104 protein-coding genes, 3 tRNA genes and 1 pseudogene (1 of these 108 cut by a window edge) are annotated in these 113,533 nt (G+C 61.9%); 79 read left to right on the top strand and 29 right to left on the bottom strand.

All coding sequences use genetic code 11. The annotated features are described in order from the left end of the window. A protein-coding gene (locus tag ACT6QG_RS10655; protein ID WP_444977547.1) for a pyridoxal phosphate-dependent aminotransferase crosses the window boundary here: on the top strand, window positions 1–693 show its 3' portion. Its footprint begins 510 nt before the window's first position; the window shows 693 of its 1,203 coding nt (coding positions 511–1,203); the start codon falls outside the window, past its left edge; its stop codon occupies window positions 691–693. A gap of 63 nt (window positions 694–756) precedes the next feature. Here the strand turns inward: ACT6QG_RS10655 and ACT6QG_RS10650 are convergent, their stop codons facing one another. After that, window positions 757–897 (bottom strand): hypothetical protein, encoded by a 141-nt coding sequence (locus tag ACT6QG_RS10650; protein WP_444977546.1) that lies wholly within the window; start codon window positions 895–897, stop codon window positions 757–759. Here ACT6QG_RS10650 and ACT6QG_RS10645 point away from each other — a divergent pair. From ACT6QG_RS10645 to ACT6QG_RS10595, 11 genes are all read left to right on the top strand, one after another. Further along, entirely contained in the window at window positions 896–1,336 is a 441-nt protein-coding gene (locus tag ACT6QG_RS10645; protein WP_444977545.1) for a DUF992 domain-containing protein, read from the top strand. The two genes, ACT6QG_RS10650 and ACT6QG_RS10645, sit on opposite strands and share 2 nt — an antisense overlap. A 140-nt stretch (window positions 1,337–1,476) precedes the next feature. Then, window positions 1,477–2,037, top strand: coding sequence for a DUF992 domain-containing protein (locus tag ACT6QG_RS10640; protein WP_444977544.1), 561 nt, complete (start codon window positions 1,477–1,479; stop codon window positions 2,035–2,037). A 35-nt stretch (window positions 2,038–2,072) separates the two neighbouring features. Beyond that, window positions 2,073–2,690, top strand: a complete 618-nt coding sequence (locus ACT6QG_RS10635) for a DUF992 domain-containing protein (protein ID WP_444977543.1) — start codon at window positions 2,073–2,075, stop codon at window positions 2,688–2,690. 324 nt (window positions 2,691–3,014) lie between these two features. Further along, the gene (locus ACT6QG_RS10630) at window positions 3,015–3,515 is read left to right on the top strand and encodes a hypothetical protein (protein ID WP_444977542.1); all 501 of its coding nucleotides are present in this window, start codon (window positions 3,015–3,017) and stop codon (window positions 3,513–3,515) included. Between the two features lie 62 nt (window positions 3,516–3,577). Beyond that, window positions 3,578–4,195 carry a ribonuclease T2 family protein gene (locus ACT6QG_RS10625; protein WP_444977541.1) on the top strand — a complete coding sequence of 206 codons (618 nt, stop codon included), beginning with the start codon at window positions 3,578–3,580 and terminating at the stop codon, window positions 4,193–4,195. Between the two features lie 79 nt (window positions 4,196–4,274). Further along, window positions 4,275–5,123 (top strand): 23S rRNA (adenine(2030)-N(6))-methyltransferase RlmJ, encoded by an 849-nt coding sequence (locus ACT6QG_RS10620; RefSeq protein WP_444977540.1) that lies wholly within the window; start codon window positions 4,275–4,277, stop codon window positions 5,121–5,123. A 274-nt stretch (window positions 5,124–5,397) separates the two neighbouring features. After that, complete coding sequence (locus tag ACT6QG_RS10615; RefSeq protein WP_444977539.1) at window positions 5,398–7,596, top strand: putative bifunctional diguanylate cyclase/phosphodiesterase; 2,199 nt, start codon at window positions 5,398–5,400, stop codon at window positions 7,594–7,596. A gap of 151 nt (window positions 7,597–7,747) precedes the next feature. Continuing rightward, window positions 7,748–8,629, top strand: coding sequence for a bifunctional methylenetetrahydrofolate dehydrogenase/methenyltetrahydrofolate cyclohydrolase FolD (gene folD, locus ACT6QG_RS10610; RefSeq protein ID WP_444977538.1), 882 nt, complete (start codon window positions 7,748–7,750; stop codon window positions 8,627–8,629). A 230-nt stretch (window positions 8,630–8,859) separates the two neighbouring features. Further along, window positions 8,860–9,240, top strand: a complete 381-nt coding sequence (locus tag ACT6QG_RS10605; RefSeq protein ID WP_444977537.1) for a 4a-hydroxytetrahydrobiopterin dehydratase — start codon at window positions 8,860–8,862, stop codon at window positions 9,238–9,240. Between the two features lie 233 nt (window positions 9,241–9,473). After that, complete coding sequence (gene gatB, locus ACT6QG_RS10600; RefSeq protein ID WP_444977536.1) at window positions 9,474–10,952, top strand: Asp-tRNA(Asn)/Glu-tRNA(Gln) amidotransferase subunit GatB; 1,479 nt, start codon at window positions 9,474–9,476, stop codon at window positions 10,950–10,952. Window positions 10,953–11,229: 277 nt separating this feature from the next. Further along, on the top strand, window positions 11,230–11,829 hold the full coding sequence (locus ACT6QG_RS10595; protein ID WP_444977535.1) for a glutathione S-transferase family protein: 600 nt from the start codon (window positions 11,230–11,232) through the stop codon (window positions 11,827–11,829). Between the two features lie 93 nt (window positions 11,830–11,922). Here ACT6QG_RS10595 and ACT6QG_RS10590 read toward each other — a convergent pair whose 3' ends face one another. Next, the gene (locus ACT6QG_RS10590) at window positions 11,923–13,407 is read right to left on the bottom strand and encodes an aldehyde dehydrogenase (RefSeq protein WP_444977534.1); all 1,485 of its coding nucleotides are present in this window, start codon (window positions 13,405–13,407) and stop codon (window positions 11,923–11,925) included. A gap of 100 nt (window positions 13,408–13,507) precedes the next feature. Next, window positions 13,508–13,870, bottom strand: a complete 363-nt coding sequence (locus tag ACT6QG_RS10585) for a DMT family protein (protein ID WP_444977533.1) — start codon at window positions 13,868–13,870, stop codon at window positions 13,508–13,510. A 182-nt stretch (window positions 13,871–14,052) separates the two neighbouring features. Between ACT6QG_RS10585 and uvrB the strand changes: the two genes are divergently transcribed. The 4 genes from uvrB (at window position 14,053) to greA (ending at window position 21,843) form a co-directional block, all read left to right on the top strand. After that, entirely contained in the window at window positions 14,053–16,629 is a 2,577-nt protein-coding gene (gene uvrB / locus ACT6QG_RS10580) for an excinuclease ABC subunit UvrB (protein WP_444977532.1), read from the top strand. Between the two features lie 92 nt (window positions 16,630–16,721). Further along, entirely contained in the window at window positions 16,722–17,276 is a 555-nt protein-coding gene (locus tag ACT6QG_RS10575; protein ID WP_444977531.1) for a DUF2478 domain-containing protein, read from the top strand. 459 nt (window positions 17,277–17,735) lie between these two features. After that, the gene (gene carB / locus ACT6QG_RS10570) at window positions 17,736–21,062 is read left to right on the top strand and encodes a carbamoyl-phosphate synthase large subunit (protein WP_444977530.1); all 3,327 of its coding nucleotides are present in this window, start codon (window positions 17,736–17,738) and stop codon (window positions 21,060–21,062) included. Window positions 21,063–21,369: 307 nt separating this feature from the next. After that, entirely contained in the window at window positions 21,370–21,843 is a 474-nt protein-coding gene (greA, locus tag ACT6QG_RS10565) for a transcription elongation factor GreA (RefSeq protein ID WP_444977529.1), read from the top strand. Window positions 21,844–21,900: 57 nt separating this feature from the next. Here the strand turns inward: greA and ACT6QG_RS10560 are convergent, their stop codons facing one another. Continuing rightward, window positions 21,901–22,794: a LysR family transcriptional regulator gene (locus tag ACT6QG_RS10560; protein ID WP_444977528.1), complete on the bottom strand. Its 894-nt coding sequence runs from the start codon at window positions 22,792–22,794 to the stop codon at window positions 21,901–21,903. Between the two features lie 164 nt (window positions 22,795–22,958). Here ACT6QG_RS10560 and ACT6QG_RS10555 point away from each other — a divergent pair, with 164 nt between their 5' ends. The 3 genes from ACT6QG_RS10555 to ACT6QG_RS10545 all read left to right on the top strand — a co-directional run bounded on the left by ACT6QG_RS10555 (window position 22,959) and on the right by ACT6QG_RS10545 (window position 24,415). Beyond that, on the top strand, window positions 22,959–23,393 hold the full coding sequence (locus tag ACT6QG_RS10555; RefSeq protein ID WP_444977527.1) for a CidA/LrgA family protein: 435 nt from the start codon (window positions 22,959–22,961) through the stop codon (window positions 23,391–23,393). After that, on the top strand, window positions 23,380–24,078 hold the full coding sequence (locus ACT6QG_RS10550) for an LrgB family protein (RefSeq protein ID WP_444977526.1): 699 nt from the start codon (window positions 23,380–23,382) through the stop codon (window positions 24,076–24,078). The genes ACT6QG_RS10555 and ACT6QG_RS10550 overlap by 14 nt, the downstream gene beginning before the upstream one ends. A 124-nt stretch (window positions 24,079–24,202) precedes the next feature. Further along, window positions 24,203–24,415, top strand: coding sequence for a DUF2842 domain-containing protein (locus tag ACT6QG_RS10545; RefSeq protein ID WP_444977525.1), 213 nt, complete (start codon window positions 24,203–24,205; stop codon window positions 24,413–24,415). 58 nt (window positions 24,416–24,473) lie between these two features. Here ACT6QG_RS10545 and ACT6QG_RS10540 read toward each other — a convergent pair whose 3' ends face one another. Both ACT6QG_RS10540 and ACT6QG_RS10535 read right to left on the bottom strand, forming a co-directional pair. Continuing rightward, window positions 24,474–26,024 (bottom strand): P-loop NTPase family protein, encoded by a 1,551-nt coding sequence (locus ACT6QG_RS10540; RefSeq protein ID WP_444977524.1) that lies wholly within the window; start codon window positions 26,022–26,024, stop codon window positions 24,474–24,476. Window positions 26,025–26,123: 99 nt separating this feature from the next. Beyond that, on the bottom strand, window positions 26,124–26,942 hold the full coding sequence (locus ACT6QG_RS10535) for an enoyl-CoA hydratase (RefSeq protein WP_444977790.1): 819 nt from the start codon (window positions 26,940–26,942) through the stop codon (window positions 26,124–26,126). Window positions 26,943–27,144: 202 nt separating this feature from the next. Here ACT6QG_RS10535 and ACT6QG_RS10530 point away from each other — a divergent pair, with 202 nt between their 5' ends. From ACT6QG_RS10530 to rpsI, 3 genes are all read left to right on the top strand, one after another. Continuing rightward, the gene (locus tag ACT6QG_RS10530) at window positions 27,145–28,308 is read left to right on the top strand and encodes a GGDEF domain-containing protein (RefSeq protein ID WP_444977523.1); all 1,164 of its coding nucleotides are present in this window, start codon (window positions 27,145–27,147) and stop codon (window positions 28,306–28,308) included. A 214-nt stretch (window positions 28,309–28,522) separates the two neighbouring features. Continuing rightward, window positions 28,523–28,984: a 50S ribosomal protein L13 gene (gene rplM, locus ACT6QG_RS10525; RefSeq protein WP_444977522.1), complete on the top strand. Its 462-nt coding sequence runs from the start codon at window positions 28,523–28,525 to the stop codon at window positions 28,982–28,984. 2 nt (window positions 28,985–28,986) lie between these two features. Next, window positions 28,987–29,466, top strand: a complete 480-nt coding sequence (gene rpsI / locus ACT6QG_RS10520; RefSeq protein WP_444977521.1) for a 30S ribosomal protein S9 — start codon at window positions 28,987–28,989, stop codon at window positions 29,464–29,466. Between the two features lie 71 nt (window positions 29,467–29,537). Here the strand turns inward: rpsI and ACT6QG_RS10515 are convergent, their stop codons facing one another. After that, a complete protein-coding gene (locus ACT6QG_RS10515; RefSeq protein WP_444977520.1) occupies window positions 29,538–29,771 on the bottom strand; it encodes a hypothetical protein in 234 nt (77 codons plus the stop codon). 497 nt (window positions 29,772–30,268) lie between these two features. On the opposite strand from ACT6QG_RS10515, the gene hemP reads away from it, so the two are divergent. From hemP to ACT6QG_RS10490, 5 genes are all read left to right on the top strand, one after another. Then, the gene (gene hemP, locus ACT6QG_RS10510) at window positions 30,269–30,499 is read left to right on the top strand and encodes a hemin uptake protein HemP (protein ID WP_444977519.1); all 231 of its coding nucleotides are present in this window, start codon (window positions 30,269–30,271) and stop codon (window positions 30,497–30,499) included. Window positions 30,500–30,676: 177 nt separating this feature from the next. Continuing rightward, the gene (locus ACT6QG_RS10505; RefSeq protein WP_444977518.1) at window positions 30,677–32,452 is read left to right on the top strand and encodes an ArnT family glycosyltransferase; all 1,776 of its coding nucleotides are present in this window, start codon (window positions 30,677–30,679) and stop codon (window positions 32,450–32,452) included. Beyond that, a complete protein-coding gene (locus ACT6QG_RS10500) occupies window positions 32,449–33,354 on the top strand; it encodes a phosphatase PAP2 family protein (protein WP_444977517.1) in 906 nt (301 codons plus the stop codon). The genes ACT6QG_RS10505 and ACT6QG_RS10500 overlap by 4 nt, the downstream gene beginning before the upstream one ends. After that, entirely contained in the window at window positions 33,351–34,106 is a 756-nt protein-coding gene (locus ACT6QG_RS10495; RefSeq protein ID WP_444977516.1) for a glycosyltransferase family 2 protein, read from the top strand. The genes ACT6QG_RS10500 and ACT6QG_RS10495 overlap by 4 nt, the downstream gene beginning before the upstream one ends. Beyond that, complete coding sequence (locus ACT6QG_RS10490; RefSeq protein WP_444977789.1) at window positions 34,099–34,428, top strand: lipid-A-disaccharide synthase N-terminal domain-containing protein; 330 nt, start codon at window positions 34,099–34,101, stop codon at window positions 34,426–34,428. The genes ACT6QG_RS10495 and ACT6QG_RS10490 overlap by 8 nt, the downstream gene beginning before the upstream one ends. A gap of 109 nt (window positions 34,429–34,537) precedes the next feature. Here ACT6QG_RS10490 and metC read toward each other — a convergent pair whose 3' ends face one another. Then, complete coding sequence (gene metC, locus ACT6QG_RS10485) at window positions 34,538–35,719, bottom strand: cystathionine beta-lyase (RefSeq protein WP_444977515.1); 1,182 nt, start codon at window positions 35,717–35,719, stop codon at window positions 34,538–34,540. Between the two features lie 209 nt (window positions 35,720–35,928). Here metC and ACT6QG_RS10480 point away from each other — a divergent pair, with 209 nt between their 5' ends. The 4 genes from ACT6QG_RS10480 (at window position 35,929) to ACT6QG_RS10465 (ending at window position 40,516) form a co-directional block, all read left to right on the top strand. After that, entirely contained in the window at window positions 35,929–36,939 is a 1,011-nt protein-coding gene (locus ACT6QG_RS10480; RefSeq protein WP_444977514.1) for an amino acid ABC transporter substrate-binding protein, read from the top strand. A gap of 218 nt (window positions 36,940–37,157) precedes the next feature. Then, window positions 37,158–38,384 carry an amino acid ABC transporter permease gene (locus ACT6QG_RS10475; protein ID WP_444977513.1) on the top strand — a complete coding sequence of 409 codons (1,227 nt, stop codon included), beginning with the start codon at window positions 37,158–37,160 and terminating at the stop codon, window positions 38,382–38,384. A 3-nt stretch (window positions 38,385–38,387) separates the two neighbouring features. After that, window positions 38,388–39,737: an amino acid ABC transporter permease gene (locus tag ACT6QG_RS10470; RefSeq protein WP_444977512.1), complete on the top strand. Its 1,350-nt coding sequence runs from the start codon at window positions 38,388–38,390 to the stop codon at window positions 39,735–39,737. A 62-nt stretch (window positions 39,738–39,799) separates the two neighbouring features. After that, on the top strand, window positions 39,800–40,516 hold the full coding sequence (locus tag ACT6QG_RS10465) for an amino acid ABC transporter ATP-binding protein (RefSeq protein WP_444977788.1): 717 nt from the start codon (window positions 39,800–39,802) through the stop codon (window positions 40,514–40,516). A gap of 49 nt (window positions 40,517–40,565) precedes the next feature. Here ACT6QG_RS10465 and panC read toward each other — a convergent pair whose 3' ends face one another. Beyond that, complete coding sequence (gene panC, locus ACT6QG_RS10460; protein ID WP_444977511.1) at window positions 40,566–41,411, bottom strand: pantoate--beta-alanine ligase; 846 nt, start codon at window positions 41,409–41,411, stop codon at window positions 40,566–40,568. A gap of 180 nt (window positions 41,412–41,591) precedes the next feature. On the opposite strand from panC, the gene ACT6QG_RS10455 reads away from it, so the two are divergent. Together ACT6QG_RS10455 and ACT6QG_RS10450 are read left to right on the top strand one after the other, a co-directional pair. Next, entirely contained in the window at window positions 41,592–42,371 is a 780-nt protein-coding gene (locus ACT6QG_RS10455) for a vWA domain-containing protein (protein WP_444977510.1), read from the top strand. Between the two features lie 12 nt (window positions 42,372–42,383). Beyond that, window positions 42,384–43,103, top strand: coding sequence for a DnaJ domain-containing protein (locus tag ACT6QG_RS10450; RefSeq protein ID WP_444977509.1), 720 nt, complete (start codon window positions 42,384–42,386; stop codon window positions 43,101–43,103). Between the two features lie 16 nt (window positions 43,104–43,119). Here the strand turns inward: ACT6QG_RS10450 and ACT6QG_RS10445 are convergent, their stop codons facing one another. Beyond that, the gene (locus ACT6QG_RS10445; protein ID WP_444977508.1) at window positions 43,120–44,781 is read right to left on the bottom strand and encodes a serine hydrolase; all 1,662 of its coding nucleotides are present in this window, start codon (window positions 44,779–44,781) and stop codon (window positions 43,120–43,122) included. A gap of 301 nt (window positions 44,782–45,082) precedes the next feature. On the opposite strand from ACT6QG_RS10445, the gene ACT6QG_RS10440 reads away from it, so the two are divergent. The 3 genes from ACT6QG_RS10440 to clpA all read left to right on the top strand — a co-directional run bounded on the left by ACT6QG_RS10440 (window position 45,083) and on the right by clpA (window position 48,998). Then, on the top strand, window positions 45,083–45,478 hold the full coding sequence (locus ACT6QG_RS10440; RefSeq protein WP_444977507.1) for a phasin family protein: 396 nt from the start codon (window positions 45,083–45,085) through the stop codon (window positions 45,476–45,478). 316 nt (window positions 45,479–45,794) lie between these two features. Beyond that, window positions 45,795–46,166: an ATP-dependent Clp protease adapter ClpS gene (gene clpS, locus ACT6QG_RS10435; RefSeq protein ID WP_444977506.1), complete on the top strand. Its 372-nt coding sequence runs from the start codon at window positions 45,795–45,797 to the stop codon at window positions 46,164–46,166. A 345-nt stretch (window positions 46,167–46,511) separates the two neighbouring features. Next, on the top strand, window positions 46,512–48,998 hold the full coding sequence (clpA, locus tag ACT6QG_RS10430; RefSeq protein WP_444977505.1) for an ATP-dependent Clp protease ATP-binding subunit ClpA: 2,487 nt from the start codon (window positions 46,512–46,514) through the stop codon (window positions 48,996–48,998). Between the two features lie 91 nt (window positions 48,999–49,089). On the opposite strand, the gene ACT6QG_RS10425 is transcribed toward clpA, so the two are convergent. Next, complete coding sequence (locus ACT6QG_RS10425; protein WP_444977504.1) at window positions 49,090–49,881, bottom strand: aminotransferase class IV; 792 nt, start codon at window positions 49,879–49,881, stop codon at window positions 49,090–49,092. 191 nt (window positions 49,882–50,072) lie between these two features. Here ACT6QG_RS10425 and ACT6QG_RS10420 point away from each other — a divergent pair, with 191 nt between their 5' ends. Together ACT6QG_RS10420 and ACT6QG_RS10415 are read left to right on the top strand one after the other, a co-directional pair. Next, entirely contained in the window at window positions 50,073–50,849 is a 777-nt protein-coding gene (locus ACT6QG_RS10420; protein ID WP_444977503.1) for an AzlC family ABC transporter permease, read from the top strand. After that, the gene (locus tag ACT6QG_RS10415; RefSeq protein WP_444977502.1) at window positions 50,846–51,181 is read left to right on the top strand and encodes an AzlD domain-containing protein; all 336 of its coding nucleotides are present in this window, start codon (window positions 50,846–50,848) and stop codon (window positions 51,179–51,181) included. Before ACT6QG_RS10420 ends, ACT6QG_RS10415 begins: the two co-directional genes overlap by 4 nt. Window positions 51,182–51,279: 98 nt before the next feature. On the opposite strand, the gene glnA is transcribed toward ACT6QG_RS10415, so the two are convergent. Together glnA and ACT6QG_RS10405 are read right to left on the bottom strand one after the other, a co-directional pair. Beyond that, a complete protein-coding gene (gene glnA / locus ACT6QG_RS10410) occupies window positions 51,280–52,695 on the bottom strand; it encodes a type I glutamate--ammonia ligase (protein ID WP_444977501.1) in 1,416 nt (471 codons plus the stop codon). Between the two features lie 46 nt (window positions 52,696–52,741). Next, window positions 52,742–53,080 (bottom strand): P-II family nitrogen regulator, encoded by a 339-nt coding sequence (locus tag ACT6QG_RS10405; protein ID WP_444977500.1) that lies wholly within the window; start codon window positions 53,078–53,080, stop codon window positions 52,742–52,744. A 242-nt stretch (window positions 53,081–53,322) separates the two neighbouring features. Here ACT6QG_RS10405 and ACT6QG_RS10400 point away from each other — a divergent pair, with 242 nt between their 5' ends. The 8 genes from ACT6QG_RS10400 (at window position 53,323) to ACT6QG_RS10365 (ending at window position 62,502) form a co-directional block, all read left to right on the top strand. After that, on the top strand, window positions 53,323–54,837 hold the full coding sequence (locus tag ACT6QG_RS10400) for an NAD(P)H-hydrate dehydratase (RefSeq protein WP_444977499.1): 1,515 nt from the start codon (window positions 53,323–53,325) through the stop codon (window positions 54,835–54,837). A 202-nt stretch (window positions 54,838–55,039) separates the two neighbouring features. After that, window positions 55,040–55,124, top strand: a tRNA-Leu gene (locus ACT6QG_RS10395). A 138-nt stretch (window positions 55,125–55,262) separates the two neighbouring features. Continuing rightward, window positions 55,263–56,621, top strand: a complete 1,359-nt coding sequence (gene tig / locus ACT6QG_RS10390) for a trigger factor (RefSeq protein WP_444977498.1) — start codon at window positions 55,263–55,265, stop codon at window positions 56,619–56,621. A 90-nt stretch (window positions 56,622–56,711) separates the two neighbouring features. Further along, window positions 56,712–57,347, top strand: coding sequence for an ATP-dependent Clp protease proteolytic subunit (locus tag ACT6QG_RS10385; protein WP_444977497.1), 636 nt, complete (start codon window positions 56,712–56,714; stop codon window positions 57,345–57,347). Window positions 57,348–57,771: 424 nt separating this feature from the next. Further along, complete coding sequence (clpX, locus tag ACT6QG_RS10380) at window positions 57,772–59,049, top strand: ATP-dependent Clp protease ATP-binding subunit ClpX (protein ID WP_444977496.1); 1,278 nt, start codon at window positions 57,772–57,774, stop codon at window positions 59,047–59,049. A gap of 288 nt (window positions 59,050–59,337) precedes the next feature. Further along, a complete protein-coding gene (gene lon / locus ACT6QG_RS10375) occupies window positions 59,338–61,755 on the top strand; it encodes an endopeptidase La (RefSeq protein WP_444977495.1) in 2,418 nt (805 codons plus the stop codon). Window positions 61,756–61,964: 209 nt separating this feature from the next. Continuing rightward, complete coding sequence (locus ACT6QG_RS10370) at window positions 61,965–62,243, top strand: HU family DNA-binding protein (RefSeq protein ID WP_444977494.1); 279 nt, start codon at window positions 61,965–61,967, stop codon at window positions 62,241–62,243. 183 nt (window positions 62,244–62,426) lie between these two features. After that, window positions 62,427–62,502: transfer RNA gene (locus tag ACT6QG_RS10365), tRNA-Val, on the top strand. A 145-nt stretch (window positions 62,503–62,647) separates the two neighbouring features. On the opposite strand, the gene ACT6QG_RS10360 is transcribed toward ACT6QG_RS10365, so the two are convergent. Both ACT6QG_RS10360 and thiD read right to left on the bottom strand, forming a co-directional pair. Beyond that, window positions 62,648–63,262 carry a helix-turn-helix domain-containing protein gene (locus ACT6QG_RS10360; RefSeq protein WP_444977493.1) on the bottom strand — a complete coding sequence of 205 codons (615 nt, stop codon included), beginning with the start codon at window positions 63,260–63,262 and terminating at the stop codon, window positions 62,648–62,650. Window positions 63,263–63,338: 76 nt separating this feature from the next. After that, entirely contained in the window at window positions 63,339–64,172 is an 834-nt protein-coding gene (gene thiD / locus ACT6QG_RS10355; protein WP_444977492.1) for a bifunctional hydroxymethylpyrimidine kinase/phosphomethylpyrimidine kinase, read from the bottom strand. Window positions 64,173–64,363: 191 nt separating this feature from the next. On the opposite strand from thiD, the gene ACT6QG_RS10350 reads away from it, so the two are divergent. From ACT6QG_RS10350 to ACT6QG_RS10300, 11 genes are all read left to right on the top strand, one after another. Continuing rightward, on the top strand, window positions 64,364–64,600 hold the full coding sequence (locus ACT6QG_RS10350) for an Lrp/AsnC ligand binding domain-containing protein (RefSeq protein ID WP_444977491.1): 237 nt from the start codon (window positions 64,364–64,366) through the stop codon (window positions 64,598–64,600). Between the two features lie 134 nt (window positions 64,601–64,734). Then, entirely contained in the window at window positions 64,735–66,783 is a 2,049-nt protein-coding gene (locus ACT6QG_RS10345) for an acyltransferase family protein (protein ID WP_444977490.1), read from the top strand. A 29-nt stretch (window positions 66,784–66,812) separates the two neighbouring features. Further along, entirely contained in the window at window positions 66,813–67,193 is a 381-nt protein-coding gene (gene crcB, locus ACT6QG_RS10340; RefSeq protein WP_444977489.1) for a fluoride efflux transporter CrcB, read from the top strand. A 100-nt stretch (window positions 67,194–67,293) separates the two neighbouring features. Then, a complete protein-coding gene (locus ACT6QG_RS10335) occupies window positions 67,294–68,376 on the top strand; it encodes an RluA family pseudouridine synthase (RefSeq protein ID WP_444977488.1) in 1,083 nt (360 codons plus the stop codon). A gap of 273 nt (window positions 68,377–68,649) precedes the next feature. Continuing rightward, a complete protein-coding gene (locus tag ACT6QG_RS10330) occupies window positions 68,650–69,261 on the top strand; it encodes a TRAP transporter small permease subunit (RefSeq protein ID WP_444977487.1) in 612 nt (203 codons plus the stop codon). A gap of 130 nt (window positions 69,262–69,391) precedes the next feature. Beyond that, a complete protein-coding gene (locus tag ACT6QG_RS10325; protein ID WP_444977787.1) occupies window positions 69,392–71,200 on the top strand; it encodes a TRAP transporter large permease in 1,809 nt (602 codons plus the stop codon). A 154-nt stretch (window positions 71,201–71,354) separates the two neighbouring features. Then, on the top strand, window positions 71,355–71,939 hold the full coding sequence (locus ACT6QG_RS10320; RefSeq protein WP_444977486.1) for a hypothetical protein: 585 nt from the start codon (window positions 71,355–71,357) through the stop codon (window positions 71,937–71,939). Between the two features lie 4 nt (window positions 71,940–71,943). Further along, the gene (locus ACT6QG_RS10315; RefSeq protein ID WP_444977485.1) at window positions 71,944–72,642 is read left to right on the top strand and encodes an HAD-IA family hydrolase; all 699 of its coding nucleotides are present in this window, start codon (window positions 71,944–71,946) and stop codon (window positions 72,640–72,642) included. A gap of 12 nt (window positions 72,643–72,654) precedes the next feature. Continuing rightward, entirely contained in the window at window positions 72,655–73,443 is a 789-nt protein-coding gene (locus tag ACT6QG_RS10310) for an ATP12 family chaperone protein (RefSeq protein WP_444977484.1), read from the top strand. A gap of 256 nt (window positions 73,444–73,699) precedes the next feature. After that, window positions 73,700–73,903: a DUF1656 domain-containing protein gene (locus ACT6QG_RS10305; RefSeq protein WP_444977483.1), complete on the top strand. Its 204-nt coding sequence runs from the start codon at window positions 73,700–73,702 to the stop codon at window positions 73,901–73,903. A 21-nt stretch (window positions 73,904–73,924) separates the two neighbouring features. Beyond that, window positions 73,925–74,839 carry an efflux RND transporter periplasmic adaptor subunit gene (locus ACT6QG_RS10300; RefSeq protein WP_444977482.1) on the top strand — a complete coding sequence of 305 codons (915 nt, stop codon included), beginning with the start codon at window positions 73,925–73,927 and terminating at the stop codon, window positions 74,837–74,839. 102 nt (window positions 74,840–74,941) lie between these two features. Here ACT6QG_RS10300 and rnk read toward each other — a convergent pair whose 3' ends face one another. Beyond that, window positions 74,942–75,355, bottom strand: a complete 414-nt coding sequence (gene rnk / locus ACT6QG_RS10295; protein WP_444977481.1) for a nucleoside diphosphate kinase regulator — start codon at window positions 75,353–75,355, stop codon at window positions 74,942–74,944. Window positions 75,356–75,707: 352 nt separating this feature from the next. Further along, complete coding sequence (locus ACT6QG_RS10290; protein WP_444977480.1) at window positions 75,708–76,079, bottom strand: MarR family winged helix-turn-helix transcriptional regulator; 372 nt, start codon at window positions 76,077–76,079, stop codon at window positions 75,708–75,710. Between the two features lie 810 nt (window positions 76,080–76,889). Between ACT6QG_RS10290 and ACT6QG_RS10285 the strand changes: the two genes are divergently transcribed. Together ACT6QG_RS10285 and ACT6QG_RS10280 are read left to right on the top strand one after the other, a co-directional pair. Beyond that, entirely contained in the window at window positions 76,890–78,275 is a 1,386-nt protein-coding gene (locus ACT6QG_RS10285; protein WP_444977479.1) for a porin, read from the top strand. 430 nt (window positions 78,276–78,705) lie between these two features. Next, window positions 78,706–80,778 carry an OmpA family protein gene (locus tag ACT6QG_RS10280; RefSeq protein WP_444977478.1) on the top strand — a complete coding sequence of 691 codons (2,073 nt, stop codon included), beginning with the start codon at window positions 78,706–78,708 and terminating at the stop codon, window positions 80,776–80,778. A gap of 432 nt (window positions 80,779–81,210) precedes the next feature. Here ACT6QG_RS10280 and ACT6QG_RS10275 read toward each other — a convergent pair whose 3' ends face one another. Further along, window positions 81,211–81,837 carry a GntR family transcriptional regulator gene (locus ACT6QG_RS10275; protein WP_444977786.1) on the bottom strand — a complete coding sequence of 209 codons (627 nt, stop codon included), beginning with the start codon at window positions 81,835–81,837 and terminating at the stop codon, window positions 81,211–81,213. A gap of 321 nt (window positions 81,838–82,158) precedes the next feature. On the opposite strand from ACT6QG_RS10275, the gene ACT6QG_RS10270 reads away from it, so the two are divergent. Genes ACT6QG_RS10270 through ACT6QG_RS10250 form a run of 5 tightly spaced genes read left to right on the top strand, consistent with a single transcriptional unit; the run spans window position 82,159 to window position 88,303 of the window. Further along, window positions 82,159–83,394, top strand: a complete 1,236-nt coding sequence (locus tag ACT6QG_RS10270; RefSeq protein ID WP_444977477.1) for an NRAMP family divalent metal transporter — start codon at window positions 82,159–82,161, stop codon at window positions 83,392–83,394. 20 nt (window positions 83,395–83,414) lie between these two features. After that, the gene (locus ACT6QG_RS10265) at window positions 83,415–84,188 is read left to right on the top strand and encodes a LamB/YcsF family protein (protein ID WP_444977476.1); all 774 of its coding nucleotides are present in this window, start codon (window positions 83,415–83,417) and stop codon (window positions 84,186–84,188) included. Further along, window positions 84,185–84,976: a putative hydro-lyase gene (locus tag ACT6QG_RS10260; RefSeq protein ID WP_444977475.1), complete on the top strand. Its 792-nt coding sequence runs from the start codon at window positions 84,185–84,187 to the stop codon at window positions 84,974–84,976. Before ACT6QG_RS10265 ends, ACT6QG_RS10260 begins: the two co-directional genes overlap by 4 nt. Before the next feature lie 4 nt (window positions 84,977–84,980). Then, entirely contained in the window at window positions 84,981–86,537 is a 1,557-nt protein-coding gene (locus ACT6QG_RS10255; RefSeq protein ID WP_444977474.1) for a 5-oxoprolinase subunit B/C family protein, read from the top strand. A 29-nt stretch (window positions 86,538–86,566) separates the two neighbouring features. After that, window positions 86,567–88,303 (top strand): acetyl/propionyl/methylcrotonyl-CoA carboxylase subunit alpha, encoded by a 1,737-nt coding sequence (locus tag ACT6QG_RS10250; protein ID WP_444977785.1) that lies wholly within the window; start codon window positions 86,567–86,569, stop codon window positions 88,301–88,303. 86 nt (window positions 88,304–88,389) lie between these two features. On the opposite strand, the pseudogene ACT6QG_RS10245 reads toward ACT6QG_RS10250, so the two are convergent. The 3 genes and pseudogenes from ACT6QG_RS10245 to pdxY all read right to left on the bottom strand — a co-directional run. Further along, window positions 88,390–88,571 (bottom strand): annotated as a pseudogene (locus ACT6QG_RS10245) (VirB8/TrbF family protein); the annotation flags it as partial. 171 nt (window positions 88,572–88,742) lie between these two features. After that, window positions 88,743–90,011 carry a 5-aminolevulinate synthase gene (gene hemA / locus ACT6QG_RS10240; protein WP_444977473.1) on the bottom strand — a complete coding sequence of 423 codons (1,269 nt, stop codon included), beginning with the start codon at window positions 90,009–90,011 and terminating at the stop codon, window positions 88,743–88,745. Next, the gene (pdxY, locus tag ACT6QG_RS10235; RefSeq protein WP_444977472.1) at window positions 90,008–90,883 is read right to left on the bottom strand and encodes a pyridoxal kinase; all 876 of its coding nucleotides are present in this window, start codon (window positions 90,881–90,883) and stop codon (window positions 90,008–90,010) included. Before pdxY ends, hemA begins: the two co-directional genes overlap by 4 nt. Before the next feature lie 145 nt (window positions 90,884–91,028). Here pdxY and ACT6QG_RS10230 point away from each other — a divergent pair, with 145 nt between their 5' ends. The 3 genes from ACT6QG_RS10230 (at window position 91,029) to ACT6QG_RS10220 (ending at window position 92,454) form a co-directional block, all read left to right on the top strand. After that, complete coding sequence (locus tag ACT6QG_RS10230; RefSeq protein ID WP_444977471.1) at window positions 91,029–91,313, top strand: hypothetical protein; 285 nt, start codon at window positions 91,029–91,031, stop codon at window positions 91,311–91,313. 175 nt (window positions 91,314–91,488) lie between these two features. After that, a complete protein-coding gene (locus ACT6QG_RS10225; protein ID WP_444977470.1) occupies window positions 91,489–91,725 on the top strand; it encodes a thioredoxin in 237 nt (78 codons plus the stop codon). 27 nt (window positions 91,726–91,752) lie between these two features. Then, window positions 91,753–92,454: a glutamine amidotransferase gene (locus tag ACT6QG_RS10220; RefSeq protein ID WP_444977469.1), complete on the top strand. Its 702-nt coding sequence runs from the start codon at window positions 91,753–91,755 to the stop codon at window positions 92,452–92,454. A gap of 63 nt (window positions 92,455–92,517) precedes the next feature. Here ACT6QG_RS10220 and ACT6QG_RS10215 read toward each other — a convergent pair whose 3' ends face one another. The 5 genes from ACT6QG_RS10215 to ACT6QG_RS10195 all read right to left on the bottom strand — a co-directional run bounded on the left by ACT6QG_RS10215 (window position 92,518) and on the right by ACT6QG_RS10195 (window position 97,026). Next, window positions 92,518–93,216, bottom strand: a complete 699-nt coding sequence (locus ACT6QG_RS10215; protein ID WP_444977468.1) for a phosphatidylserine decarboxylase — start codon at window positions 93,214–93,216, stop codon at window positions 92,518–92,520. After that, window positions 93,213–94,481, bottom strand: coding sequence for an aspartate aminotransferase family protein (locus tag ACT6QG_RS10210; protein WP_444977467.1), 1,269 nt, complete (start codon window positions 94,479–94,481; stop codon window positions 93,213–93,215). Before ACT6QG_RS10210 ends, ACT6QG_RS10215 begins: the two co-directional genes overlap by 4 nt. 148 nt (window positions 94,482–94,629) lie before the next feature. Further along, the gene (gene pdxR, locus ACT6QG_RS10205) at window positions 94,630–96,072 is read right to left on the bottom strand and encodes a MocR-like pyridoxine biosynthesis transcription factor PdxR (RefSeq protein WP_444977466.1); all 1,443 of its coding nucleotides are present in this window, start codon (window positions 96,070–96,072) and stop codon (window positions 94,630–94,632) included. A 106-nt stretch (window positions 96,073–96,178) separates the two neighbouring features. After that, window positions 96,179–96,874: an MOSC domain-containing protein gene (locus ACT6QG_RS10200; protein ID WP_444977465.1), complete on the bottom strand. Its 696-nt coding sequence runs from the start codon at window positions 96,872–96,874 to the stop codon at window positions 96,179–96,181. 78 nt (window positions 96,875–96,952) lie between these two features. Next, window positions 96,953–97,026, bottom strand: a tRNA-Cys gene (locus tag ACT6QG_RS10195). A 220-nt stretch (window positions 97,027–97,246) separates the two neighbouring features. On the opposite strand from ACT6QG_RS10195, the gene ACT6QG_RS10190 reads away from it, so the two are divergent. From ACT6QG_RS10190 to hisC, 4 genes are all read left to right on the top strand, one after another. Beyond that, the gene (locus ACT6QG_RS10190; RefSeq protein ID WP_444977464.1) at window positions 97,247–98,422 is read left to right on the top strand and encodes a phosphoserine transaminase; all 1,176 of its coding nucleotides are present in this window, start codon (window positions 97,247–97,249) and stop codon (window positions 98,420–98,422) included. A gap of 201 nt (window positions 98,423–98,623) precedes the next feature. Beyond that, window positions 98,624–99,874: a tryptophan synthase subunit beta gene (gene trpB, locus ACT6QG_RS10185; protein WP_444977463.1), complete on the top strand. Its 1,251-nt coding sequence runs from the start codon at window positions 98,624–98,626 to the stop codon at window positions 99,872–99,874. Window positions 99,875–99,877: 3 nt separating this feature from the next. Next, entirely contained in the window at window positions 99,878–101,035 is a 1,158-nt protein-coding gene (locus ACT6QG_RS10180; RefSeq protein ID WP_444977462.1) for a DegT/DnrJ/EryC1/StrS family aminotransferase, read from the top strand. Window positions 101,036–101,067: 32 nt separating this feature from the next. After that, complete coding sequence (gene hisC / locus ACT6QG_RS10175) at window positions 101,068–102,177, top strand: histidinol-phosphate transaminase (protein ID WP_444977461.1); 1,110 nt, start codon at window positions 101,068–101,070, stop codon at window positions 102,175–102,177. Here hisC and ACT6QG_RS10170 read toward each other — a convergent pair. The 3 genes from ACT6QG_RS10170 to ACT6QG_RS10160 all read right to left on the bottom strand — a co-directional run bounded on the left by ACT6QG_RS10170 (window position 102,151) and on the right by ACT6QG_RS10160 (window position 105,134). Continuing rightward, complete coding sequence (locus ACT6QG_RS10170; protein WP_444977460.1) at window positions 102,151–103,614, bottom strand: L-lactate permease; 1,464 nt, start codon at window positions 103,612–103,614, stop codon at window positions 102,151–102,153. The genes hisC and ACT6QG_RS10170 overlap by 27 nt on opposite strands. Window positions 103,615–103,827: 213 nt before the next feature. Beyond that, window positions 103,828–104,154: a hypothetical protein gene (locus tag ACT6QG_RS10165; RefSeq protein WP_444977805.1), complete on the bottom strand. Its 327-nt coding sequence runs from the start codon at window positions 104,152–104,154 to the stop codon at window positions 103,828–103,830. Between the two features lie 212 nt (window positions 104,155–104,366). Next, on the bottom strand, window positions 104,367–105,134 hold the full coding sequence (locus ACT6QG_RS10160; RefSeq protein WP_444977459.1) for an IclR family transcriptional regulator: 768 nt from the start codon (window positions 105,132–105,134) through the stop codon (window positions 104,367–104,369). 133 nt (window positions 105,135–105,267) lie between these two features. Here ACT6QG_RS10160 and ACT6QG_RS10155 point away from each other — a divergent pair, with 133 nt between their 5' ends. The 8 genes from ACT6QG_RS10155 (at window position 105,268) to ACT6QG_RS10120 (ending at window position 112,748) form a co-directional block, all read left to right on the top strand. Next, on the top strand, window positions 105,268–106,110 hold the full coding sequence (locus tag ACT6QG_RS10155) for a cyclase family protein (protein WP_444977458.1): 843 nt from the start codon (window positions 105,268–105,270) through the stop codon (window positions 106,108–106,110). A gap of 77 nt (window positions 106,111–106,187) precedes the next feature. Continuing rightward, entirely contained in the window at window positions 106,188–107,114 is a 927-nt protein-coding gene (locus ACT6QG_RS10150) for a 3-hydroxyacyl-CoA dehydrogenase family protein (RefSeq protein WP_444977457.1), read from the top strand. Continuing rightward, entirely contained in the window at window positions 107,111–108,046 is a 936-nt protein-coding gene (gene kce / locus ACT6QG_RS10145; protein WP_444977456.1) for a 3,5-dioxohexanoate:acetyl-CoA acetone transferase, read from the top strand. The genes ACT6QG_RS10150 and kce overlap by 4 nt, the downstream gene beginning before the upstream one ends. Before the next feature lie 102 nt (window positions 108,047–108,148). Beyond that, entirely contained in the window at window positions 108,149–109,291 is a 1,143-nt protein-coding gene (locus ACT6QG_RS10140) for an ABC transporter substrate-binding protein (protein WP_444977455.1), read from the top strand. A gap of 22 nt (window positions 109,292–109,313) precedes the next feature. Beyond that, entirely contained in the window at window positions 109,314–110,198 is an 885-nt protein-coding gene (locus ACT6QG_RS10135) for a branched-chain amino acid ABC transporter permease (protein WP_444977454.1), read from the top strand. A gap of 102 nt (window positions 110,199–110,300) precedes the next feature. Then, window positions 110,301–111,245, top strand: coding sequence for a branched-chain amino acid ABC transporter permease (locus tag ACT6QG_RS10130; RefSeq protein WP_444977453.1), 945 nt, complete (start codon window positions 110,301–110,303; stop codon window positions 111,243–111,245). After that, on the top strand, window positions 111,242–112,033 hold the full coding sequence (locus tag ACT6QG_RS10125; protein ID WP_444977452.1) for an ABC transporter ATP-binding protein: 792 nt from the start codon (window positions 111,242–111,244) through the stop codon (window positions 112,031–112,033). The genes ACT6QG_RS10130 and ACT6QG_RS10125 overlap by 4 nt, the downstream gene beginning before the upstream one ends. 1 nt (window position 112,034) lies before the next feature. Continuing rightward, the gene (locus tag ACT6QG_RS10120; protein WP_444977451.1) at window positions 112,035–112,748 is read left to right on the top strand and encodes an ABC transporter ATP-binding protein; all 714 of its coding nucleotides are present in this window, start codon (window positions 112,035–112,037) and stop codon (window positions 112,746–112,748) included. Window positions 112,749–113,533 lie beyond the last annotated feature (785 nt).

Here is a 113,533-nt window from a genome sequence, read left to right as displayed (position 1 = left end):
AACTCGCCCTCGAACCCCTCGGGGGCGGCCTATACGCATGATGAACTCAAGGCGCTCACGGATGTTCTTCTGAAGTATCCGCATGTGTGGATTCTGACGGACGACATGTATGAGCACCTCGTCTATGACGACTTCAAGTTCGTCACCCCGGTGCAGGTGGAGCCCAAGCTCTATGATCGCACGCTGACCATGAATGGCGTCTCCAAGGCCTATTGCATGACCGGCTGGCGTATCGGCTATGCCGCGGGCCCCGAGGAGCTCATCAAGGCAATCGGCACACTGCAGTCGCAGTCCACCTCGAACCCGTCCTCGATCGCCCAGTGGGCGGCCGTGGAGGCGCTGAATGGTCCGCAGGACTTCATCGCCAGCAACAATGCCGTGTTCAAGGAGCGTCGTGACCTTGTGGTAGGCATGCTCAACCAGGCGGCGGGCCTCACCTGCCCGAAGCCGGAAGGGGCCTTCTATGTGTTCCCCTCCTGCGCCGGCCTTATCGGCAAGAGCACGCCCTCGGGCGTGAAGATCACCGATGACGAGGTATTCGCCACGCAGCTTCTTGAGGCTGAGGGCGTTGCGGTTGTGCATGGTTCGGCCTTCGGCCTCGGCCCGGCCTTCCGCATCTCCTATGCCACCTCGACCGAGGAGCTGGAAGATGCGTGCCAGCGTATCCAGCGTTTCTGCGGCTCGCTGAGCTGATGACGAGAGCGCCGGTTTCCTCTGGAAGCCGGCGCTTTTTGCATCGCCTGCCCGTAAACGGGCCTAATTGAGGCCCAGCGTCCAGAGCCGGTCGAAATCCGGATGCGCCTCAGGGTGGTTGCGTCCGTTTTCATCAAGGCCGGTCATCTGAAGGAGCAGGCGCGTGAGAAACGTGTTCAGGGCCAGTCTTGCGGTCGCGGCCATGCTGGTTGTTCCAGCCTTTCCGGCCGCCGCGCAAATGGGGCAGGGGGTGCAGATTGGCCGCCTGAGTTGCGAGCTGGCACCCAGTTTCGCCTTCATTGTCAGTTCAGCCAGAGAAATGACCTGCCGTTTTGTCCCCACCGGAAACCGCGGGGGTGAGGTCCGGCTGAAGGGGCAGGCCCAACGGTACGGTCTGGATATTGGCTTCAATGGCCGCAGTGTTCTGGTCTGGAACGTTTTTGCCCCGACATCCCAAACCGGGGCGGAAGCCTTGCGCGGGAGTTATCTCGGCGTATCCGGCAATGCCTCTTCCGGGACAGGGACTGGTGGAAGCACGCTTTCGGGCGGACACGGCGGCAGCATCACATTGCAACCTGTTTCCGTTTCATCACACACCGGACTGAATCTCGGCTTTGGCCTGACCCGTTTCACATTGCGCTGATTTCTGCCGCAGTTGCTGCACATGCTGCGTCACAAGAAAAACACGCGATTCTGCAATATGCCGTTATCCTTAAATAAGGATTGCATGCCAGGCCGAGTGCTTCTAACTGATCTTACCGCCTGATTATTTTGGGGGACATTATGCGTATCTTCTCTGGCCTTCTGGGTCTTGCCGCTCTCGCCGCCATCTCCGCATCTCCGGCCTCCGCTGCCGATCTGCGGACGTCCGCGCCTGCGCCTGTCGCCCCGGCAACCACGAATTCGGGTGTGCAGCTTGGGGTTCTCGTTTGTGAAGTCACCCCCAATGCCGGCTTCATCATCGGTTCCGTGCGTCATCTGAACTGCGAGCTGCGCACCAATCGCCTTGAGCCCTACACCGTGCTGGGCAAGTATACCGGCACTGTTTCCCGCTTCGGCCTTGATCTGAGCGCTGTCACGGGCAACACTCTGGCCTGGGGCGTTTTTGCTCCCACGCGTGATACCAGCGTCAATGCACTCGCCGGTCGCTATATTGGCGTATCCGCGAATGCGGCTCTGGTGGTCGGCGGTGGCGTGAACGTGCTGCTCGGCGGCTCCAACGACACCATCGCGCTTCAGCCGCTTTCGGTCGAAAGCGTCACGGGTGCTTCCGTGGCTGCCGGTATCACTGAGCTGAAGCTGGACACCGTTGCCCCGTCCAAGGCGCCCCGCGCCTGGAAGTGACCTGAGGTCATGCAGGGTCGGGGCAGGAGTTGAGAATGATCGCACTTCGCCCCGTCCTGTATGTCGTCATATCCGGTATCTGTTCGTCCAGCGCTTGGGCGCAAGGTTCGTCCGCGTCCCAGAGCCAGACGCCGCAGACATTGCCGCAGATGAATGTGGCTCCGCCCAACTCCTCCACCCCGGGTGGTGCGGGAGCGGGCGGTGGCGCAACCCTCAAGCGCGGTGAAATGCCGAAGGTTTCAGCAGGTTTGCTGGAATGTCGGGGTGAGTTCGCCACGGGCATGGGATTCGGCTCCTCCCGTGCGGTGCGTTGTGAGTTTCGCCCATCCGCGGGCCGCAACCATTATTATGTGGGCACGCTGGAGCGGGTGGGGCTTGATTTCGGCATATCCGATCAGGGCAGCATGCTTTGGGGTGTTCTGGCCGCCTCGCCCACATTGGAGCGTGGTGCGCTCGCCGGAAAATATGTGGGCTTCACATCGGGATTCGCTCTCGGCCCGGGCTTTTCTGCCAATGTGCTGGCGGCAGAGGATGCGACCCGGCAGGTGACCCTTCAGCCTGTCAGCATCTCTTCCGATAGTGGCCTGAGCATTTCCATCGCTGGGGTGACCTTGATCCTTGAGCCCTCGACGGCGGATGTCGCCGGAGACTGAGGTGCTTAGCAGCTGCCTTGCTGCTTGCGTTTGCTGTCCATCCTTATTGTGCGGATCAGCCCGATTGTGCGGATCAGCCCGTTTCAGGAAGCTTGCGGGTGGTTTTCCTGTGGCGCATCGCTCTGCCCTGCGGATTTTTCTGTTTTTTCCCGTCTGGCCGCGCGCTTTTCTTTGCCCGGCCCGAGGCTGTTGCGTCTGATCCAGCATGAAGCTGCTGTGGCTGATGTGCTTTTCTTTCCATGTGTGGCCTGCAAACGCTTGACCCGCGCAAGGCTGCGCCCCATCGTCCCGCCGTTGCTGGTCCGAGGGGCGATGGAGCGGGGAATGGAGCAGGTGATGGATGATCGTGCGGGTATGAAGCGCCTCAGTGGCTTCGGCCTCACCAGCATGGTGTTTGGGCTGGTTGCTCTTGCCCTGTGCGCAACGGCACCGCGTGCTGAGGCCGCCAACTTTTTCCAGAAGAATTTCTGGCTTTCCGGGCCGGACTATTCCGCCAATATCCCGCAGTGCAATGACACCAGCGCCCTGCAGATGATTGCGGACCGTTTTGCGCAGACCGAGCGCCGCTTCTGGTCCTCCTCACTGGCCATCACCGAATTCGGCCCGGTGAAGGAAATCGCCTTCCGTCCGTGGGGTGAAAACTATGTGCCGCGCCGCTATTGCACCGGCACAATCCAGACCAATGATGCACGCAAGCGCACCATCTATTATTCCATCGTGGAAGATGGCGGTTTCGCCGGCTTCAGCTGGGGTGTGCAGTGGTGCATTGTGGGGCTGGACCGCAACTATGCCTATGCTCCCTCCTGCAAGATGGCGCGTCCGTGAACATCAGATGGGATGAGCTGATGTGTGCTTTTACGCGCACATTGGTGATGGCTTGTCTTTTCATGGCGGGTCTTTTTTCGGCGGCGCCCGCTGATGCCCGCGATATTCCCGGGCAGTTTGATTTCTATGTTCTCGCCCTCTCTTGGTCCCCAACCCATTGCGAGGCGCTGGGCCCCCGCGCCTCGGGGGAGGCGCAGTGCCGTCGGGAGCGGCCTTATGGCTTTGTGGTTCACGGGCTGTGGCCGCAATATGAGCGGGGCTCGCCGGAATACTGCCAGGTTCCGCCCCCCTATGTGCGCAATGATGTGTTGCGCACGGTGGAGGGGGTGGTGCCCAGTCGCGGCCTCGCCATCCACCAGTGGAAGAAGCACGGGACCTGCTCTGGCCTGAATGCACGGCATTATTTCGATACTTTGCGGGCGGCGCGGGAGCGTATTGTCATTCCGCCTCAATTTGTCGGGGTGCGGGATTATCAGATGATTTCTCCCGGCGATCTGGAGGCCGCCTTTCGTGCCTCCAATCCCGGTTTGCGTTCAGACATGCTGTCTGTCACCTGTGACCGGCGACGTTTGCGCGAGGTGCGGATCTGCCTCTCGCGCACTCTGGAGTTCCGCTCCTGCCCGGAGGTGGACCGGCGCAGTTGTCGCCTTGGGAAAATGGTCTTGCCTCCCTTGCGCTAGGCAGGCAGGAATGGCGGTCCTCCCACCCTGCCTCTGCCTGGTCTGGCGCAGCGGCAGCATGCTCCAGTGGTTCTGATTCATGAATTATCGTCACGCGTTTCATGCCGGTAACCCTGCTGATGTCATGAAGCATGCCGCGCTTGCGCGTGTGCTGGCCTATTTCACGCGCAAGGATGCTCCCTTTCGTGTGCTGGATACGCATGCGGGTGCGGGGCTTTATGATCTGGGTGGGGCCAGCGCGCTGCGAACCGGGGAGGCCGAGAAGGGCATCGAAACCCTTCTGAACGCAGAGCTTGCGCCGGATGTTGCGCAATTGCTCGGCCCCTATCTCGATGTGGTGCGGAATCTGCGGGCGCAGGGTGGGCGTCGCTATCCCGGCTCACCCGCTCTTGCTCTGGCCCTCTCCCGGGCACAGGATCGCTTGATCTTCTGCGAGCTTCATCCGGAAGAGCGGGCGAAGCTGGAAAAGCGTCTGGGAGATGACGGGCGCGCCAAGATTCTGGCTCAGGATGGCTATCAGGCGCTGGGTGCACATCTGCCGCCGCGCGAGCGTCGCGGTCTTGTGCTGGTGGACCCGCCCTTCGAGGAGCCGGGTGAGTTCCATCGCATGGTGGCAGGGCTGGAGGCCGCCTACAGGCGGTTCGCGACAGGCGTTTTCATGCTCTGGTACCCGATCAAGGACCTTCAGGCCGTGGACCGCTTCCGGCGCGAGGTCGCCAATCTGGGCCTGCCGAAGACGCTCAGGGTGGAGCTGGATTTTGCCGAGGTACGCAAGCGCGATACCCTTTCGGGCAGCGGCCTCATCATCGTGAACCCGCCCTTCACTCTGGCGGAAGAAATGCGCACCATTTTGACGGCGATCTCCCCCCTGATGGCCTTTGACGGGAAGGGCAGGGTGCGCGTTTCGTGGCTCACAGCGGAGCGCTGATGAGGTCTGCGGAGAGCGCGCATGTCTTGCCATTGTTGTGATTTGGAATTCACGGTTGCAACGCTGTAAAACTGCACAGGCAGGTATTCATGCTGTTTTGCAGTTTTTAGTTGTTTAAGGGTGTGTAATAACTTTATGCACCGGCAAAATTTTGTTTTATCCGCCTTTTTGCTTGCGCATTCATGATGGTTATTGGACATAATCGGGCCCCGCATATCCGGTGCGCAATGCCGCTTGCAGTTGGTGCCACAGCACACAGGGAGGCTGTATCATTTTGTCACGATTACAGATCCTGTTGCGGTATCCGCTGGTTTCGGGGCTCGTTGTCTTTGCACTTCTGCTGGGAAGTGCTGCCGGCATTGTCGGTTATGTTGCGTATCGTCTTGACAGGGAGGCGATGGAGCGGGAGTCCGCTTCCATACGCAACGCCTTCTCGAAGCATGCCGCCTATATGGCTGACAATGCGCTGACGGGGAACACGGAAAAAGAGACTCTGGAAAGTCTGGCGCGCGGTGATTATGAGCGCATCCATCATCTTATCGGAAAGCCGATGGATGAGGATCTCGGATTTGAATTCGTTTATATTACCGATGCGACAGGCAAGCTGATCTACAGCTCCGAATTCGGGAAAAGCGGCGCGCGGCATTACTTTGAGAATCTTCTGCAGTCCCTGACGGCGCTGACATATCATGTCCCCGATGGCGGGGCTGGTGTGGCGATGACCGACCAGAATGACGCGACCATATTGGTGGTGCAGGTTTTCCGGCAAAGCTCGCCTTTGCTGAAGGTGCCCCAGCCACTGCGCATTTATGTGGGAGACCAGCTCGACCAGGATCTGTTGCAGGGGCTCTCCTCTGCTGCCCAGACTAGGAATCTGCGTCTTGCCGATGCGGATGCCGGTGGGCAGGGCGTTCTGACCGTTCCGCAATTGCAGGGGGAGAAGCCGGTTGCGCTGGCATGGCAAGCGCACTTGCCGGGTCGTAACCTGTTTTATGTCCTTCTGCCTGTTCTCACGCTCGTGAGTTCTGCGTTCGCGCTACTCTTCTTCATCCTGATGCTGCGCTACCGCCGCGCTTTGCAGATCGTCGCGGAGAAGGAGGCCATAGCCCGCCGGATATCGCAGACTGACCCGCTGACCCATCTTGCAAACCGCGATCATTTCCTGTGCCGCTTCGAGTTGGCGCTGGATGAAAGCGGACCGCAGCACAATGTGGCTCTTCTGTTCGTGGATCTCGATTCCTTCAAGGATATCAACGATACCAACGGGCACAGTGTTGGCGATCAGGTGCTGCGGGAGGTTGGAGGGCGTCTTGCCACCTGTGTGGGTGAGAAGGGCTGTGCCGCGCGGTTCGGCGGTGATGAGTTCATTCTGTTCGTCTATTTCCGGAATCCGAAGGAGATAGAGGAGCTTATTGCCAGCATCTTCACCGCGCTCTCCAGGCCCGTCTCGGTGGAGAACGAGCATCTGCGCATCAGTGTGTCTATCGGCGCGGCGCATGCCCCCGAGGATGGAAAGACATCTGAAGAGCTGCTGCGCCGGGCGGATATCGCCCTTTACCGCGCCAAGGCTGAGGGGCGTGATACCTGTCGCATGTTCCAGCCGGAGTTCGAGCGGGAACGGCAGGAGCTGCGGCGGATCGAGACCGAGCTTCTGGTGGCGCTGGAAAAGGAGCAGCTCATTCTGCTCTACCAGCCGCAGGTGGATGTTGAAACGGAGCGCGTCACCGGGTTTGAGGCCCTTGTCCGGTGGGAGCATCCCGAGCGCGGGCTCATCCTGCCGGATGAGTTCATTCCCATTGCGGAGCGTTCGGGCCTGATCCATCTGATCGATGCCTATGTTCTGCCGCGGGCCTGCAAGGGGGCGCAGGATCTGCCGGGCGTGACCATTTCCGTCAACATGTCACCGCTGGATTTGCGCTACCCGCATCTCGTGGAGAATATCACCCAGACCCTGAAGGATACGGGGCTTGACCCCTCCCGCCTTGAGCTGGAATTGACGGAAAGCGCCATACTGGGGACCGGGTCAGACAGTATGGACCTGCTCGCGGCCATTCGTGCGCTGGGTGTGCGGCTGGCGCTGGATGATTTCGGCACGGGGCATGCCTCTCTTGTTCATGTGCGCCGCTTCCCCATCAACAAGATCAAGATCGACAAGTCCTTCATCTTCAATCTCGGCCTCCAGCGGGAGGCGGCCTCGATCGTGGAATATGTCATCCATCTCGGCCGCTCTCTGGGCGTGACGCTGACAGCGGAGGGCGTGGAAACGCAGGAGCAGTTGCGCTTCCTGCGGGCGCATGGCGCGCATCAGGCGCAGGGCTATCTGTTTGCGCCGCCCCTGCGGCTGGAAGATGCGATAGCGCTGCTGAAGCAGCAGGAGAAGCCCGGCACGCATCCCAACTGGCCCACCTCGCCCTCACTTGCCGCCCATTCGCCCGGCACAAGGGAAGCGCGCGCGGGGCTGGAGCGCGGCTGAGGCGGTTCTGTTGAAGGTCCAAGCCTTCACAGATCCCCCCATGCAGAGCCGCTGTGCCAATTTGGATCTTGCCATGGGGGCGTGAATTCCATACGGCCTCAGGCCAGAGCGGGCCTGCGCGGCCCGGCCCCTGCCAGACGGGAACAGTGTCGTGATCGAAACCACCTCCATCGACGGAAAAGCCTTTGCCGCGGATTTGCGGACCCGTATTGCCACTGAGGTGGCAAACCTGTGGGACAAGAAGGGCATCAAGCCGGGGCTGGCCGTGGTGCTGGTGGGGGAGGATCCTGCAAGTCAGGTCTATGTGCGCAACAAGGCGGCGCAGACTGTGGAGGTCGGCATGGCCTCCTTCGAGCACAAGCTGCCGGTGGACACATCCGAGGCGGATCTTCTGGCGCTGGTGCGGAAACTGAATGCCGACCCTGCGGTCAATGGCATTCTGGTGCAGTTGCCGCTTCCCGCGCAGATTGATTCCATGCGCGTGCTTGCCGCCATTGATCCGGCCAAGGATGTGGATGGATTCCATGTGGTGAATGCGGGCCGTCTGGCCGTGGGGCTGGATGCGCTGGTGCCCTGCACGCCGCTGGGCTGCATGATGTTGCTGAAGCACTATCTCGGCTCGCTTTCAGGGCTGGAGGCGGTTGTTGTCGGCCGCTCCAACATTGTCGGCAAGCCAATTGCACAATTGCTGCTTCAGGCCGATTGCACGGTGACCATTGCCCATTCGCGCACGCGTGACCTGCCGGATGTGTGTCGGCGCGCCGATATTCTCGTTGCTGCCGTGGGGCGCCCGGAAATGGTGCGCGGCGCATGGATCAAGCCCGGCGCGACGGTGATTGATGTCGGCATCAACCGTGTGCCGCGGGAAGATGGCAAGACTCGTCTTGTCGGCGATGTCGCTTTTGCCGAGGCGCAGGGTATTGCCCGATTCATTACCCCCGTACCTGGTGGCGTGGGGCCGATGACCATTGCCTGCCTGCTTCAGAACACCCTCACCGCCACGCGCCGTCAGGCCGGGATTTCAGAGGGATAGGCCGGAAAGGCTGATGGATATTGCATTGCGAATGCGCGCGGGCGTTGCAATGCAATATGTTTTTCCATCGCCGGATGCTCAAATTTACGGCATGATGCACTCATGACGCGTGGCCTGTTGCCGTTTTGGCGGCTCAGGCCGGCTTGCTGGATGAAGGCCCCGGGCATGGCTTGTCGCCATCTGCCGGAAACAAGAGGCCCGTCCAGTCTGAAACGTGAGGGAGCACGCCGATGACCACTGAATGCAACACGCCACTTCCGGCCTTTGAAATAGAGCGACGGCTTCGGGCCGAGCTGCCATGCTGGCATCTGGAGGATGGCTGCCTGCGCCGCACCTATCGCACCGGAGACTGGAACGCCACGCTGATGGTGGTGAATGCCATCGGGCATCTGGCGGAGGCTGCATGGCACCACCCGGAGCTGTCCGTTTCCTATGGCCGGGTTGGGGTGCGGTTGCGGACCATTGATGCCGGCGGCATCACCGCGCAGGATTTTCTTCTGGCCCGCAAGATTGATGATGTCGTCCTCTGGCGTCCGTCTGGAACGGGTGAGGCGCCCGTGCCGGGGCTGGCGATGGATCAGTCGCGAATCGTCCATGCCATTCACGGCTGAGAGGCACGGGAAGGGGTCTTGCGCCTTTGGGTCGCACGCATTTGGAGCGCCGCATTGCTGCGGCGCTTTTTGCATGGGGGGCCTGTAATCCTGTGGTTTGACGCCCCTTATTCTCCCCAGAGCCGGCACGCAGTGGTGATTGCCGCGCCCCCGAGGTTGCCAGTGCATGCTTTGGGGGAGTAGGTGACAGGCAGGATATGCGGCGCAAGGCCGCCAGATGGAACAGGACGACGATGACGCTTCAGATGCGGCCCGCCGATGCCAAAAAGCTCATTTCCGGTGCAACTGGCGACTGGGAGGTGGTGATCGGCATGGAGGTGCATGCCCAGGTCGCTTCCCGGGCCAAGCTTTTCTCCGGTGCTTCCACCGCTTTCGGTGGTGAGCCGAATGATCATGTCTCGCTGGTGGATGCCGCCATGCCGGGCATGCTCCCGGTCATCAACAAGGAGTGCGTGGCGCAGGCCGTGCGCACCGGGCTGGGCCTGAAGGCGCAGATCAATCTCACCTCGGTTTTCGACCGGAAGAACTATTTCTACCCGGACCTGCCGCAGGGCTACCAGATCAGCCAGTTCCAGCAGCCCGTCGTGGGCGAGGGGCAGGTGGTGGTGGATCTGCCGGATGGCGAGAGCATCACCGTGGGCATCGAGCGCCTGCATCTGGAACAGGATGCCGGCAAGTCGATCCATGATCTCTCCCCCACCCAGAGCTTCGTGGACCTGAACCGCTCCGGCGTGGCGCTGATGGAAATCGTCTCGCGCCCGGACATCCGCTCCTCCGAGGAAGCCAAGGCCTATGTGACCAAGCTGCGCACCATTCTGCGCTATCTTGGCACCTGCGATGGCGACATGGAGAAGGGCAATCTGCGGGCAGACGTCAATGTCTCCGTGCGTCGCCCGGGTGAGGAACTGGGGACGCGCTGCGAGATCAAGAACGTCAACTCCATCCGCTTCATCGGTCAGGCAATCGAGGTTGAGGCCCGTCGCCAGATCGAGATTCTGGAGGATGGTGGCAAGATTGATCAGGAAACGCGCCTGTTCGATCCGAACAAGGGCGAGACCCGCTCCATGCGCTCCAAGGAAGAGGCGCATGACTACCGCTATTTCCCTGACCCTGACCTGCTACCGCTGGTCATGACCGCGGAGTTTGTCGAGGAGATCAAGGCGCATCTGCCGGAACTGCCGGATGAGAAGAAGGCCCGCTTCATCGCCGATTATGGCCTGAGCGCCTATGATGCCGGCGTGCTGGTGGCCGAACGTGAATCCGCCGATTATTACGAGGCCGTGGCGAAGGGGCGCGATGGCAAGGCTGCCGCGAACTTCATCATCAATGAGCTGTTCGGCCGCCTGAACAAGGAGGGGAAGGATCTCTCCACCTCTCCGGTCTCTCCGGAGCAGATCGGCGCCATCATTGATCTGGTCGCTGAGGGCATCATCTCGTCCAAGATCGCCAAGGATCTGTTCGAGATCATTTTCACCGAGGGTGGAGACCCGCGCCAGGTGGTTGAAGAGCGCGGGATGAAGCAGGTGACGGATACGGGCGCCATCGAGAAGGTGGTGGACGAGATCATCGCCGCCAACCCGGACAAGGTTGCCCAGGTGCAGGCCAAGCCCACCATGCTGGGCTGGTTTGTGGGGCAGGCGATGAAGGCTTCCGGTGGCAAGGCCAACCCGAAGACGCTGAACGACATTCTGAAGGCCAAGCTTGGCGTCTGATGTCGCGCTCCGCCGCCCGCGCAAGCGGCGCAACATATGCAGGGCCATCCCGCAAGGGGTGGCCTTTTGCATGGGGCAATGCTCCAAAAGGGGTGAACAGCGTTCGGCCGGCAGTATATTGGAGCTAGGCGTAAACGGGGGCAGACATTAGACTTCCGTAGTCCATCCGTCAGTCCACGCCTGTTCGGGGCGAGGGCCGTTTCATTGCCCTGAATGGCTGTTTTTCTCACATGGGCGCAGTTCACGGCGCTCCAAATGCTCTAGCGCGGGTCAAGACATGCTGCTTCGCACTTCTCCCACATCGCCTTTTGTCCGCAAGGTCCGTCTGGCTGCTGCCGTGCTCGGCATTCCGCTTGAGCTGGAAGTGGCGGATACGCTGGACCCGAATGATACGCTGCGCCAGCAGAACCCGCTCGGCAAGATTCCTTTGCTCATCACCGATGATGGCGAGGCGGTTTATGATTCCCGCGTCATCATCGCCTATCTGGATCAGCTTGCAGGGGGCGGACAGCTTGTTCCGAACGCACCCAAGGCGCGTATCGATGTGCTGCGCGCGGAGGCTCTGGCCGATGGCATGATGGATGCCGGCGTGCTGCTGCTTTATGAAGGCCGCTTCCGCCCGCAGGAGAAGTTCGAGAAGGCCTGGCTGGATCATCAGTCCGCCAAGGTGGAGCGTGCGCTTGCCTATCTGGAGGCGCACCCCCTGCCGGAGCATGAGCAGATCAATGTGGCGGACATTTCGCTCGCCTGCGCGCTGGGCTTCTTCGATTTCCGGTTCGAGGGCAAATGGCGGGAAGGCCACCCCGGCCTTGTGGCGTGGCAGACCCGTTTCGCCGCCCGCTGCCCTTCCTTCGAGGAGACTGCCCCCAGGCTCTGAGCAGCTGCGCCAGCGCATCCGCCTCGGCAATCGGGAAAACAGGCGCGTGGCCCGCTCAACCGGGTCGCCCGCCTTCTGTTTGTGGGGATGGACTTACAGGCGGGTCCACACAGTCTTGAGGTCTGAATATTTTTCCAGCGCGTGGAGGGACTTGTCCCGCCCGAAGCCGGATTGCTTCATGCCGCCAAAGGGGGTGGTGATGTCATCGGCATCAAAGCAGTTCACATAGACGATGCCCGCCTTGAAGCGCCGCGCCACCTTGTGCGCGGCGGCCAGATCCGCACTCCAGATAGAGGCGCCAAGGCCGTAAATCGTGCCATTGGCAATCTCCACAGCCTCATCAAGCCCATCAAAGCCGATGACGGAAAGCACGGGGCCGAAGATCTCCTGTTGGGCAAGGGCGGAGGAGGGGCACACATCATCCAGAATGGTGGGAGCCACAAAGGCGCCGCCTGTTTCTTCCCGCACCGCCGCACCGCCCGTCACCAGCCGTGCGCCATCCTTCTGTCCCTGGGCGATGGCGGCAAGAATGCGTTGCTGATGCTCCCGGCTCACCACGGCCCCGGCCCGCGCGGCAGGATCAAGCGGATCGCCGGGCATCCATTGCGTTGCAAGGGCGGCAATCCGTGCCACCAGATCCGCCCGGATGCGATTGTCCACCAGCAGGCGGGAGGCGGCCGTGCACATTTCTCCCTGATTGAAGAAGATGCCACCCGCCACGGCTTCCGCAACGGCATCGAGATCCGGCACATCGTGCGCCACCACAAAGGCTGTCTTGCCGCCGCACTCCAGATGGACACGCTTCAGATTGCTCTGCGCGGAATAGCCCATGAACAGCTTGCCGACTTCGGTGGAGCCAGTGAAGGCGATGGCGTCCACATCCATATGCAGGCCCAGCGCTTGCCCAGCCTCTTCGCCAAGCCCGGGCACCACATTGAACACACCGGCCGGAATGCCGGCTTCATGGGCCAGTTCCGCAAGGCGTAAGGCGGTGAGGGGGGATTGCTCCGCCGGCTTCAGCACCACGCTGTTGCCCATGGCCAGCGCCGGAGCCACCTTCCAGGCTGCCATCACCATGGGAAAGTTCCATGGGGTGACACAGGCCACCACGCCCACCGGCTCGCGCAGCACGAGCGCGAGCTGGTCTGGGGTGGTGGGGGCCACTTCCCCATAAATCTTGTCGCAGCACTCGCCATAATAGGCGAAGCAATCGGCTGCCGCGCGCGCGTCAATGCGCAGGGCATCGGTGATCGGCTTGCCCATGTTCAGGGTTTCGGTAAGGGCGAGTTCCTCCCGATGGGCTCGAATCAGCTCGGCAAAGCGCAGGAGGGTGCGCTTGCGGTCCACCGGGCGCAGGCTGGCCCAGCGGCCCTCCTCGAAAGCGCGGCGGGCGGCGGTCACCGCCCGGTCGACATCGACGGCATCACAGGCGGAGACCTCGGCCAGCAGGGCGCCCGTGGCCGGGTTCTCGGCCCTGAATGTACGCCCCGACATGGCGGGAACGAAGGCTCCGTCGATGAAGGCCAGAGTGCGAAAACTGGGCAGGGGCTGGGCAGAGGGGGCCACCATCTTTGTCATGAGCCGGTTCCGTTCTGGCAGGAGGCGAGATGGCCCGCACGTTCGCGCGGGGCTGCCCGGGCGTCAAGCTCAGCCCGCCGTGCCGGACAGGTCCGGATGCTCAGAATTCATGGAAGATGAAATAGGCGCCACCGGCGATGAGGCTGAAGCCGACCAGATGGTTCCAGCCCAGCGGCTCCTTCAGATACAGAACGGAGAACACCGCGAAGACCGAGAGGGTGATCACCTCCTGAATGGTCTTGAGCTGTGCGGCCGAGTAGACCTCGGAACCGATACGGTTGGCGGGCACTGCCATGCAATATTCAAAAAAGGCGATGCCCCAGCTCACCAGAATGACGAGCAGCAGCGGTGCGCTCTTGAATTTCAGATGTCCGTACCATGCGAAGGTCATGAACACATTGGAGAGCAACAGCAGGACGAAGGGGGCGATTTGCGGGGACAGAAAAGAGCCGAGATTGAACATGCTTGCATGCCGGTTCGGGGAGCGCCCACAGGCGGGCGGCTCCGTCTGCCGTAGCGATGAACCGGGAATGGGGCGGATGCAAGTACTGCGGTGGAAGCCATTGCTCAGGAGGGCGGGCACACATGCATGGATGATGCGCCGAGGGGCTTCCCCCGCCTCGTTTCCATGCCCATATTGGGCGCATGGCCAAAGCATCCCGTCCCGGCAAGCTGGGTGAGCGTTCCCAGCGACATTTCGAGCCCGCACCCGAACAGGTGCTGGACCCCGCCCTTGCACAATCACTCGGGCTGGACCCGAAGGATCTGACCCTCAGCACGGCATCGTCCGGGGCCTCGGCGACGGTCGCCGCCCTGTCGAGCCTGATCGAGAATGGCCGGCCGGAAGTGGACGGGCAGGTGTGGGTGCCCCATCGCCCTGTTCGGCCGGAAAAGTCCGAAGGCGGGGTGAGCTTCACGCTGAAAAGCGAGTTCGAGCCTTCCGGTGACCAGCCGGCCGCCATCGCCGAACTGTGCGCGCAGGCGCGCGCAGGCGAGCGCGATCAGGTGCTTCTGGGCGTGACGGGCTCGGGCAAGACCTTCACCATGGCCAAGGTGATCGAGACGCTCCAGCGCCCGGCCATCATTCTGGCCCCGAACAAGACACTGGCGGCGCAGCTTTACGGGGAGTTCAAGAGCTTCTTTCCCGACAATGCGGTGGAATATTTCGTTTCCTACTACGATTATTACCAGCCCGAAGCCTATGTGCCCCGCACGGATACCTATATCGAGAAGGAATCCTCCACCAACGAGCAGATCGACCGCATGCGCCATGCGGCGACCCGTGCGCTGCTGGAGCGGGATGATGTGATCATCGTCGCCTCGGTTTCCTGCATTTACGGTATCGGCTCGGTCGAAACCTATTCGGCCATGACCTTCGACATCAAGGTGGGCGAGCGGCTGGACCAGCGCCAGCTTCTGGCTGATCTGGTCGCCCTGCAATACAAGCGCATTCAGGCCGATTTCGCTCGCGGCACCTTCCGTGTGCGGGGCGATGTGATCGAGATCTTCCCGGCCCACTATGAGGACCGGGCCTGGCGTGTTTCGCTGTTTGGCGATGAGGTGGAGAGCATCGCCGAGTTCGATCCGCTCACCGGCCAGAAGAGTGGAGACATGAAGAGCGTGCGCGTTTACGCCGCCTCGCACTATGTCACGCCGCGCCCCACGCTCATTCAGGCCATCAGCGGCATCAAGGCCGAGCTGAAGATGCGGCTGGAGGAGCTCTATGCCATGGGGCGCCTGCTGGAAGCCCAGAGGCTGGAGCAGCGTACCCGCTATGATCTGGAAATGATGGAGGCCACCGGGGCCTGCGCGGGCATCGAGAACTATTCGCGCTGGCTCACCGGCCGCAAGCCGGGCGAGCCGCCGCCGACCCTGTTTGAATACATCCCCGACAATGCCCTCGTTTTCATTGATGAGAGCCATGTGACCGTGCCGCAGATCGGCGCCATGTATCGTGGCGACTTCCGCCGCAAGGCGACACTGGCGGAATATGGCTTCCGTCTGCCGAGCTGCATGGATAACCGCCCGCTGCGGTTCGAGGAGTGGGAGGCGATGCGCCCGCAAACGGTGCATGTCTCGGCCACGCCCGGCCCTTGGGAGATGGAGCAGGCGGGTGGCGTGTTCGTGGAGCAGGTTATCCGCCCCACCGGGCTGGTCGATCCGCCTGTCGAGGTGCGCCCGGCGCGCACCCAGGTGGATGATCTGCTGGGCGAGGTGCGCGCTGCTGCCGCCAATGGCTATCGCACGCTCGTCACCGTGCTCACCAAGCGCATGGCCGAGGATCTGACCGAATATCTGCACGAGAATGGCGTGCGTGTGCGCTACATGCACTCCGATATCGACACCATCGAGCGCATCGAGATCATCCGGGACCTGCGGCTGGGAGCCTTCGATGTGCTCATCGGCATCAACCTGCTGCGCGAGGGGCTGGATATTCCCGAGTGCGGGCTGGTGGCGATTCTGGATGCGGACAAGGAAGGCTTCCTGCGTTCCGAAACCTCGCTGGTGCAGACCATTGGCCGCGCGGCGCGAAATGTGGATGGGCGCGTCATTCTCTATGCCGACCGGATCACCGGTTCCATGGAGCGCGCCATGGCGGAAACCACCCGCCGCCGTGAGAAGCAGATGGCCTACAATGCCGAGCATGGCATCACGCCGGCCTCGGTGAAGAAGAATATCGGCGACATTCTCAACTCCGTCTATGAGCGGGACCATGTGCAGGTGGATACCGGCCTGATGGAGGAGGGGGCGGCCTTCGGGCACAACCTCAAGACTGTCATCGCCGATCTGGAAAAACGCATGCGCGCGGCCGCGGCGGATCTGGATTTCGAAACCGCAGCCCGTCTGCGCGATGAAATCCGCCGGCTGGAGGCCACCGAACTGGCGGTGGCCGATGATCCGCTGGCCCGGCAGGAGGCGGTGGAGGACAAGGCCGGAGGCTTCAAGGGCGCGCGCAAATATGGTCGCGCCGCCAATCTGCCGCCAAAGGCCGGGGCGCGGAAGGGGGCGGGCCGGAAGGCCGATGAGGATGAGGAAGGCATGGGAGAGGAGCAGGCCGCATATTCGGCCCCCCGCACCCGTCCCCACAAGCCCTCTCTGGATGATATGGGGCCGGGCTCCGACCGGGTCGTGCCTCTGGCGGAGGACATGTTCCGCCCCGGCCCGAAGCCTGATCCCAAAACGAAGGGCTACCGGAAGGGCGGGCGCAGGACACGCTCATGACAGGGCGGTCCGGGTTCGGTTTTTTGTGGAAACTATATTCGTTTGAATATAGCTTTCTGGCCGGATGAGGGGCCAGGATTGAAGGCTGTGTCATGATGGATGAGGTAAACCGACCTGCCGTCCTTGCCGTTCAGGGTGGGGATCGCGAAGTCATCCAGTCCTTGCTGATGGCGGCGGCGGAACGTTTCCGCGCCTCTGGCGTGCATGTGATCGGCTCGGTGGAACATATTCCGCCGGGCATCGCCCATAAGGCCGTCACACTCGTGGATCTGGTGAGCGGGGATCAGCACCCCCTGCATCAGGATCTCGGAGCGGGCGCGGCCGGGTGCAGCCTCAATCCTGAGGGGCTGGCAAATGCCTGCGCGCAGGTGGAGGCCGCGATTGCCCGGCGCCTGTCACAGGGCGGCACCGCGGCGGATACTGTGGTGATCCTTTCAAAATTCGGCCGGGAAGAGGCGGAGGGGCGTGGCTTCACGACCGCCTTTTATGCCGCGATCTCTGGCGGCCTCTCCGTGCTCACCTCCCTTTCGCCGAAGGTGAAGGGAGAGTGGGAGGGATTCGTGGGCGATATGGCGCAGGTCGTGCGCTCGGATCTGGGCGAGGTGGATGCCTGGTGGAATCCGGGCGGCATGGCGCAGGCGGGGTAGGTGAGCGAATCGTCTCCGGCCCGGGCCACCTTCTTCTTCCCGTTATGGCATGCGAGGGCATATCGGCCGCGTTCACATGGCAGTGAGGTGCAAAAGCCATGCTCATGATACGCGTTCAGGCTTTCCGCCATGTGCCGTGAGCATGCCGGCCCGCCCACAGATGGAAGAAGTGGCGGTTCTGGTGCGTAAAGCTGCGGAAGGTGCTTCCGTCTCCGGAAATTATGGTCTAAGGAAGCGGATTAAGTGGGCCGGCCCGCGGATTTTCTGCGCGATGCAACAGGTTCCGCATCGTATCCGTCAAGCCGTGGCGGACCCAATGCCTCATGGGGGCGCGTGATCCGCGGCCCTTTTTTTGCGCCTCGTGCATGATCCCTCATGCACGGCGGATGGCGGGTGGTGCATTGCGCCGAGAGCGTGATGAGCCGAGCGCCCAAGAGAGAGCCAGAGCGCCGAAGAGCGATGCCGAAACGCACAGATCTCGAAACCATCCTCATCATTGGCGCCGGCCCGATTGTGATCGGACAGGCGTGCGAATTCGACTATTCCGGCACCCAGGCGGTGAAGGCGCTGAAGGAAGAGGGGTACCGGGTTGTCCTGGTCAACTCGAACCCGGCGACCATCATGACCGACCCGGACATGGCGGATGCAACCTATATCGAGCCGATCACGGCCGAGATCGTCACAAAGATCATCGAGAAGGAGCGGGGCGATCGCTCGAAGGGCTTCGCCATTCTGCCCACCATGGGTGGCCAGACCGCTCTGAACTGTGCCCTCTCCCTTCAGAAGATGGGTACGCTCGAAAAATATGATGTCGAGATGATCGGCGCGACCGCCGAGGCTATCGACAAGGCGGAAGACCGCGAGCTGTTCCGCGAAGCCATGACCAAGATTGGTCTGGAGACGCCGAAGTCCCGCCATATCAAGACGCTGGCTCAGGCGCTGGACGCGCTGGAAGAGGTGGGCCTGCCCGCCATCATCCGCCCCAGCTTCACCATGGGCGGCACGGGCGGCGGCATTGCCTATAACAAGGCCGAGTTCATCGAGATCATCGAGCGCGGCATTGATGCTTCCCCCACCAATGAGGTGCTGGTGGAAGAGAGCGTGCTGGGCTGGAAGGAGTATGAGATGGAGGTCGTCCGCGACAAGGCGGACAACTGCATCATCGTCTGCTCCATCGAGAATCTCGACCCGATGGGCGTCCATACGGGCGATTCCATCACTGTCGCGCCGGCCCTGACGCTGACCGACAAGGAATACCAGATCATGCGCGATGCATCGCTTGCGGTGCTGCGCGAGATCGGCGTGGAGACCGGCGGCTCGAACGTGCAGTTCGCCGTGAACCCGGAAGATGGCCGCCTCATCGTCATCGAGATGAACCCGCGCGTGTCGCGCTCCTCGGCGCTGGCCTCCAAGGCCACGGGCTTCCCCATCGCCAAGGTGGCGGCGCGTCTGGCTGTGGGCTACACGCTGGATGAAATCGAGAATGACATCACCGGCGGCGCGACCCCGGCGTCCTTCGAGCCGACCATCGACTATGTGGTGACGAAGATCCCGCGCTTCGCCTTCGAGAAGTTCCCGGGTGCCGATCCTGTGCTGACCACGGCCATGAAGTCCGTGGGCGAGGCAATGGCCATTGGCCGCACCTTCCAGGAATCGCTTCAGAAGGCCCTGCGCTCGCTCGAAACCGGCCTGACCGGTCTCGATGATATCGAGATCGAGGGGCTGGGGCAGGGCGATGACAAGAACGCCATCCGCGCCGCTCTTGGCACCCCCACGCCGGATCGCCTGCTCTATGTGGCGCAGGCCATGCGTCTTGGCGTGCCGAACGAGCGTATTCACAGCATCTGCAAGATCGACCCTTGGTTCCTGAACCAGATCCGCGAGATCGTCGATGCCGAGGAGAAGGTGCGCCGTCTGGGCCTGCCGCAGACAGCGGGCCAGTTCCGCCATCTGAAGAGCATGGGCTTTTCCGATGCGCGTCTGGCCAGCCTTGCTGGCAAGAGCGAGGCCGAGGTGCGCACCACGCGCCGTGATCTGGATGTGCATCCGGTTTACAAGCGCATTGATACCTGCGCCGCCGAGTTCGCCTCGCCCACCGCTTACATGTATTCCACCTATGAGACCCCGTTTGCCGGTGCGCTGGCGGATGAGGCGCGGCCTTCGGACCGCGAGAAGGTCATCATTCTGGGTGGCGGCCCGAACCGGATCGGGCAGGGGATCGAGTTCGACTATTGCTGCTGCCATGCGGCCTTTGCCCTCAAGGAAGTGGGCTATGAGGCCATCATGGTCAACTGCAACCCGGAGACGGTCTCGACCGACTATGACACCTCCGACCGGCTCTATTTCGAGCCGCTGACTGCCGAGGATGTGCTGGAGCTGATCGAGCGCGAGCGCACCAATGGCACGGTCAAGGGCGTTATCGTGCAGTTTGGCGGGCAGACCCCGCTCAAGCTCGCCAAGGCGCTGGAAGAGGCCAATATCCCGATCCTCGGCACATCGCCGGATGCGATCGACCTTGCCGAAGACCGCGACCGTTTCAAGCATCTGCTGGAGCGGCTGAACATTCGCCAGCCGGCCAATGGCATCGCCTATTCGGTGGAGCAGGCGCGCCTTGTGGTGGCGGAGCTGGGCTTCCCCATGGTGGTGCGCCCCTCCTATGTGCTGGGCGGTCGCGCCATGCAGATCCTGCATGATGAAACCCAGCTCAATGACTATCTGATGGACACCCTGCCGGGCCTCGTGCCGCAGGAGGTGAAGGCCCGCTACCCCAACGACAAGACGGGGCAGATCAACACCGTTCTGGGCAAGAACCCGCTGCTGTTCGACCGCTATCTCTCGGACGCCATCGAGGTGGACGTGGATGCGTTGTGCGATGGCAAGGATGTGTTCGTTGCCGGCATCATGGAGCATATCGAGGAGGCGGGTATCCATTCGGGTGACAGCGCCTGTTCGCTGCCGCCCTATTCGCTGAGCGATGAGGTCATCACCGAGCTGAAGCAGCAGACCGCAGCCATGGCTCTGGCCCTAGGTGTGGGCGGGCTGATGAACGTGCAGTACGCCATCAAGGGCGACGAGATCTATGTGCTGGAAGTGAACCCGCGCGCCTCGCGCACGGTGCCCTTCGTGGCCAAGGTGGTGGGCAAGCCCTTCGCCAAGATCGCCGCCCGCGTCATGGCAGGCGAGAAGCTGGAGAGCTTCCACCTGAAGTGGGAGCGCCTCAGGCATATCGCCGTGAAGGAGGCCGTCTTCCCCTTCGCCCGTTTCCCCGGTGTGGATACGGTGCTCGGCCCGGAGATGCGCTCCACCGGCGAGGTGATGGGGCTGGATACCGATTTCGGCGTGGCCTTCGCCAAGAGCCAGCTGGGCGGCGGCACCAAGGTGCCCAAGTCCGGCACGGTGTTCGTCTCGCTTCGCGATGAGGACAAGATCCGCATCCTGCCCTCCATCAAGATGCTGGAGAAGCTGGGCTTCAAGGTGATCGCCACTTCCGGCACCCAGCGCTTCCTGGCGGAGCACGGGGTGGAAGCGGCGAAGATCAACAAGGTGCTTGAGGGCCGTCCGCATATTGTGGACGCCATCAAGAATGGTGAGGTGCAGCTGGTGTTCAACACCACGGACGGCGCGCAGGCCCTTGCGGACAGCCGCTCCCTGCGCCGTGCGGCCCTCTTGCAGAAAGTGCCGTATTACACCACCTTGTCAGGAGCCGTTGCGGCAGCGCAGGGGATCAATGCCTATGTGGGCGGAGATCTGAAGGTGCGTCCCTTGCAGGACTACTTCCACGCATGATGCTGCTTCCAGCCTGCCCTTCCGGCAGGCTGGGCTGGCAGAAGGGAGATGGGGTCAAGGCCCTCTCCCCGATGCCTGAACGGCATGTCCACGGCGCGCGGTTGCCCCGGCATCGCGCGCCTTCGCTATATCTTGACCTCTGTTCATTCGGGGGCATGCGGCCGGTTCCCGTGCGGGAATGGCCGCAGGGGGCGGATGTGGCGTCGCGAGGTGGAGGGAGCCCTTCACCCTCACGGTATTTTCAGCCGCTGGCATCCATATGGGTGGCTGGCGCGTTGAGCATTTTCAGGAGGTCTTGAAAGGACCCATGGAGAAGATTCCCATGACCGCCGCGGGCCATGCCGCCCTCGAGCAGGAACTCAAGCAGCGCCAGCAGGTGGAGCGGCCGCGGATCATCAATGCCATTTCCGAGGCGCGTGCCCATGGCGATCTTTCGGAAAATGCCGAATATCACGCGGCAAAAGAGCAGCAGTCCCTGAATGAGGGCCGGATCGCGGAACTCGAGGACAAGCTCGCCCGTGCCGAGGTGATCGACGTTTCCAAGCTGTCGGGTGATGTGGTGAAGTTTGGCGCCACCGTCACGCTGGTGGACGAGGATACGGATGAGGAAAAGACCTGGCAGATTGTGGGAGACAGCGAGGCGAATGCCTCTGATGGCCGCATCTCCATTTCCTCGCCGCTGGCCCGCGCGCTGATTGGGAAGAAGGCGGGCGCCTCCATCGAGGTGGTGACCCCCAAGGGCGCGCGCTCTTTCGAGATCCTGACTGTTCGCTGGATCTGATTCCGGCATTCTGATCCATTTCCGGGCAGGGTTCATCCCGTGCCCGGAAATGCCCTTTCAGGGCACGGGCTGGCCGCCATAGAATTCGCGGGAAATTTCCAGCCAGGCACGGGCAGCGTGCGAGAGATAGCTGCCTTTTCGCCAGACCATCGCCATGTCCCATGCCGTATGCGGCTCATCCAGCAGGACGAGCGAGACCGCGGGCGTGCGTCTCTGCTCGGCAATGGTGCGGGGCAGGAAGCCGATGCCCAGTTGCGCGCCAGCCAGCTCCACGATGAAATCCACCTGCCCGCTGCGGGCGGCGATGGTGGGCGTGAAGCCATTCCGGGCGCAGGCATTCATCAAGATGGCATTGAGCGCGAAGCCGCTCTCGAACAGCACGAAGGGTGTATCCTTCAGCATCGCGATATTCACGCGCTGCATCTGTGCCAGCGGATGGTTCCTGGACAGCACAACCATCAAGGGCTCGCACCGGATCGGCCGGGTCTCCAGCTCATCCGTTGTCGGCAGGAGGGATGCGGCCAGCTCCACCTCGCCGGAGAGGACGGTTTCCTCCAGACGCTTTGAGCCCTGTTCTGTCAGGCGGATTTCGATGCCGGGATAGCGGGCGCGAAACACCACGAACATGGGTGCAAAAAGGGTGCTGCCTCCAAGGGGCGGCAGGCCCAGACGCAGGGTGCCTGTCTTCAGGCTGCGCAGGTCCGCAAGTTCTGCCAGCAGATCATCGCGCTCCTTCAGCATGGTGAGTGCCCGCCGGTAGACGATCTCGCCCGCCGTGGTCAGGACGCTGCGATGGCCGATCCGCTCCAGCAATGGCACGCCAAGTTCATCTTCAAGCTGTTTCACGGCCTTGGAGATGGTGGGTTGGGTGGCGAAGATGACCTTTGCGGCGTTCGAGAATCCTCCCTGACGCACCACTTCCACAAAGGCCCGCAATGTCCGCAGTTCCATGTCTATTCCGATATGGAATGGTTTGAATGCAGTCAATTTATTTTCATAATAGAAAGGGCGGGTCTATCCTGTCGGCAGGACAGGCGTTCTGACGCCGGATCTTTCCCAGCCCCGATGAACACAGCACCATGATCATTCCGCCCGCACCAGAGCCGACACCTCCCATGGAACCCCGTCACAAGGCATGGCAAAGGCTTGTCGGCCGCCTGAAGGTTGTTTTCTGGCGTTCCCGCCTGTTGCAGATCGGAACGCTGATTGCCTTCTGGGCATTCGGCACGGGCGTTGTGATGTGGCTGGAGCTGCCGGTGCCCGGGGGGATTATCGGCCTTGCCATGGTTCTCGTGCTGCTGGCGCTGGGGTGGCTGCGCCTGCGTCTGGTGCGGCGAGGGGCCTACTGGCTGTTGGGCGAAATGCTCCTGTTCTTCGCCCCTGCCATGGTGGTGGTGCTGGATCACCCGGAATTTGCCGGTCTGGTCGGGCTCAAGGTGATTTTCGTGATCATTGCGGGAACTGTCATGGTCATGGCCGGAACCGCACTGACGGTGGACCTGTTCCTGCGCTGGCGCATGAGGAGGGCGATGCGTCATGTGGATGCGTGATCCCATATTGGGGACCATCTTCTGGTCATCCGTGACCATTGGCTGCTATTATCTGGCGCGTCTGGTCTATCGGCGGGTGCCAAATCCCTGGCTTTCCCCCTTGCTCACCATGCCGGTGGGGGTGTTGCTCATCGCCATGCTCCTGCAGGCCGGATACGCCGAATACAGTCGCAGCACGCACTGGCTCATCCTGATGATGGGGCCGGCCACGGTGGCTTTCGCCGTGCCGATCTATGAGCAGCGCACCCTCATCTACCGGCACTGGCCGGCGCTCATGCTGGGTGTTCTGGTGGGCAGCGCGATTTCCATGGCCACCGTTTTTGCACTGGGCTCCTGGCTGGGACTTTCCGATGTGATGCGCATGAGCATGATGCCGCGTTCCACATCCACGCCCTTTGCCATGTCCATTGCCGGCCATCTGGGTGGCATACCGGATCTGGCCGCAGCCTTTGTCGCCATCACCGGCGTGTGTGGCGCGATCCTTGGCGAGGTCATCATCAAGTTTCTGCCCCTTCAGACCTCCACCGCCCGCGGCGCATTGCTGGGCATGGGGGCCCATGGCGCGGGTGTCGCCAAGGCGCATCAGGTGGGGCGGGAGGAGGGGTCCGTCGCAGGGCTTGTGATGGTGCTGGCCGGCCTGTTCAATGTTCTCATGGCCCCGCTTCTGGCGCATGTGATGATTTGAGCCGGGTAGGGGGCACCATTTGCATGGCCCTGAAAGAGATTTCATTATAGATGCTGCATCATCACCACAGTATGCGGGCTGGCTGAAAGCCCGCGCCGGAGAGCAGCAGGGAAAGAGTGCCGCCATGAGACAGCGCGTCCGCAAATTGATCGGCACGGTTCTGATGCTGGCACTGGTGGTGGTCTGGGCACTTTCCGCCATGGCTTTCGCGCAGGGGCGTGTGACGACCCTGGCGGTTGGCTGGCAGGTGCTGTGCTATATCCTGCTGGGGGTGCTGTGGATCATTCCCGCAGGCTTTCTCATCAGCTGGATGGAGCGCCCGGACAAGCGGGCCTGAAGCCGCGCTCCGCCCGGACGTCAGTCCGCCATTCTTCGGATGACGGGGAAGGTGGGCCTCAGGCGGCGCGAACCAGATCCGGATAGGGCCAGCCCGGGCCATAATGGGTAACGAGAGCGGGCAAACCCGGCCGGCCCCCTGAAACGACATCGAGCGAGGGCAGGGGCAACCCATCCATCACCGGGCTCTCTTCCTCAGACTCTGTCGCCAGACGCACGATGACGACCGGGGAAAGATGCCGGGCTGTCAGGGCCTCGCACTGCTCCACGGCAGATATGGCCGGCATCTGCGCGCCCAGAACACACAGGGTGACAGGATTCAGTGCCTGCATGGGGGCCGGTATGTCCCCGATTTCGGGCATGAACACCACCACATGCTCATAGGCCTGGCGCAGCACATCCAGCAGGGTGCACAGGCGGCGTTCCTGCCCGGCAGACAGGGGCATGGATTGCGGGAGGCCTGCCCGGATCACATGCGCCCGCGACTTCACATCGCGATGAATCACCTGTGTGAAATCAGCCTGCTCAGCCAGCACATCGTGCAGCCCCTCATTGCAGGGGGGAAGGGCGATGACCTCGGCAAGGGAGGGGACATCTTCCACGAACACCATCACCACATCCGCGCTCTCCGCACGCTGGCGGGCGAACTGGAGCGCGCAATGGCCTGCCTCATGAACATCGCCATGGGCTGTGAAGAGGGAGAGGCTGCCCATGGTCTGGGCGCCCTCCGTGGCGGGCAGGCGCGTTTCGATGCGCGCAACGGCAGCATCCAGAGGCACGCCTTCCCCGGCTCCATTATCCACCCAGATGACACGACGGGGAGTGTTGACCTCCCGCGGCAGATCATCCGGATCGACAAAACCATGCACCACCGGCTCCATTCTGGCGCGCCGGTGGCGGGCGAAGGCCAGTGCACCCCCGCCAAAGGCCAGAAGCAGCAGAATGAGCGGTGAGGGCAGTTCCGGCATCCAGGAGCTGCTGGCCATCGTCTCGCGGCGCATGGTGGGCAAGGGCAGGTGATGCTGGGCGCTGGCCTGGGCGCGGATAGTGGAATCCAGCTCCAGAACCGCATTGATATAGGCATCCGCCACCCTCTGGGCGAGAGCCGGGCTTGGTGCCTGAACCGTGATGTCGAGTCCGCGTCCACCCTGTGTGGGTGTGGCGCTGAGCGATGTGCGCAGATTACGCGCGGCGTCATCCGCATCGCTCGGCGCGGATGTGGGGAACAGGGGCACAAGGGCATTGGAGGCCAGCCGGGAAACATCTTCCGCGCTCAGGCGGCGTATCGCTTCCTGCGCCAGTTCGCGGGAGCCGATGAGCTGCGCCATGCCATTTACAATAGCCGCCGGGGGCTGGGCGCCCACCTCGAACATGAGGCGCGATTCCGCCTCGAAGCGCAGGGGAAGCATGCTGAGCGCTGTCGCGGCAGCCAGCGCAAGCCATGGCGTTGCGCGGGCTGCCGCCCATTTGCGGCCAGTATCCAGCACCGTGGACAGGCCCGCCTCGCAGGCTCCTGCAAAACGGCGCACATGCGTGTTCCCGGCAAGGGAGGTGCCGGAAAGGGGGGCGCGCTGCTCTTCGTTGCGCTCGTTGACGACGGCTGGGGCCATGTTCGCCCTCATTGTCTATGGCCCCGCGCAATGCTGGAGCCTGAGCCGTCAGGAAACTACGATTATGGTTTAGAGATAGTTAAGATCGTTACACCCTCTTTACCTGTCTTCCCATTGCGGAGTGCGGCGGGCGAGGACCGCGCCTATGCCTTCATCTGCATCGCGGGCCAGCATGTTGGTGGTCATGACTTCCGAGGCATAGGCATAGGCATCATCCAGCCCCATTTCCGCCTGGGCATAGAATGCCGCCTTACCGAGGCGGACAGGCACCCGGGACTTGCCCGCGATCTGTGCCGCAAGGCCCTGCGCTGTACCAAGGGCGGAGCCCGCCTCGACGACACGATTCACAAGACCCATGCGCGCGGCATCCTCGGCCAGCACCCATTCTCCCAGCAGCAGCATTTCCATGGCATGCTTGGGCGCGACATTTCGGCTCAGCGCCACCATCGGCGTATGGCAGAACAGGCCGATATTCACGCCAGGCGTACAGAAGCGCGCCTGTGCACCGGCTACCGCCAGATCACAGCTGGCCACAAGCTGGCAGCCGGCGGCCGTCGCCATGCCCTCAACCGCCGCAATGACAGGCTGGGGCAGACGCACAATCGCCTTCATCAGGGCCGAGCACCGCTCCAGCGTCTGCGCAAAATAGGCGCGCCCCCGGTCCGCATCGCCGCGATGGGCCTGTATTTCCTTGAGATCATGCCCCGCCGAGAAGACAGGTCCTTCGGCTGTCAGCACCACCGCACGCACCTCTTCCATGCCGGAGACCTGTTCGAGGCGTTGCGAGAAAGAGGCCATCATCGCCTCGGAGAGGCTGTTGCGCTGTGCGGGGCGCGAGAGGGTGAGCGTTGCCACCCCTGCCTCGACGTGCAGTGCCACCGGGGTTTCATCAGCCATCTGGTCCTGAGGGGTTGTCATCATCGCTCCTGCGTTTCCTCTGGTTTGTGGCATTGTACCTTTCCATGCTGTCAGGTCGAGCCGGGTGCGGTAAAAGGGAGCCAATCCGCCCGCGCGAGGGTAAAACCTTGCCGTTCACGGATCTGTCGTATTAATCGGCAGCCTGAGATCGCCTTTTGGGAGCGAAAGGGCGGAGCGGGGCGCATGCGTGCGTGTGACAGACATGATTGATATTTCCACCGTGGTTCTGTGGAACGGGGTCGCGCTGATCCTGACAGGCGCGCTTTTTCTGCTTTACTGGACATGGCAGAAGCGTTCGGCAGACCTGTTCTGGTGGTATCTGCCCTTTCTGTTCGGGCTGCTGGCGGCTTTCTCTGTCGCGCTGCGCCCTTATTTTTCGCCCTTCTGGGTGGAGTCCAGCGATGCACTGCTGCTGATTCTGGCTTATGGCGCATTGTGGCAGGCTGCGCGGGTATTCCATCACCGTGATGGCGTCATGGTGCCCGTGGTGGTGGCAACCGCTTTCTGGCTGCTTGCTTCCGTTCTGCTGACAGCTGTCTCAAACGGCCCTTATATCGATGTGCTCCTGCAGGGCGGGATGATCACCGTTTTCAATTGCGCGGCTGCTTATGAGTTCTGGCTGGGGCGTGATGGTGAGCGTCTGCCCTCCCGTACAGCCCTTGTGGTCATTCTTGTCCTGAATGCCGTGTTCCAGGCCACCATCCACCTGTTCGCACCGCTTCTGCCCGCACCGCTCGGCATGCGGGCGATCGAGGCATGGGCGGTGATCATCTATAATGTGGAGGTGCTGTTCCTGGCCCTTTCCATTACGATGTTGATCATTGCATTGACGCGGGAAAGGGTGGCCGAGGTCTATCACCGGCTTGCCATTCACGATCCGCTGACAGGGCTCCTGAACCGGCTGACATTCGACAACCATCTGTCGGAAGCTGCCGAGGGGGACGGGAAGCCATATGCCCTGCTCGCGATCGATATCGACCATTTCAAGAAGGTGAATGACACCTACGGCCATCATGTGGGGGATGCCGTTCTGGTGCAGGCGGCGCGCACCATTGAGCATGGATTGCGGCATAGTGACAGGCTCTATCGCTTTGGCGGCGAGGAGTTCGTTTGCCTGCTGCCGGGTGCCGGGCTGGAGGCGGCGAAGGCCGTGGCGGAGCGTATCCGCAAGAGCGTGGCCGAAACCGTGACCCTGGTGCGGGAAGGGGAGGTGCGGTTCACGGTTTCCATCGGGGTCGCCGCCTCGCCGGATGGCGCACGGGCGCGCGAGGCGGTGATGGCGGATGCGGATGCCGCCCTCTATCTGGCCAAGCAGCGGGGGCGGAACCGGGTGGAGATCGCGGTTTTTGACATGGCCGCAGCCTGAGGCGGCACACAAGCTGGCCCAAAGCGATGAAATTCAGGTCGCATTTTTGTGGTTATATAATACCTATTTTATAAGTATCTGATTTTATTGATTCTTTTCATGACTTGTGGCGTTGACGTTGCGCGGGCTCTCCATTACAAGCCAGCTCCATCGTCGGCTTGGCATGTGGCTTCTCCACAGGCTCCTGTCGGCATCTCAATCGGAAACGACCTCCATGAAGACTTATTCGGCCAAGCCTGCCGAAATCGAGAAGAAGTGGGTGGTGATCGATGCAAGCGGCCTCGTTGTCGGCCGTCTCGCCTCCATCATTGCCATGCGCCTGAAGGGCAAGCATCTGCCCATCTATACCCCCCACGTCGATTGCGGTGACAATGTCATCGTCGTGAACGCGGACAAGGTTGTGCTCACTGGCCGCAAGCGCGACCAGAAGGTGTACTACCACCACACCGGCTATGCGGGCGGCATCAAGGAGCGTTCCGCGAAGTTCATTCTCGAAGGCCGCTTCCCTGAGCGCGTCCTCGAGAAGGCGGTGGAGCGCATGCTCGCTCGTGGCCCGCTGGGTCGCAAGATCATGGGCAACCTGCGCGTCTACAAGGGTGCCGAGCACCCGCATGAGGCTCAGCAGCCGACTGTGCTCGATGTCGCTGCCCTCAATCGCAAGAACGTGAGGAACTGAGTATGGCTGAAGTTCTCCAGTCCCTCGACGCTCTGGCCGAGGTGAAGGTTTCTGCCGAGGCAGCCGCTCCCGTTCATGTCCAGAAGCTGGACAAGTATGGCCGCGCCTATGCCACCGGCAAGCGCAAGGATGCCGTGGCCCGCGTGTGGGTTCGTCCCGGCACCGGCAAGGTCACCGTGAACGATCGCGATATCGAAGTGTATTTCGCCCGTCCGGTGCTGCGTCTCATCATCAACCAGCCTTTCCAGGTTGCGGCCCGCGAAGGCCAGTATGACGTGATCTGCACCGTTTCCGGTGGTGGTCTGTCCGGTCAGGCCGGCGCGCTGCGTCACGGCATTTCCCGTGCGCTGACCTTCTATGAGCCGGAGCTGCGCAGCCCGCTCAAGAAGGCAGGCTTCCTGACCCGCGACAGCCGCGTTGTCGAGCGCAAGAAGTACGGTCGCGCCAAGGCACGTCGTTCGTTCCAGTTCTCCAAGCGCTGATTTTTCAGCTCTATCGGACAAAAGAAAACGGCGGGGATTTCCCCGCCGTTTTTTGTTTCTGCATTCCGTCCTCAGTAGCTTGGCAAATTGCCAACGCCTGGCAGGGGGTCCCAGCGGCCATCCACTGTCGGGTCACCGGGAGGGCCGGAATCATAGCCCGCATTGAAATCGGGCGGATAGGCATAGTTCTCGTTCTCGCCAACGCCGGGAGAAACATCCGGCCGGATGGGGGCGCCCGGGCCGGGGTCCAGATAATTGCCCTGCGGGATGACGGGGAGCTGGATGATCTGTGGTGTTGTGATCACCACATGGGGCCTGGAGCCTTGCGCGAGGCTCGCGCTGGAAAAGATGCCCAGGCCAACCGCCAGAATAGCGGCGCCGCAGCACCCTGATCCCATTGAAACTTTAAGCATGACGATTGCCTCACGCCTGATTGAGTGGGCCATAAGTGCCCTGCTGTCTTGAAGCATGTTCGCTCAAGAGTGTGAAGGGTCTTGCGGACACGAATCCCGATGGCTTGCATTTAGGCTTTATGAGGGGCGGCTGAAATGGGGCATGGTCGAAGACCGGTTCACTCCGGGTCTCTCCGCATTCTTTCATGCTTCAATCTCCAGTTTACGCCCGGTAACCTCTCGCCCTGCAACGCACATGGAATGTAAGGTTGCAGCATCGTGATGAGTTGATGGATCTATTTTTGTGTATTATGGGTCCATACATTAGTCTGAGAAAGAATGTAATCATTCCAATTATTGGGGTGGATCACATCTTCAGGCGTCATAGATTTAATTTGGAATAATTTAAGATGACGTATCAGAAGGATGGCGAGGCCGGCCTGTCTTCCGCATTGAAGGATATTGATGACATCTCCGGCTTCCTGGAATCGGATGGCTGCTGCCGGGTCATACCCATGGTTGATGATCGGCTGGACAGTCGGGATCTGTTCGCGGCCGGTCGTCTTATTACTATTGCCCATGGAGAGCAGACCTATCAGTTGCGACTCACGGCGCAGAACAAGCTGATCCTGACGAAATAGGGATCGGCCCACTAGCCGGCCGGAATCCGCGCGGCCGGCAGAGGCGGTTTGCCTGCGGAAGCAGGAGGATATGGGGCCTGCATGCAGTGATATTGCCACTGTCATGGCCCCAGCCCTTTTCGCCGCGAATGTTTCTGTTATTGTCCGCGCGAAATTTGACCGGATCCGATCAGAAGCATGCCCATTTCAGAGCCCGCCCCTTCCGTGGGCCGGACGTTTGCCACCTCACTGGCCTCAAGTCTCTCTCGTCTGGTGGGCTGGGCAGCGGGCAGTCATGGGCGCGCCTCTTTCCTGCTTGTGGTCGTTTGCCTTCTGGCTTTTCTGCCCGGCTTCTTCTCCATTCCGCCGATTGACCGCGATGAATCCCGCTTCGCGCAGGCCACCAAGCAGATGCTGGAGAGCGGCAACTATGTGGATATCCGCTTCCAGGAAGAGGCGCGCCACAAGAAGCCCATCGGCATTCACTGGCTTCAGGTGGCCTCTGTGCGGGCGGGTGAGGCGATCAGCGGGCCGGATGCGCGCACATCCATCTATTATTACAGGCTGCCCTCGCTTCTGGCCGCCATTGGCGTGGTGCTGCTGACCTATTGGACAGCGCTGGTTTTCGTCGCGCGAAGGGGGGCTGTTCTGGCGGCGCTCCTGATGGCAAGCTGTGTCCTGCTGGGCGTGGAGGCGCGTCTGGCCAAGACGGATGCGGTTCTGGTCTTCACCATTCTTGCCGCCTTCGGTGCTTTGGCGCGGGTCTATATGGCACCGCGAGAACAACTGGGGGGCTGGAGGCTTCCGGCGATTTTCTGGACAGCCATGGGCGCGGGCATTCTGGTCAAAGGGCCGATGGCGCCGCTTTTTGTCGGCATAACCGTGCTGGTGCTGGTGGTGATCGAGCGTTCGGCCGGTTTCCTGAAGTCCCTGAAGCCTCTGCCGGGTCTTGTCTGGTGCCTGCTTCTGGTGCTGCCCTGGTTTGTCGCCATTTATTATGTCACCGATGGCGCCTTCTATCAGCATGCCGTGGGCGTCGACATGCTGGGGAAGGTGACTGAAGGGCAGGAGGGGCATGGCGCCCCGCCCGGAACCTATCTTGTTGCCGTTTGGGGCACCTACTGGCCCGGCATTGTGCTGGCTGTTCTGGCGGCCCCGTTCGCCTGGCGCGCGCGCCGCGAGAAGCCGATGCGCTTTTTGCTCGCATGGCTGGTGCCGACCTGGATCGTCTTTGAAATTGCCGCAACCAAGCTGCCGCATTATGTGCTGCCGCTCTACCCCGCCATGGCCATCCTCATCGCGCTGGCGATGGAGCGCGAGGCGCTTGCGGGGCTACAGGGCCGCCTGAAGGGTGTGGTGTGGCTTTGGCCGGTTCTCGGCATTCTGCTCTCTCTGGGGCTGGGGGCCGGGGCTATCTGGCTTGGGGAGAGTCTGTCCTGGGCCGTCTGGCCGCTTCTGGTTCTGGCGGTCATCCTGCTGGTTCTGGCCGCGCGGGTTTATCCGCGGGTGGGGGCGGAAGGCGCGTTTCTCACGGCCATATGCGGGGCGCTGGTTCTTTATTTCACGGTCTATCAGCTCATTTTTCCGCAGATCCGCTCCATCTGGATCTCGGACCGCATCGCCGCCATTGTGCAGGAGAGCGGCTGCCCGGTGGAGAATGTGGCCTCGTTCCCCTATCGGGAGCCGAGCCTTGTCTTCCTTACGGGCACCGGCATCCAGTATATCGACCCCATCAAGGCGGCCGATCTGCTCAAGAAGGAAGGCTGCGCGCTGGCCTTCATCGGCGATAATCTGGATGAGGTGTTCCAGATGTGGGCCGGGAAGATCGATCTGAAATTCACCCGCGTGAATGAGGTGAAGGGCCTTGCCTATAATGGCGGCAAGGCCGTGACCATTCATGTCTATCGCTCCGATGAGAAGCCTTTGCCACCGGTTGACGTGCCGTCGCCATCTGCCGGGGAGGCCGTGCCGTGAGTGTGCAGACAGGGCCCGAACATCAGTCAGGCTTGCGCCGTCTGGCCGATGATGCCACGCAGGTGGTGTCAGACCTGTTCGCCGGGCTGGTTTATCTCTGGCGGCGGCCGGTGCATTCGCCCCGCCCACGCATCGGCTTTACGGGTCCGGTGGAGGTGCTGGGGCTGGTCGTGCTGGCGGCGGGTGTGATCGTCACCTGCATGCTGCTGGTTGATCCGCTGGTGATTGGCCTGCGCCTGCGTCTGCCGGAATGGCTGGTTGTGCTGTCGGAACGGCTGACGGATCTTGGTCTGGGCAGTGTGGTGCTCTGGCCTATCGGCCTGTTCATTCTCTATGTGCTGGCCGCCCGCCTGAAGCTTCATGGCATGTACCGGCTTGTGGCCTCCAGCGTGTTTGCCCGTGCCGGCTTTCTGTTTCTGGCCGTGGCCCCGGTGGGGCTGGGTGTGGCCCTTGTGAAATATACGATTGGTCGCGCACGGCCGCATGTGGCCCTGCACCTGCCCGGCCCGAATGCGCATCTGACCTTTGACTGGCCCGTGTGGAATGCCAGTTATGCGTCATTTCCCTCAGGCCATTCCACAACGGTGTTCGCGGCGGCAGTTGCATTTGGCGCGCTTTTTCCCAAAGTGCGCTGGCCGTTGATTGCTCTGGCCATTCTTGTGGCATCCACACGGGTGACACTGAATGCCCATTATCCAAGTGATGTGATCGCGGGGGCGGTCGTTGCAACCTTATATGTGCTGTGGTTGGTGAAGGCCTTCGCGGCGCGCCGCGTTGTTTTCGCCGTGGATGGCGAGGGTTATGCCGTGCCCATGGCGGGGCCTTCTGCCCGGCGGCTGTGCTGCCTTCTGCCGGGTGCGGGCCGCAGCACTTCTGTTCCTCCTGAAGAGACGAAACCGTGATTTCTGCAGACAAGAGCGCCGCTGTTCCGCGGCTGTCCGTCATCATCTCTGTGAAGGATGAAGAAGAGAACATCGCGCCCCTCATTGATGAGATCGATGCGGCGCTCTCGTTCGAGCCGTTCGAGCTGATCTTTGTTGATGACGGTTCCACGGATGGCACCCTGGCGGAGCTGAAAAAGGCTGCCGCCACGCGTCCCTATCTGCGCATCATCCGCCATGCCCATGCCTGCGGGAAATCTGCGGGGGTGGAAACAGGGGTGTGGGAAGCGCGTGGGGAGCTGCTGCTGCATCTGGACGGAGATGGGCAGAACAACCCGGCCTATCTAGCGGAGATGGTGCGGGTGATGGATGCTGCCGGCCCGCAGGTGGGCATGGTGCAGGGGGAGCGGCAGGGCCGGAAGGATACCGGCTTCAAGCGTTTTCAGTCCCGCCTTGCCAACCGGGTGCGGCGGTTCATGCTGAATGACGGGACGAAGGATACCGGCTGCGGGCTGAAGGTGGTGCGTCGCGCCGCCCAGCAGCGCATGCCGATGTTTGATGGCCAGCATCGCTTCATGACCTCCCTGCTGCGGCGTGAGGGGTATGAGATCCTGACCGTGAAGGTGGTGGACCGGGAGCGCTGGCACGGCACCTCCAAATATGGCTTCTGGAACCGGCTCGGGGTCGGTATTCTGGACCTGTTCGGCGTGTGGTGGCTGGTGCACCGGCGCAAGCTGCCAAAGATTGTGGAGCGCTTCCCCGATGCTGGTTGATATCGCGCGCTCTGTGGGGGACTACCTGCACGATGTCTTCGTCGCGCAGTTCGATGGCTGGATGATTCTGGGCTTTGTGGCCCAGTTCATGTTCACCATGCGCTTTGTGGTGCAGTGGGTGGCCAGTGAGCGGGCCCAGCGCTCGGTCATCCCCTTCGCCTTCTGGACCTTCTCTCTCGGGGGCGGCACGCTGCTGCTGATCTATGCGATCTATCGCCGGGATCCGGTCTTCATTGCCGGGCAGGCGCTCTCCACCTTCATCTATATCCGCAATCTCCAGTTCGCCCTGCGAGAGCGCCGTGCCAAGCGGGCGGTGACCTGAAGGCCGCAAACACTGCGAGTTGGCCTATCGCCGGCCGGAGTCAGATTGAACGGCTGCGCCAGAAGGATCATGAGATCAGCTTCAGGCGCAGCCGTTTTCGTGTGCAAGGTCAGGTGTGGGTCTGCATCTGCCGGAATGCGTTATCGAGATCGGCCTTGAGGTCATCAATATCTTCAAGGCCGATATGGAGACGCACCGCAGGCCCTTCTGCATTCCATGTGGTTGCGGTGCGGTATTCGTTGCAATTGAATGGAATGGCGAGGCTTTCAAAGCCGCCCCATGAATAGCCCATGCCAAACAGTTTCAGCGCATCGAAGAAGGCGGCCACAGCCTTCTCCGGCACCGGCTTCAGGATGATGCTGAACAGGCCGGAGGCGCCGGAAAAGTCACGCTTCCATATGGCATGGCCGGGATCATCCGGCAAAGCGGGGTGGAGAATGCGGGAGACTTCCGGCCGCTGCGCCAGCCAGCGCGCCATTTCAAGGCCCGCCTGCTGGTGATGGGCAAGGCGCACGGCAAGGGTGCGCAGGCCGCGCGCGCCAAGGGCCGCATCATCCGGGCTGACAGTGATGCCCAGCGTGCGATGGGTTGCCTTGACCTTGCCCCATGCCGGCCCAACGGCGGAGATGGTGCCCAGATTGAGGTCCGCATGGCCGCCAATATATTTGGTTCCGGCATGGATGGAGATATCCACCCCCACCTTGTGCGGCTGGAAGAAGAGCGGGGTGGCCCAGGTGTTGTCGATCAGCGTGGTGATGCCGCGCGCCCGCGCAATGGCGGCGATGGCGGGTACATCCGGCATCTCGAAGCTCTGTGAGCCTGGAGCCTCAAGGAAAATGGCGCGGGTATTGTCCCGGATCAGGGCGGTGATTCCCTCGTCGATCAGCGGGTCATAATAGGTGGTCTCGATGCCCATGCGGGCCAGCACCGTATTGCAGACATTGCGGGTGGGGCGATAGACCGAATCGACCATCAGGAGATGGTCCCCCGCGCCGAGAACGGAGAGCAGGCCCAGGGAGCAGGCCGAGAGCCCGGAAGGCGTGAGCACGACGCCATCGCTGCCCTCCAGCCCCTGCAAGGCCTGTTCCAGCCCCTCCACCGTGGGGTTGCCCTGCCGGCCATAGCTGTAGCGCCCATGCCCGCGAACCAGATCATCATAGGTGGGGGACAGGACCGTGGAGCCGCGCACGACGGGTGTATTCACAAAGCCATCAAAGCGTTGCGGGTCTCGTCCCAGATGGACCACCTCAGTGGCCGGCGCATGAGCGTTGCTGTTCTTGAGGGTTGCCATCGTGCTCTCCTGTCTCATCCGGCGCGGCGCAGGATAGCGTGAGCGCCGTGTGTCACAACAGTTTTGATGCCGCAGAGGGAGAATCGGCCCCAATACCGTGACAAGAGGTGGAAATGACAGAAGAATGTCTGCGATTTGCCTCGAAACCGGCTCGTTTTTGCAGCACATATCAGGCAAGCAGATCTTACCTGTATGCAAGGACACATTTCGTGAAACGCTTCCTTCTCGCCGCCGCCGGCGCATTGTTTATGACCGGCGCAGTTCATGCTGGTACACTGGATGACGTGAAGGCGCGGGGAACGCTCAACTGTGGCGTCACACAGGGGCTTCCCGGCTTCTCCTATACGGATGACAAGGGCGAATGGGCCGGGATGGACGTGGATTTCTGCCGCGCCATTGCCGCCGCCATCTTCGATGACCCGACCAAGGTGAAATTCTCCCCGCTTTCGGCGAAAGACCGTTTCACCGCTCTTTCCTCGGGCGCGGTGGATGTGCTCTCGCGCAACACCACCTGGACCATGTCCCGTGATACGACGCTGGGGTTCAATTTTGCCGGCGTCACCTATTATGACGGCCAGGGCTTTCTGGTGCGCGAGGCGCTGGGGCTGAAGAGCGTGCGGGAGCTGGAAGGCGCGTCCATCTGCGTGCAGACGGGCACCTCGAACGAGGTGAATGTGGCGGACTATTTCCGCGGGCAGGGCATGAAATATCGTGAAATCGTCGCCTTCGGCACGTTTGATGAGGCCATCAAGGCCTATCAGTCCGGCCGTTGCGATGTGTTTTCGGCCGATCGCTCGCAGCTCGCCGCCATGCGTCTCAAGCTGACAAACCCCTCCAGCCATGTGCTGCTGCCCGAAACCATCTCCAAGGAGCCGCTTGGCCCGCTGGTGCGGCATGGGGATGACCAGTGGTTCGATCTGGTGCGCTGGACCTATTTTGCTCTGGTGAATGCCGAGGAACTGGGCGTGACCAGACAGAATGTCGAGGAGATGCTGAAATCCACCGATCCCCGGCTGAAGCGCCTGCTGGGCACGGAAGGCAATTATGGCGAGGATGTCGGCGTGACCGCAGACTGGGTCGTCCGCATCGTGCGTGCCGTTGGCAACTATGGCGAAATCTATGATCGCAATGTTGGCCCGGGCACGCCTCTGGACATTGAGCGCGGGATCAACAATGTGTGGAGAAAGGGCGGCCTGCATTACGGCATGCCCGTGCGCTGAGGCCGCAAGGCCCGTTCTGACTTCCGCCGGCGCGCATCAGGTTCATGACCGGATGCGCGGGTGTTTCTGGAAGGTCCCCCGGCGCAAGGCGGGGGACTTTTCCCATTTGGGGGGGCCATATGCCGGATGCTCGCCAGCCAGGTGCACAGGTTCCGCTCCCGCCCGCCGGTCTCACGCGGGGCGGGGCATGGACAAGGTGGAGATGGACAAACCCGCATGTGCGCTCCGGCCTGATCCAGATTGTTCTGGCGGCTCTCCTGCTTTGGTTTCTCTGGTCCTTCTATGCCAATGCGCAGGCCAATCTCGACCGGATCGGCGTGAATTCCGGCTTCGGCTTTCTGGACCAGCGCGCCGGTTTCTCCATCAGCCAGACCCTGATCGCCTATGATGAGAACATGTCCTATGGGCGTGTGTTTCTGGTGGGGCTGCTCAATACCCTGCTGGTGGCGGCCTGCGGCATCGTGCTGGCAACGGTGTTCGGCTTTCTCATGGGTATCGCGCGGCTGTCCTCCAATGCCGTGATCCGCTTTCTCTCCGCGGCTTATGTGGAAGTGACACGCAACCTGCCGCCCCTGTTCCAGATCATGTTCTGGTATCTGCTGGCGCTTGCCGTGCTGCCGGGGCCCCGTGCCAGCTGGGGGCTCGGCCTTCAGCCCGTATTCAGCGGTTTTGCCGGAGCGCTGAATGCCCTCGGTCTCACCGCTTTTTCCAGCTGGATGGTGGGCGCTGCGCAGATGGTGGGGCCACCGCAGATATTTCTCAGCAATCGTGGTCTGGCCATGCCGCGCCTGTTGTTCGAGGATGGAGCGGGCTACGTCCTTGGCGCACTGGCGGTGGCGCTGTTGCTCTCCGCCGGCCTTGCCTATTGGGCGCGCCAGCGCAGGGAGCGCACCGGCCGGGCCTTCCCCGCCATGCGCTGCGCCATGGGGCTGGTGGTGCTTCTGCCACTGTTCGCCGCTCTGGCGACACATGTGCCATTTCATGTCGAGCGCCCGGAACTGCGCGGCTTCAATTTCTCCGGCGGCCTCAACATTATCCCGGAATTCGTGGCGCTGCTTCTGGCCCTTTCCATCTATACGGCGGGCTATATCGCCGAGATTGTGCGGGCCGGCATTCTTTCCGTGCAGCGCGGACAGATGGAGGCGGCGCGGGCGCTGGGGCTGAACAGGGCGCAAATGCTGCGTCTGGTCATTCTGCCGCAGGCGATGCGGGTCATCGTCCCGCCGCTCACAAGCCAGTATGTGAACATCACCAAGAACTCCACGCTGGGCGTGGCGATCGGCTATCCCGATCTGGTGTCGCTCTTCGCCGGAACCGTGCTGGAGCGGACCGGGCTGGCGATTGAGATCATTGCCATGATCATGGCCGTCTATCTCACCATTTCTCTGCTCACGTCCGGGATCATGACACTCTATGGCCGGCATATCGCATTGGTGGAGCGCTGAGCCATGGCGGATATGGAGGAGATGAAGAGGGGCGGATCATCTGTCGTGGCGTCACAAATCCTGCCCCCGCGTCCGCCGCCGGAAGGGCGCAGCGGCGTGTGGCGCTGGGCGCGGCGCAACCTGTTCGGTTCTCCGACGCAGGTGCTGCTCACCCTGTTCGGACTATGGCTGCTTTATGCCATCGTGCCGCCTCTGGTCTCGTTCTTCCTCACGGATGCGGTCTGGAAGGGGGAGAACCGCACGGCCTGCCTTCCGGCTGTGGACGGGGAAAATGTGGGTGCCTGCTGGCCCTTTATCCGCGCCAAGTTCGATCAGCTCATCTATGGCTTCTACCCGGCTGGGGAGCGCTGGCGGGTTGATGTGGTTTATGGGCTGGGTGCGGTTCTGCTGGTGCCGCTGATGGTTCCGCGCCTGCCGGGCAAGGCGGTGAATGCGCTGCTGTTTTTTGGTGCATTCCCGGTCGTTGCCTTTGTTCTGCTCACCGGTGGCCATCTGCGCCTTGCCCCTTTTCTGGGGGAGCTGTTACCCGGAACGGGCTTCTGGGGAGATGCTGCATTCTGTGCTCTCGGCGCTCTGGCGATTGTTGCCCTGTTGCGCCGGCATGACAGAAGCCGCGCCTTGCGCCGCGCCGTTCTGGCGCTCGTGCTGATCGGGCTTGTGCTGGCGGCGGTGACAGTCGATTTCGGGTTGGCACGTGTGGAAACGCGTCTGTGGGGCGGGTTGCTGGTGACGCTGGTGATCACCGTTGTTGGTGTCACCGTCTCCCTTCCTTTCGGGATCCTGCTGGCGTTGGGGCGTCGTTCCTCCTTGCCGCTGGTCCGCATCTGCGCGGTGACATTCATCGAGTTCTGGCGCGGCGTGCCGGTCATCACCGTGCTGTTCTTCGCCACCTATATGCTGCCCCTGTTCCTGCCGGGGGATCTGAGTGTTGATGCCTTGTTGCGGGCGCTGATCGGTGTCGCCCTGTTCGCGTCCGCCTATATGGCCGAGGTGGTGCGAGGCGGGCTGCAGGCGATTCCCAAAGGGCAGTTCGAGGGTGCGCAGGCGCTGGGGCTGAAGCCTGCACTGACCATGCGCCTTGTGGTGCTGCCGCAGGCGCTGCGCATTGTCATTCCCGGCATCGCCAACACTTTCATCGGCCTGTTCAAGGATACGACGCTGGTGATGATCGTTGCGATCTTTGATCTGCTGGGCGCGCTGCGGGCGGCGTTGACAGACCCCAACTGGGCCACGCCCACCACCCTGTTTACCGGGTTCGGCTTTGCCGGTCTGGTCTATTTTGCCTTCTCTTTCGGCATGTCACGGTATTCGATGGCGCTGGAGCGGCACCTGAACCAGAAGGAACGCGCATGACCCCAGACCTGACGGCTCGCCCTTCGGGGACGGCAACGCGTGAGGGCGCCGTTGCGATCGAGATGATCGATGTGAACAAGTGGTTTGGTGCCTTTCACGTGCTGCGGGATGTGAACCTGAGCGTGACGAGGGGCGAGCGGATCGTCATTTGCGGGCCATCAGGCTCCGGCAAATCCACGCTTATCCGCTGCATCAACCGGCTGGAGACGCATCAGCGCGGCCATATCCTTGTGGATGGTACCGAGCTGACGGATGACCTCAAGCAGATCGAGCAGGTGAGGAGCGAGGTTGGTATGTGCTTCCAGCACTTCAATCTGTTTCCGCATCTCACCATTCTGGAGAACTGCACGCTGGCCCCCATCTGGGTGCGCAACATGCCCCGCCGCGCGGCCGAGGAACTGGCCATGCAGTTTCTGGAGAAGGTGCGTATTCCCGATCAGGCCCACAAATATCCGGGCCAGCTCTCGGGGGGGCAGCAGCAGCGTGTGGCCATCGCGCGGGCCTTGTGCATGCGGCCGCGCATCATGCTGTTCGATGAGCCGACCTCGGCTCTGGACCCGGAAATGGTGAAGGAGGTGCTGGATACCATGGTGGAGCTGGCCAGCGAGGGCATGACCATGCTCTGCGTCACCCATGAAATGGGGTTTGCCCGTCAGGTGGCGGACCGGGTGGTGTTCATGGATGAAGGGCAGATTATCGAGATCAATGCGCCCGAGCCCTTCTTCTCGGCCCCCCGGCATGAGCGCACTCGGGCCTTTCTCAGCCAGATCCTGCGCTGAGCAGAGAGGGCGGAAGCGGGGCAGGCGGATGGCCGCCCCGCTCATCTGTTCAGGCCGGCAGATTGTCGATGAGGCGCGTGGTGCCCAGCCATGCGGCGGCTAGCAGGCGCACCGGCTCTCCCGGCGCCTTCAGCGGAGCCAGCGTCTCGGCATTGCGCGCAACCACATAATCCACCTTCAGGCCGCGCGTGCTGATCGTCTGGCTGGCGCGCAGCACGGCCTCTTCCGGATTGGTGCCGGAACCGATGGCGGTTGCCGCCCGCGAGAGCGCCTCATGGATCACTGGAGCCAGGCTGCGTTCCTGCGGGGTGAGATAGGCATTGCGGGAGGAGAGGGCGAGGCCATCAGCCTCCCGCAGCGTTGGCGCCGCCAGTACCTCGATATCCAGATCCAGATCCCGCGCCAGCCGCTTCAGCACCATGAGCTGCTGATAGTCTTTCTCTCCGAAAATGGCGCAGTCAGGCCGGCATTGCAGGAACAGCTTGCCGACCACAGTGGCGACACCCGTGAAGAATTGCGGACGGAAATCACTTTCCAGCCCGGCGGAAGGCCCTTCCACCGTAATGCGTGTGCCATAGCCGGCCGGATACATTTCCGCGACGCTCGGGGCATAGACCACATCCACCCCAAGCGCGGTGAGCTTCTCAAGGTCTGCATCAAAGGTGCGCGGATAACGGTCGAAATCCTCATTGGGTCCGAACTGGGCCGGATTCACGAAGATGGAAACCACGGTGCGCTGTGCCACTTCCTGCGCCTTGAGCACAAGGGATTCATGCCCGGCATGCAGCGCGCCCATGGTGGGGACCAGCGCCACTCGCTCGCCAGCGGCGCGGAATGTGCTCACCTGCGCCCTCAGATCCTTTACCGTGTGCACCACAAGCGGCTTGTTTGCCATTGTCCTGTGCCTTTCGTCCCCGCGTGCCTGCCTGCGCCGGATGCGCGTGCGGGGAGAGGGAGACTAAAACGCGACGGGGCGGGAGGGAAGATGCTGAAATGGGGCTGCCGCATACCCTTTGCCCTTGGTTAAGAAGGCGACACCACTTATGTGTGCAGGGGTGCAATGTCCGGAGGTTTCATGGCGACATCTGATGATGACAGGCGCACACGGGCTCCTTCCCGCTCTCCCATGGGGCAGCAGGGAGCCGGCGGATCTGTCTCGGCGCGCACATCCGGCCCGGTGCAGGCCTCAAGTGCGGAAGATGTTGCGCGCTTTCTCCAGGCCGTGAAGGCCACCCCATCCGCGCGCCCGGCCACAGGCACGGGGCGGCTGGCCTTTGCGCTGGACGCGACGGGCTCCCGTCAGCCCACCTGGTCTCTGGCCTGTGATATTCAGGCCGACATGTTCGCGGCTGCGGCGGCCTATGGCGGCCTTGAGATGCAGATCGTCTATTACCGGGGCATCGACGAGTGCAGGGCCTCTCCCTTTGTGGCCGATGCCGGCACATTGCGGCGGCTGATGAGCAAGATCCACTGCATGGGTGGCCTCACACAGATCCATCGCGTTCTGGGGCACCTGCAAAAGGAGGCGGAGCGTTCCGGCCTGAAGGCGGCGGTATTCGTGGGTGATGCGCTGGAGGAGGACCCGGATGCGCTCCATGCGGCGGCGGGGCAACTGGCCCTGCGCGGTGTGCGTCTCTTCATGTTTCAGGAAGGGCATGACTGGCAGGTGGAGGAAACCTTCCGCGCGCTGGCGAAGATCACCGGGGGGGCATATTGCCGTTTCGATGCCCATGCAGCGGCCCAGTTGCGCGCCCTGCTTGCGGCCGTGGCGGCCTATGCCGCAGGCGGACGGCCCGCGCTCGAAGCGCGCCGGGATGATGGAGCGCGCCTGTTGCTGGCCGCGCTCAAGCACTGAAAGGAATGGCTCTTGGTAGCCCTGATCGTTGGCGGCCTGCTGCTTGTCATCGCCCTTTATGGACTGAAAATCTGGACCGGGGCTGATCCGAGGGTCCTGATTCAGACAGCGAAACGCACTTTCGGCATCCTCGCCCTTGTGGGGGCGGCGGCCTCTCTCGCTCTGGGGCGGGTTGGCTGGGCAATGCCCCTTGGCATGCTGGGATTTGCCCTGCTCGGGCGGGGTGGACGACAGGGGCTTGGCGGCCTTTTTGGCGGTCTGGGCGGGAATGGAAATCCACCCAAGACATCCAGTGTGACGACCGCGGTTCTGGAAATGGAGCTGAACCACGATACGGGCGATATGCGCGGCCGGGTTCTGAGTGGCGCTTTTTCCGGGCGGAAGCTCGAAGAGCTGAACATTGCCCAGCTTCTGGATCTGCGCGCTGAGTGTGACGCGCAGTCCCTCGCCCTACTTGAAGCTTATCTCGACCGCCGGGCGCCCGCCTGGCGTGAGAACGCGCAGGGCGACACGGGTGGGGGGAATATGGGCGGCGCGTCCTCGCACAGCGGCGCGATGACGGAAGAGGAAGCCTATCAGATCCTTGGGCTTGAGCCGGGCGCGGAGCCCGCCCGCGTTCGGGAGGCGCACCGCACCTTGATGAAGAAAGTCCACCCCGACCACGGAGGAACGGACTATCTGGCGGCGCGGATCAATCAGGCCAAGGATGTGATTTTGCGCAAACATGGCTGATTCTCTTTGAATTCACTCAGTTCCGGACAGTCATGCAGGCGAACGCGTTACGCTTGAGTAAACGGCAAGCGGCTTCTGCGGTCTTTTTGTCGAGGCCGGCAAAGCGGGCGCGATACAGATCGTTGGAGCCCCGCGTGACCTTCTCTGTGTAGGGGTCGGCATTGCCCAGCAGCTCCACGGCCGTGGTGCGGGCAAGGGAGAGGCTCTGGCGGGCCTGGCTCTCGGCATTGAAGGCGCCGATCTGGATGGCCCAGCCTGAATCCGCGGAAGAGGGGCGGTTGTTGCTGGAGGCGCGCGCCGGCGTGGGGGCTGGCGTCGGCTCAAGGGATGCCGTCCGTGTGGTGCCGGCCGGCCGGGGCGCGGGGGCGGCGAAGCGGGAGGCTTCCTGCACGGCATCACGCGCATTGAAGTTGTTGTTGCTGAGCGCAGCCGTGGCCCGCTCCTCCACGGGAGACGTGGCCTGCCCATCCGGGCCGAGATAACCCAGAACACCGGCGGGCGTGTTGAACCCCTGACCGGCCTGCTCCGCCGAAGCGACGGCAGACTGCGCGGCATTGTTGCTCTCCCGCACGCGTGCGGCAGGGCGGGGAATGGTGGCGGTGCGCACGGCAACAGGAGCAATGGGAGCGGTGGAGCCGGCCATGGCCTGCGGCCGCTCGGCGGTGGAACCCGTCACCTCCGGTTCCGCTTCCGCGAGCACGATATATTCCGGCTTGGGAAGGGGTGCGACACTGTGAGGGGTGGCCTCTTCACGTGCGACAGCCTCGGGAACGGGGACATTGGACCGCGCGACAAGAGGATTCTCTGTCACACGCGGTGCGGTGCGTCGGCCCGCTGTGGCGCGCGGCAGATGTGTGGCGATGAGTTCAGCCATCTGCGCATCACGTGCGCGACCGGTCCGTCCGCCAAGAACGACGCCGATCACATAACGGCCATCACGCTTCACCGAGGTCAGCAGATTGAAGCCGGAAGCGCGGGTGTAGCCGGTCTTGATGCCATCCACGCCTTCCACCCGCCCAAGCAGGCGGTTGTGATTGGCAATCGAACGGCCCTGATAATTGAAGGAGCGGGTGGCGAAGTAGCGATACTGGCGCGGGAACCGATCCTGAATCGCGCGGCCGAGAATGGCCAGATCGCGCGCGGTCGTCACCTGACCGGGGTGGGGCAGGCCCGAGGCATTGTAGAAATTTGTGCGATGCATGCCGAGCGCGCGCGCCTTGCGCGTCATCATGGCGGCAAAATTGGCCTCGCTGCCGCCGATGGCTTCCGCGATTACCACGGCGACATCATTGGCCGAACGGGTCACGAGAGCCTGGATGGCATCATCAACGGAAATGCTGGAGCCGGCGCGCACCCCAAGCTTTGAAGGCGGCTGCGCGGCCGCGCGGGCCGAAACGGGCAGGCGGCTGTTTGTGGAGAGGCGACCGGCCTCCATCCTTTCAAACAGCAGATAAAGGGTCATGACCTTGGTGACGGAGGCGGGATGACGCAGGGCGTCCGCATTCTGGGCCTGAAGCACGCGCCCTGTATTGGCATCCACGATGATCGAGGATGAGCCTGTCTTCCACTGCTCCTTGGAGGACTGGGCCTGCGCCGGAGACGTGAAGGCGAACCCGGCGATCAGGGCCACGCCGAGGGCTTTGGTCAGGAGCGAGAAGCTCGCAGAAGCAGAACGCATAAACAATGCCCCGTATGATCGGTCGCTATTTGCACAGGACCGGACCAGGGTGGATTTCACGGCTTGCGCCCTTGACGCAGGCGCAAAGACGGCGTGGTCCGGCATGACCAGGGCACACCCTAGGGCCGCGGAGTTACCAGCGCGTAAATCTCGCACCTGCGACAATTGTGCGACGCACAAAAATATTGACATTTATGTTGCAGTGCATATTATTCGCTCATGGATGGATCTCAGACAGGCCATCCGGAATTGGCAGCGTATCGGCCACCACGGGTTGGCCGGGCACAGAATGAGGCTTCCCATGGTTCAGACCGCTGAAGAGTTCAAGCAGCTCAGCAAGGACAATATCGAGAACGCCGTGAAGAATTTTGGTGTTCTTTCCAAGAACGCTCAGGCGATCGCCGTCGAGATCGCTGATTACACCAAGACCTCTTTTGAGCAGGGTACTGCCGCGCTTGAGAAGCTGCTGGCTGCCAAGAGCCTGGATCAGGCCGCTGAAATCCAGCAGGCTTATCTGAAGGCCGCTTATGAGGGTGCGGTGGCTCAGGCTCAGAAGATCACCGAGCTGTACACCGAACTGGCCAAGGAAGCCTACAAGCCGTACGAAGGCGCCTTCAAGCCTTTCGAGGGTTCCTTCAAGCCCTTCGAAGGCGCTTTCAAGCCTTTCGACGGTTCTTTCGGCAAGTTCCAGGGCTGATGCTCAAGCCTGGCGAGGCGGGGCATCCCAGTCTCTCCGGGTCGCTGCCATAGCTCCGGATCTGTCTTTAGGTCAGGATGACATTCGAAAAAGCCCGGTCTTGCCGGGCTTTTTCATTTCAGCAGCTCTTACCTGTCGCAGCATGGCTTGCGGGGTAGATTTCAGGGCCGCAATGTGCGAGGGAGCAGGGCTGATAGGGCATACGGCGCGCAAAACCTGCAACCAATGCCTGTTTTTGGATCGCAGTGAAATTGCGTCGGTGCTTCTGCCAGTTTTTCAGGCTGGTGTGTGTAGCGCAGGTCAGAGTGCGGTGGACATGAAACAGACCGGCACATTCATTTCTCTCCCGGCCGTGCTGTCCGGGGATGACAAAACGCGAAATGACGATAACGGAGATGATACCTCCGTCATCACCCGCACCAGGACGCGGGCCAAGAAGCCGAGCCTGTATCGCGTGCTGCTGATGAATGACGATTACACCCCGATGGAATTCGTGGTGCATGTGCTCCAGCGCTTCTTCAACAAGAATGACGCCGAAGCGCACCGCATCATGCTGCATGTCCATCATCAGGGCGTGGGGGAGTGTGGGGTCTTCACCTATGAGGTTGCCGAAACCAAGGTGACGCAGGTGATGGATTTTGCCCGCAAGCACCAGCACCCCTTGCAGTGCGTCATGGAAAAGAACTGACGCCAGCTTCCCCTGCCCATGGAACGAACATGGCGGACTATTCCACAGCCGCCCGCCCTTGCGGCGGGTGGAACTGTCGCAGGCGCTATATTTGAACGGCTAGAAAACAGCCCCGCCGGCCTGCCTTGCGCGCGCCAGAGACACCCTTAAGCAGCTGTATCATATCACCAAATTCTGAACCGGGATGGCCCGCCCCGCCCTTGCTCCCGGGAAGGTGAAGCCATGTGACGGCACCTTTGGGCTTGCACAGGACGCCATCCGATACGAAGTTTAGGTAAACGGCGCACATGCCATGAGTTCCGCGATGCCTCGCGGGATGAGGTGAGGAGCGCGAAAGAGGTGTCGATGCCCACATTCTCCCGCAGCCTTGAGCAGTCGCTCCATCGTGCGCTGTCGTTCGCGAATGAGCGTCACCACGAATATGCGACCCTTGAGCATCTGCTGCTCTCCCTCATTGATGACCAGGACGCGGCTGCTGTCATGCGGGCGTGCAATGTCGATCTGGAAAAGCTACGGCGCAATCTGGTCGATTATATTGATACGGAGCTGGAGAATCTGGTCCAGCCCGGCTCTGACGATTCCAAGCCGACAGCCGGCTTCCAGCGCGTGATCCAGCGCGCGGTGATTCATGTCCAGTCCTCCGGGCGGGAGGAGGTGTCCGGCGCCAATGTGCTGGTGGCCATCTTCGCCGAACGGGAGAGCCATGCCGCCTATTTCCTGCAGGAGCAGGACATGACGCGCTATGATGCCGTGAACTATATTTCACACGGCATCGCCAAGCGCTCCGGCATGTCCGAGAGCCGCCCGGTGCGCGGTGCGGATGAAGAGGTCGAGACCAAGGGCACGGATGAAAAGCCGAAAAAGGCCAATGCCATCGAGGCCTATTGTATCGACCTGAACAAGAAGGCGCGTGACGGCAAGATTGATCCGCTGATCGGCCGGGACAAGGAAATCCAGCGCTCCATTCAGGTGCTGTGCCGCCGGCAGAAGAACAATCCGCTGCTGGTGGGAGATCCGGGCGTTGGCAAGACCGCCATCGCCGAGGGGCTCGCCCGGCGGATCATCGATGGGACTGTGCCGGAGGTTCTCTCGACCGCCACTGTCTATGCGCTGGATATGGGCGCACTTCTGGCCGGCACCCGCTATCGCGGTGATTTCGAGGAACGACTCAAGCAGGTGGTGAAGGAGATCGAGGCCGAGCCGAACGCCATCATGTTCATCGATGAGATTCATACGGTGATCGGTGCGGGGGCGACCTCTGGCGGCGCGATGGATGCCTCAAACCTGCTCAAGCCGGCGCTGGCCTCTGGCGCGCTGCGCTGCATGGGCTCGACCACCTACAAGGAATACCGCCAGTATTTCGAGAAGGATCGCGCCCTTGTGCGTCGCTTCCAGAAGATTGATGTGGCGGAACCGTCCGTGGCGGACAGCATCGAAATCCTGAAGGGGCTGAAGCCCTATTTCGAGGAGCATCACAAGCTGCGCTACACCAATGAGGCCATCAAGGCCGCGGTGGAGCTTTCGGCCCGCTATATTCATGACCGCAAGCTGCCGGACAAGGCGATCGACGTGATCGACGAAAGCGGCGCGGCGCAGATGCTGCTGCCGGAAGGCAAGCGCAAGAAGACGATCGGCCTGAAGGAAATCGAGGCAACGATAGCCACGATCGCGCGTATCCCGCCCAAGTCGGTCTCGAAGGACGATGCCGAGGTGCTCGCCAATCTGGAAGGCACACTCAAGCGCGTGGTCTATGGGCAGGACAAGGCGATCGAGGCGCTGGCCGGCTCCATCAAGCTGGCGCGCGCGGGCCTGCGGGAGCCGGAAAAGCCGATCGGCTGCTATCTCTTCTCCGGCCCCACGGGTGTCGGCAAGACAGAGGTGGCCAAGCAGCTGGCGGCGACACTGGGCGTGCAGCTCCTGCGTTTCGACATGTCGGAATATATGGAGCGGCATACGGTGAGCCGCCTTATCGGCGCGCCTCCCGGTTATGTCGGCTTTGACCAGGGCGGACTGTTGACCGATGGCGTGGACCAGAACCCGCACTGCGTGCTGCTGCTCGACGAAATTGAAAAGGCCCATCCGGACCTGTTCAACATTCTCCTGCAGGTGATGGACCACGGCAAGCTGACCGACCACAACGGCAAGCAGATCGACTTCCGCAATGTCATCCTGATCATGACGACAAATGCGGGTGCTGCGGATCTGTCCAAGGCGGCATATGGCTTCACCCGGAACAAGCGTGAGGGTGACGATACGGAGGCGATCAACCGCACCTTCGCGCCCGAGTTCCGCAACCGTCTGGATGCTGTCATCCCGTTCGGGCATCTCTCCGCGGATGTCATCCGGCATGTGGTGGAGAAGTTCGTGCTTCAGCTTGAGGCGCAGCTTGCTGACCGGCAGGTGACCATCGAGCTGACCGAGGCCGCCACCAACTGGCTGGTGGAGCGCGGTTATGATGAGCAGATGGGCGCCCGCCCCATGGCGCGGGTGATCCAGGAGCATATCAAGACCCCGCTGGCAGACATGGTGCTGTTTGGTGCGCTCAAGAAGGGCGGCCATGTGCGGGTGGTGGTGGAAGGCGAGGGGGCGGATTCCCGTCTCGGCTTCGAGTTTCCCGAGGAGCCGGCCGCGCCTTTGCCGGAAAAGGAAACCGGAGAAAAGCCAAAGTCCGCACCACAGCGGCGGCGCAAGCCTTCCGGTGATGGCAAGTCTCCCAAGGGGAAGGCGGATGGCGATGCCCCGGATGGGGATGACAAGGGCGGCAAGCCGGGCCCCAGAAATGGCGGGCGTTCCGGCAGCCCGGTGCCCAAGATGCCCCTGGCCAAGGTCTGATCAAAAGAAAACCCCGCACATATCATGTGCGGGGTTTTCTGTTTGCAGGACTCTCTCCGGCGCGTGCAACACCGCCCCTTGCAAGACCGGCTCAGGCTTCACCCAGACGCTTGGCCAGCCTGTGCGCCACTTCAAAGCTGCCATAGGTGCGTGCGCCCAGCGCCTGCACCGGGCGGATGCTCAGGCTGGAGGTCAGGAACAGCTCATCCGCCTGCTCCAGATCCGACAGGTGCAGCGAGGCTTCCTGTGCCCCCTGTCCCATCATCGCCGCACGCATCACGCCGGGTAACGCGCCATCATTCAGCGGTGGTGTGAGCAGCCGTCCTTCGATGACCGCGAAAATATTGGCGATGGTCGTTTCCGCGATTCGTCCCTGCGTGTTCAGCAGCAGGGCATCATCCGCGCCCTTTTGGGTCGCCTCCTGCCGTGCCAGAATATTATCCAGATAATTCAGGGATTTGACCTGACTCAGGGGTGAAAACTCATTGCGTCTTGTTACGGTGGCAATGATGAGGCGGGCAGGTGGGGGAGCAGCAGCGCCTGAAGCGGCAGTGATCATCACGGTTGGCTGCGGCTCGGCCGGGGGCAGAACGCCACGCGGGCCGGGACCGCGGGTCAGCGTCAGGCGCAGGCTGCCATCTTCAAGGGTGTTGGCGGCCCGCACACGCTCCAGATCCGCCAGAACATCACCTGCAGGAATGGGAATGCCCAGAATCTGGGCGCCGCGCATCAGGCGGGCATGGTGGGCCGGGAAACGCTGAATCCGGCCGTTTCGCACGCGCAAGGTTTCAAACAGGCCGTCTCCCAGCAGAAAGCCGCGATCCGCCGGTGCAATATGGGCGTCTTGCATATCCAGCAAATGGCCATTGAGCAGGCACTTCATGGGTCTCTCCGGGTGAGGAGGCCTGCCGCCGGGGCGTGGTGTGGATCGGTGCCCGACATATGGCCAGCCATGAGGGGGACGAGGAGCTGCCGGGCAGGCTCGCTGATTTTCGCATATCACGGGCGAATAAAAATCTTCTAGAAAGAGCTGTGCTGCATTGTCGCACCCTTCATTTCTGCAAGATGGCCCGTGTGTCGGATCTTCCTGAGCATTCTGAAACTGTGAAGCCTGTGCCGGAGCAGCCGGCATTCAGGTGGTTCCTGCGCGGAGTGCGCCACGCTGTCTCCATGCCCGGTCTGGTGCTCTTCGCCAGTTATGTCGGCTATGGCGCGTTGCTTCAGGGGGTGGATTTTCCAATTCTGGCCGGAGTTCTCAGCACCTATCTCATCTGGGCCCTGCCGGCGCAGGTCATTCTGGTCGGTGGATTGGCGGCGGGCACGGCCCTGCCGGCTCTGGCACTGGCGGTGATGCTGTCATCCATCCGCTTTCTGCCCATGGTGGTGGCTATTGCTCCATATATGCGCGGCCCGAGGCGCAGCCTGTTGCAGGAATTGTTCTGTGCCCATTATGTGGCCATGACCGTATGGGTGGAGGGGCTGCGCCTGCTGCCGCACATGCCGGGAGAGGGCCGGGTGCCCTTCACTCTCGGGCTGGGCAACATGCTGATCTTTCAGAGCATGATTGCCACCGCGGTCGGGTTCTACATGGCGGGTGAAGTGCCCCCGCCTGTCGCCGCTGGCCTGCTTTTCCTGACGCCCCTGTTTTTCTCTATCGTGCTGGTGCGTGGGGCAACGGCCGCGCTGGACTGGATGTCGCTTGCGGCTGGCGTGCTGCTCATTCCAGTGGTGCAATATTTCAGCCTTGGGGATGGTCTGGACCTGATGGTGGCAGGAATTGGGGGCGGCACCGCCACCTATGCGATCGACCGCATTTTCCTGCGCGGGCGCAGAAAAGGCAGGCGGGCATGAGCGAAAGCTATGCGCTGATGATCGTGCTTCTGGTTGGCTTTCTGCCGACGGAGATCTGGCGGACGCTGGCGGTGTTTGCCGGGCGGCAGGTGGAGGAGGGCAGCGAGGTCTTTCTCTGGGTGCGCGCCGTGGCGACAGCCTTGCTGGCCGCTGTAGTCGCGCGCCTGCTTTTTGTTCCGGCCGGTCCTCTCATGGCCGTTCCCCTGCTGGTCCGGCTGGGGTCCGTCGCCTTTGGCATCGCCATTTTCACCTGGGTCCGCCGCTCCCTCTTTCTTGCCATTCTGGGCGGCGAGGTGCTGCTGATACTGGCCGCGATGTGGTTTGCCCCCTGAGGGCGGGCAGGCACAGGGGCACGGACATGAAAAAAGGGCGCCCGTGAGCGCCCTTTTCCATCGGCTCGGGTTGCGGGGCACGAGGCCCCGCTTCCAGATCAGACCGAATAGTACATGTCGAACTCGACCGGGTGAGGCGTCATGTCGTAGCGCATCACCTCAGCCATCTTGAGGTCGATATAGGACTCGATGAAGTCCTTCTGGAACACATCGCCCTTGAGCAGATAGTCGTGGTCCGCCGCCAGAGCTTCCAGAGCCTCACGCAGGGAGCCGGAAACGGTGGGGATCTGCTTCAGCTCGGCCGGGGGCAGGTCGTAAAGATCCTTGTCCATGGCCTGGCCGGGGTCGATGCGGTTGAGGATGCCGTCCATGCCCGCCATGAACAGGGCAGCGAAAGCGAGATAGGGGTTCGCGCCCGGATCGGGGAAGCGGACCTCGACGCGCTTGGCCTTCGGGTTGTTGGTATAGGGAATGCGGCAGGAGGCCGAACGGTTGCGGGCGGAATAGGCCAGCAGCACCGGCGCCTCATAACCCGGAACCAGACGCTTGTAGGAGTTGGTCAGCGGGTTGGTGAAGGCATTCAGCGACTTGGCATGCTTGATGATGCCGCCGATATACCACAGGCAGTAGTCGGAAAGGTCGGCATACTTGTCGCCGGCGAAGAGCGGCTTGCCATCCTTCCAGATGGACTGGTGGACGTGCATGCCGGAGCCATTGTCACCGAAGACGGGCTTGGGCATGAAGGTCGCGGTCTTGCCATAGATGTTGGCGACCTGATGGATGCAGTACTTGTAGATCTGCAGATGGTCGGCCGCGGTCACCATGGACTGGAACTTCAGGCCAAGCTCATGCTGGGCGGAAGCCACTTCATGGTGGTGCTTCTCGACATCCACGCCCATGCCGGCCATCGCGCCAAGCATTTCGGAGCGCATGTCCTGCGCGCTGTCGATCGGGGGAACGGGGAAGTAGCCGCCCTTGGTCTTCACGCGGTGGCCGAGATTGCCGCCCTCATAATCCGTATCGGAGTTGGTGGGCAGTTCGGTACAGTCCAGCTTGAAGCCGGTGTTGTAGGGGTCGGCGCGGAAGCGCACGTCATCAAAGATGAAGAATTCGGCTTCGGGACCGAAGAACACCGCATCGCCAATGCCGGTGGACTGGGCATAGGCCTCGGCCTTCTTGGCGATGGAGCGCGGGTCACGGCTGTAGGGCTGGCCGGTGGTCGGCTCCAGCACGTCGCAGACCAGCGAGAGGGTGGTCTCGGCGAAGAAGGGGTCGATCGTGGCGGTGGTCGGGTCCGGCATCAGCAGCATGTCGGACTCGTTGATGGTCTTCCAGCCGGCGATGGAGGAGCCGTCAAAGGCGGTGCCTTCTGCCAGAAACTCTTCATCCACCATGCGGATGTCGAACGTGACATGCTGCCACTTTCCGCGCGGATCGGTGAAGCGCAGGTCGACATACTTCACGTCTTCGTTCTTGATCTTGTCGAGGACGTCCTGTGCCGTCTTGGTCGTCATGTGAGTTTCTGCCTTTCTGCGAAAAGAATAAGAAAACCGGAGGGGGTCAGATGGCGTCGAGCCCGGACTCGCCGGTGCGGATACGGATGGCTTCCTCAACAGGCGAGATGAAGATCTTGCCATCACCGATCCGCCCGGTCTGGGCGGCGCGGCGCACGGCATCGACGGCCTTTTCGACCATCTCGTCTGCCAGAACGACCTCGATTTTCACCTTGGGCAGGAAGTCCACCACATATTCGGCGCCGCGATACAGCTCCGTGTGGCCCTTCTGTCGCCCGAACCCCTTGGCTTCCGTGACGGTGATGCCTTGCAGTCCGACGTCCTGCAGAGCCTCCTTCACTTCATCAAGTTTGAAGGGTTTGATGATTGCCTCGATCTTCTTCATGCGCTCCGTCTCCCGGGCTCGGCTCTCTGCCGCATGGTCGAGCCGCAATGTGTAAAGCAGGATGCGTGCCATCTGCTGGTTTGTGGGCCGGAGCCGCCTTCGGATCGCAGACCTGCACTGAGATTGCACGTTTAATAGGCAGCGTGCCTATTAGCCAGTCACGCCGGGCCGGTAAAGGCCAAAGGCACTGTATATCAACTAGGCAGCCGGTCATACTGGCTCACTGGTAAAGGAGGGATGCAATGTACGAACTGCTTGATCCGAAACAGATGGGCCGTGCGGATCGTTGCGCTGTCGAAATGGGCGTCCCTTCTCTGGTGCTCATGGAAAATGCGGGGCAGGCTGTGGCCCGGTGCACGGCGCGCCATCTTGGCGCACCGGAGGCGGAAGGGGGCAGAAAGCGTGTTTTCGTGCTCTGCGGGCCGGGAAACAATGGCGGGGACGGCTTTGTCGCCGCCCGCCTTCTGGCCGGGCAGGGGTATGATGTGCGGCTCGCCTTGCTGGGTGATGTCACGGCCCTTGTGGGTGATGCCGCGGAGAATGCCAGACTCTGGACAGGTGCGGTCGAGCAACCCGAGGCGCTGGATCTCACCCGGGCGGATGTGATCGTTGATGCCCTTTTCGGCGCGGGACTGGGCCGGGATCTGGATGGGGCCGCCCGAGCGCTGGTTGAGCGCATCGCATCTTCCGGTCGTCCTGTCATCGCGGTGGACCTGCCATCGGGCGTGGATGGCGCGAGTGGCGCGGTGCGCGGCTGCAGTGTGCTGGCGGTGGCGACCGTGACCTTCTTCCGCCGCAAGCCGGGCCACATGCTGGAGCCCGGGCGGAGCCTGTGCGGCGCGGTCGATGTGGTGGATATCGGCATTCCCGAGGCGGTCCTTCACGATGTGCAGCCGGACACTTTTGTGAATCATCCCTCTTTCTGGGAGGCGGCCTTCCCCGTGCCGCGGGAGAGTGGACATAAATATGATCGCGGCCACACGGTTGTGGTGAGCGGCAGCGTGTGGACAAGTGGCGCGGCCCGGCTGGCGGCCCGCGCGGCGCTGCGCGGAGGGGCGGGGCTGGTCACCGTCGCGTGCCCAAGGGAATCACTGCCCCTGCATGCTTCCTCCTACGCCGCCCTCATGCTGCGCCCGATGGAGAGCGCGGATGATCTGGCCCATCTTCTGGAAGACAGGCGTCTGCATACGGTTGTGCTGGGGCCGGGGCTCGGAGTCGGGCCGCAGACATGTCGCAAGATCGAGGTGGCCGCGCCCGGCCGGCGCCTTGTTCTGGATGCGGACGCGCTCACCTCGTTCGCAGGTCGGCACGAGGATCTGGCTGGGTTTGTGGAGCGTTCGGAGGCCACGGTGATCACCCCGCATGAGGGGGAGTTTGCCCGGCTGTTCAGTGCCGTGCCGCAGGTGCAGGCGGCGTGCGGCAAGCTGGCCCGGGCCCGTGCGGCAGCCGCCACCCTTGGTGCTGTCGTGGTGCTGAAGGGGGCCGATACAGTGGTTGCGGCACCCGACGGGCGGGCGACCATTGCTGAAAATGCACCGCCCTTCCTTGCAACCGCAGGGGCAGGCGATGTTCTGGCCGGCTTCATCGCCGCGCTGCTCTCACAGGGCATGCCCGCTTTCGAGGCCGCATCCGCCGCGGTATGGCTGCATGGGGAGGCGGCCCATGAAGTGGGGGCCGGTCTCATCGCGGATGACCTGCCGGATGCCCTGCCATATGTTTACGGGCGGCTCATGCCACTTCTGGAGAGGGGCGCCTGAGAGGGCGAAAGGGGTTGCTGGCATGTGGATAGCCGCGGTTTGCCCGGAAGTCGCCCGATTTCCCGTTACGAAGCATGGTATAGGCTCTATTTTGTTGCTGTACCTTTCGCGGGGCATGATATAAGCCCCGACCCGACCGGTACGTGTGAAGCGACTGGTCGAGCCTCCCATGGTATGCGCCCTGTGGCGCCTGCTGCGGCATGCGGGCGTGGCGGAACTGGTAGACGCGCGGGATTTAGGTTCCCGTGACGCAAGTCGTGGGGGTTCGAGCCCCTCCGCCCGCACCAGTATGCCAGGGTCCTCCAGTCAGCCAGGCCATTGGCGGTTGGCGGTGAGGTGGGCATGCAAGGCCACGGTGCTGCGGGAAGCACCCAGGAGTTGAACGGAATTCCGCCCAGTGCGGCAGAGGATGTGAAGGCAAGACGATGCAGGTGACTGAGACCCAGGCCGAAGGCCTCAAGCGCGCGTTCCATGTTGTGGTGCCCGCAAGCGATCTCGACGCTCGGGCCGAGGCGCGCCTGGACGAAGTCAAGGGCCAGGTGAAGCTCAATGGCTTCCGTCCCGGCAAGGTGCCCACCGCTCACCTGAAGCGCATGTATGGCAAGTCCATCATGAGCGAAGTGATCGAGCTGGTCATCAATGAGGCCAACGGCAAGATCGTTGAAGAGCGCAGCCTGCGTCTGGCTCTGCCCCCCAAGGTGAAGCTGGCCAATGAGAGCGAGGCCGAAGCCCTGCTCGAAGGCGGCAAGGACATTGCCTACGATCTCGAAATCGAGATTCTGCCCACCATTGAGCTGGGCAACTTCAAGAACATCTCGGTCGAGAAGCCTGTCGTCGAAGTGAGCGATGAGGAAGTGGACGAGACCATCAAGCGTCTCGCCGATTCCAACCGTCCTTTCGAGGACAAGGAAGGCGCTGCCGCTGAGGGCGATCGCGTCACCATCGACTTCGCCGGCTATATTGACGGTGAGAAGTTCGAGGGCGGCTCTGCCGAGAATATCGATGTGATCCTTGGTTCCAAGGGCTTCATTCCCGGTTTTGAGGAGCAGCTTGTCGGCATTGCCGCCGGTGAGAACCGCACCATCTCCGTGACCTTCCCCGAGGAATATGCGGCGCGTGAGCTGGCCGGCAAGGCTGCCTCCTTCGAGGTCACCGCCAAGTCTGTCGCCGCTCCCGGCGAGCTGACCATTGATGACGAGTTCGCCAAGGGCCTTGGCCTTGAAAGCCTTGACCAGCTCAAGGAAATGGTGCGTGAGCGCACCGCTGGCGAGCATGCCGCGATTGCCCGCCAGAAGGTGAAGCGCGTTCTGCTTGATGCGCTGGACGAAAAGCACCAGTTCGAGGTGCCGGAAGGTCTGGTCGAGCAGGAATTCGCCGGCGTGTGGGATCAGGTCCAGCGTGATCTGGCTGCCCAGGGCCGCACCTTTGCGGATGAGGACACCACCGAGGAAGAGGCCAGGGCGGACTATCGCAAGATCGCCGAGCGTCGCGTGCGTCTGGGCCTTGTGCTCGCCGAGATCGGTGAGAAGAACAAGGTGCAGGTGAGCGACGAGGAAGTGACCCGCGCTCTGGTTGAGCGTGCCCGTCAGTTCCCGGGGCAGGAGCAGCAGGTGTGGGATTACTACCGCAAGAATCCTGATGCGATGGCTTCCGTGCGCGCGCCGCTCTTCGAGGAGAAGGTTATCGACTTCCTGCTGGGCGAAGCCAATGTGACCGAGAAGAAGGTCACCAAGGACGAGCTGTACAAGGAAGAGAAGGAAGACGAGAAGTCGGCCGAGGCCTGACGTTCTCAGACGTCGCCCGGCTGCCGGGCTCTTGACGACATCCGGCGGTGCGCGCCTCATGCGCGCCGCCAACGTTCCTGAGGGCTGAAGATGCGTGATCCCGTCGATACCTACATGAATTATCTCATCCCCATGGTGGTCGAGCAGACCACGCGCGGGGAGCGGTCTTATGACATCTATTCGCGCCTGCTGAAGGAGCGCATCATTTTCCTCACCGGGCCGGTGGAGGATGGCATGGCGACCCTTGCTGTCGCCCAGCTTCTCTTCCTTGAGGCGGAGAACCCGAAGAAGGAAATCTCGATGTATATCAACTCCCCTGGCGGAGTGGTGACATCGGGCCTCGCGATTTACGACACCATGCAGTTCATCAAGCCGGCGGTCTCCACGCTGTGCATCGGGCAGGCTGCCTCCATGGGCTCGCTTCTGCTGACGGCTGGTGAAAAGGATCTGCGTTTTGCATTGCCAAATGCGCGAATCATGGTGCACCAGCCTTCTGGCGGTTTCCAGGGACAGGTGACCGACATCATGCTGCACGCTCAGGAAATCCTCAGCCTGAAGCGTCGACTCAATGAAATTTATGTGAAGCATACGGGCCGCGATATTCGGGAAGTTGAAGACGCGCTGGAGCGCGACAACTTCATGACAGCCACTGCGGCGAAGGAATTCGGCCTCATCGATACGGTCGTCGAGAAGCGTCCGGCCGAGGAAGAGCAGAAGGCCGAGTGAGGTTTTGCACAAGGGGATGGCGCACGCGGGATGCTGCCCATTCCCTTGTTAAACCAGTGATATACGGTTTTTCTTCATATTCTGTTATCCATGTTTTCATGAAGTCAGGCCCCCATTCTGAAAAGAGTGGGGGCCTTTCGTTTGGGAACTTTCAGTCAAAGATTCACCGTTATGGTGTGGTCTGGTGATGAATCTGTTTCGCATGCTCCGGCGTTCCGGGCGGTGCGAAAAAAGAGGCGGGGCATGTGGGGAACTTCATCTGTTTGCCGCAAATGCCTTGATCAAGTCACCAGAGGGTGATTGGCTAACTCATTGCCAATCACCATATTCGGGTCTGGTCAGCTTCTTGCAGGCAGGCCCCAACTGGTGATCCGTACGACACAGGCGCATATGTGTCCGTATCGATAGGTCGTAGGAGACGAAGATGAGCAAGACCGGCGGCAGCAGCAGCAGCGATAGCAAGAATACGCTTTATTGCTCTTTCTGCGGCAAGAGCCAGCACGAGGTCAGGAAGCTCATCGCCGGACCGACCGTGTTCATCTGCGACGAGTGCGTCGAGCTGTGCATGGACATCATCCGGGAAGAGTCCAAGTCCTCGCTGGTGAAGTCGCGGGATGGCATCCCGACCCCGAAGGAAATCCGCAATGTGCTGGATGACTATGTCATCGGCCAGCAGCATGCGAAGAAGGTCCTCTCGGTGGCCGTGCACAACCACTACAAGCGCCTCAGCCACGCCACCAAGAATGGTGATGTGGAACTGGCCAAGTCCAACATCCTGCTGGTCGGCCCCACCGGCTCCGGCAAGACGTTGCTGGCACAGACGCTTGCACGCATTCTGGATGTTCCCTTCACCATGGCTGACGCCACCACGCTGACCGAAGCCGGTTATGTGGGTGAGGATGTCGAGAACATCATTCTCAAGCTGCTTCAGGCGGCTGATTACAATGTCGAGCGCGCGCAGCGCGGCATCGTCTATATCGACGAGATCGACAAGATCAGCCGCAAGGCGGACAATCCTTCCATCACCCGCGACGTTTCTGGCGAGGGTGTGCAGCAGGCCCTGCTGAAGATCATGGAAGGCACGGTTGCCTCCGTGCCACCGCAGGGTGGTCGCAAGCATCCCCAGCAGGAGTTCCTGCAGGTGGATACGACCAATATCCTGTTCATCTGCGGCGGCGCCTTTGCCGGTCTGGACAAGATCATCTCGTCCCGCGCCCAGGGCTCGACCTCCATCGGCTTTGCCGCGAAGGTGGCTTCGCCGGAAGATCGTCGTCTTGGCGAAGTGTTCCGCGAAGTGGAGCCCGAGGATCTGCTGAAGTATGGCCTCATTCCCGAGTTCATTGGCCGTCTGCCGGTTCTGGCGACGCTCGAGGATCTGGATGAGGAAGCGCTGAAGAAGATTCTGGCCGAGCCGAAGAACGCTCTCGTGAAGCAGTATCAGCGTCTGTTCGAGATGGAGAATGTCGAGCTGACGATCCATGAGGAAGCGCTGGGCGCCATCGCCCGCAAGGCTATCGAGCGCAAGACGGGCGCGCGCGGCCTGCGTTCCATCATGGAAGGCATTCTGCTGGATACGATGTATGACCTGCCGGGCCTTGAGGGCGTGGAAGAGGTTGTCATCTCCCGCGAGGTGATCGAGCAGAAGGCGCGGCCTCTCTATATCTACGCAGACCGCGTCAGCGACGCGGGAGCCAGTGCCTGAGGGCCATTTATACAGAACACTCCCCCGCGCATCACGCGCGGGGGGCCTTTTTGTGTTTGAATGCAAACCTGTTGCTTTTCCCCATTTCATTTCCGCACCGCACCGCGCCGCGCCCTTGAAACTTTCCGGGCGCATCTCCATCTTGGTTGAGAAAGATCCGGTCTCCGTGCTCGGACCTCATGCGGCCAGCGGCCTTCGCGGCATCAGCATTGAAAATCCGTTCCGGTATCCGGCTGCGCATATGCGCGGCAATGCGTCCGTGCGTGTGCACTTTGAAAGGATGAGGTCATGACGAGCCCGAAGCCGCGCCCCCCGCTCGTTGCTGGCGTGACGCAAACCTACCCGGTGCTTCCGCTGCGCGACATCGTGGTGTTCCCCCATATGATCGTTCCCCTCTTCGTGGGGCGTGAGAAGTCCATCCACGCTCTGGAAGAGGTGATGCGCGGCGATACCTATATTCTGCTCGCCACGCAGGAGAATGCATCGGATGACGATCCCTCTCCCGAGGCGATCTATAATGTCGGCACCCTCGCAACCGTTCTTCAGCTTCTGAAGCTGCCGGATGGAACGGTGAAGGTTCTGGTGGAAGGTGTGAGCCGCGCCCGCGTCTCGCGCTATACCGAGCGCACCGATATCTACGAGGCCGAAGCTGTTACCATCGAGGAAGAGGCCGGAGACGCGGTTGAGGCGGAAGCCCTCGCGCGTTCCGTTGTCACTGAATTCGAAAACTATGTGAAGCTGAACAAGAAGGTCTCGCCGGAAGTGGTGGGGGTTGTCGGCCAGATCGACGATCACTCCAAGCTGGCGGACACCATTGCCTCGCATCTGGCCGTGAAGATCACCGACAAGCAGCATGTGCTGGAAACCGTGAAGGTTTCCGACCGGCTGGAGAAGGTGCTCGGCCTCATGGAGAGTGAAATCTCCGTGCTGCAGGTGGAAAAGCGCATCCGCTCCCGCGTCAAGCGGCAGATGGAAAAGACCCAGCGCGAATACTATCTGAACGAGCAGATGAAGGCCATTCAGCGCGAACTCGGCGACGAGGACGGCAAGGATGACCTGCAGGAGCTGGAAGACCGGATCAAGCGCACCAAGCTGACCAAGGAAGCGCGTGAGAAGGCAACCCATGAGCTGAAGAAGCTCCGGCAGATGTCGCCCATGTCGGCGGAAGCCACCGTGGTGCGCAACTATCTGGATTGGCTGCTCTCCATTCCGTGGGGTGTGAAGAGCAAGATCAAGAAGGATCTGCCCTTCGCCCAGCAGGTGCTGGATGCCGATCACCATGGCCTCGACAAGGTCAAGGACCGGATCATAGAGTATCTTGCGGTGCAGAGCCGCGCGAACAAGCTCACCGGCCCGGTGCTGTGCCTTGTCGGCCCTCCCGGTGTCGGCAAGACCTCTCTGGGCAAGTCCATCGCCAAGGCGACAGGGCGCGAGTTCCTGCGCGTGGCGCTGGGTGGTGTGCGCGATGAGGCGGAAATCCGCGGTCACCGTCGCACCTATATCGGCTCCATGCCCGGCAAGGTCATCCAGTCCATGCGCAAGGCCAAGAAGGCCAACCCGCTGTTCCTGCTGGACGAGATCGACAAGATGGGCGCCGATTTCCGCGGTGACCCGTCCTCGGCCCTGCTTGAGGTTCTCGACCCCGAGCAGAACCACAGCTTCGCGGATCACTATCTTGAGGTGGAATATGACCTCTCGAATGTGATGTTCGTCACCACGGCGAACACGCTGAACATTCCGCCGGCCCTTCTGGACCGGATGGAGGTGATCCGCATCGCCGGTTACACCGAGGAGGAGAAGGCGGAGATCTGCCGCAAGCACCTCATCCCCAATGCCGTCAAGAAGCACGGCCTGGGGCCGAAGGAATGGTCCATCACTGATGACGCGCTGATGCTCGTGATCCGCCGCTACACCCGCGAAGCCGGTGTGCGTAATCTGGAGCGTGAGATCTCCACACTGGCCCGGAAGGCCGTGAAGGAACTGGTTCTCACGAAGAAGAAGGCGGTTCATGTCACGGCGGAGAATCTGGAGGAGTTCCTCGGCGTTCCGCGCTACCGCTATGGCGAGATCGAGCGGGAAGATCAGGTGGGTGTTGTGACCGGTCTTGCCTGGACCGAGGTGGGTGGCGAACTGCTGACCATTGAAGGCCTGATGATGCCCGGCAAGGGCAAGATGACGGTGACGGGCAACCTGAAGGATGTGATGAAGGAGTCCATTTCGGCGGCGGCATCTTATGTGCGCTCGCGGGCTGTGGATTTCGGCATCGAGCCGCCGCTCTTCGAGCGTCGGGACATCCACGTCCACGTTCCTGAAGGGGCAACTCCGAAGGATGGGCCTTCCGCCGGTGTGGCAATGGCAACCGCCATTGTCTCGGTGATGACCGGCATTGCGGTGCGCCGCGATGTGGCGATGACGGGTGAAATCACCCTGCGTGGCCGGGTTCTGCCGATTGGTGGATTGAAGGAGAAGCTGCTGGCCGCATTGCGCGGTGGCATCAAGACCGTTCTCATTCCTGAAGAGAATGCGAAGGATCTGGCGGATATTCCGGCGAATGTGAAGAACGCGCTGGAAATCATCCCCGTCTCCCGGATGGATGAGGTGCTGCATCATGCACTGGTGCGCCACCCCGAGCCGATCGTGTGGGAAGAAAAGCCGGTGGCGGCGCCTGTCGAGGGTGAGGACAGCTCCGGTGTCGTTGCCCACTGATGCAAGCGGGTAACAGTTGAGAGTGGGAAGGGCGGCATGTGGACCATGCCGCCCTTCTTATTTGCAACATCACATGTCAGAAAGCGTGCATTGGTGCGGGTTTGTCGTCGACTGTACTTGCAAAAGCCGCATTTTCCGTGATTCTCGCGCGGATCGCTGGAGCGTAACTCCCGACGATTCGAATTTTGACAATGGAAGGGAATGGTCAGATGACCACCAAGAACGAACTGATCGCCGCGGTGGCCGAAGAGGCCAAGCTGACGAAGACGGCCGCCGCCGCCGCCGTGGACGCCACCTTCGACATCATCGCCAAGGCGCTTCAGCAGGGTGAGGAAGTCAAGCTGATCGGCTTCGGCAGCTTCTCGGTGGTGACCCGCGCTGCACGCGAGGGGCGCAATCCGCGCACCGGCAACCCGGTGAAGATCAGCGCTTCCAAGGCGCCCAAGTTCACCCCGGGCAAGGGTCTCAAGGAAGCCGTCAACAGCTGATTGAGACACCGGGCGCCGTGTATATGCACATGGCGCCCGCATAACCATGGAGCTTATCATGCTCCATGGTCTCATTTTTCTGTCTTGCGTCGCGTGTACAACCAAAGCCCTGTTGAGAGCATCAGATGGGGCCTTGCCGCGGCAGGTTGTACAGCATACAAACGCGCTTCAAAATATGAAAGTGGGCGGTTAGCTCAGTTGGTAGAGCATCTCGTTTACACCGAGAGGGTCGGCGGTTCGAGCCCGTCACCGCCCACCATGTTCTTCAATTCCCGGATATGATTTTAGACTGCTGTCCTTATGGAGTGACAGACTTCTGTCGCTTCTGAACAGCCGTGTCCCGGCATCCGCCAGGAAAAGGCGGACGCAACCACCGCCATCTTCATGGGGCCGTCTCCGGCACATCACTCAAGCACGGCCGCTTTCAGCAGGCACACCATGAAAGCGCGCGCTGGCACATCGTTGATATTGCGAATGATGTGACGATGATCACAGCGATAGCGAATGGTTTCGCCTTCCTTCACTGTTTCGATCATCTCGCCAACCGTGACCTCAAGAGCGCCGGAAATGACAGTCAGGCATTCGACGGCACCACGCTGGTGGCCTTCGGAATCCAGCTCGCCACCGGGCTCGGCCGTGACATCATAATATTGCAGCCATTCGACCGTCTTGATCCATCCGATGATTGAAAGCCGGACCTTGCCGTCTTCTGAAAGCAGTATCGGGGTATCGGCGCGGGTGAGCTTTTCAATGACCGGGCTGTCATCCTCGGAGGCCAGAACCCGCTCGACAGACATGTCCAGCGCCTGGGAAAGACGCCAGATCGTGGCCAGTGTCGGGTTGGTCTCGTTGCGTTCGATCTGGCTGATGATGGATTTGGCAACGCCGGACTGTTCCGCCAGCTCGGAGAGCGACAGATTGTAAGCCTTGCGCAGACGCTGAATGGTCTTGCCCAGCTGTCCGGTCAGGATCTGTGCGCCGGATTCGAGCGTGTTGCTCCCACGATCTTTGACAGCCATGAATGCAACCCTTCCACCGAACATGTGTTCGATATAGCGGACGCAGCCCGGCTTTTCCAGTCCTGCCGCCTGTTGCTCAGCTCTGCTGCTGGTCCAGAAGGGGCCAGAGCGCATGGAAATGATGCACCGGCCCATGCCCTTTGCCCACATGAAGCTGATCCGCGGCCGCAATGGCGGCGCTGATATAAGCCTTGGCGCGCATGACGGCCTTCTCAAGCGGCAGCCCCAGAGCAAGGCCGGCAGCGATGGCGGAGGAGAGGGTGCAGCCCGTGCCATGGGTGTTGCGGGTATCATGGCGCGGTGCGGGTAGGCGCAAGGTGCCGTCCGGGCTCACCAGAAGGTCGACACTGTCCGATCCCTCCCCGTGGCCGCCTTTCATCAGAACCGCGCGCGCACCCAGTTTCAGCAGGGCTTCTCCCTGGGCCTGCATTTCCTCCTCAGTGCTGGCGGGGGCGGTGTCCAGCAGGGCGGCGGCTTCAGGCAGGTTGGGGGTGATGAGATCTGCCAGCGGCAGCAAATGCTGCTTCAGCGTGTCCACGGCGTCCGCAGTCAAAAGACGCGCGCCGGAGGCCGCGATCATCACCGGGTCAAGCACAATGGGGCGCACGCCGGCGCGACGAAGTCCCGCCTCGACAGCGCGAATGGCCCCGGGGCGCGAGAGCATGCCGATCTTCACCGCCCGCACATCCAGATCGGAAAAAACCGCATCCATCTGGGCTTCGATAAAGGCGTCCGGCACATCATGAATGGCGCTGACCCCAAGCGTGTTCTGTGCCGTGAGCGCCGCGATGACGCTGGCACCGAAAACGCCGAGAGCGGAAAAGGTTTTCAAGTCGGCCTGAATGCCGGCCCCGCCGCCGGAATCAGAGCCGGCGATGGTCAGGGCGATAGGGGGCGCGCTGTTGAGCAACGGTGCACTCCTTCAAGGATGCGGCACATGGGCCCGCTGGAAAATCCTGTATTCCCAGCCTCTATGGCATGAGGGCGACCCGAAGGCCATGGGCGCATTGGCGCATGATGACAGGAGAGACTTGCGCGGGCGCGCGCATTTGTTCACCTTGCGCGCCAACAAGCTGCGCATCCATATGCCCGGAGAGTGTCGTGATCCCCTTTTTCGTCCAGATCAAATGCCATCTCGGCAAGGCCTATGAAGTGGCGGATATGCTTGCCGATGCGGAAATCGCCTCGGAAATCTATTCCACCGCCGGTGATTATGACCTGCTGGTGAAGTTCTATGTGGAACCGGGTACCGATATCGGCCAGTTCGTGAACCAGCAGGTACATGTCATTCCCGGCATACGGGACACGCACACCATCATTACCTACAAGGCGTTCTGACCCTTTCAGCCCTTCTGCAAGATTGCGGCGGATCTGGCGCATGGTGCATTGCGTCCCGCGAATGTGCTCGCTATTGCTGAGCGCGCCCCGGTGGGGAGCCGTGCGCAAACGCGAAGCGCATCCGAGGAGAGATCATGAGTCTGGTTTACCGGCCCGATATTGATGGTCTGCGCGCGATCGCCGTGGGCAGTGTCGTGCTGTTTCATGGCGGGTTCAAGTTTGTTGGCGGCGGGTTTGTCGGCGTCGATGTGTTCTTCGTCATCTCCGGGTTTCTGATCACCTCCATCATCTATCCGGATATGGTGGCGGGGCGCTTTTCTCTGGCGGATTTCTATGACAGGCGTATCCGGCGCATTCTGCCGGTGCTGTTCCTGGTTCTGGCGGTCACGACGCTTCTGTGCACGTTCACCCTTCTGCCTGCGCAGATGGAGGAATATGCCAGATCGCTCGGGCCTGCCGTGCTGTTCTACGCCAACATCCATTTCATGTGGCTGGACTCCTATTTCGGGCCGGTGGCTGAACAGATGCCCTTGCTGCATTTGTGGTCTCTGGCGATCGAAGAGCAGTTTTACATCGTATTCCCCCTGTTTCTGTGGCTTTTGGCCAGGTTTGCGGGCGTTCGGACCACCATATGGTTTCTGGTTCTGGTGGCGGTTCTTTCGCTCGCTCATGCCGAGATCGAGTTTGCCGGGGACGCACGCCGGGCGTTTTACCTGTTGAGCTGCCGTGTCTGGGAGTTTCTCTTCGGCGCCTTTCTGGCCATAGCGCCGCTGCCGAAGATAAAGCACAGGACCGCAAACATTCTGGGGCTTCTCGGGCTGGTGGCGTTGCTGGTGCCGGTTTTTGTCTATCGGGAATCCACGCCTTTTCCCGGTGTGCATGCCCTGCCGCCGGTGCTTGGCACGGCCCTGATCATCTTTGCCGGAATGAACGCCCCGACGACGATCGTCGCGCGGGTTCTTGCGATGAAGGGCTTCGTGCAGATCGGGCGGATTTCCTATTCGCTCTATCTGTGGCACTGGCCCCTGCTGTCTCTGGCCTTTGTCTATAAGGGCCGCCATCTCACCAATCTTGAAGCCGGCATTCTCATCCTTCTGGCGATCGGTCTTTCCTTTCTCTCCTGGAAATATGTGGAGATGCCGCTGCGCAAGCCGCAGGCTTTCTTCGGCCGGCGCAGCTACAGGTTTGCCGGGGCCATACTCGGCATTGCCATTGTGTTTGCCGGTGCGCGCGGGCTTGAGGCGATCAACGGGCAGCTCTGGCCCAATACGCCGTTGGGCGAGAAAGCCAACAGTGTGGTGGCGCAGGTGCGCACCCCGCGTGAATGCGATGAGGCCGAGCGCAAGGCCGCACCGAAATTCGATCTGGCCCGCACCAATTGCATCATGGGGCCCGGAGCCGCGACAGGGAAATATGAGGTTCTGGTGTGGGGCGACTCGCATGCCGGCTCCACCTTCTCGGGCATTGGCGAGGCTGCGGAGCGTTTGGGCCTGACCACCCGGCTCATCAGCCGCCCGGGCTGTCCGCCACTGGTCGGGGTTCTTCCGGCGGTGCGCAATATCATCGATCATCCCTGTTTCGATTTCAACGCGGCGGTGCTGAAGGAGATCGAGAAAGCCAAGCCACGCCTTGTGGTGCTGGTCGGGCGCTGGGCCATGTGGACCCACTATACACGCGAGGGTGTCGCGGCCCTGCTCATGCCGGACCTGCCGGATGCCCAGGAGCCCACACGCGAGGTGAGCATCGCGGTCTTCCCGGTCGCGGTCGAGCGCACCATTCAGGCCATTCGCGCGGCCGGGGCGAATGTGCTGATCCTCGGGCAGGCCCCGGAATTTGTGCAGCAGCCGGCCCAGTGCGTGGCCTATCGCGAATATTTCATTGGCGATTCTTCCGCCTGCTATACGGCGCCGCGGGAAAAGAGCACGCTGTTTGTCAGCCCCTCCAATGCCGTGATTGCGGAAAAGGTGAAGGACCGGCCGGGTGTCTCGGCGGTTTATCTTCAGGATGTCTTCTGTGATCAGAAAACCTGCACATCGGGGCAGGGGGAGGAGTTCTATTACAGGGATCAGGACCACATCACGCCTGAGGGCGCGCGCATTGTGGGCCAGTTTCCCGGCGTGATATCGGCGCTTGAGGCCGTGGCCACGCGGGTGGATACTCCCCGGCCGGAAACCCCGAACTGAGCCGTCATCCGCGACGAGAGGCTGTCATCATGAGTTATCTCATCGTCTTTATCGGGGCCGGTATTGGTGGCATGTGTCGCCACTTCATGAATGTGGTGGTGACAGGCTGGGCCGGCAGCACCTTTCCTCTCGCCACCTTTCTGGTGAATGTGAGTGGCTGTCTGATCATGGGGCTGCTGATCGGTTATCTCACATTCCGCAGCGGCGGCGCGGTTCATCCCGGCCACCGCCTGTTCTTCGCCACGGGTGTGCTGGGCGGCTACACGACATTCTCCGCCTTTTCGCTGGATGCGATGCTGCTGGTGGAGCGCGGGGATATTTCACTGGCCCTGCTTTATGTCGCAGGTTCCGTAGCGCTGAGCCTCATTGCCGTATTTGCCGGTTTTTACCTGATGCGGGCCGTGGCCTGACCGGATTCCCGCCAAAACCGTCTGCGCCGCGTGACGCGACAGGCCGCATGCTCTATTGGTCTGGGCAAATTTCCATTTCGTGGCGCGAGGACATCCGCTCATGGCGGTCGAGTTGAAGACGGTGACTGAGGACGAGGCGGACATGCGCCTCGATCGCTGGTTCAAGTTGCATTATCCGGACCTGTCATTCGGTCATCTGCAAAAACTGGTGCGCACGGGGCAGGTGCGTGTGGATGGCGGCCGGGTGAAGACCTCATCCCGGCTCGCGGCGGGCCAGAGCGTGCGCATTCCTCCTCTGGGAGGCGATGAAGACCAGCCGGCCGATGAAAAGGGGCAGGGCGCTGCGCCCGAGGCCAGGCCGGGTGCCGCCCGCGCCTCCACCCCCACGCGAGCCGATACGGGGAGAGAGGCGCCTGCCGGTCGCGGGGCGCGCAAATATCTTTCAGACAGCGAGTATCTGCGCTCCCTCATCCTCTATGAGGATCGTGACGTGATGGTGCTGAACAAGCCGTTCGGTCTTGCCGTGCAGGGTGGTTCCGGCATCACGCGCCATGTGGATGGATTGCTGGAGACGATGACAGGCAAGGATGGGCAGCGCCCGCGCCTTGTCCACCGCATTGACAAGGATACCAGCGGTTGCCTGCTCATCGCGAAATCCCGCCTCGCGGCCTCGGTCATGGCCAAGAGCTTTCGCTCGCGTGAGGCGCGCAAGGTCTATTGGGCTGTCGTGCCCGGCGTGCCGAAGCCCCGTCAGGGCCGGATCTCCACCTATCTGGCCCGCGATGAGGAAGAAGAGCGGATGCGCGTGGCCCGCCATGGGGAGAATGAGGCCAGCCATGCCGTGACCTATTATGCGGTGGTTGACCAGGCGGCCCAGAAAATGAGCTGGCTGTCTCTCAAGCCGGTCACGGGGCGCACCCATCAGTTGCGCGCGCATCTGGCCCATATCGGCCATCCGATTCTGAGCGATCCCAAATATTTCAATATCGAGAATTGGGAGATGCCGGGCGGCTTGCAGAAGAAGCTGCATTTGCTGGCGCGTCGTATTGTCATTCCCCATCCGCGCGGGGAAGGCCTGATCGATGTATCCGCGCCCCTGCCGCATCACATGGCCCAGTCCTTCGCGGTGCTGGGCTTCGATGCCAGCCAGTATGACCCGATACTGGAATCCCCGGAAGGCTGAGCGGCTTTTGTCTCTCCTCCTGCGCCATTGCAGCTTGTGCATGGCGCAGGGTGGTGCGCGCGCAAAGGCCCGCTGATCCTCCTCAAACACTCCGGGGCGCTGTGCAATGGAAGCAGGGCAGCCGCGCCCCGCATGCGCTTGCGACTACAGTGACTTTCCTTATGGTGGTCCAGGTATTAAAAGACGGCTTCAAAAGCGGGGGCCTGTCCGGTTCATGCCTGTATTGGTGAGCTGGATTCGGCCTTTCAAGTCTTGCTCCAGGGAAATTGGCCCATGAAACCTTTGCTCGCGCTCTCGCGCGGCATAGATGCGCTCAATGTGCGCATCGGCAAGCTCTCCTCCTGGCTCATCCTTGTCGCCATCGTGGTGTCATCGGTGAATGCCGTGGTGCGCAAGCTGTTCGATGTCAGCTCCAATAGCTGGCTGGAACTGCAATGGGTTCTGTTTTCCGCGGTTTTCCTGTTTTGTGCCTCCTGGACGCTGCGTGACAACGAGCATATCCGCATCGATATTCTCAGCAGCCATCTGAGCAAGCGCATGCGCGATGGAATCGACATTTTCGGCCATGTCTTCTTCCTGCTGCCGTTTTCCCTGCTGCTGCTCTGGACATCCTGGCCCTTCTTCCTGAAGTCCTTCTATATCAACGAGCAGTCCCTGAATGTGGGCGGGCTGCCGCAATGGCCGGCCAAGCTGCTCGTGCCTGTGGGCTTTCTGCTTCTGACCCTTCAGGCTTTTTCCGAAATCATCAAGCGTGTGGCCATCATGACCGGCCGGCTCGAGGACAAGGCATCGAGTGACGAGAACGGTCCGATTGCTCTGGCCGCCGAGGCTGAGCGGCTGATGACGGCACAACAAGGCGGTGATGATGCCGCCGAACAGCGCTGAGGGCGAAATGCGCAATTCTGGTTTGGTGCGGTTCGCGCTTCTTCTGGCATGTGTTGTGGCGCTGGTGGCCTTTCTGCCGGATGCCGCGCTGGCGGCTGATGGCAGCTTCAGCGGCTGGTTTGCCCACAATATGGCGCCCATCATGTTCGTGGCGTTGGTCTTCTTCCTGCTGCTGGGCTACCCCGTCGCCTTCTCGCTGGCGGCCAATGGCCTGATTTTCGGGGCGATCGGCATCTATCTGGGCCTGTTCCGGCCGGATTTCTTTCAGGCCATGCCTGAACGAATCTATGGCACCATGAACAATGAGGTGCTGCTGGCGGTGCCCTTCTTCACCTTCATGGGCCTCATTCTTGAGCGCTCGGGAATGGCTGAGGATCTGCTGGATACCATCGGCCAGCTTTTCGGCTCCGTGCGTGGCGGCCTTGCCTATGCGGTGATTTTCGTCGGCGCCCTGCTGGCGGCGACCACCGGCGTGGTGGCCGCATCGGTCATCTCCATGGGGCTGATCTCGCTGCCGATCATGCTGCGCTATGGGTATGACCGGAGGGTTGCGACAGGTGTCATCGCCGCCTCAGGAACGCTGGCGCAGATCATTCCGCCCTCTCTGGTTCTGATCGTGATGGCGGACCAGCTCAATCGTTCGGTGGGTGACATGTATGCGGGCGCATTGCTGCCGGCTCTGGCCCTCACCGGAGTGTATGCGCTCTATATCTTTGTCGTCTCGATCTTCTTCCCCTCGGCAACGCCCGGCCTGCCGCCCGAAGCGCAGACCCTGCGGGAGGCCGAGGCCGCTCCCGCCATGCCGCATATTCTCGGCGCGCTGAGTGCTGCCGGCTTTGCCGTTCTGATCGCCACCGGTTCATGGCCGGCCATGACCGCAGATGTCCTTTCGGAAACAGTGAATATGGCTGTGTGGGGCGTTGGGTCCTTCATCGTCCTTTATGTCGTGATGAAGGGTGTGGCGCGTCTCATCACGCCTTCGCTTTTCATCATTGCCGCCGTGACGATCGCCGCCGCCATCTGGCTGCTCAACAATGCCCAGCTCAAGTTTGGCGTTGATTATATCGTGCTGGCGATGAGCGTTACGGTTGGTCTGGCGTTCATTCTGGCCGTGGTGAATCGCGTGTTCCGCCTGAAGCTGCTCTCCCGCATCGCGGAACAGGTCATCTTCGTCATGGTGCCGCCGCTGGCACTGGTGTTTCTTGTTCTGGGCACCATCTTCATCGGCGTCGCCACGCCCACGGAAGGTGGCGCCATGGGTGCGCTGGGCGCCCTCGTTCTGGCGCTGGCACGTGGCCGGCTGAAGTTCGACCTGTTGCAGCAGGCCACCTATTCCACTGCGCGGCTTTCCGCATTCGTGCTGTTCATCCTGCTGGGCGCGCGCGTGTTCTCACTCACCTTCTATGGGGTGGATGGACATCTGTGGGTGGAAGAGCTGCTCGTGTCGCTGCCGGGCGGTGAGCTGGGCTTCCTCATCGCCGTCAACGTGCTGGTATTCTTTCTGGCCTTCTTCCTCGATTATTTCGAGCTGGCCTTCATCATCATTCCCCTGCTGGGGCCCGCGGCGGACAAGCTGGGCATTGATCTCATCTGGTTTGGCGTCATCCTTGCGATGAACATGCAGACCTCGTTCATGCATCCGCCCTTCGGCTTCGCCTTGTTCTTCCTGCGTTCTGTGGCCGCGAAGACACCTTATGTGGACCGCGTGACGGGCCATACGATGCAGCCTGTCACCACCGGGCAGATCTACTGGGGTGCGGTGCCCTTCGTGTGTATCCAGCTTGCCATGGTGGCCCTTATCATTGCCTTCCCGCAAATGGTGACGCACTACAAGTCCGGGCATGTGGAACTGGATGAGCAGCAGATTCAGCAACAGTTCGACAGCCTGACGCCAGGCCTTGAAGAACCGCCCCCGCCGCCTCTCGACTTTGGCGGGTAACTGTCATCCATAATGCCGTCCAAGTCCGGCGGTACCTCATCGCCGGATACAGAAGGGAAGGGCAAGTTTGATGGAAAAGGATCAGAGAACCTGTCCTTCCTGCGGTGCAGAAGTCTTTCCGGATGAGACGCGATGCCCTGTCTGCCATCATGCCTTGCGCACGGGAACGCTGACCCGTGTTCTGGTTGGTGTGACCGGGACGGTTGTGGCCTTGCTCGCCGGGGCAGGTGTGTGGTGGGTGCTCTCCGATACCGGCAGCCAGAAGGCGGCTGCCCCGGCGGCGCCATCCGTTGTCGAACAGCCTGCCGCTGAGGCCGCTGCACCTGAAGCCAGCATGCCGTCTGCCGCGGTGACCGCTCCGCCGCCAGCTTGGCCGCAGGATGGCGAGGCAAGCGCCACCGGGCAGGCAGAATCTGAGGCAAAGCCCGCAGCCCCTCAGGCGCAGCCGCAGGAGCCCATTGTTCCGGCAACGGTTGAAGAGCGTCAGGCCTTCGCCAAGGAAACCGAGCAAAGCCTTTCCAAGAATGGGCTGGACCTTTCGGTCTCCACCTCCGGCGCGGAACACAAGACCCTTGTGATGACCTTCAATTATCCGGCTGCATCCACGGCCGAACTCATCGTGGCCGGCCCCTTCCCCCGGCAGTGTGAACGACGCGGTTTCACGCGGATCCTGTTCGTGGATCCCGGTGAATCCACATTCGTTTATGATATCGCCACCCAGACCCTCAGCTCGCGGTGAACTCATGACCTCCAATGCACCGCTTCTGGTGTTGTTTGATTGTGATGGCACTCTGGTGGACAGCCAGCACATGATCGTGGCTGCCATGCATGGTGCTTACGCCATGAATGGACGTACGCCCCCCGAGCGGGAGAGGATCCTGTCGATTGTGGGTCTGTCCCTGCCGGAAGCCTTCACCAATCTGGCGGAAGGCGAGGAGGGCTATCCTGTCATGGCGATGGCGGAAGCCTACCGCACCTCTTTCATGCAATTGCGCGATGCCAATCCGCCGGAGCCGATGTTTCCCCATGCGCGGGATGTGCTGAGCGCCTTGCGCGCGCGGGATGATGTGCTGCTGGGCATGGTGACGGGCAAGGCCCGCCGGGGGGTGGATCGGGTTCTGGACGCCCATGACATGGTGGGCTGGTTCGACACCATACAGACCGCGGATGATGCCCCCTCCAAGCCGCATCCGGCCATGGTGTTTCAGGCCATGCAGGAACTGGGGGCGGAGCCATCGCGGACGATTGTGGTGGGCGACACGGCTTTTGATATGGCCATGGCCCGCTCGGCCCGAGCCGGTGCCCTGGGTGTTTCATGGGGGTATCATCCGGTGGAGGATTTGCGCACCGCAGGCGCGCACCTTCTGGTGAACCAGTTTACGGATGTGCCTGAGGCCCTGGAGCAGATTTCCGGTGAACTCGCGCGCGCTACAGAGCGCTGACAGGAGAGGGCGATGCGGGACTTTCTGACGGATCTGGAAGATGGCGCCCTGCCTGAGGATCCCGTCGCGCGTGCCCGTGCGGCGCAGCGAGCACCCTTGCCGAAGCGCTTCTACAAGGACGTGACCATCGGCGAGGAAGCCGGTGGCGTTTTCACCATTCTGCTGGATGGTCGCCCCGTACGCACTCCGGCCCGCGCCCGGCTCGAGGTGCCGACACGGCCGCTGGCCGAGGCGCTTGTGGCGGAATGGCAGGCGCAGGAAGAGGAAATCGATCCATTCTCCATGCCACTCACCCGCCTGGTGAATGTGGCCCTCGACCGGGTGGCTGCGGAAGTCGATACGGTGAGGGACGAAGTGGTCCGCTATGCCGGCAGTGACATGCTTCTGTACCGGGCAGAAAGCCCACAGGGGCTGGTGGATCGGCAGGCGCGGCATTGGGATGATGTGCTGGACTGGATGCGTGATGCCCATGGCGCGCGCTTCTATCTGGCGGAGGGCATTTGCCATGTTGCCCAGCCGGAAAAGGCCCTCGCCAGGGTTCGCGCCCTTGTGCCCGAGCAGCCTCTTGAACTGGCTGCGATCCATTCCATGACCACGCTCACCGGCTCGGCCCTGCTGGCTCTGGCTGTTGCATATGGTCACAAGGATGCGGTTGCCGCCTGGGGTGCCGCGCATGTGGATGAGGACTGGAACCGAGACCAGTGGGGCGAGGATGAGCAGGCTGCGGCGCGGCGTGCGGCGCGTGAGAAGGAAATGGCTGCCGCCGCTCGTCTGCTGACGCTTCTATCGCCGGCGAGCTGAGCTTGCCGAAGGGCATGTCCTGCGTGTGCCGTCTAGCCGCTCTGGCATGAAAGCCAGATGCGCGCAGGGTTTGGAAGGGCAGGCCGGGCGTATGGCGCGGCGCATCAGAGCCGGTGGTTGAAGGCTGCGGAAGTCTACCCCTTCCGTTTCCCGGGCCCATAAAGAATGCTAAGGGGCATTGCATCTGGTTCCAACCGCATGGATAGTCCTCCTGCCGGAGCGGGGCAGATAGCCAGGGAGAGGCGCGAGTTGCATTATGCTTCGTGAGATTTCGATAGCCGGGATATATGTCCCGGCCATTTTCTTCTACTTCCTCGCCAGCCTCGTCATTTATCTCATTTTAGATGCAATTCTGGTGCGGATGAACATCTACCAATGGTTCTGGCATGTGCAACTGGTGCGGCTCTGTCTGGTTGGCATCATATTCAGCCTGACCTTCATTTTCATACCACTGCAGTAAATGGGCTTTGTAATGCGGGGAATGTCTGTCGTCAGGGTTTTCGCCACGCTGCTTCTGGTTGCCAGCGCGGTCTGGTGCACCTGGCTGCTGTGGCAGTACTATTTCTATTCACCCTGGACGCGCGACGGGCGGGTGGTGGCCAACATCATCAAGCTGGCCCCGCAGGTTTCCGGCCAGATCACTTCCGTGCAGGTGCGTGAAAACCAGTTCGTGAAGAAGGGCGACATTCTCTTCACCATTGATGATGTGCCTTACCAGATTGCAGTGCGGACAGCCGAGGCGCGCATGAACAGCGCCAAGGCAACCTGGGAGATGAAGCAGTCCGTCTCAGACCGCATGAACAACCTGTCCAATCTTGCGGTCACAGCCCAGCAGCAGGAAGATGCCCGCCTGGCCGCGGCTGCCGCGGAGGCGGATTATCAGACCGCGGTCTCGCAGCTTGATCATGCCAAGCTTCAGCTGAGCTGGACAGTGTCCCGCGCCCGTGCGGATGGATGGGTCACCAATATCAATCTCAATCCGGGTGACTATGCTGTCATGGGCACGCAATCCATGGCGATCGTGGATGCCGCGTCCCTGCGCATCGAAGCCTATTTTGAGGAAACGAAGCTGTTCTTCATCCCTCTGGGCGCGCCGGCGAGCATCTATCTCATGGCTGGCGGTCCGCCGTTGACCGGAAAGGTGTCATCGATCGCGCGGGGTATTGAGGATATTGATAACCCGCAGGGACAGGCGGGCCTGCTGGCCGTGAAGCCGAACTATCAGTGGATCAGGCTGGCCCAGCGCATCCCGGTTCGTATCGAGCTGGATGCCGTACCGGAAGATCTGACACTGGTGAGCGGGATGACCGCGACTGTTGTGATCGAGCCGGAAGCGCAGGAACAGGCCGCGCAAGGGCAGGCAGCGGCGCCCGCCATCACGTCCGGAAAGAACTAGCTTTTCTGCTCACCTTCCGCCGATGGGCGGCTGGAAATGGACACATATACCGGCAGGTGCAGCAACAGGGCATGAAGCGATTCATGCCCTGTTGTGTTGAAATCAGCCCTCTGCCTCTTCGACATTCTTGACGGACAGAACCTCAAGCTCATTCGGGCGCCCGTCCCGTGCTGTCCATGTGATGGACTGGCCTTCGGAAAGGCCGATCAGCGCCGCGCCAATCGGCGTCATGATGGAAATGCGGCCGGCGGCAATGTCCGCATCACCGGGATAGACCAGAGAAACGGTGCGCTCCGCCCCATTCGCCTTGTAGGTGATGGTCGACCCCATGCGTACGGCTGTTGCGGGCAGGCGCTTGGCAGGCACCACCTTGGCGCGCTCCAGTTCGGTCAGCAGTTCCTCGGCAACATCCGGGTTGCGGGAGAGGAAGGCCGTCGCCAGGCCAGTCAGGCGTTCATGGTCCTCTTCATTGAGAACGATTGTGGGCAGACGGCCAGTCTTTGTGGCTTTTCTCATGAGTCCTCACCATGGCTCTGGAATCCGGCTCGCGCGAAAACCGGCACAGCCTTTTCAGCGGTGCAGGGGCGAGATGGAAGAGTATGAAAAAGTTTGCGCTTCAGCGTTCCGTTACAGAAACAACTGATCATTCACCCCCAGCACCCGGAAGCGCAGGGGCCGGGAGCGGGGTCATATTCCTGCGACAGGGCAGGGGCGACGGTGAATGGTGCTGATGCAAAACATGGTTTGATGAGGCCCTGCTACAGGTCCGATGTCAAGCGGGATGAAGGTCTGATGGGTGCTAAAGCCTGTTGGTAATGGGGCCTGCCATCTCCATTCGGACAGGTGCGGGCGAGTGGCGCAGTTGCGCTCAGGCCGTGTTGAGGCCCGAGCGCAACCTGTCCAGCAACTGGAAGAGCTGGAGCTGTTCTGCATCGCTCAAGCCGATGAGAGCGGCGGAGAAAAACTCCTCGATCGGCTCCTGCATCTCGCCCCACGCATATTCTCCGGCCGGGGTCATGCGGATCAGCCGGCTGCGGCCATCCTCGGGGTCGCGGATGCGCTCGATCCACGCGCGCGATTCCAGCCGGTCCAGCACGGCGGTCAGGTTTTGGCGGCTGAGCAGCAGGAATTCCATCAGCTCCTTTACGGACATGCCCTTGTCATGCACCAGCGGACGCGCCAGCGCGCCCAGAACCGCCCATTGCTGGGTGGTCGCCCCAAAGCCCGACATATGCCGCATGCCGTTCTTGTGCAGAAGATTCGAACATTGATAGAGCCGAAAGAACAGACGGTTGGCGACATCCAGTCGGGTCGGATCGCCAAGGTCTCCGTGCAAACTCATTGCGAGGGCCTTCTTAGCCAATGCAGCCGGCATATCCCGGATGCGGAACAGATGGGTACTTCTTCAGGATGCTTGTAGCGCGGTTTCCCTCACAGGGGCATCCCGCATCCACATGGAGTTATCTATCAAGCATATCATCGAAAGGTATTGATGCATCAATACGGATTGATGAGCCGATTCAGTGGCGACGGCCGGGCGGATTCGTCTTTTTCCAGATAAAAAATCTACATCGCGGTATTCGGGTAAGCCGCGCCTGCCCCTGTGGATGGTTGCCGGGTGAGCGACCAAAAGGTCACAAATTCGCCGGGCGTTGGCCTGCGAATATCTGCCGCATCGAGAATGTGGCAGCATATCGAGCGTTGAAAATGAACGATCCGTGGCAAAACTGTGATGTTGAGGCAACAGTCGGGAGGTTGGCCTGATTGGTGTCTGGGTAGGGTATCGATCGGAGTGTTATTCTTGCAACAGTGGCGGCGAAACCATCGTTCATGCGCCTTTGGAGTGCGTGTTTAGGATTGATCGGGGAACGATGCCCGGTATCTTGACGATGCGACGAGGGGGGCAACCCCGGTCGCCCATGATCTTCCTGGCGCGTCAATTGTGGTGCTGCCGGGGATCAATTGGGAAAAATCGGGGCAAGAGCTGACAAGGATGAATGAACATCCGCGATGCGGCGCTCGCTCCCTCGGAACCAACTTGGAGGTCAATATGAAGATGGTGAAGAGCCTTCTCCTGGGTAGTGCGGCGGGTCTCGTCGCGGTTGCTGGAGCCCACGCTGCTGATCTGCCTGTCAAGGCGAAGGCCGTCGAGTATGTGAAGGTTTGCTCCGCTTATGGCGCGGGCTACTATTACATCCCCGGCACCGACACCTGCCTCAAGATCGGTGGTTATGTCCGTTTTGACACGTACATCAACGCCACCGGCACCTTCAATCCCTTCATCAGCAACCAGTCCGGCTCGCTGATCAAGGACGACCGTCGCGACAGCTACCGCTCTCGCGTTCGTGGCCTTGCCACCATTGATGCCCGCACCCAGACCGAATACGGCACCCTGCGTTCGTATGTCGGCATGGGCATGAACCTCGACAGCTGGAGCAACGCGAATGGCGGCACCGGCATCGAGCTTGACCGCGCGTTCATCCAGTTCGCTGGCCTGACCGCTGGTTACACGACCTCGATCTTCGATCCTCAGCTGAACTACATGCTGACGACCCCCTACACGATGACCAAGCGCAAGATGAACCTGCTTGCCTATACGGCGCAGTTCGGCAACGGTTTCTCGGCCAGCCTCTCGGTTGAAGACCAGCGCTTCATCGACGTCTACAACGACGACGCCTACAACCTGCCGGCCGCTCAGCGCGCTGGTTCCCAGGCTCCCGACGTCGTCGGCACGCTCCGCGTCGAGCAGGCTTGGGGCTCCGCCCAGATCTCTGGTGCTGCTCACCAGTCGCGCTACACCAACGCCTTTGACTACTTCAACTCCTCTTCGGACGTTTGGGGTTGGGCCATCGGCGGTACGCTCGAGTTCGATCTCGGCTCCTTCTCCCAGGGTGACAGCTTCTTCGTGACCGCCGCTTATGGCGACGGTGCGCTGAACTATGTCGGCCTGAACGGTTCTGACCGCGCCACTGCCAATGCCACCCAGTTCGGTGGTGTGAAGACCACTGGCTTCGGCGGTACCGCGATCACCAACGGTGCTTTCTACCAGCTGTCCGACATCGTGTTCAACGGCGTTGACGGCTACGACAAGACCTCCGCTTGGTCGATCACCGGTCAGTATCGCCACTTCTGGACCCCGGGCCTCCGCTCTGCCGTCATGGTCGGCTATGTGGACGTGGATGCGCCTGAGACCCAGTTCGCCTACGACAACGGCTTCCTTGACTTCAAGCTGTGGCAGGTTGGCTTCAACACCATCTGGTCCCCGGTCAAGAACCTCGATATCGCAGCTGAAGTGCTGTACTCGAAGGTTGAAGGCAAGCACGACTACAATGACGGCCAGTTCGGCGCCGGCGTCCCCGGTCTGTCCGCTCCGGTTGGCTTCGGTGGTTCCACCGATCTGTGGTCTGGCGGCGTGCGCATCCAGCGCAACTTCTGATCTGATTTTATCAGTCAATTCAAAGTCCCCGGCAGGAAACTGCCGGGGATTTTTTGTATTATGGTACGCCTTCTAGGTGTCCTTCCTTTCTTTCCTGAAATGTTGATGTGTATCCCTGTCCGGTGCATAAGTGGACTGTGTTTTTCTTCTCCCTGGACTTGAGTGGTTCGTATAAAAAGATACAAAATGAGGGCGCTAACTGCATTTCCTTCATGCTGTTATCAGGGCGCAGGGCAGTCTTGTTCCATTCTTCATCATGGTGAAGAGGCCTGAATTTGCGACCCCATAAGGTGTCTGGCAGAATGCGGTCCTGAAGGCGGCCGGGCGAGGAGGCAAACGAGTGTCAGCAGAACGCCGCCGCCAGCATGCATGGCGGCCTTGGGTGCTCGCTTTGGGGCTGCTTGCATGGTGCGCTCTCGCGGGAGCGACCTTGATTTTTGCCCGCGGATCTGTCGAGGAAGATCTGGCCCAGCGTGCGCAGGACATGCTTGAGCAGACCGGAGAGTCCTGGGCATCCGCGCGTTTTGAAGGACGGGATGCCATTCTGGAGGGAGAGTCCCTGGCAGAAAGGGCGCGTCAAAAGGTTCACAGCTCACTTCTGAATCTATTCGGTGTCCGGGTCGTGGAGGATGCAACCACCCTGCTGCCGGAGCGGCGCCCCTTCACCTTCAGTGCTGTCAAGGATGGCAAGATCATCGCCCTTTCAGGATATGTGCCTTCCACAGCCACCCGACAGCGTATTCTCGATACGATAAAGGCAGAGGGCTTCATTGTTTCCGGGGCCGAAAATCTGGTGCGGGCGCGTGGTGCGCCTCCCGGTGATTTTGCAGCTCTCGTGACCTTCGGGCTGGAGCAGCTGGGCAAGCTGCCGGCCGGGCGAATTACGCTTTCCGACGGGGCTCTTGCGATAGAGGGGCGGGCGGAGGATCTGGCAACATTCGATATGCTGGGTTCAGCCCTGCGTGGACCATTGCCCTATGGCATGAGCCTTGCCCGCTTCGCTGTGCGCCCGCCCGTTGCCTCGCCTTTCCTGTGGTCGGCGAGCCGGGAGGGAAATATCCTGCGGCTGAGCGGATATGTGCCCTCAGAAGATACGCGTGAAAATGTGCGGCTGGTTATCCGAGAGGTGCTGCCGGGGCTTGATGTGCAGGACAAGACGCGCCTTGCCGATGGTGCGCCAAGCACGGATCTCTGGTTGCGTGCGGTGCGCTATGCGGCCGGTTTGCTGACCATCTCTCCCCAGCTCCAGATCTCATTGGTCGATAGCGCCGTCACGATCGAGGGGCAGGCGCAAACCTTTGATGCCTATGGTGAGCTTGCGCAGGCCCGCCGGAAAGTGCCGGAAGGTTTCCAGCTCAAGCGCTTTACGGTCGAGCCCCCGCGTGCCTCACCTTTTACATGGCAACTTGAACGTGGAAATGAGGGAGTACGTCTTTCGGGATACGCGCCTTCAGAGGAAACGCATCGGCTGCTGAATGATGCCGTGAGAAATGCTTTTCCCGGAGCGCCTGTGCAGGATGCAATCCGTCTGGCCAGTGGTGGGCCGGCTCCCGAGGCGTGGGCTGCGACATCCATATTTCTGGTTGAGCAACTTTCCAAATTGCGCGCGGGGCAGGTCAGCGCTCTTGAGGGAGAAGTTGTTCTGAAGGGCGAGGCGCTGGATTCTGCAGCATTTGTTCAGCTCGAACGCGCTCTTGATGCGCCTCCTTCCAACTTGAAGGTCAACTCATCTGTGGTTCCGCCGGATATCTCGCCATTTGTCTTTGCTGTGCGCCGGGACAAGGACGGGATAACGGTTTCAGGGTTTTTCCCGAGCACAAAGGTGCATGAGTTGGTGCTGACGACACTCTCGCGGGATTTTCTGCACGAAAAGGTGCAGGATGTTTCGGTGATCGGAGCTGGTGCTCCGGAAGGATTTGGGGCTGTGGTTGAGGAGGCATTGACCCAGCTTGCGCGTCTTGAAACAGGGGAGTTCAGTCTCGCTGACACACAACTCCATCTTGCCGGCACAGCTCTGAATGCAACGGCAGTTGCTGAAATTGAAGCCGAGATGAAGGTCCGCATCAGGCCGCCTTATACGCTGAGCCTGGAGATTCATGCCGCCCGGCCGGGGGAACATGCGAAGGATGTGGAGTGTCAGGCCCTGATGACCGGCCTGATGGAGCGGGGCACAATATTATTCAACAGCAACAGCGCGCGTATTCTGCGTTCAAGCCGCTCGATTCTGGATCGGCTGGCCTATGTTCTGGAGCGTTGTCCGGCGGCGCATGTCAGTGTCGAGGGGCATTCTGATGCCCTTGGTGATCCCACGTCGAACCAGCGCCTGTCGCTCATGCGGGCGCAGGCTGTCGTGAAGGCTCTGGAGGAAATCGGTGTAGCAAAGGGGCGCTTGTCTGCTGTGGGTTATGGAGATGCCCGGCCCGTATCAGATAATGAAACGGAAATGGGACGGGCGCGAAACCGGCGGATTGAGTTCGTGGTCAAGGAAGGGGCAGGGCAGTGATCTATCTTGCATTTGCTTTGTGGCCCTATCTTCTGGTCGCCCTTCTTGTTGGTTTTGCAACCGGTTACTTCATGCTGCGGGATGATGCTGGAGAAGCCTCATGATGGTCTTCAATATTCAGGCTCTCCTGCTTCTTCTGCTGGCCTTCGGCTTGGGTCTGGTCTTGGGCATAAGCGTGCGTCGCGCCCGTCTGGCGGCGCGTTCTGATGCCGAGTCCTGATGCGCGGTTGAGTTTTTCGCGCCTGTACGGCCCCTGAACCACTCTTCCGGAATATCTGCTTTGCAGATCAGGGCCGGATTCTCAGGGGTAGGGAGGGGCGAGGTGCCGTCACGGTTGGTTCATGCGCGCAGGACTTGCCTGTCGCGGTCAGGTCTCTGAGCCCGGAGACACACTGCGAAGGCGCATGGCTATTCAGGCGAGAATGAATCCGCCTAGCCTAGCCGAGCAAAAGCTTCCATCAATGTACGCTCTGACTGGGTGAGATAATCATCCAGCATGTGTGCCGCGCCCGCGGTGTCTCCAGCCTGCAAGGCTTCCGCAATCCTGCGGTTGAGCGGGATATAGGGGGCGTGCAGCAGCTCCGAGCTTTGCAGCAGCCCAAAGGCCAGACGCAGCTCGGCCGAAACCTCGGCAAAGAAGTTGATGAGCCGCGGGCTGTCAGTCAGAGCCACGATAGCGGCGTGAAAATCCATATTCGCGCTGCCCACCTCCTGCCAGTCATGATGCTCGGCGGCGGCTTCGGCGCGCTCCACGGCGGCCAGCATCCGGGCCACGGCTTCATGCTTGGGCCAGGCATGGGCCAGGGCTGGCACCTCGATCAGGCGGCGCACCCGGTAAATATCCAGCGTTGAGGCCATTGAAGGGGTCGCCACGAACACGCCACGGTTGGGCTCGTGGCGCAGGAGGCCCTCGCTTGTGAGCAGGCGAAAAACCTCACGCAGGGAATTCCGCGAGACCTGCATCTGCTGGCTCAGTTGCACTTCAGACAAGCGCTGTCCTGGGGTGATCTGCCCGCAGATCACCGCCTCTCTCAATCGCCGCGCAGTGGTTTCGACCAGACTGGGGTGGGACTCGTCGGACAGGGACTTCTCCTGATGCAGAAGCGGAGTGGGGTCGAATCGAACGTTGGGGCAGGGATCAGGCGCTGCAACAAGGGGTTATCCTAGTGTCGCAGGGGCAAAAAACCAACCCAAACCTGCTTCCGGCACGGCCATGCTGCATAGATGCGCGGCACTATGTAGCTATCGGTGCGACAACAATGCAAAATTGTTGAGCAATCTTCGCATGATCGTCACATAATTATTGACTTGAAGGGGACGATTCAGAGAGGGTGAGTCATTCAGGGTGCGCAACCCTCCTTTGCAGCAGGAGCATGGCTGATGGCCGAATCCGTTCAGACCCCCTCAGCCGCCAAAGCCGCCACGCGAGGCGGATTCATGGCGGCGATCTTCCTGATGGCGACTTCGGCGATCGGGCCGGGCTTCATCACCCAGACAGCCACTTTCACCGCAACGCTTGGTGCGGCTTTCGCCTTTGCGATCGTGGCGTCGATCCTGATCGACTTCGTGGTGCAGATGAATATCTGGCGCATCACCGCGCTGACCGGAAAGCGCGCCTCCGATACGGCGAATGCGGCAATCCCCGGTTCGGGCTATCTGCTCACCGTGCTGGTGGTCATCGGCGGTGTTGCCTTCAACATGGGCAATATCGCGGGTGCAGGGCTTGGGATGAACGCGATGTTCGGGCTTGAGCCGAAAGTTGGCGGCGCGATTTCGGCTTTCCTTGCCATCGGGGTGTTTCTGGCCAAGCGGGCGGGCGTGCTGCTGGACCGGCTGATGATCCTTCTGGGCCTGATGATGATTGCCATGACAGTGGTTGTCGCCATCATCTCAAACCCGCCAGTGGGCGAGGCGCTGCGCCAGTCGGTGCTGCCGGATGTTCTGGATTTTGCCACCATCACGACCATCGTCGGCGGCACTGTGGGCGGCTATATCACCTATGCCGGCGCACACCGGATGCTGGATAAGGGACTTGCCGGAGAGCATAATCTGGTTGCCGTCACCCGCGCCTCGCTGACAGGAATCGCGGTCACGGGTGTGATGCGTTTCGTGCTGTTTCTGGCGATCCTCGGCGTTGTCACCTCTGGTGTGACGCTTGATCTCTCGGGCCATGCCGCGAACCCGGCCGGGCAGGCTTTCGCGGCTGCTCTTGGAGAGTGGGGCATGCGCGTCTTCGGCCTGATCTTCTGGGCCGCCGCCATCACCTCGGTCATCGGCGCCGCCTATACATCTGTCAGCTTCCTGACGGTTTTCCGCGACATGGACGAGCGGGGGCGGAACATGGCGACCGTGGCCTTCATCGCCGTGTCACTGGCCATCTATCTGGCCATCGGCACCGCACCTGCCGCGTTGCTGGTGTTTGTGGGTGGCTTCAACGGGCTCATTCTGCCCATCGGCTTCACCATCTTCATGTATGTCGGCTATGCGCGGCCCGATCTTCTGGGCGGGCACCACTACAACCGTATCCTGCTGGCATTGGGCGCGCTGGTCTGCCTGCTGACATGGTACATGGGCTTCAAGTCCATCGGCCCGATCTTCGCCTTCCTGGCGGTCTGACCCCAAGCGTGGAGGACAAGATGACCCGAACAATCGACCTGAACAGTGATCTGGGTGAGGGCTACGGGGCCTGGAGCATGGGTGATGATGTCACCATGCTGGGAATCGTCAGCTCGGCAAACCTCGCCTGTGGTTTTCATGCTGGCGATCCGCAAACCATGCTGGCAACGGCGCGTGAGGCCGCGGCACGCGGAGTGGCCATCGGGGCGCATGTATCCTATCCCGACCGGGTCGGTTTCGGGCGGCGCCCGATGGACCTGACCCATGCCGAACTGGTCGCTGATGTGATCTATCAGATTGGCGCCTTGCAGGGGGCCTGCGCCGCAGCGGGCACCCGCGTGACCTATGTGAAGCCGCATGGTGCGCTCTACAACACCATCGCCACCGATGCCCGGCAGGCCGCCGCCGTCATCGAGGGGATCAGGCAGATCGATCCCGGTCTCATTCTGATGGGGCTCGCCGGGTCTCCTGTCCTTGCTCAGGCGCGGGACGCGGGGCTGGAGACCGTGTCCGAGGCTTTCGCGGACCGGGCCTATACGCCCTCGGGCCAGCTGGTATCGCGCCGCGAAGCCGGGGCGGTGCTGCACGATCCGGAACGGATCGCCGCCCGCATGCTGCGACTGGCCAGAGAGGGCGTGATCGAGGCTGTCGACGGCACGGATCTGGTCTTGCAGGCCGACAGCATCTGCGTGCATGGCGACAGTCCCGGCGCCGTGTCCATGGCCGCCCGCATCCGTGAGGTGCTGATCGAGGGTGGCGTTACCATCGCACCATTCGTAAAGGAAACCGCATGACCCTGCTTCCTGATCCCGCCCAGAGCGCTGCTGCACGGTTGAGCTTTCGTCAGGGCCTGGCTGTTCCCACCGCCGGCATCGCGCCTGGTTTCACGCAATGCAACATGATTTCCCTGCCCAAGGATTGGGCATGGGATTTCCTGCTCTATGCCCAGCGCAACCCCAAACCCTGCCCGGTGCTGGATGTGACGGACCCGGGCAGCCATCGCACCGCCTTGGCGCCACAGGCTGATCTGCGCACCGATATTCCCCGTTACCGGGTCTGGCGCGATGGCGTTCTGGCCGAGGAAACCGGCGATGCGACAGAGGCATGGGCCGAGCATCCTGATCTGGTGACATTCCTGATCGGCTGCTCCTTCACCTTCGAGACCCCTCTGCAACAGGCGGGCATCGAGGTGCGCCATATCGCCCATGGCTGCAATGTGCCGATGTATCTGACCAATCGACCCTGTCGCCCGGCCGGGCGGCTGCATGGGCAGATGGTTGTTTCCATGCGCCCGCTCCCGGCGGACAGGGTTTCCGAGGCGGTCATCATCTCGGGTCGCACCCCGGCCGTTCATGGCGCGCCGGTCCATATCGGTCAGCCGGAGGCATTGGGGATTGCTGATCTCTCGCGGCCGGATTTCGGAGATCCCGTGCCGGTGCGCGAGGGGGAGGTGCCGGTGTTCTGGGCCTGCGGCGTCACCCCTCAGGCGGCAGTCATGGCCTCGAAGCCGCCCTTCGCCATCACCCATGCGCCAGGATATATGTTCGTGACCGATATTCCTGACACATACTGGCAGGTCTAGGCCGATGCAGTTCCTGCCCATTGGCCCACGCACCCTGCTGGTCGAGCTGGACGATCTGGACCAGACCCTGGCGCTTTTCGACGCGCTTCTGGCCGAGCCGTTGCCCGGCGTGAGCGAGATGATCCCCGCGGCGCGCACGCTGATGATCCGAACCGTGCCCGGCGTGGCGGCAGATGCTGTCCTCGCCGCCGCGATCAGGGCGCGCGCGCCCGCCCCGGGGGGCAGCCGCGACGTGGGGGAGGTGGAGGTCGTCGAGATTCCGATGACCTATGATGGCGAGGATCTGGAGGACGTGGCCCGCCATCTGGGCCTGGGCATCCGGGAACTGATCGCCGCACATCAGGAGGCGACATGGCAGGTCGCCTTCTGCGGCTTCGCTCCCGGCTTTGCCTATATGACCTGCGATGATCCGCGCTTCGAGCTGCCGCGCCGGCCCACACCCCGGACACGTATTCCGGCCGGTTCGGTCGCGCTGGCGGCCCGTTTTTGCGGCATCTACCCGCAGGACACCCCCGGTGGCTGGCAGTTGATCGGCACGACCCGTGTGCCGATGTGGGATCTTTCACGGGATCCTCCCGCACTGCTTCGCCCCGGCGTGCGTGTGCGGTTTGTCGAGGGGGTCGCCAGGATCCACCCCGTCGCCACGCCATCCCGGCCCGAGGGCAACCCCGTTCTGACCCTGCTCGCAAGCGCCTTTCCCCCGGTTTTTCAGGATGAGGGACGGCTGGGGCAGGGCGGACAGGGGGTCTCGACCTCCGGCGCGCTGGACATGGGCGCATTGCACCGGGCCAACCGCGCGGTCGGCAATCCCGCCCAGGCCGCCGTGCTGGAGTTGACCCTCGGCCCGGTGCGGCTGCGGGCGGAAGCCCCGGTGACGCTGGCCCTGACCGGAGCAGGGCAGGCGCAGGTCGCAGGCCATATGATCCCCCGGGGCACAGCCTTCGCGCTGGATGCAGGCGACGAGGTGCTGATCCTCCCGCCTGAGGCCGGAATGCGCAGCTATCTGGCTCTTCGTGGCGGTTTCGCTGTTCAGCCGGTACTGGGCTCCTGCGCCACCGATACGCTGGCCTTTGTCGGCCCTGATCCGGTTCAGCCCGGAACCGGCCTTGGGGCGGGCGGGCTGGAGACGATGGCGACCGGGGAGCCGGAACTGCAACCCGAGCTGCCACGGTCGGGCGATCTGGTGGAGCTTCCCGTGACACTGGGACCGCGTACCGACTGGTTCACGCCCGAAATGGTCCAGCATTTCCTGTCGCAGGAATGGCTGGTCACGCCCCAGAGCTCGCGCGTCGGCATCCGGCTGGAGGGGGCGGAGCCCCTCACGCGCCCCGATGCGCGCGAACTTCCTTCAGAAGGCACGGAGACCGGCGCGATCCAGATCCCGCATTCCGGGCAACCGGTGCTGTTTCTGGCCGACCATCCGCTGACCGGCGGCTATCCGGTGATCGCGACCCTGATGCCGGAGGCGCTGGATCTGGCGGGACAGATCCCGCCCGGTGCCCGCATCCGCTTCACCGCCGCCGCTCCCTTTGCCCCTATCAATGCAGGACAGCCCGAATGACCCTTTTCTCCTCGGGGCCGACCCGGCCAATCCGCCGCCTCCTGATCGCCAACCGGGGTGAGATCGCCCTTCGGATCATCCGTGCCTGCCGTGATGAGGGGATCACTTCCATCGCCATTTATGCCGACAGCGACCGCGATGCGCTTTTTGTGCGCATGGCGGATCAGGCTTACGCGCTGGAGGGGGAAAAGCCGGCTGAAACCTATCTGGATATCGCCAAGATTCTGGATATCGCGGGCAGGGCCGGGGCCGATGCTGTTCATCCCGGCTACGGCTTTCTGGCGGAGCGCGCCGAATTCGCCCAGGCGGTGCAGGATGCGGGCATGATCTGGATCGGTCCTGATCCCGCGGTGATCGAGGCTCTGGGAGACAAGATCAAGGCGCGCGGCATTGCAGAGCTTGTGGGCGCTCCTCTGGTCGTCGGCACGCCCGGCCCCGTCCTTTGCCCCGCCGAGGCTCTGGCCTTCGCCCGCGAACACGGGCTTCCCATCGCCATAAAGGCCGCCTTTGGCGGTGGCGGGCGCGGCATGAAGGTGGCCTGGCGGCTTGAGGAGGTTGAGGAACTGTTCCAGTCCGCCACCCGTGAGGCCGAGGCCGCCTTTGGGCGGGGTGAATGTTTCATCGAGCAGTTTCTGGACCGTCCCCGCCATGTCGAGGCACAGGTGCTGGCTGACAGTTACGGCACCGTGAAGGTGCTGGGCACCCGGGACTGTTCGCTCCAGCGTCGTAACCAGAAGCTGATCGAGGAGGCGCCCGCCCCGTTTCTCACCGAGGAACAGCGCGAGCAGATCCATGACAGCGCCCGCCGCATCTGCGCCCATGCAGGCTATTCCGGCGCGGGAACGGTGGAATATCTGCTTTCGGCCAATGGCAAGATCTCCTTCCTTGAGGTCAATACGCGGCTGCAGGTGGAGCATCCGGTTACCGAGGAAACCACCGGCATCGATCTTGTGCGCAGCATGATCCGCATCGCGCAGGGGGCGCGGCTGGCAGATGACAGCGTGCCGGTCTCGCGCGGCCATTCCATCGAGTTTCGCATCAATGCCGAAGATCCGGCACGGGGCTTTCTGCCGACCCCGGGGCCTGTCAATGTCTTTGACCCGCCTTCAGGTCCGGGGGTTCGGCTGGACAGTGGCGTCACAAGCGGCTCGATCATTCCGGGCAGTTTCGATTCCATGATGGCGAAGCTGATTGTGACCGGTGCGAACCGCGCCGAGGCCATAGCCCGTGCCCGCCGCGCCCTCGCCGAATTCCGCATCGAGGGCGTCGCCACGGTTCTGCCCTTTGATATCGCGGTGCTGGAGCATGACGATTTCACCAGCCCGGATGAGGGGTTCCGCGTCCATACCCGCTGGATCGAGACCGATTTCGCTGAAACCCTGTCTCAGGCCGTCGCTCCGCATGCCCGGGTCGAGCCGGCCGGCGCCGCCGCCCTGATGCGCGTCACCATCGAGATCGACGGGAAGCGCCATCAGCTTGGTCTGCCCGGAAACCTGCTGGCACAGGTGCCCCATCATGGGGCGGGTGCCGCACTCGCGCCCGAGACCCGGCTGGATGAGGCCGTCGTGTCTGCACCTGTTGCGGGGACGCTGACGATCTGGCTTGCCGAAGATGGCGCCGAGGTTGAGGCGGGCGAGGTCATTGCCGTGATCGAGGCGATGAAGATGGAAACCCGTATCGAGGCGCACCGTACAGGCAGGCTGAACCATGAGGTTGAGCCCGGCGTATCGGTCTCCTATGGCGAGGTGGTGGCGCGGATCAGCTGATATGGCGCTTGGGAACGCCGCAACATTTCAACAGCCTTTGGGGCTGAAGAAGTGTGGCTGCGGCTTCCTGCCGGCCTCAAGGCCCGCTCCCGCGACCAGTTGATGGCATTGAAATGGATGCCGAGCGGATTGGCTTTCAGCCGCTCGGCGTCACGTGGCGGCTGAAGCGTCATCGTTCAGGATCGCGGTCCAGCGCTGCGTCGAGGCCCGCGCCATTCTCCAACTGCCGGTCCGTCTAGTCGAGGCGGAAGCTGTCGGGTGATGCGCGATACCAGTTCATCCCGCAGACGAGATTGATACTTCTGCTTTATCTGGGGCCTATGGCCAGAGACCAAATCGCGGCACGTCTGACCGCGTCTGCGCATCTCGCTCGCTCCCCACTCCTCGCCGTAAGGGCGAGGGGGGGAGGGTTCTGACGCATCGGGCAACAGGATCCTGGTCACTCGACGTCTTCCCGCACCATCACGGGTGCAGGAAGGGGCCGGGCAGTGCTCATCAGCTCCCGCCAGAGCGGGAAGGCATCGCGGGCTGCGACAAGCGCCGCGATCAAGGCATCCTCGTCCTCATCTGTATGAAGCGGGGTCGGCGTAATCCGCAGGCGCTCGGTTCCGCGCGGCACCGTTGGGTAGTTGACGGGTTGGATGTAGATGCCATCCTCGGCCATCAGATGATCGGTTATCGCCTTTGCCAGTGCGGCGTCGCCGATCATGACAGGCAGGATATGGCTCGGGCTCGGCAGGACAGGAATGCCGTTAGCCAGCATCTTTCCTTTCAGGGATGCCGCCCGTCTCGCCAGCGCCTGCCGGGCCGAACCGTCTTCCTTCAGGTGATGCAGGGCTGCACGGATGCCCGCGACCACGGATGGCGGCAGCGCCGTGCTGAAAATGAAGCCAGACGCGAAGCTGCGGACGAAATCGACCGCGTCCCGCCTTCCGGCAATGTAGCCACCGATGGCGCCGAACCCCTTGCTGAGCGTTCCCTGAAACATGTCGATCCGGTCGAGAAGGCCATCCCGCTCCGCCACACCCGCGCCCCGCGCCCCGTAAAGGCCGACGGCATGGACTTCATCGACATAGGTGAAGGCATTGTGCTTCTCGGCGAGATCGCAGATCGCCTCCATCGGGGCAAAATCGCCATCCATGGAATAGCAGCTCTCAAAGCAGATCAGCTTCGGCCGGTATTTGCAGACGGTGGAGAGCTGCCGCTCCAGGTCGCGCCAGTCATTATGCGCGAACACGCGCTTTTCCGCGCCTGAATGGCGGATGCCCTCAATCATCGATGCATGATTCAGGGCATCGGAGAAGATCACGCAGCCCGGCAGCAGGCGGCCGAGCGTGGAGAGCGCGGCATCATTTGCGACATAGCCCGATGTGAACAGCAAGGCGGACTGCTTGTGGTGAAGGTCGGCAAGCTCCTGTTCCAGCAGGACGTGCTCATGGCTGGTGCCGGAAATATTGCGCGTGCCGCCGGCCCCCGCGCCATATTGGTGCAATGCCTCGCTTGCGGCGCGTATGACATCGGGATGGACACCCATGGACAGATAGTCGTTGGAGCACCAGATGGTGACCCGCCTGCCGACACGATGATCGAAGGCGTAGATGTCGCTTTTCGGCTCGCGTTCCAGGTCGGCGAAGACGCGATAGCGTCCTTCCTGATGCAGTTCGGCCAGTTCGTTCGTGAAGAAATCCTGATAGCTGAAAAGGGTCATTGGGGTGTCTCCGCAAGGTTGGGCGCAAGCGCTTCGATGACGCTGGCGAGCCGCATTTCGTGTTCGCCACTGGCGATCGTGCGGTCGAGCACGTCCAGCAGCACGCGGGCGGCGTCGCGGACGGCCTCGACGAGAGGGCGCCCTTGCGCAAGATTGGCTGTCAGAAGGCCGGTGAAGAGATCGCCCGTCCCGACGGGGACGATGGGCAGGCGCGGGAATGTCAGCCGCGAGCAGCTCGTATCCTCGAAAACGATATTCTCCAGCGCGCCGTCCGGCGTATCGGCGAGGGTGCAGCCGGTGATGACCAGTCGCGCTCCGCGCGGCATCCTTATTGCCAGAGCGGCCGCCTCAAGCTCGCGCCATGTCCTCAGCTGTCCCCCCGCGATCAGCCCGGCCTCGAACTGGTTCGGCGTCAGCACATCCGCCATCGGCACGAGACGCTCGAGCAGACAGTCCACCACCTGATCGGCGACGAAGACGCCGAGATTGGCATCGCCCATGACCGGATCACAGATATAGACGATATCCGGGTTGAGCCGCCGCGCCCGCTCGACGAAGGCCGCGACCACATCCCCATTGGCGCGAGAGCCGAGATAGCCTGAAACGATGTAGCGGCTCGTTTGGATCAGACCGCGTTCCTCCACCCCGCGCAGCAGATCGCCGACAAGTTCGGATTCCAGCACGCGCCCGCGCATGGTCTCGAAATGGGGATTGTTGGAGAGCAGGGTCGTTGGCACCGCCGCGACCGTCAGCCCCCGGACCTGCATCGGCAGGACGGCGGCGCTGTTGCCGACATGACCATGCACGACCTGGCTCTGGATGGAGATGATATTGGTCGGCTCGCCTGATCCTGGCGGCGGAATCGTCGGCATAATTCTCTCGTGTCTCCTGAAACGTGGCTTGCGTCCCATTCTTTGCGTTGATGTCTAGCGAACAAATGGCCCGATGTTCCCATCCACTTGTGGAGGGTGGTTCAGGCCATTTGTGGAAACATTCGCAACTGGAGACCGTGAGAGCTTGGCGCGCATCCTGCCAAGGCGAGGAAAGTGCGTGGGCTTTCACCCCGCCGACCGCATGGCTTTCGTCGAGCGACAGCCGGAATTATTCCGTTCCAAGCCGCGCTATCCCACGATGATCGTGATTTTCAGCGCCGATACCGAGCGGGGGCGAACCTGCCTCAGGCTGTGGCGCGGCCTCCACGATCGGGCGGGTTCCATTCAACCCGACCTTCGGCAGCTTTCCATGGGCATGTCGGGTGATTTTGAGATCGCTATCGAGGAGGGGCAGTATCGCGATGGCTGATGAGGATCTCTTCGGCGCGCGCCCGGCCAGAAATGCCTATTGCTGACCTGTCTTCGCATCTCATCCGGCCCATCATTCAAGTGACAACCGGACCTTCCGGGATGGGCCGGAGATCAATACTTCTCATCTGTGCTGGTTTCATGGAAACCGCTTCATCGATCAGAGGAGTACTATCATGGTGGAGAAGGCAGTCTTTTATCACGCCGGCTGCTCGGTCTGCACGGATGCGGAAGAACGGTTCGTCAATGCGCTCGACCGCAGCCGCTACGCTGTCGAATCCGTCAATCTCGGCGATGCCCGGGACAGGATTGCAGAAGCGCGCACGGCCGGCGTGAAGTCCGTGCCGGCCCTTGTGATCGGCAAGGCCGTCTATCACATCAATCATGGCGCCGACCTGTCTGCGCTGGGGTGAGGCCATGGCTGCAACCGGAGCACGCGCATGCTGAAAACGGCAGCAGTCATTCGCCACGTTCATTTTGAAGATCTCGGCACGTTCGAGGCCGTGCTTACGGCTTCCGGGTATCGTATCCATTATTACGATATCGGGATGAACGAGCTGTGGACTCTCGATGCCACCCTTCCCGACCTGATGATTGTTCTGGGTGGCCCGGTCGGGGTTTATGAAACCGAAGCCTATCCCTTCCTCGAAGAGGAACGGCAGATCATTGAAAGGCGTCTGGCATCGGGTCGCCCGACGCTTGGAATCTGCCTCGGTGCCCAGATGATCGCCGCGGCGCTCGGCGCGAAGGTCGCGCCGATGGGATACAAGGAAATCGGCTTTTCATCTCTCTCTATGACAGGGGCCGGGCGGTCTGGGCCGCTTCGGCATCTGGAAGGCGTTCCCGTCCTTCATTGGCATGGGGACGCCTTCGATATACCCGATGGCGCCGCCAGTCTCGCCACGACAACAGTGTGCGCGACGCAGGGCTTCTCGATCGGGTCGCATGTCCTCGGTCTTCAGTTCCACCCGGAAGTGGATGCCTGCGCAGGAATCGAACGCTGGCTGATCGGCCATGCCGCCGAACTTGCCTCGGCGGGTATTGATCCTCGCGCTCTTCGGGCCGACGCGACAAAATATGGACCGGCGCTGCGCGAGGCCGCCCGGAAAACCTTTACCGAATGGCTTCAGGGGACGGCATGACTGCCGTCCCCAATTCGTTTTCCCCCGCCCGTGCGACGAGAACCGCATATTGGGCTGACGGCCTTAAGCGGTCTTGTACTGTCGCTTGGCCGGTTCGCCACCCAGCCTCGCCAGAACCGTTTCACCAACGATGGCGCTTTGGCCCACCGCCACACAAAGCGGTGTGCCAAGGGGAAGATAAACGTCCAGACGGGAGCCGAAGCGGATCAGGCCGAAACGGTCTCCAACCTCAATGTCATCGCCTTCCGCAACCCAGTGCTCGATGCGCCGGGCGATCAACCCCGCAATCTGCACGACCGCCACAAGGCCATGCGGCGTTTCGAGTGCAATCGCATTGCGCTCATTATGCTCGCTGGCCTTGTCGAGCTCGGCATTGAAGAAGCGGCCCGGCGTGTAAGCGATTTGCCGTATTCGTCCGGTCACTGGCGCGCGGTTCACATGGCAATCGAAAATGCTCATGAAAACCGAAACGCGCAGCATCGGCTCGGCCGGCAAGGCGAGCTCGCGGGGCGGCAGAACCTCCGCGATCATACTCACCCGACCTTCCGCAGGTGAAACGACAATCCCATCCTCAACGGGCGTCGTGCGACTTGGGTTTCGGAAGAAATAGCAAATCCAGACCGTCACGATGATGGCGATCCAGGCCATCGACGGGGAGATGAAGCTGAAGCCAGCAACCCCGGCGAGGCCAATGAGGATGAATGGATAGCCTGCCCTGTGGATCGGAGTCAGGCTCCCCTTGATCGAGGAGAGGATGCTCATGCCGGCAGCTCCGCATTTGCGGGCGGCGCGCAGCCTTCCCTCGGCATGACCGGGCTCTTGCGCGCCGGCCGCTTCCGGGGCGGATGCCGCTTTCCGTCGCGCAGCAGATTGGCCGCAATCTCGATCCGGCGCATGGCCTGGGTGATTTCACCCGGCAGCACCGTCAGCGGAGGCGCGAACCGCACCACATTGTCTCGTGCCGGAACCGCCAGCAGGTGCTGGGAGCGCAGGAGATCGACGAAAGCGGCCGCATTGGTGCGCATCTGAAGACCCTGGAGCAGGCCCATCCCGCGCACGCCTGCGACAACATCGTCGTAATTCCGCGCAATCCGGTGCAGGCCCTCGCTCAGCATTTGCCCCATCGTCAGCACCCGATCGAGAAAGGTCCGGTCAAGTACGATGTCGAGAACGGCATTGCCCGCGCTCATGGCGAGCGGATTGCCGCCGAAGGTCGTGCCGTGGGTTCCGGCTGCCATGCCGCTGGCCGCCCTGTGGGTGGCAAGGCATACACCCATCGGAAAGCCGCCGCCGATCCCCTTCGCGACCGTCACGATATCGGGTTCGACATCGCTCCACTCATGGGCGAAGAACTTGCCAGTCCGGCCGACGCCAGTCTGGATTTCATCGAGAATGAGCAGTAGCCCATGCGCATCGCAAAGCGCACGCAGGCGGCGCAATGTTTCGGGTGCCACATGGCGCAAGCCGCCTTCGCCCTGAATCGGTTCGAGCATGATCGCAGCCGTCTGCGACGTGATCGCCCGGTCCAGGGCGGACCAGTCCTCAAGCGACACTTGATCGAATCCGTCTACCGGAGGGCCGAAGCCGTCAAGATAGGGCTCATATCCGGTTGCCGAGATCATCGCGAGCGAGCGGCCATGGAAGGCTCCGGCGAAGGTGATGATGCGATACCGCTCAGGAGAGCCGGCCGCCGAATGAAAGCGGCGCGCCATTTTCACGGCGGCCTCGTTTGCCTCTCCGCCCGAATTGGCGAAAAAGGCAACATCCGCGAAGGATGCATCGGCCAAACGCTTCGCCAGCCGCTCGCCTTCCGGAATGCGGACAAGGTTCGAGGTGTGCCAGAGCTTACCCAGCTGGGCTTTGACAGCCTTCACCAGATGCGGATGGCTGTGGCCGAGCGAGTTGACGGCGATGCCGGATGCGAAATCCAGATAGCGCACGCCATCCTGCGTATAGAGCCACGATCCCTTTCCAAACGCGAACGAAAGATCGATCCGCTTGAAAACCTGCAAAAGCGGATCAGACATGGCCGTGTCCCGTCGTTTCGGGACCAGCGGTGACGTTCTGATAAAAAGCATTGTCGATCACCATGACGCCCTCCTGTGCGTCTACAGGGTTTAGTCATGATGCGGACCAGCAAGCAGGGGCGGATCGGATAAAACCTCTGGGCCGGTTTTAGCGGGAGGGTTTCGAGCGCTCGAATATGTCGATGGCGCGCGTCAGCTCGCGTTCGTCGAGACTCGCGAAGCCAAGCCGGAAGGCTTCGGCCGGTTTCACCGTCTCCAGATCGAAGTGAATGCCCGGCATGACCGAAAGGCCGAGTTTCGCGGCGTTCGCGGCCCATGTCTCGGCGCTCAGGCCCTCATTCAGGCGCAGCCAGATCGCCAGCCCGCCGGCCGGCAGGGCAAACTGTCCGTCCCCGGATAGCCGCTCGCGCAGCAACCGGGCCATGAGATCCCGGCGCGTGTGATAGACCCGGCGCGCCTTGCGGGCGTGGCGCTTGATCGTTCCATCCTCGATGAGATCAGCCAGTGCATGCTCCAGCGGCAGATCACCCTGGCGGTCCAGAGCCTCGCGCCTGTCCGCCATCCGCATCAGGATTTGCGGCGGCGCGACCGCATAACCGAGGCGGATGCCCGGAGCCAGCAGCTTGGACAGGGAGCCGATATAGATGATCGGCAGATCGCTTTCAGCCCGCGCCGCAAGCGGCAGGATCGGTCGGCCATCGAAGCGATATTCGTTATCATAGTCGTCTTCGATGATGACAAGGCCAAACCGCCGCGCCACATCCAGCAGGCGCAGCCGCCGGGCGACGCCCATCGTCACGGTGGTCGGATATTGGTGGTGAGGCGTTACATAGACGGCGCGCAGGCGGCCATTGGCCCTTGCAATCCTCTCCAGCACCTCAACATCAATCCCGCCGGCGTCGACCGGAATACCGATCACATCCGCCCCCGCGGCACGAAACGCCGACCATGCGAGCGGATAGCCGGGCTGCTCGACGGCGATGAGGGAGCCGGGATCAGCCACCGCCGAAGCGGCCAGGAAAAGCGCCATCTGGCTCCCGCGCGTCACCAGCATGTCGGATGGGGCGGCCGTGAGGCCACGTTCATCGCGCAGATAGGAAGACAGCGCATTGCGTAACTTGCCGTTTCCGCGCGGATCGCCGTAGGTGCCGCCTGATGTGAATGCGGCGCTGGAAAGCGCACGGCGAAAAGCCTGGGCAAAGGCCGTTGTCGGCACCAGCCGCACGTCGGGAGAGCCATCGGACAAGCGAAGAAGCACTGGCTCGGCAGCCCGGACGGGCTTGGCCGCATGGCCCGCCGAACGGATGGGCTGCGGCTGCATGGCCATATCGGGAAGATCGGTTGCGACAAAGGTGCCCCGCGCGGGCTCCGTCACCAGCCAGCCCTGCATGGCCAGTTCGTGATAGGCCGCATCGACCGTATTACGGTTGAGCTTCAGATTGTGGGAGAGGGCGCGTGTGCCGGGCAGCGGATCGCCGGGTTTCAGACGTCCGCGTTCGATCTCTTCGACAATCGTTCGCGCCAGAGCGAGGAACACGGGTTCCCGCGGCTCCGGCCGGACTTCGATCGCAAGCGTGGTTCCCTTACCCATCCGGCATATCTTCTTTTGTTATTCCGAAGCACCTTGATCAGCCAGATTACTGTCAGGGCGTGCCCGGTGCAATTCGGTCATGGCGTGGCGACCATCTTCGCCTCGATCAGGCCGATGGCAATGGCTCTCCCTGGAGACGCCGGGACCAGTCTTCGACCTGCCGTGTCTGAAGACGCTTTCGCGCATAGCCGCGCCAGCTTTCCGGCAGATGGTCGAGCTCGATCATCGCGGCCAGCTCGTCACGGTTCATCGTGTCGATGTAAAGGACACGCCAGAGACGCTGGATCGTCCATTCCGGGGATATGCGGTCCAGCGGACGCAGTTCGTCGCCCGGCTCCACATAGCCGGACTCCAGAACCCTGTAATACCATCCCGTCAGGCCGGATTTCTGGACGCGGATCGCCATGTCCGCCGTCTCGAAACGTGTATTGAGCTTCCAGCAGGGCTGGCGACCCTGACTGACCTGAAGGACCGCGCCACCGAGCCTGAATGTATCGCCGATGGCGACATCCCGTTCCGTCAGGCCGCGTGTGGACAGGTTCTCACCGAACGCTCCCGGTCTGGTGAGCACATCCCGGCTTCCGAGAGCGGCGATCCAGTACGCATAGTGCTCATAGGCATAGTGGTGAACGGCTTTTTCGATGCCGCCATGATGCTTGCGGTCGCCCTGGGCATCACCGTCAAACCCTTCCGGTCCTAGAAAAAGGCGGCTCTGTACCGGGTGCTTGTCGATACCGCTCGGTGCGGCGCGCGGGCCAAGCGGCGTGATCGCCCCGATCAGGATTTCATCCACAATCGCCATGTCCAGCGCCCTTCGGATGCCGCGCGACTGTCGGCCCGGAGACAGCCAGCGCGGGGTTGCTCACATTTCACAAGGTGTTGGAGGCCGGACCTGGAATTGAACCAGGCTAAACGGATTTGCAGTCCGTTGCGTCACCACTCCGCCATCCGGCCCCACGCCATCTCTCTATCAGCTCATCCGGCTCCCGTGAGCAGCCGGATCAGTGAAGTTTGCCAGGCCGGTTCGGTGCATCCCGGCCCAGAACTCTTGTCGCATCCGGCACTCCCCAATGGGGCGGCAGTCATGATCGTTCGCGAGAGTTCAATCTCCGCGGACGCGAAGGGGTCTGGTCAGAATGGGCCTGCTTCCGTTCCCGTTTCATCTGGAAACACCGTGTCGACCAATCTGCCAAAACCGCAAAAGCGGCCCGCACGCCCCTGTTTTTCGTCCGGCCCATCGGCCAAGAGGCCGGGCTGGCAGCCCCGCGCGCTGGCGAATGCCGTTCTCGGCCGGTCGCACCGCTCGGCAGCAGGCAAGCAAAAGATTCGGGAGGTGTTGTCCCTGACGCGCGATGTGCTCGGTATTCCCGATGATTATGGAATAGCCATCGTGCCGGGGTCGGATACGGGGGCGATGGAGATGGTGCTGTGGTCGATGCTCGGGCCACGCGGTATTGATGTGCTGTCATGGGAAAGTTTTGGAGCCGAATGGCTGAATGATGTCATTCGCGAGCTGCGGCTCGATGACGTCCGCAGCTTCACCGCTCCTTATGGCGCTCTGCCCGCACTGGGCGAAGCCGATCCAGCCCGCGATATTGTCTTCACCTGGAACGGCACGACCTCGGGCGTTCGGGTTCCTGATGGCGGCTGGATCGCTGATGACAGGACTGGGCTGACCATCTGCGACGCAACATCGGCCGCTTTCGGCATGGACCTTCCCTGGCGAAAGCTCGATGTCATCACCTGGTCCTGGCAAAAGGTTCTTGGCGGGGAGGGCGGGCATGGCGTCCTGGTCTTGAGCCCGCGTGCGGTCGAGCGGCTGGAGAGCCATGTGCCACCATGGCCGGTTCCCAAGGTTTTCCGGATGGCCGGCAATGGCAGGATCGTGCCCGGTTTTTTCGAGGGTGACACCATCAACACGCCATCTCTTCTGGTCATTGAAGATGCGATCGACGGTCTCAAGTGGGCGCAATCGATCGGCGGCCTGCCCGAACTGGTGCGCCGTTGCGAGGCCAATCTGGAGACCGTCACCGAATGGGTCGGGCGTACGGATTGGGTCGAGTTTCTGGCTGATGACCCTGCGATACGATCCTGCACAGCGATCTGCCTGCGCATTGCCGATCCCGCGATTGCAGCGCTCGGTTCTGACGAGCAGGCGGCATTCGTGCGCCTGATGGTCTCGGCGCTTGAACAGGAAGGCGTTGCATATGACGTGGCTTCCTATCGCGAGGCGCCACCCGGCTTGCGTCTCTGGAGCGGGGCGACGGTCGAGAATGATGACATGGCCGCTGTGCTGCCCTGGCTCGATTGGGCGTTTCGGCATGCAATAGCGGGACGAGCCTTGTCGTGACATCGCCCGGCAGGCCGGTTCCCTGCTGCTGAAACAGGAGATCCGGCCTATCCGGTTTATCAAATCCGGTTCTCTTTGGCGGACCAGTGGGCGGTTACTCTGCCCGGCGACAATAGATGCCGATCTGTGTTCGTTGTTCCGCAGAGTCCCGTCAGACGGGCTCTCGCCGACGCTTGTTTCGGCGAGAAGAAGGCCCGGCCAATGAATGAGCACCTCATCAACTCCCTCCGCAACGGACCCGACGAGAGCGGAAAGTTCGGCAAATATGGAGGCCGTTTCGTTTCAGAAACGCTGATGCCGCTCATTCTCGCCTTGGCGGATGCCTATGAGGATGCCCGGCGCGACCCTGAATTTACGGCGGAAATGACGGGGCACCTCAAGACCTTTGTCGGCCGTCCATCGCCTCTCTACTTCGCACAGGGCCTGACGGATCACATTGGCGGGGCGAAGATCTATTTCAAGCGCGAAGATCTCAACCATACGGGCGCGCATAAGGTGAACAACGTCCTCGGCCAGATTCTGCTCGCCATGCGGATGGGCAAGCGACGCATCATCGCTGAGACCGGGGCGGGAATGCATGGCGTCGCGACAGCGACCCTCTGCGCGCGCTTCGGGCTGGATTGCGTGGTTTACATGGGCGCGGTCGATGTCGAGCGTCAGGAGGCCAATGTCGCCCGGATGCGGATTCTCGGCGCGGACATTCGGCCGGTTCATTCCGGCTCCGCCACCCTCAAGGACGCCATGAACGAGGCTCTGCGCGATTGGGTGACGAACGTGAACGACACCTTCTACTGCATCGGCACTGTCGCCGGCCCGCATCCCTACCCGATGATGGTGCGCGACTTTCAGGCGATCATCGGCATCGAAACCCGGCGGCAGGTGATGGAGGCAGAGGGCCGCCTTCCCGATGCTTTGCTGGCCTGTGTCGGCGGCGGCTCGAACGCGATCGGCCTGTTCCATCCGTTTCTGGATGACCCCGACGTGGAGATCTATGGCGTGGAGGCGGCCGGGCTCGGACTCGGCGTGGCTCATGCCGCCGCAATCGCCGGCGGAAGGGCAGGCGTTCTTCACGGAAACCGGACTTATCTTCTGATGGATGGCGACGGCCAGATTCAGGAGGCGCATTCCGTTTCCGCCGGTCTCGATTATCCAGGTATCGGCCCCGAACATGCATGGCTGCACGATATCGGGCGTGTCCGGTTTCTTTCGGCGACGGACAGGGAGGCGATCGAGGCGTTCCATCTGTGCTCGCGGATCGAAGGCATCATTCCAGCCCTCGAAGCGGCACATGCACTGGCGCGCCTCGGCGATGTAGCCGCCGCCCGGGCGAGGGACCAGATCGTTGTCGTCAACATCTCCGGGCGCGGCGACAAGGACCTCGCCTCCGTCCTCGATCAGGCAAAAATCCAACATAATGGCCGGCAAGCGCGCTCCGGCCAGGAGCAGGACTGACCCGTGCTGACGCCATTCATCGACATCATCTCGCAACGCCGGGTGATTGGCCCGGCGATCGACGCCGCCATTCTTTCCGTGACCCGAAGCGGTCAGTTCATCATGGGGCCGGAGGTCCATGCTTTTGAAACGGAACTCGCCAGATTCGGACAGGCCCGGCTCGCGCTTTCCTGCTCCAACGGCACCGATGCCCTGACGCTTCTGTTGAGGGCATGGGGCATAGGTCCGGGCGATGCTGTTTTCTGCCCATCCTTCACCTTCGCCGCGACAGCGGAAACCATTGCCCTGACTGGCGCATCACCGGTTTTCGTGGATATCAGGCCGGATACACTGACAATCGATCCAGTGCATTTGCGGGCTTCAATCGAGGATGTCACACGAAACTCGCTACTGAAGCCCAGGGCGATCATTGCGGTTGATCTGTTCGGCCAGCCGGCAAACTATCCGATCCTCAGGGCGATTGCCGATACGCATGGGCTGAAGCTGATCGCCGATTCCGCTCAAGGCTTTGGATGCACGCTGCATGAACGTCATCCCATTTATTGGGCTGACGCGACGACGATCAGCTTCTTCCCGGCGAAGCCTTTGGGTTGCTATGGGGACGGCGGCGCCATTCTGGTGAAGGATGATACGCTATATGATCACCTCACATCGCTGCGGGTGCATGGCCAGGCAACCGCCAGAGATATCGAGAGCAGCGGGTTTGCCCATGATCCCAAATATCTGAACCTGCGATTGGGCATGACCGGCCGGCTGGACACGATCCAGGCCGCGGTGCTTCTGGAAAAGCTCAGGATTTTCGACACGGAAATCGGGCTGAGGAACCGCGTTTCCGACCGCTACACCAGTGGTCTGGCTGGTGCCGTGGCCGCAACGCCGACCGTGATCGAGGGAGGGCTTTCGGTCTGGGCGCAATATACGATTGAGCACCGCAACCGTGATGCCTTGGCTGCGCATCTGAAATCGCGCGGCATTCCGACGGCGATCTATTACCCGATCCCTCTGCACCGGCAGCCGGCTTATGCCGGATACCCGATCGGTCCCGGCGGTTTGCCCGTATCGGAAGCGAAGGCCGATGCCGTCATCAGCCTGCCCATGGGGCCGTATCTCGATGATGGCATTCAGGACCAGATCATCGGAGCGATCCGTGAATTCCGTTGAGTCCGGGAATACCGATAGAGGATAAACGCATCATGAGCAGATTCTGGAGCCCCTTCGTCGAGTCGCTGGTTCCCTATGTTCCGGGGGAGCAGCCGAAGGGCCGCACATACATCAAACTGAACACCAACGAGAATCCTTATGGCCCGTCGCCGCAGGCGCTCGCGGCCATTCGGGCTGCAACCGGCGATGATCTGCGGCTTTACCCGGACCCCAATGCCGGGGACCTGAGCGATGCCATCGCCGCCACCCTCGGCCTGCCGTCCGATAGCATTTTCATTGGCAACGGCTCGGACGAGGTGTTGGCGCATGCCTTCAACGCGTTCTTTCGCGACAAGGGGCCCGTGCTGTTTCCCGATGTGACCTACAGTTTCTATCCAACCTACTGCAATCTCTATGGGTTGCCTTTCAGGCAGCTTGCGCTCGACAGCGCCTATAAGCTCGACCCCGGCGACTATATGGGACCGTGCGGCGGCATCGTGATCGCCAATCCCAATGCCCCGACCGGCATCGCCATGACTTTGGATAAGGTCGAACAGATACTGCGCCAAAATCCTGATGTCGTGGTGGTGATCGATGAAGCCTATGTCGATTTCGGGGCTGAGAGCGCTGTCCAGCTGGTCCCGCGCTATGACAACCTGCTGGTGACGCAAACCTTTTCGAAATCGCGCAGCCTGGCCGGGTTGCGTGTGGGCTTTGCCGTGGGGCAGCCGCATTTGATCGAGGCACTTCGCCGGATCAAGGACAGCTTCAATTCCTATCCCCTTGGCCGTCTGGCGCTCGCCGGCGCCATCGAGGCCTGGGGCGACCGCGAGTGGTTCGACTTCACGCGGAAGCGCATCATGGATGAGCGGGACAAAACGGCAGACGCGCTGGGCGGACTGGGATTCGAGGTTCTGCCCTCGGCAGCAAACTTCCTGTTCGTTTCACACGGCGAAGTCGCCGCGGAGAATTTGTTTGCAGGCCTGCGCTCGCACGGCATTCTGGTGCGCCACTTTCGTCAGCCACGGATTGCAAACTGGCTGAGAATATCGGTCGGCATGAAAGAGGACTGCAAGGCACTTCTCGATGCGACGGAATGCGTCATATCGGGAAAAACGCAGCCTGTCAGGGCCGGTTCAAATGATTTTCAGCGCGATCAATAGAGAGCCGATGAAAACAACCGCAACGGTCGAGGCGGCAAAAGGGAGCATTGTGCGATAGGCATCGCGCTCCCGTCCCGGCGTTCCGGCGAGGCTGCAGACAATCGACATACGAACCGGCGAGACCATATTGAGCGAGAGAGCCGCGGCCTGCTGGAGTGCGATCACGGCAGCGACATTGAGCCCGGCGCCGGCTGCAAGACTGACCTGTGAGGACATGAACAGGCTATTGGCCGCGTTGCCGCTATTGGCGAGCGCACCAAAAACAGCCGATATTTGCGGAGTCAGAACGAGGGCCCAAGCGCCAAATGCGTTGAATAATCCGTTTGCCAGGCCCTTGGCGACGCCAGAACCCGAGAGCAGCTCCCCCATCATGGAAAACGTGATGACGGTGAGAACCGCAAGCCGGCCGGTTTTCCATGCCTGCCGGATCTCCATCCCGAAAGCAGCGGTATGGCCGCGCAGAATCCCGGTCAGAACAGCGCCAACGACAAGCCATGTGCCGGCATGGAACAGCGGCGACCATGCAGGCGCCCCGGCGAATGGCTGCATGCGTGCCGTCTCCGAGAGGAAGCGCGCCATGGGCGGGATCATCCTGGTCGCGACCAGCCATCCGATCAGCAAGACGAAGGGCGCCATCCGGCCCAGAGCCCGCACCAGCTTTCGGCGGTCGGGGCGTTCATCGGCGATGTAGCGCAACACGATAATCGGCCCATAGGAGGCCAGCATCGCCGTCTCAGGCCCAAGCAGCACAGTAGCGGCAATGACGGCGGCCAGACAGAGGCCAAGCCACCCCGCTTCGCTCGCGCATTCCCGCCAGTCCGCGATTATGCCGGCTTTATTGGCCATGGACCAGTAAAGCGGTAGCCAAAGGACATTGAAGGCGACAAGAAACAGGCTCGTATTGACAGCAAGCGCGGTGGGGGCTGTGCGCGCAAATGCGGCCGCGATGATCGCGCCGCTTCCCATCCCGCCCCACAGGATCATGGTCTGGCTGAGCAGGCTGAACGACAGAAGGTAGATGGGCGCAACGTCCAGCCGCCGCACCAGCATCATCGTTCCGATTATGCCAATGCCGAATCCGGTTGCAGACTCCGCAAATGGGCCAATCAGAAAGCAGGCAGTGAACAGAAGGCGGCGTTTTGCCTGTGGATCACCCAGGGCCGTTTCAACTGGCATGGTCGCGTTGCCTGGGCGGATCGCCATCTGCCAGAAAAGCAGCCCGCCCAAAATATAGGGCGCCACGGTCCAGCCGATCCACGCGCCGCGCAAAAGCGAAATGGCCGCGTCAGGAGCCAGAAATATCTGCGGTGCGCTGGTCAGCGTCACGATGAGCGCGACCGACAGTCCGACGACCGAGGCCGGGAGCGTCCCCAGTCGCCCGCTCGCAATCGAAATGATCACCGCGAAGGCGGGTAGCGTCCAAACGAAATAGATCAATTGTCCTGCCTCCAGCGCATCAAGACGGGAGTGTGGAAGCCGGTCAGTAGAACCTTGATGGGCCAATGGGCATGGCAACCTGGCTGCATGTGTGAGCGTGAACGCGCGGATATGGCAGGGCCGGATTTCGAGAATCGAACAGGCCGGAGATTATGAGTATCAAATCAGGGGCGCATCGGGTGCAGGAGTTGGGGCGCGCCCTGCTTCCGTCGCTCACGCAAACAGGATCATGGCGCTGACGAAGGACCGGAGCCGCAAGGAAGAAGGGCAGGGGGGCGTCACAGGGATTTGTGCACGCTGATTGCGAATATCGTGCGGACGCCCGGTTCGGGAGGGGGATTCTACGCTGCGCAGCATGGCGAACGGCGCATGTTCCCCGAATGGACGGTGCATCATCCTGTTGCGATCAAACGTAATCAGACAAGTCGGAGACACCCGCTTGCTTTGCTCGACATAACCATCGAACGGCGTCGGCAACGGCTTCAGAGAGGGCTTCTCCGCCTCCCAGACATCGGCGATGCTTACCGGACAAGCTGCCATGCATGGTCGCAACCCATAGCGAATTACTGGCACTGAAATTATCTGACTGGCCAGTGTGCTCCTGAGCTGCTGCCGATTTCGTGGATAGCAGCTCACACAACGTAGAAAGCCTGAGGACCGCCACCGGATGCATCGCTGATGTGCTTCATGCTTATCAATGATATTTGTGAATTTTGTAAATATAAGAACAATAATATTAAAAATGATACATTTTATATATTCCTATGTTCAGATCCAATTTTCTGCACAATCATCTTTTTATGAAAGTGAAGTTCGCGAATTGCATCATCTTTCACCATCATAAATCTTGATGTCGGAACCGGAACGGAGATTGAGTAAAGACCGCCCGCGGCATCGCGGAAGCCGATCCCGACCGCGCTGATTCCGACGGTGTGCTCCTCGTGGTTAAATCCGGTGCCCGTGCGTCGCACCTCGGCGATCTCGGCGAGAACCGCGTCCAGGCGTTTGGAGCTTCGCAGTTCCTTGAGGATGAGGGCGCGCGCCCGTTCGGGGTCCAACAGGGCGAGGCAGCATTTGCCGTTGGCCGTATTGGTCAAGGGGAAGATGTCTCCCACCGCAGAAACCGCCCGCAGCCTATGCGTGCCCGTCACCTGGTCCAGGAACAAGACCTCGCTTCCACGCAGCACCGAGAAGTCGACGGTCTCGCCCGTGCTCTGCGATATGGCGACGATGTGAGGACGCACCACCTCCACGATGTCGATCTTTCCGGAGCGCGAGAGCGCATGGATTTCCGGCCCTAGTCGATAGCCGCCCTCCGGCCCCGCGGAGATCACGAGGTTCTCTTCCAATAATGCGTTGACGATGCGCTGTACCGTGGAGCGCGGCAGGCCGACGCGCGCTGCGATCTGAGCGAGACTGAGGCCGGACCGCACATTCTTAAGCGCCCGCAAGATCGCGGCCGCCCGCGCGATCACCTGAATACCCCCGTTTTCCCGGATCGCCGCTCCATCCTTCGACATGGATTCCTCCTCATCTGTATCGGATCATAGTACACATGTATCATTGTATTTGACCACACCCGAAGCGCCCGATACCCCAATAACAACGAAAAGATCCGCCCCCTACCGGGGCAAGAACGCTGGGAGGCGTTGCATGACTGTCACTATCCGTGGCATCGAGTTCCAGTCGAATCTCGACAACGACATGGGACTCAAGTTTTATAATCTTTCACATCGATTTGGATTTCAGTCTCCAAACTGGCCCTATTTTCAGGATGTCCAGATTGATCGCATTCACTACATGGCGAAATCGGGTGTTCTGACGCAGCGGATCACCACCACCATGCACAATACGACGCACATCGATGCGCCGGCGCATGTGGTCGAGGGCACGCCCTTCATCGATGAGGTGCCGCTCCCCCATTTCTTCGGAACGGGTATTGTCGTCTCGATCCCGAAAAAGCAGTGGGAGCCCATCACCTACGACGATCTGGAGAAGGCCGCCGGCGCCCATGTGCGGCCGGGTGATGTCGTCATCGTCAATACCGGCTGGCACAAGCTCTACGGGGATAACTCGGACTACTTCTGCTACGCTCCCGGCTTCGTGGCCTCGGCCGGCGACTGGTTCGTGGAGAAGAAGGTGAAGGTGGTCGGCCACGATACCCAGGCCAATGACCATCCGCTGGCCACCGCCATCGGCCCGCACCGCAATGGGCCGCTCCACCCCCACCTCGCCGAGGAGTACAAGGCGTGGTCCGGCGGACGGGATTGGAAGGACGACCACCCCGAGTGGGAGCCGGTCCATCGCAAGCTTTTCAGCAATGGCATCCTCGGCATCGAGAATGTGGGCGGCGATCTTGATGCCGTCACAGGTAAAAGGGTCACCTTCGTCTTCTTTCCCTGGAACTGGGATCGCGGCGACGGCTGCATCATCCGCCTCGTTGCCATCGAGGACCCTCAGCAAAGCTATCGCATCGAAGCCGGTGTTCCGCTCTGACGCCAAGCCCGACCTGACCTGCCCCCGCGCCCGCCGGGGCAGGTCGCACCCTGTGCCCCTCATGGGAGGAGAAAGGCATGACTACGAGAAATGTCGTCGCCATTGTTGGCGCCGGCCTCATGGGCCACGGCATCGCGCAGGTATTCGCGTCCCGCGGCCATGAGGTCCGAGTTTACGATCCGGCCGCCGAGGCCCTGGCGTCGCTGCGTGAGAGGATACGCGTCAATCTCGCGGCCCTCGGCGAAGACGAAAGCGCGGCAGACCGTGTTGTTCCCTGTTCCAGGCTTGCCGATGCAGCCATTGATGCGGATCTCGTCATCGAGGCCGTCGCCGAGAACCTCGGACTGAAGCAGGCCCTGTTCGCCGAGATCGAGGCCGTGGCGCCCGCCGCCGCCATTCTCGCCAGCAACACCTCCGTCATTCCCATCGGCGACATCATGTCGAAATTGATCCGGCCAGAGCGGGCACTGGGAACCCATTGGTGGAACCCGCCGTTCCTGGTGCCGCTGGTCGAGGTGATCGGGACCGAGCGGACCGCGCCGGACGTCATCTCCCGGACCTTGGATATCCTCGCTGCCGTGGGGAAGACTCCCGTCCATGTGCGCAAGGACGTGGCGGGCTTCATAGGCAACCGATTGCAGCATGCCCTGTGGCGCGAGGCGATCGCCCTCGTCGAGGAAGGGGTCTGCGATGCGGATACGGTGGACACGGTGGTGAAAGCGAGCTTCGGGCGTCGGCTCGCCGTGCTTGGACCGCTGGAGAATGCGGACCTGGTGGGCACCGATCTCACGCTCGCCATCCACGACACCATCCTGCCCGCCCTCAATCGCGACCCCATGCCGTCACCTTATCTGCGTGAGCTGGTCTCCCGCGGACGGCTCGGGATGAAGTCGGGAGAAGGCTTCCGCCGGTGGGAGCCGCAAGCCGCCGATGACGTGCGTCGCACGCTGATGCAGCATCTGAAATCCGCTGCACGCAAACCCACCGAAGGAGCAGAAGCGTGAGCCGGTCGAAAAAAATCATCATCACATGCGCCATCACGGGGGGCATCCACACCCCCACCATGTCGCCGGCGCTCCCCTTCACCCCGGAGGACATCGCCGCCCAGTCCATCGCGGCGGCGGAGGCCGGCGCCGCTATTCTCCACCTGCACGCGCGTGATCCCAATGACGGGCGCCCCACGCCCGACCCCAAGATCTTCATGCAGTTCCTGCCGGTGATCAAGCAGGCGACCGACGCCGTCTTGAATATCACCACCGGCGGGAGCCTCAACATGACGGTGGAGGACCGTTTGGCGGCGCCGCTCGTTGTGAAACCGGAAATGTGCTCACTCAACATGGGCTCCATGAACTTCGGTATCTATCCGCTCGCCGATCGTTACAAAAGCTGGCGCTTTGCGTGGGAAGAGCCTTACTTGCGAGGCACGGACGACTTTATCTTCCGCAATACATTCCGTGATATCGAGCGGATCCTGAAGCTGCTCGGCGAGGAGCATGGCACGCGCTTCGAGCATGAGTGCTACGACGTGGGCCATCTCTATAACCTCGCCCACTTCGTGGACCGGGGGCTCGTGAAGCCGCCCTTCTTCGTTCAGACGATCTTCGGCATCCTGGGCGGCATCGGGCCGGAGATGGACAATGTATTGTTCATGAAGCGGACCGCCGATCGCTTGTTCGGAGAGGATTATGTGTGGTCGGTGCTGGCCGCCGGCCGCCACCAGATCCCCGTCGCCACCCAAGCCGCCATCCTCCGCGGCAATGTCCGGGTGGGGCTGGAGGACAGCCTATTCATCGGGCGCGGCCAGCTTGCCGCGAGCAATGCAGACCAGGTGTCGAAGGTGCGCCGGATCCTTGAGGAGCTCGGCCACGAGATCGCGACGCCGGGGGAAGCACGCGCCATGCTGGCGCTGAAGGGAGGCGATCGCGTCGGCTTCTGAGCCGCGATCCGGGCAAATGGAACCCATTTGCTCGAAGAGTTTTTCTTGGGAATTTAAGTAGAGCACGCGTTCAAATACATAAAAATTTGAGGGAGGAACAAGATGAACCCCATGTCCCGTCGGGCGCTCCTCGCGCTCGCCGCCGGCGTCGCCCTCGGTCTTGCCGCATCCGGACCGGCCGCCGCCCACCCCCCTGAGCCGATCCGCATCGGTGCCATCCTGTCCACGACGGGACCGGGCGCGGGCGCGGGAATCCCCCAGCGCAATGGCCTTCTGCTCGCCGCCAAGCGCCTCAATGAAAAGGGCGGCATCAACGGCAGTCCGGTGCAGCTCACCATCGAGGATGACGGGTCGAGCCCCGATGTCGCCGTCACCAAGGCCAACAATCTGATCTTCAGCCAGAAGGTTCAGGCCATCATCGGCCCGACGCTCACCGCCTCCACGCTGGCGGTTGGCGGCGTTGCCGACCCGGCCAAGGTGCCTGTCATGGCCATTACCGGTCTTGGAGTGCCCATGGAAAGGTCGCGCCGCTGTGTGTTCCACATGCTGCCGTCGCAGGACCTCAATGCCCGCGCCCTGCTGGAGGTCGCCAGCAAGGAGCTGAAGGCTGCAAAGCTCGGGATTCTCCATGATTCCGGCTATGGCAACATCGTGATGGCAAAGCTCAAGGAGGTGAGCGGAGACTACCCGGTGGCGTTCGTCGCCGTGGAGAAATGGGAAGTGGGCGCAACCGATGCCACCACCCAGGCGGCCAAGGTGAAGGCCACCGCCCCCGACGCCGTCGCCATCATCGGCAATTCCGCGACTCCGTTCCGGAACGCCAGGCAGATCCGCCTCAACGCGCCCCTCCTGTCCGCCCTCGGCACTGCCACCTACGAATATGTGAAGGTGATGGGCGATGCCGCCGACAATATCGTGTTCGCCGAATTTCTGGTGGCAGAAGATCCCCTGCCGAACCAGACCGTATTCGTGGACGCCTTCCGCAGCGAATATGGCGTGCTGCCCAAGACCATGGAAGCGAGCGCATGGGATGCTTTCAACGCGGTAGCCGCCGGCCTTGCCAAGGCCGGCCCCGATGCGCCGGCCGGCGCCTTGTGCGAGGCGATCCGCGGCCCCTTCGAGGGCGCAATGGCCCGGTTCGACTTCTCCCAGGAGGATCTCACCGGGCTCACGCTGAAAAGCTACGTGTTCTCGCGGCTCGACAAGGGCAAATTCGTCCGCTTGCCATTCAAGGCCGGCTCCTGACCTGAACAGCGGGAGGCACTCCATGGCACTGATGCTATTCACCCAGGCGCTCTTTGCCGGCGTCACCAACGGCTTCGTCTATGCCCTTGTCGGGCTCGGCATCGCCGTGATTTTCAAAGGCAGCCACGTGATCAACGCCATGCAAGGCGAGCTGGCCGTCGCGGGAGCTGCGACGGCGGTGTTCGGCGCCACGGTGTGGGGCCTTCCGCTCTCTCTCGCCGTGGTGACGGGCGCGCTCACCGGGATGGCCATCGCCATCCTGGTGGAACTCGGGCCGATCCGGCTGCTATTCGCGCGGAGGGCGAGGGAGGAATCCTTCCTGCTGCTCACTGTGGGCCTGGGCTTCACCTTTTCCGCAGGCGTGCTTTATCTGTTCGGGCGGGAGGAGCACCTGCTCCCCCCGCTTGGGGGTGAGATCTACGAAGTCTTCGGCGCCATCATCCGAGAGCATGCCCTCTGGGTGATCGCCATCTCCGCCGGGCTTATCCTCGCGCTGCGGCTGTTCTACCGCCACACCCATCTCGGGCTGTCCATGATGGCGGCCTCCATCGATCCGGATGGAGCCGCGACCACAGGCATCAACGTCCGCGCCATGCGCACCGCCACCTTCGCCTTGGGCGGGCTGCTCGCGGCGCTCGCAGGCCTGCTGGCCACCCCGCTCATCGGGGTAGGCTACCAGATGGGACCGCTCCTGACACTCAAGGGCTTCGCCGCGGCCATCCTTGGTGGCCTCGCCAACCCGTTGGGAGCGCTCGTCGGCGGGCTCGTCATCGGCATTCTGGAGGCTATGTCCATCGTCTTCGTCTCATCCGGGATGAAAGATGCCGTCGCCCTCACTTTGCTTATCGTCATCATGATCTTCGTTCCGGACGGCATCCTTGGCCGGGCCGGGCGCAAGGGAGGCTGAACCATGCCTCAGAATACGACGTCCACGGCACCTTCGGGCCCCCACACGGCCGGTTCCACATCCGCGCATCCCTCACGCACATCCCTCGCCAAGGCATCACTCATGGTCGCTGGCACCGTGGCTTTCCTCCTCCTGCCCTTCCTCCTGGAGCGGCACGCGGTGGACCTGCTTGTGTTCTGCGGGCTCTACGCCATCGCGGGCGCCGGTGTCGGTTTCCTCCTTGGACAAGGCGGGATCGTCAATCTCGGCCAGGCCGCCTTCTACGGCATCGGCGGCTATGCCAGCGCCTATTGCTCGGTGCAACTGGGCTGGCCCGCAGTGGCGGGCATTGCCATCGGCATCGCGATCTCCCTCGCGCTCGCCGCCCTCATCGGCCGGCCGATACTGCGGCTGTCCGGCTACTTCCTCGCGCTGGCGACGCTTGCGCTGGGCATCATCTGCACCAATATCTATTTCGAGGCGGACTTCATCACCGGCGGTACCCTCGGCGTGCCCGGCGTGCCGAAGCTGTCCGCGGGCGGCTTTACCTTCGACACGCCCGAGAAGTTCTACTTTCTCGTGTGGCCTATCGTCTTCGTGATCATCTTCGCCATGCACAATCTGATGGAAAGCCGGCTCGGGCTCGCCATGCGGGCCATGCGCGACGCACCGGAAGCCGCCCTGGTGATGGGCATCGATAATGCCCGTCTCAAACTGTGGATGTTCATGATGTCGAGCGCGCTCGGTGCGCTCTCCGGCAGCCTGTTCGCCCACTACGTGGGATTTGTGAACGTGGATAGCTTCGGCGTGGACCGGTCCATCATGTTCCTGCTCGTTCCCGTGATCGGAGGCGCATCGGTGCCGGCTGGCGCGGTCGTCGGGGCGCTCTTCATCGGCCTCGTGCCGGAGATGCTGAGCGCCTTCGGGGACATCCACCGCGTCTTGTTCGGCCTCGCGCTCATCGCCTCCGTGGTGTTCTTTCCGGATGGCCTGTGGGGTGTCGGCCGCAGCGTGATCGATGTCATCGGCCGCCGCATCGGCGCCGGTCGCGGGGAGACGACGCCATGAGCCTGCCTTCGCCCATCGCACCCAGCGGGACGGACACGCCGTCGCTGGAGCTGAAATCCGTCGGTCACCGCTTCGGCGGCTTCCAGGTGCTGCACGACGTGAGCTTCAAAGTACCGGATACCGGCATCACCGGCCTCATGGGGCCCAACGGTTCGGGCAAGACCACCTTGTTCAACATCATCTCCGGCTTCCTCACGCCGACCTTCGGCGAGGTGCTTTTCCGCAACCGCGACATCCGTGCCAAGAGCGTACGCCAGCGCAGCCTCGACGGACTCGTGCGCACCTTCCAGACCCCGAAGGTGTTCGAACGCCTCACCGTCGCCGAGAATGTGATGGTGGGGGCCTTCAAGTCCGGGCGGTCCGGCTTCTTCTCAGGCCTTGCCGGCCTTCCCTCGGCGTGGCGCGAGGTGGCCAGCATGCGCGAGCAGGCTTGGACCACCGCCAGGCTCTTCGACCTCGACGGGGTGTTCGACAGGCCCTCCGCTCTCCTGACCGCCGGACAGCGCCGTCTTCTGGAGCTCGCGCGCGCCTATCAGGGACGGCCACGGCTGCTGATGTTGGATGAGCCATCTTCCGGGCTTACGACCATCGAAATCGAGGTGCTCATCGTGAAGCTGAAGCTCCTTGCCGAGGAGGGCATCGCCATCCTGCTCGTCTCCCACGACATGGAGCTGATGGGGGTGACACAAGTCGTCCACGTGCTCAATTTCGGGCGGATCATCGCCTCCGGCACGATGGCGGAGGTGCAGGAGGACGCATCCGTGCGCGAAGCCTATCTGGGAGTGTGACATGCTGAACGTCAAAGGGCTTTGCGCCGGCTACGGTGCCCTCAAGATTCTCAAGGGTATAGACATTGACATTGGCCCAGGCGACATCGTCGGCCTCGTGGGCGCCAACGGCGCCGGAAAGACGACGCTGGTACGGACGCTGGCCGGCCTGCTGCCGGTGCAGGGAGGCGAGATCCGGCTCGGCGGCAAGGACATCACCCGTATTCCCCCCCAGCGCCGCGGCGCCTTTGGCCTCGCGGTCGTGCTGGAGAATCGCAATCTCTTCGGGGAGCTCACCGTGCGGGAAAACCTTGCCCTCGCCGAGCGCAATGGTCGCGGTCGCCGGCAGGTGTTCAGCCTCGCGCGCATCATAGATCTCTTCCCCGCGGTGGGGGAGAAGCTGAACGTGCGGTGTGACCTCCTCAGCGGTGGGCAACAGCAACAGGTGGCCATCGCCCGCGCACTGCTGCTACAGCCAGACGTGGTGGTGATGGATGAACCGTCCACCGGCCTCGCGCCCAAGGTGGTCAAGGACATCCTGGATGTGCTCAGCCGCCTTCGTGTCGATGGGATGAGTATCATCCTCGTCGAGCAGAACATCGCCATCGCATCAAGCGCCACGAGCCGGGCCTATGTTATGGCCACCGGACGAGTGGCTCACGAAATTCCAGAGGGCGGCTGGGCAGGCTTTATGGCCGACGAGAAGCTGGTGAGCGCCTATCTCGGCCAGCATTGATGGGACTCGAAGAATCTCTTTCGAGTCACGGGAGCTTCCGAGCGGAGTCTGTCGGGATCACAACCTGTGGCCCCGCCCGGAAGCGTACTGAACCGCCCCGGTCTGGGGGAGGTCAGAGGCCCCAACTCGTGAGAGGATTGGGCTATGGTGAAAAAGACGACGAACAACTTCTCGGCCGAGATACGCGCCCGCACGGTGCGGATGAGCCCCTGCGGTTGATCACTCGCGTATTCCATTTTGGCTTGACCATTGTGCCCGCGAACGGATGAAACCCTTGGCTCGAGCTACGACGTCGTATGGCTCCGAAAATAGTCTCGCTCGGCAATCCGGGCGGCATGACGCAGACCGCATCTGAGACGATGACGACGTCGATCATTGATCGCGACGTTGCAGATCAATCGCCGGCAAGAAAAACCGCCCATCGTCCGACAGGCCGCCGAGCCGGCTGTTCGCCGGGAAGCCCTCCACAACGATGTCTGGGTGCTGCTCTGTCTGCCGACGATGATGTTGGGAAGGAACCCTGCCTCGCGGCGAGCAGCGGGTGTGCAAACGGAAGGAGGCTTCGCGGGGAAAACCGGCTGCACGGAACGCGCAGCGTGGAGGAAGCCGGGCGGAAGCCTCTTGAAGTGCGCCGAGGGCGGAGCCCTAGGCTGTATCGACATTCAGCACCAGAAGGGCAAGGCGGCGATGTAGAGGCTGGCGAGGTAGTTATGCGGGATGCGGTCGTAACGGGTGGCGATGCGTCGTAGCTGCTTGAGTTTGCCGATGGTTCGTTCGATGTGGTT

It is taken from the genome of Haloleucobacter ellipsoideus (genome assembly GCF_052491725.1).
This window is presented reverse-complemented; position numbering and strand designations above follow the sequence as displayed.

What these genes read in the sequence shown, in the direction of transcription:
- ACT6QG_RS10595 (WP_444977535.1), top strand. Translation starts at nt 11,230, where the DNA reads ATGCTGCTTCGCACTTCTCCCACATCGCCTTTTGTCCGCAAGGTCCGT.
- ACT6QG_RS10540 (WP_444977524.1), bottom strand. Translation starts at nt 26,024, where the DNA reads ATGGCCCCAGCCGTCGTCAACGAGCGCAACGAAGAGCAGCGCGCCCCC.
- carB (WP_444977530.1), top strand. Translation starts at nt 17,736, where the DNA reads ATGCCGAAACGCACAGATCTCGAAACCATCCTCATCATTGGCGCCGGC.
- ACT6QG_RS10545 (WP_444977525.1), top strand. Translation starts at nt 24,203, where the DNA reads ATGAGACAGCGCGTCCGCAAATTGATCGGCACGGTTCTGATGCTGGCA.
- ACT6QG_RS10130 (WP_444977453.1), top strand. Translation starts at nt 110,301, where the DNA reads ATGGTCGCTGGCACCGTGGCTTTCCTCCTCCTGCCCTTCCTCCTGGAG.
- gatB (WP_444977536.1), top strand. Translation starts at nt 9,474, where the DNA reads ATGACGCTTCAGATGCGGCCCGCCGATGCCAAAAAGCTCATTTCCGGT.
- ACT6QG_RS10425 (WP_444977504.1), bottom strand. Translation starts at nt 49,881, where the DNA reads ATGAAGTGCCTGCTCAATGGCCATTTGCTGGATATGCAAGACGCCCAT.
- ACT6QG_RS10445 (WP_444977508.1), bottom strand. Translation starts at nt 44,781, where the DNA reads ATGCGTTCTGCTTCTGCGAGCTTCTCGCTCCTGACCAAAGCCCTCGGC.
- ACT6QG_RS10305 (WP_444977483.1), top strand. Translation starts at nt 73,700, where the DNA reads ATGCTTCGTGAGATTTCGATAGCCGGGATATATGTCCCGGCCATTTTC.
- ACT6QG_RS10585 (WP_444977533.1), bottom strand. Translation starts at nt 13,870, where the DNA reads ATGTTCAATCTCGGCTCTTTTCTGTCCCCGCAAATCGCCCCCTTCGTC.
- ACT6QG_RS10150 (WP_444977457.1), top strand. Translation starts at nt 106,188, where the DNA reads ATGACTACGAGAAATGTCGTCGCCATTGTTGGCGCCGGCCTCATGGGC.
- ACT6QG_RS10120 (WP_444977451.1), top strand. Translation starts at nt 112,035, where the DNA reads ATGCTGAACGTCAAAGGGCTTTGCGCCGGCTACGGTGCCCTCAAGATT.
- hisC (WP_444977461.1), top strand. Translation starts at nt 101,068, where the DNA reads ATGAGCAGATTCTGGAGCCCCTTCGTCGAGTCGCTGGTTCCCTATGTT.
- clpX (WP_444977496.1), top strand. Translation starts at nt 57,772, where the DNA reads ATGAGCAAGACCGGCGGCAGCAGCAGCAGCGATAGCAAGAATACGCTT.
- ACT6QG_RS10470 (WP_444977512.1), top strand. Translation starts at nt 38,388, where the DNA reads ATGGCGGATATGGAGGAGATGAAGAGGGGCGGATCATCTGTCGTGGCG.
- ACT6QG_RS10135 (WP_444977454.1), top strand. Translation starts at nt 109,314, where the DNA reads ATGGCACTGATGCTATTCACCCAGGCGCTCTTTGCCGGCGTCACCAAC.
- ACT6QG_RS10465 (WP_444977788.1), top strand. Translation starts at nt 39,800, where the DNA reads ATGATCGATGTGAACAAGTGGTTTGGTGCCTTTCACGTGCTGCGGGAT.
- ACT6QG_RS10455 (WP_444977510.1), top strand. Translation starts at nt 41,592, where the DNA reads ATGGCGACATCTGATGATGACAGGCGCACACGGGCTCCTTCCCGCTCT.
- ACT6QG_RS10555 (WP_444977527.1), top strand. Translation starts at nt 22,959, where the DNA reads ATGGAACCCCGTCACAAGGCATGGCAAAGGCTTGTCGGCCGCCTGAAG.
- pdxY (WP_444977472.1), bottom strand. Translation starts at nt 90,883, where the DNA reads ATGCCGACGATTCCGCCGCCAGGATCAGGCGAGCCGACCAATATCATC.
- ACT6QG_RS10160 (WP_444977459.1), bottom strand. Translation starts at nt 105,134, where the DNA reads ATGTCGAAGGATGGAGCGGCGATCCGGGAAAACGGGGGTATTCAGGTG.
- ACT6QG_RS10220 (WP_444977469.1), top strand. Translation starts at nt 91,753, where the DNA reads ATGCTGAAAACGGCAGCAGTCATTCGCCACGTTCATTTTGAAGATCTC.
- ACT6QG_RS10325 (WP_444977787.1), top strand. Translation starts at nt 69,392, where the DNA reads ATGGCGCCCATCATGTTCGTGGCGTTGGTCTTCTTCCTGCTGCTGGGC.
- ACT6QG_RS10335 (WP_444977488.1), top strand. Translation starts at nt 67,294, where the DNA reads ATGGCGGTCGAGTTGAAGACGGTGACTGAGGACGAGGCGGACATGCGC.
- ACT6QG_RS10505 (WP_444977518.1), top strand. Translation starts at nt 30,677, where the DNA reads ATGCCCATTTCAGAGCCCGCCCCTTCCGTGGGCCGGACGTTTGCCACC.
- ACT6QG_RS10200 (WP_444977465.1), bottom strand. Translation starts at nt 96,874, where the DNA reads ATGGCGATTGTGGATGAAATCCTGATCGGGGCGATCACGCCGCTTGGC.
- ACT6QG_RS10575 (WP_444977531.1), top strand. Translation starts at nt 16,722, where the DNA reads ATGATGGATGAGGTAAACCGACCTGCCGTCCTTGCCGTTCAGGGTGGG.
- greA (WP_444977529.1), top strand. Translation starts at nt 21,370, where the DNA reads ATGGAGAAGATTCCCATGACCGCCGCGGGCCATGCCGCCCTCGAGCAG.
- ACT6QG_RS10560 (WP_444977528.1), bottom strand. Translation starts at nt 22,794, where the DNA reads ATGGAACTGCGGACATTGCGGGCCTTTGTGGAAGTGGTGCGTCAGGGA.
- ACT6QG_RS10345 (WP_444977490.1), top strand. Translation starts at nt 64,735, where the DNA reads ATGAGTCTGGTTTACCGGCCCGATATTGATGGTCTGCGCGCGATCGCC.
- ACT6QG_RS10650 (WP_444977546.1), bottom strand. Translation starts at nt 897, where the DNA reads ATGGCCGCGACCGCAAGACTGGCCCTGAACACGTTTCTCACGCGCCTG.
- rpsI (WP_444977521.1), top strand. Translation starts at nt 28,987, where the DNA reads ATGGCTGAAGTTCTCCAGTCCCTCGACGCTCTGGCCGAGGTGAAGGTT.
- ACT6QG_RS10265 (WP_444977476.1), top strand. Translation starts at nt 83,415, where the DNA reads ATGACCCGAACAATCGACCTGAACAGTGATCTGGGTGAGGGCTACGGG.
- trpB (WP_444977463.1), top strand. Translation starts at nt 98,624, where the DNA reads ATGAATGAGCACCTCATCAACTCCCTCCGCAACGGACCCGACGAGAGC.
- hemA (WP_444977473.1), bottom strand. Translation starts at nt 90,011, where the DNA reads ATGACCCTTTTCAGCTATCAGGATTTCTTCACGAACGAACTGGCCGAA.
- ACT6QG_RS10530 (WP_444977523.1), top strand. Translation starts at nt 27,145, where the DNA reads ATGATTGATATTTCCACCGTGGTTCTGTGGAACGGGGTCGCGCTGATC.
- ACT6QG_RS10415 (WP_444977502.1), top strand. Translation starts at nt 50,846, where the DNA reads ATGAGCGAAAGCTATGCGCTGATGATCGTGCTTCTGGTTGGCTTTCTG.
- ACT6QG_RS10625 (WP_444977541.1), top strand. Translation starts at nt 3,578, where the DNA reads ATGGCGGGTCTTTTTTCGGCGGCGCCCGCTGATGCCCGCGATATTCCC.
- clpA (WP_444977505.1), top strand. Translation starts at nt 46,512, where the DNA reads ATGCCCACATTCTCCCGCAGCCTTGAGCAGTCGCTCCATCGTGCGCTG.
- pdxR (WP_444977466.1), bottom strand. Translation starts at nt 96,072, where the DNA reads ATGGGTAAGGGAACCACGCTTGCGATCGAAGTCCGGCCGGAGCCGCGG.
- ACT6QG_RS10550 (WP_444977526.1), top strand. Translation starts at nt 23,380, where the DNA reads ATGTGGATGCGTGATCCCATATTGGGGACCATCTTCTGGTCATCCGTG.
- ACT6QG_RS10140 (WP_444977455.1), top strand. Translation starts at nt 108,149, where the DNA reads ATGAACCCCATGTCCCGTCGGGCGCTCCTCGCGCTCGCCGCCGGCGTC.
- ACT6QG_RS10165 (WP_444977805.1), bottom strand. Translation starts at nt 104,154, where the DNA reads ATGGCAGCTTGTCCGGTAAGCATCGCCGATGTCTGGGAGGCGGAGAAG.
- ACT6QG_RS10605 (WP_444977537.1), top strand. Translation starts at nt 8,860, where the DNA reads ATGACCACTGAATGCAACACGCCACTTCCGGCCTTTGAAATAGAGCGA.
- rplM (WP_444977522.1), top strand. Translation starts at nt 28,523, where the DNA reads ATGAAGACTTATTCGGCCAAGCCTGCCGAAATCGAGAAGAAGTGGGTG.
- ACT6QG_RS10635 (WP_444977543.1), top strand. Translation starts at nt 2,073, where the DNA reads ATGATCGCACTTCGCCCCGTCCTGTATGTCGTCATATCCGGTATCTGT.
- ACT6QG_RS10300 (WP_444977482.1), top strand. Translation starts at nt 73,925, where the DNA reads ATGTCTGTCGTCAGGGTTTTCGCCACGCTGCTTCTGGTTGCCAGCGCG.
- metC (WP_444977515.1), bottom strand. Translation starts at nt 35,719, where the DNA reads ATGGCAACCCTCAAGAACAGCAACGCTCATGCGCCGGCCACTGAGGTG.
- ACT6QG_RS10255 (WP_444977474.1), top strand. Translation starts at nt 84,981, where the DNA reads ATGCAGTTCCTGCCCATTGGCCCACGCACCCTGCTGGTCGAGCTGGAC.
- crcB (WP_444977489.1), top strand. Translation starts at nt 66,813, where the DNA reads ATGAGTTATCTCATCGTCTTTATCGGGGCCGGTATTGGTGGCATGTGT.
- ACT6QG_RS10290 (WP_444977480.1), bottom strand. Translation starts at nt 76,079, where the DNA reads ATGCGGCATATGTCGGGCTTTGGGGCGACCACCCAGCAATGGGCGGTT.
- panC (WP_444977511.1), bottom strand. Translation starts at nt 41,411, where the DNA reads ATGGCAAACAAGCCGCTTGTGGTGCACACGGTAAAGGATCTGAGGGCG.
- ACT6QG_RS10125 (WP_444977452.1), top strand. Translation starts at nt 111,242, where the DNA reads ATGAGCCTGCCTTCGCCCATCGCACCCAGCGGGACGGACACGCCGTCG.
- rnk (WP_444977481.1), bottom strand. Translation starts at nt 75,355, where the DNA reads ATGAGAAAAGCCACAAAGACTGGCCGTCTGCCCACAATCGTTCTCAAT.
- ACT6QG_RS10535 (WP_444977790.1), bottom strand. Translation starts at nt 26,942, where the DNA reads ATGACAACCCCTCAGGACCAGATGGCTGATGAAACCCCGGTGGCACTG.
- glnA (WP_444977501.1), bottom strand. Translation starts at nt 52,695, where the DNA reads ATGACGACCAAGACGGCACAGGACGTCCTCGACAAGATCAAGAACGAA.
- ACT6QG_RS10645 (WP_444977545.1), top strand. Translation starts at nt 896, where the DNA reads ATGCTGGTTGTTCCAGCCTTTCCGGCCGCCGCGCAAATGGGGCAGGGG.
- ACT6QG_RS10370 (WP_444977494.1), top strand. Translation starts at nt 61,965, where the DNA reads ATGACCACCAAGAACGAACTGATCGCCGCGGTGGCCGAAGAGGCCAAG.
- ACT6QG_RS10210 (WP_444977467.1), bottom strand. Translation starts at nt 94,481, where the DNA reads ATGTCTGATCCGCTTTTGCAGGTTTTCAAGCGGATCGATCTTTCGTTC.
- ACT6QG_RS10640 (WP_444977544.1), top strand. Translation starts at nt 1,477, where the DNA reads ATGCGTATCTTCTCTGGCCTTCTGGGTCTTGCCGCTCTCGCCGCCATC.
- ACT6QG_RS10330 (WP_444977487.1), top strand. Translation starts at nt 68,650, where the DNA reads ATGAAACCTTTGCTCGCGCTCTCGCGCGGCATAGATGCGCTCAATGTG.
- ACT6QG_RS10405 (WP_444977500.1), bottom strand. Translation starts at nt 53,080, where the DNA reads ATGAAGAAGATCGAGGCAATCATCAAACCCTTCAAACTTGATGAAGTG.
- ACT6QG_RS10270 (WP_444977477.1), top strand. Translation starts at nt 82,159, where the DNA reads ATGGCCGAATCCGTTCAGACCCCCTCAGCCGCCAAAGCCGCCACGCGA.
- ACT6QG_RS10385 (WP_444977497.1), top strand. Translation starts at nt 56,712, where the DNA reads ATGCGTGATCCCGTCGATACCTACATGAATTATCTCATCCCCATGGTG.
- ACT6QG_RS10315 (WP_444977485.1), top strand. Translation starts at nt 71,944, where the DNA reads ATGACCTCCAATGCACCGCTTCTGGTGTTGTTTGATTGTGATGGCACT.
- ACT6QG_RS10630 (WP_444977542.1), top strand. Translation starts at nt 3,015, where the DNA reads ATGGAGCAGGTGATGGATGATCGTGCGGGTATGAAGCGCCTCAGTGGC.
- ACT6QG_RS10590 (WP_444977534.1), bottom strand. Translation starts at nt 13,407, where the DNA reads ATGACAAAGATGGTGGCCCCCTCTGCCCAGCCCCTGCCCAGTTTTCGC.
- uvrB (WP_444977532.1), top strand. Translation starts at nt 14,053, where the DNA reads ATGGCCAAAGCATCCCGTCCCGGCAAGCTGGGTGAGCGTTCCCAGCGA.
- lon (WP_444977495.1), top strand. Translation starts at nt 59,338, where the DNA reads ATGACGAGCCCGAAGCCGCGCCCCCCGCTCGTTGCTGGCGTGACGCAA.
- ACT6QG_RS10360 (WP_444977493.1), bottom strand. Translation starts at nt 63,262, where the DNA reads ATGGCTGTCAAAGATCGTGGGAGCAACACGCTCGAATCCGGCGCACAG.
- clpS (WP_444977506.1), top strand. Translation starts at nt 45,795, where the DNA reads ATGAAACAGACCGGCACATTCATTTCTCTCCCGGCCGTGCTGTCCGGG.
- ACT6QG_RS10440 (WP_444977507.1), top strand. Translation starts at nt 45,083, where the DNA reads ATGGTTCAGACCGCTGAAGAGTTCAAGCAGCTCAGCAAGGACAATATC.
- ACT6QG_RS10260 (WP_444977475.1), top strand. Translation starts at nt 84,185, where the DNA reads ATGACCCTGCTTCCTGATCCCGCCCAGAGCGCTGCTGCACGGTTGAGC.
- ACT6QG_RS10400 (WP_444977499.1), top strand. Translation starts at nt 53,323, where the DNA reads ATGTACGAACTGCTTGATCCGAAACAGATGGGCCGTGCGGATCGTTGC.
- ACT6QG_RS10225 (WP_444977470.1), top strand. Translation starts at nt 91,489, where the DNA reads ATGGTGGAGAAGGCAGTCTTTTATCACGCCGGCTGCTCGGTCTGCACG.
- ACT6QG_RS10215 (WP_444977468.1), bottom strand. Translation starts at nt 93,216, where the DNA reads ATGAGCATCCTCTCCTCGATCAAGGGGAGCCTGACTCCGATCCACAGG.
- ACT6QG_RS10620 (WP_444977540.1), top strand. Translation starts at nt 4,275, where the DNA reads ATGAATTATCGTCACGCGTTTCATGCCGGTAACCCTGCTGATGTCATG.
- ACT6QG_RS10310 (WP_444977484.1), top strand. Translation starts at nt 72,655, where the DNA reads ATGCGGGACTTTCTGACGGATCTGGAAGATGGCGCCCTGCCTGAGGAT.
- hemP (WP_444977519.1), top strand. Translation starts at nt 30,269, where the DNA reads ATGACGTATCAGAAGGATGGCGAGGCCGGCCTGTCTTCCGCATTGAAG.
- ACT6QG_RS10155 (WP_444977458.1), top strand. Translation starts at nt 105,268, where the DNA reads ATGACTGTCACTATCCGTGGCATCGAGTTCCAGTCGAATCTCGACAAC.
- ACT6QG_RS10285 (WP_444977479.1), top strand. Translation starts at nt 76,890, where the DNA reads ATGAAGATGGTGAAGAGCCTTCTCCTGGGTAGTGCGGCGGGTCTCGTC.
- tig (WP_444977498.1), top strand. Translation starts at nt 55,263, where the DNA reads ATGCAGGTGACTGAGACCCAGGCCGAAGGCCTCAAGCGCGCGTTCCAT.